Annotated in this window: 111 protein-coding genes (2 of these 111 running past the window's edge); 67 read left to right on the top strand and 44 right to left on the bottom strand. The window is 71.7% G+C overall.

What is annotated here, in order from left to right; genetic code table 11:
* A protein-coding gene (locus ACQPXB_RS28975) for a short-chain dehydrogenase/reductase (RefSeq protein ID WP_432845137.1) crosses the window boundary here: on the top strand, positions 1-61 show its 3' end. Its footprint begins 689 nt before the window's first position; the window shows 61 of its 750 coding nt (coding positions 690-750); its start codon lies off the left edge, out of view; its stop codon occupies positions 59-61.
* 1 nt (position 62) lies between these two features.
* Here ACQPXB_RS28975 and ACQPXB_RS28970 read toward each other — a convergent pair whose 3' ends face one another.
* Positions 63-722 carry a MarR family transcriptional regulator gene (locus ACQPXB_RS28970; protein ID WP_432845136.1) on the bottom strand — a complete coding sequence of 220 codons (660 nt, stop codon included), beginning with the start codon at positions 720-722 and terminating at the stop codon, positions 63-65.
* A gap of 134 nt (positions 723-856) precedes the next feature.
* On the opposite strand from ACQPXB_RS28970, the gene ACQPXB_RS28965 reads away from it, so the two are divergent.
* On the top strand, positions 857-1,672 hold the full coding sequence (locus ACQPXB_RS28965) for a class I SAM-dependent methyltransferase (RefSeq protein WP_432845135.1): 816 nt from the start codon (positions 857-859) through the stop codon (positions 1,670-1,672).
* Between the two features lie 103 nt (positions 1,673-1,775).
* Here the strand turns inward: ACQPXB_RS28965 and ACQPXB_RS28960 are convergent, their stop codons facing one another.
* Together ACQPXB_RS28960 and ACQPXB_RS28955 are read right to left on the bottom strand one after the other, a co-directional pair.
* On the bottom strand, positions 1,776-3,734 hold the full coding sequence (locus tag ACQPXB_RS28960; RefSeq protein ID WP_432845134.1) for a hypothetical protein: 1,959 nt from the start codon (positions 3,732-3,734) through the stop codon (positions 1,776-1,778).
* Positions 3,735-3,817: 83 nt separating this feature from the next.
* Positions 3,818-4,642, bottom strand: coding sequence for an oxidoreductase (locus ACQPXB_RS28955; protein ID WP_386954526.1), 825 nt, complete (start codon positions 4,640-4,642; stop codon positions 3,818-3,820).
* A 69-nt stretch (positions 4,643-4,711) separates the two neighbouring features.
* On the opposite strand from ACQPXB_RS28955, the gene ACQPXB_RS28950 reads away from it, so the two are divergent.
* Positions 4,712-5,251 (top strand): MarR family winged helix-turn-helix transcriptional regulator, encoded by a 540-nt coding sequence (locus tag ACQPXB_RS28950; protein ID WP_366583597.1) that lies wholly within the window; start codon positions 4,712-4,714, stop codon positions 5,249-5,251.
* Between the two features lie 210 nt (positions 5,252-5,461).
* Positions 5,462-5,863 (top strand): MerR family transcriptional regulator, encoded by a 402-nt coding sequence (locus ACQPXB_RS28945; protein ID WP_432845133.1) that lies wholly within the window; start codon positions 5,462-5,464, stop codon positions 5,861-5,863.
* A 52-nt stretch (positions 5,864-5,915) separates the two neighbouring features.
* On the opposite strand, the gene fdhA is transcribed toward ACQPXB_RS28945, so the two are convergent.
* Entirely contained in the window at positions 5,916-7,130 is a 1,215-nt protein-coding gene (fdhA, locus tag ACQPXB_RS28940; RefSeq protein ID WP_432845132.1) for a formaldehyde dehydrogenase, glutathione-independent, read from the bottom strand.
* A gap of 193 nt (positions 7,131-7,323) precedes the next feature.
* Between fdhA and ACQPXB_RS28935 the strand changes: the two genes are divergently transcribed.
* Both ACQPXB_RS28935 and ACQPXB_RS28930 read left to right on the top strand, forming a co-directional pair.
* Positions 7,324-8,322, top strand: coding sequence for an acetamidase/formamidase family protein (locus ACQPXB_RS28935; RefSeq protein WP_432845131.1), 999 nt, complete (start codon positions 7,324-7,326; stop codon positions 8,320-8,322).
* A gap of 11 nt (positions 8,323-8,333) precedes the next feature.
* Positions 8,334-9,095: an SDR family NAD(P)-dependent oxidoreductase gene (locus ACQPXB_RS28930; RefSeq protein WP_366583601.1), complete on the top strand. Its 762-nt coding sequence runs from the start codon at positions 8,334-8,336 to the stop codon at positions 9,093-9,095.
* A 3-nt stretch (positions 9,096-9,098) separates the two neighbouring features.
* Here the strand turns inward: ACQPXB_RS28930 and ACQPXB_RS28925 are convergent, their stop codons facing one another.
* The 4 genes from ACQPXB_RS28925 to ACQPXB_RS28910 all read right to left on the bottom strand — a co-directional run bounded on the left by ACQPXB_RS28925 (position 9,099) and on the right by ACQPXB_RS28910 (position 13,846).
* Entirely contained in the window at positions 9,099-10,022 is a 924-nt protein-coding gene (locus ACQPXB_RS28925; RefSeq protein WP_366583602.1) for an alpha/beta hydrolase, read from the bottom strand.
* A gap of 138 nt (positions 10,023-10,160) precedes the next feature.
* On the bottom strand, positions 10,161-10,436 hold the full coding sequence (locus ACQPXB_RS28920) for a YggT family protein (protein WP_366583603.1): 276 nt from the start codon (positions 10,434-10,436) through the stop codon (positions 10,161-10,163).
* Between the two features lie 99 nt (positions 10,437-10,535).
* A complete protein-coding gene (locus ACQPXB_RS28915) occupies positions 10,536-12,830 on the bottom strand; it encodes a beta-glucosidase (protein ID WP_432845130.1) in 2,295 nt (764 codons plus the stop codon).
* On the bottom strand, positions 12,827-13,846 hold the full coding sequence (locus ACQPXB_RS28910; RefSeq protein WP_366583605.1) for a LacI family DNA-binding transcriptional regulator: 1,020 nt from the start codon (positions 13,844-13,846) through the stop codon (positions 12,827-12,829). The genes ACQPXB_RS28915 and ACQPXB_RS28910 overlap by 4 nt, the downstream gene beginning before the upstream one ends.
* Positions 13,847-13,979: 133 nt before the next feature.
* Here ACQPXB_RS28910 and ACQPXB_RS28905 point away from each other — a divergent pair, with 133 nt between their 5' ends.
* The 4 genes from ACQPXB_RS28905 (at position 13,980) to ACQPXB_RS28890 (ending at position 18,866) form a co-directional block, all read left to right on the top strand.
* Positions 13,980-15,272 carry an extracellular solute-binding protein gene (locus ACQPXB_RS28905; RefSeq protein WP_432845129.1) on the top strand — a complete coding sequence of 431 codons (1,293 nt, stop codon included), beginning with the start codon at positions 13,980-13,982 and terminating at the stop codon, positions 15,270-15,272.
* Entirely contained in the window at positions 15,272-16,237 is a 966-nt protein-coding gene (locus ACQPXB_RS28900; protein ID WP_432845128.1) for a carbohydrate ABC transporter permease, read from the top strand. Before ACQPXB_RS28905 ends, ACQPXB_RS28900 begins: the two co-directional genes overlap by 1 nt.
* A gap of 1 nt (position 16,238) precedes the next feature.
* On the top strand, positions 16,239-17,063 hold the full coding sequence (locus ACQPXB_RS28895) for a carbohydrate ABC transporter permease (protein ID WP_432845127.1): 825 nt from the start codon (positions 16,239-16,241) through the stop codon (positions 17,061-17,063).
* A 69-nt stretch (positions 17,064-17,132) separates the two neighbouring features.
* Positions 17,133-18,866, top strand: a complete 1,734-nt coding sequence (locus ACQPXB_RS28890; RefSeq protein WP_432845126.1) for an IlvD/Edd family dehydratase — start codon at positions 17,133-17,135, stop codon at positions 18,864-18,866.
* A 29-nt stretch (positions 18,867-18,895) separates the two neighbouring features.
* Here ACQPXB_RS28890 and sigJ read toward each other — a convergent pair whose 3' ends face one another.
* The 4 genes from sigJ to ACQPXB_RS28870 form a co-directional block, all read right to left on the bottom strand.
* The gene (gene sigJ, locus ACQPXB_RS28885; protein WP_366583610.1) at positions 18,896-19,786 is read right to left on the bottom strand and encodes an RNA polymerase sigma factor SigJ; all 891 of its coding nucleotides are present in this window, start codon (positions 19,784-19,786) and stop codon (positions 18,896-18,898) included.
* 151 nt (positions 19,787-19,937) lie between these two features.
* Positions 19,938-20,411: a cupin domain-containing protein gene (locus ACQPXB_RS28880; RefSeq protein ID WP_432845125.1), complete on the bottom strand. Its 474-nt coding sequence runs from the start codon at positions 20,409-20,411 to the stop codon at positions 19,938-19,940.
* Complete coding sequence (locus ACQPXB_RS28875) at positions 20,408-21,325, bottom strand: NADP-dependent oxidoreductase (RefSeq protein ID WP_432845124.1); 918 nt, start codon at positions 21,323-21,325, stop codon at positions 20,408-20,410. Before ACQPXB_RS28875 ends, ACQPXB_RS28880 begins: the two co-directional genes overlap by 4 nt.
* A gap of 143 nt (positions 21,326-21,468) precedes the next feature.
* Complete coding sequence (locus ACQPXB_RS28870) at positions 21,469-23,637, bottom strand: ATP-binding protein (RefSeq protein WP_432845123.1); 2,169 nt, start codon at positions 23,635-23,637, stop codon at positions 21,469-21,471.
* A 159-nt stretch (positions 23,638-23,796) separates the two neighbouring features.
* On the opposite strand from ACQPXB_RS28870, the gene ACQPXB_RS28865 reads away from it, so the two are divergent.
* From ACQPXB_RS28865 to crcB (ACQPXB_RS28835), 7 genes are all read left to right on the top strand, one after another.
* On the top strand, positions 23,797-25,137 hold the full coding sequence (locus tag ACQPXB_RS28865) for an alginate lyase family protein (RefSeq protein ID WP_432845122.1): 1,341 nt from the start codon (positions 23,797-23,799) through the stop codon (positions 25,135-25,137).
* Positions 25,138-25,246: 109 nt separating this feature from the next.
* Positions 25,247-26,272: a 4Fe-4S binding protein gene (locus tag ACQPXB_RS28860; protein WP_366583615.1), complete on the top strand. Its 1,026-nt coding sequence runs from the start codon at positions 25,247-25,249 to the stop codon at positions 26,270-26,272.
* 95 nt (positions 26,273-26,367) lie between these two features.
* Positions 26,368-26,649: an isoamylase early set domain-containing protein gene (locus ACQPXB_RS28855; RefSeq protein WP_366583616.1), complete on the top strand. Its 282-nt coding sequence runs from the start codon at positions 26,368-26,370 to the stop codon at positions 26,647-26,649.
* A 60-nt stretch (positions 26,650-26,709) separates the two neighbouring features.
* Positions 26,710-27,348: a TetR/AcrR family transcriptional regulator gene (locus tag ACQPXB_RS28850; RefSeq protein ID WP_366583617.1), complete on the top strand. Its 639-nt coding sequence runs from the start codon at positions 26,710-26,712 to the stop codon at positions 27,346-27,348.
* Positions 27,349-27,362: 14 nt separating this feature from the next.
* The gene (locus tag ACQPXB_RS28845; RefSeq protein ID WP_432845121.1) at positions 27,363-28,034 is read left to right on the top strand and encodes an enoyl-CoA hydratase/isomerase family protein; all 672 of its coding nucleotides are present in this window, start codon (positions 27,363-27,365) and stop codon (positions 28,032-28,034) included.
* 132 nt (positions 28,035-28,166) lie between these two features.
* The gene (gene crcB, locus ACQPXB_RS28840) at positions 28,167-28,628 is read left to right on the top strand and encodes a fluoride efflux transporter CrcB (RefSeq protein WP_366583619.1); all 462 of its coding nucleotides are present in this window, start codon (positions 28,167-28,169) and stop codon (positions 28,626-28,628) included.
* The gene (crcB, locus tag ACQPXB_RS28835) at positions 28,625-28,990 is read left to right on the top strand and encodes a fluoride efflux transporter CrcB (RefSeq protein ID WP_432845120.1); all 366 of its coding nucleotides are present in this window, start codon (positions 28,625-28,627) and stop codon (positions 28,988-28,990) included. The genes crcB (ACQPXB_RS28840) and crcB (ACQPXB_RS28835) overlap by 4 nt, the downstream gene beginning before the upstream one ends.
* Before the next feature lies 1 nt (position 28,991).
* Here crcB (ACQPXB_RS28835) and ACQPXB_RS28830 read toward each other — a convergent pair whose 3' ends face one another.
* The 3 genes from ACQPXB_RS28830 to ACQPXB_RS28820 all read right to left on the bottom strand — a co-directional run bounded on the left by ACQPXB_RS28830 (position 28,992) and on the right by ACQPXB_RS28820 (position 31,954).
* The gene (locus ACQPXB_RS28830) at positions 28,992-29,576 is read right to left on the bottom strand and encodes a class F sortase (RefSeq protein ID WP_432845119.1); all 585 of its coding nucleotides are present in this window, start codon (positions 29,574-29,576) and stop codon (positions 28,992-28,994) included.
* 4 nt (positions 29,577-29,580) lie between these two features.
* Entirely contained in the window at positions 29,581-30,462 is an 882-nt protein-coding gene (locus ACQPXB_RS28825; RefSeq protein WP_432845118.1) for a hypothetical protein, read from the bottom strand.
* A 256-nt stretch (positions 30,463-30,718) separates the two neighbouring features.
* Entirely contained in the window at positions 30,719-31,954 is a 1,236-nt protein-coding gene (locus ACQPXB_RS28820) for an alpha/beta fold hydrolase (RefSeq protein ID WP_432845117.1), read from the bottom strand.
* Positions 31,955-32,278: 324 nt separating this feature from the next.
* On the opposite strand from ACQPXB_RS28820, the gene ACQPXB_RS28815 reads away from it, so the two are divergent.
* Positions 32,279-33,439, top strand: a complete 1,161-nt coding sequence (locus ACQPXB_RS28815; RefSeq protein ID WP_432845116.1) for a macrolide family glycosyltransferase — start codon at positions 32,279-32,281, stop codon at positions 33,437-33,439.
* 16 nt (positions 33,440-33,455) lie between these two features.
* Here ACQPXB_RS28815 and ACQPXB_RS28810 read toward each other — a convergent pair whose 3' ends face one another.
* Entirely contained in the window at positions 33,456-33,758 is a 303-nt protein-coding gene (locus tag ACQPXB_RS28810) for a hypothetical protein (RefSeq protein ID WP_366583625.1), read from the bottom strand.
* Between the two features lie 228 nt (positions 33,759-33,986).
* Between ACQPXB_RS28810 and ACQPXB_RS28805 the strand changes: the two genes are divergently transcribed.
* A complete protein-coding gene (locus ACQPXB_RS28805) occupies positions 33,987-35,819 on the top strand; it encodes a coagulation factor 5/8 type domain-containing protein (protein WP_432845115.1) in 1,833 nt (610 codons plus the stop codon).
* 51 nt (positions 35,820-35,870) lie between these two features.
* Here ACQPXB_RS28805 and ACQPXB_RS28800 read toward each other — a convergent pair whose 3' ends face one another.
* Both ACQPXB_RS28800 and ACQPXB_RS28795 read right to left on the bottom strand, forming a co-directional pair.
* Positions 35,871-36,488, bottom strand: coding sequence for an RraA family protein (locus ACQPXB_RS28800; RefSeq protein WP_432845114.1), 618 nt, complete (start codon positions 36,486-36,488; stop codon positions 35,871-35,873).
* A gap of 101 nt (positions 36,489-36,589) precedes the next feature.
* Positions 36,590-37,243: a GPR1/FUN34/YaaH family transporter gene (locus tag ACQPXB_RS28795; RefSeq protein WP_366583628.1), complete on the bottom strand. Its 654-nt coding sequence runs from the start codon at positions 37,241-37,243 to the stop codon at positions 36,590-36,592.
* Positions 37,244-37,648: 405 nt separating this feature from the next.
* On the opposite strand from ACQPXB_RS28795, the gene ACQPXB_RS28790 reads away from it, so the two are divergent.
* Genes ACQPXB_RS28790 through ACQPXB_RS28780 form a run of 3 tightly spaced genes read left to right on the top strand, consistent with a single transcriptional unit; the run spans position 37,649 to position 40,002 of the window.
* Positions 37,649-38,953, top strand: a complete 1,305-nt coding sequence (locus tag ACQPXB_RS28790; protein ID WP_432845113.1) for a sensor histidine kinase — start codon at positions 37,649-37,651, stop codon at positions 38,951-38,953.
* Positions 38,950-39,573, top strand: a complete 624-nt coding sequence (locus tag ACQPXB_RS28785; RefSeq protein ID WP_366583630.1) for a response regulator transcription factor — start codon at positions 38,950-38,952, stop codon at positions 39,571-39,573. Before ACQPXB_RS28790 ends, ACQPXB_RS28785 begins: the two co-directional genes overlap by 4 nt.
* A 48-nt stretch (positions 39,574-39,621) precedes the next feature.
* Entirely contained in the window at positions 39,622-40,002 is a 381-nt protein-coding gene (locus ACQPXB_RS28780) for a hypothetical protein (RefSeq protein ID WP_432845112.1), read from the top strand.
* A 3-nt stretch (positions 40,003-40,005) separates the two neighbouring features.
* On the opposite strand, the gene ACQPXB_RS28775 is transcribed toward ACQPXB_RS28780, so the two are convergent.
* Entirely contained in the window at positions 40,006-40,887 is an 882-nt protein-coding gene (locus ACQPXB_RS28775; protein ID WP_432845111.1) for a DMT family transporter, read from the bottom strand.
* A gap of 70 nt (positions 40,888-40,957) precedes the next feature.
* On the opposite strand from ACQPXB_RS28775, the gene ACQPXB_RS28770 reads away from it, so the two are divergent.
* The gene (locus ACQPXB_RS28770; protein ID WP_432845110.1) at positions 40,958-41,842 is read left to right on the top strand and encodes a LysR family transcriptional regulator; all 885 of its coding nucleotides are present in this window, start codon (positions 40,958-40,960) and stop codon (positions 41,840-41,842) included.
* Positions 41,843-41,872: 30 nt separating this feature from the next.
* Here ACQPXB_RS28770 and ACQPXB_RS28765 read toward each other — a convergent pair whose 3' ends face one another.
* The 4 genes from ACQPXB_RS28765 to ACQPXB_RS28750 form a co-directional block, all read right to left on the bottom strand.
* Entirely contained in the window at positions 41,873-43,303 is a 1,431-nt protein-coding gene (locus ACQPXB_RS28765) for an alpha/beta fold hydrolase (RefSeq protein WP_432845109.1), read from the bottom strand.
* A gap of 104 nt (positions 43,304-43,407) precedes the next feature.
* Complete coding sequence (locus ACQPXB_RS28760; RefSeq protein ID WP_432845108.1) at positions 43,408-44,664, bottom strand: bifunctional 3,4-dihydroxy-2-butanone-4-phosphate synthase/GTP cyclohydrolase II; 1,257 nt, start codon at positions 44,662-44,664, stop codon at positions 43,408-43,410.
* Between the two features lie 103 nt (positions 44,665-44,767).
* Complete coding sequence (locus tag ACQPXB_RS28755) at positions 44,768-45,673, bottom strand: hydroxymethylglutaryl-CoA lyase (RefSeq protein ID WP_366583636.1); 906 nt, start codon at positions 45,671-45,673, stop codon at positions 44,768-44,770.
* 10 nt (positions 45,674-45,683) lie between these two features.
* Entirely contained in the window at positions 45,684-46,901 is a 1,218-nt protein-coding gene (locus ACQPXB_RS28750; protein ID WP_432845107.1) for a CaiB/BaiF CoA transferase family protein, read from the bottom strand.
* A 161-nt stretch (positions 46,902-47,062) separates the two neighbouring features.
* Here ACQPXB_RS28750 and ACQPXB_RS28745 point away from each other — a divergent pair, with 161 nt between their 5' ends.
* Positions 47,063-47,569, top strand: a complete 507-nt coding sequence (locus ACQPXB_RS28745) for a flavin reductase family protein (RefSeq protein ID WP_432845106.1) — start codon at positions 47,063-47,065, stop codon at positions 47,567-47,569.
* Between the two features lie 3 nt (positions 47,570-47,572).
* Here ACQPXB_RS28745 and ACQPXB_RS28740 read toward each other — a convergent pair whose 3' ends face one another.
* Positions 47,573-48,580 carry an AraC family transcriptional regulator gene (locus tag ACQPXB_RS28740; protein WP_366583639.1) on the bottom strand — a complete coding sequence of 336 codons (1,008 nt, stop codon included), beginning with the start codon at positions 48,578-48,580 and terminating at the stop codon, positions 47,573-47,575.
* 312 nt (positions 48,581-48,892) lie between these two features.
* Here ACQPXB_RS28740 and ACQPXB_RS28735 point away from each other — a divergent pair, with 312 nt between their 5' ends.
* The 3 genes from ACQPXB_RS28735 (at position 48,893) to ACQPXB_RS28725 (ending at position 52,583) form a co-directional block, all read left to right on the top strand.
* A complete protein-coding gene (locus ACQPXB_RS28735) occupies positions 48,893-50,383 on the top strand; it encodes an aldehyde dehydrogenase (protein ID WP_432845105.1) in 1,491 nt (496 codons plus the stop codon).
* Positions 50,384-50,413: 30 nt separating this feature from the next.
* Positions 50,414-51,592, top strand: coding sequence for an LLM class flavin-dependent oxidoreductase (locus ACQPXB_RS28730; protein WP_366583641.1), 1,179 nt, complete (start codon positions 50,414-50,416; stop codon positions 51,590-51,592).
* A 142-nt stretch (positions 51,593-51,734) separates the two neighbouring features.
* On the top strand, positions 51,735-52,583 hold the full coding sequence (locus ACQPXB_RS28725) for a helix-turn-helix domain-containing protein (RefSeq protein ID WP_386954620.1): 849 nt from the start codon (positions 51,735-51,737) through the stop codon (positions 52,581-52,583).
* A gap of 3 nt (positions 52,584-52,586) precedes the next feature.
* On the opposite strand, the gene ACQPXB_RS28720 is transcribed toward ACQPXB_RS28725, so the two are convergent.
* Positions 52,587-54,050, bottom strand: coding sequence for an amidase (locus tag ACQPXB_RS28720; RefSeq protein WP_432845104.1), 1,464 nt, complete (start codon positions 54,048-54,050; stop codon positions 52,587-52,589).
* 215 nt (positions 54,051-54,265) lie between these two features.
* Here ACQPXB_RS28720 and ACQPXB_RS28715 point away from each other — a divergent pair, with 215 nt between their 5' ends.
* From ACQPXB_RS28715 to ACQPXB_RS28705, 3 genes are read left to right on the top strand one after another with little or no spacing between them, the layout of a single operon-like run.
* The gene (locus tag ACQPXB_RS28715) at positions 54,266-54,766 is read left to right on the top strand and encodes a methylated-DNA--[protein]-cysteine S-methyltransferase (protein WP_432845103.1); all 501 of its coding nucleotides are present in this window, start codon (positions 54,266-54,268) and stop codon (positions 54,764-54,766) included.
* The gene (locus tag ACQPXB_RS28710; protein WP_366583688.1) at positions 54,763-55,257 is read left to right on the top strand and encodes an RNA polymerase sigma factor; all 495 of its coding nucleotides are present in this window, start codon (positions 54,763-54,765) and stop codon (positions 55,255-55,257) included. Before ACQPXB_RS28715 ends, ACQPXB_RS28710 begins: the two co-directional genes overlap by 4 nt.
* Entirely contained in the window at positions 55,254-55,853 is a 600-nt protein-coding gene (locus ACQPXB_RS28705) for a methylated-DNA--[protein]-cysteine S-methyltransferase (RefSeq protein WP_366583645.1), read from the top strand. The genes ACQPXB_RS28710 and ACQPXB_RS28705 overlap by 4 nt, the downstream gene beginning before the upstream one ends.
* Positions 55,854-55,863: 10 nt before the next feature.
* Here ACQPXB_RS28705 and ACQPXB_RS28700 read toward each other — a convergent pair whose 3' ends face one another.
* Positions 55,864-56,046 carry a hypothetical protein gene (locus ACQPXB_RS28700; protein WP_432845102.1) on the bottom strand — a complete coding sequence of 61 codons (183 nt, stop codon included), beginning with the start codon at positions 56,044-56,046 and terminating at the stop codon, positions 55,864-55,866.
* Positions 56,047-56,477: 431 nt separating this feature from the next.
* Between ACQPXB_RS28700 and ACQPXB_RS28695 the strand changes: the two genes are divergently transcribed.
* Both ACQPXB_RS28695 and ACQPXB_RS28690 read left to right on the top strand, forming a co-directional pair.
* Positions 56,478-56,846, top strand: coding sequence for a hypothetical protein (locus ACQPXB_RS28695; RefSeq protein ID WP_432845101.1), 369 nt, complete (start codon positions 56,478-56,480; stop codon positions 56,844-56,846).
* A 124-nt stretch (positions 56,847-56,970) separates the two neighbouring features.
* Positions 56,971-57,276, top strand: a complete 306-nt coding sequence (locus ACQPXB_RS28690; protein ID WP_432845100.1) for a hypothetical protein — start codon at positions 56,971-56,973, stop codon at positions 57,274-57,276.
* A gap of 6 nt (positions 57,277-57,282) precedes the next feature.
* On the opposite strand, the gene ACQPXB_RS28685 is transcribed toward ACQPXB_RS28690, so the two are convergent.
* On the bottom strand, positions 57,283-57,675 hold the full coding sequence (locus ACQPXB_RS28685; RefSeq protein ID WP_386954630.1) for a hypothetical protein: 393 nt from the start codon (positions 57,673-57,675) through the stop codon (positions 57,283-57,285).
* Positions 57,676-57,781: 106 nt separating this feature from the next.
* On the opposite strand from ACQPXB_RS28685, the gene ACQPXB_RS28680 reads away from it, so the two are divergent.
* Positions 57,782-58,432, top strand: coding sequence for a response regulator (locus tag ACQPXB_RS28680; protein ID WP_432856825.1), 651 nt, complete (start codon positions 57,782-57,784; stop codon positions 58,430-58,432).
* 231 nt (positions 58,433-58,663) lie between these two features.
* Here the strand turns inward: ACQPXB_RS28680 and ACQPXB_RS28675 are convergent, their stop codons facing one another.
* Positions 58,664-59,509: a hypothetical protein gene (locus ACQPXB_RS28675; RefSeq protein ID WP_432845099.1), complete on the bottom strand. Its 846-nt coding sequence runs from the start codon at positions 59,507-59,509 to the stop codon at positions 58,664-58,666.
* A 137-nt stretch (positions 59,510-59,646) separates the two neighbouring features.
* Here ACQPXB_RS28675 and ACQPXB_RS28670 point away from each other — a divergent pair, with 137 nt between their 5' ends.
* The 5 genes from ACQPXB_RS28670 to ACQPXB_RS28650 all read left to right on the top strand — a co-directional run bounded on the left by ACQPXB_RS28670 (position 59,647) and on the right by ACQPXB_RS28650 (position 64,864).
* Positions 59,647-61,212 carry a GAF domain-containing sensor histidine kinase gene (locus ACQPXB_RS28670; protein ID WP_432845098.1) on the top strand — a complete coding sequence of 522 codons (1,566 nt, stop codon included), beginning with the start codon at positions 59,647-59,649 and terminating at the stop codon, positions 61,210-61,212.
* A gap of 265 nt (positions 61,213-61,477) precedes the next feature.
* Entirely contained in the window at positions 61,478-63,004 is a 1,527-nt protein-coding gene (locus tag ACQPXB_RS28665) for a DUF4389 domain-containing protein (protein ID WP_432845097.1), read from the top strand.
* Positions 63,005-63,030: 26 nt separating this feature from the next.
* On the top strand, positions 63,031-63,600 hold the full coding sequence (locus ACQPXB_RS28660; RefSeq protein WP_366583653.1) for an Rv1733c family protein: 570 nt from the start codon (positions 63,031-63,033) through the stop codon (positions 63,598-63,600).
* A 76-nt stretch (positions 63,601-63,676) separates the two neighbouring features.
* The gene (locus ACQPXB_RS28655) at positions 63,677-63,961 is read left to right on the top strand and encodes a hypothetical protein (RefSeq protein ID WP_366583654.1); all 285 of its coding nucleotides are present in this window, start codon (positions 63,677-63,679) and stop codon (positions 63,959-63,961) included.
* 213 nt (positions 63,962-64,174) lie between these two features.
* A complete protein-coding gene (locus tag ACQPXB_RS28650) occupies positions 64,175-64,864 on the top strand; it encodes a GAF and ANTAR domain-containing protein (protein ID WP_432845096.1) in 690 nt (229 codons plus the stop codon).
* Here the strand turns inward: ACQPXB_RS28650 and ACQPXB_RS28645 are convergent, their stop codons facing one another.
* On the bottom strand, positions 64,865-65,083 hold the full coding sequence (locus ACQPXB_RS28645; RefSeq protein WP_366583656.1) for a hypothetical protein: 219 nt from the start codon (positions 65,081-65,083) through the stop codon (positions 64,865-64,867).
* A 186-nt stretch (positions 65,084-65,269) separates the two neighbouring features.
* Positions 65,270-65,887 carry a TetR/AcrR family transcriptional regulator gene (locus tag ACQPXB_RS28640; protein WP_366583657.1) on the bottom strand — a complete coding sequence of 206 codons (618 nt, stop codon included), beginning with the start codon at positions 65,885-65,887 and terminating at the stop codon, positions 65,270-65,272.
* 92 nt (positions 65,888-65,979) lie between these two features.
* Between ACQPXB_RS28640 and ACQPXB_RS28635 the strand changes: the two genes are divergently transcribed.
* Positions 65,980-66,819 carry an SDR family NAD(P)-dependent oxidoreductase gene (locus ACQPXB_RS28635; protein WP_432845095.1) on the top strand — a complete coding sequence of 280 codons (840 nt, stop codon included), beginning with the start codon at positions 65,980-65,982 and terminating at the stop codon, positions 66,817-66,819.
* Between the two features lie 3 nt (positions 66,820-66,822).
* Here ACQPXB_RS28635 and ACQPXB_RS28630 read toward each other — a convergent pair whose 3' ends face one another.
* Positions 66,823-67,389: a TetR/AcrR family transcriptional regulator gene (locus tag ACQPXB_RS28630; protein WP_432845094.1), complete on the bottom strand. Its 567-nt coding sequence runs from the start codon at positions 67,387-67,389 to the stop codon at positions 66,823-66,825.
* 95 nt (positions 67,390-67,484) lie between these two features.
* Here ACQPXB_RS28630 and ACQPXB_RS28625 point away from each other — a divergent pair, with 95 nt between their 5' ends.
* Entirely contained in the window at positions 67,485-68,438 is a 954-nt protein-coding gene (locus tag ACQPXB_RS28625; RefSeq protein ID WP_432845093.1) for an SDR family NAD(P)-dependent oxidoreductase, read from the top strand.
* Positions 68,439-68,485: 47 nt separating this feature from the next.
* Here the strand turns inward: ACQPXB_RS28625 and ACQPXB_RS28620 are convergent, their stop codons facing one another.
* From ACQPXB_RS28620 to ACQPXB_RS28610, 3 genes are all read right to left on the bottom strand, one after another.
* Positions 68,486-69,322, bottom strand: coding sequence for an alpha/beta fold hydrolase (locus tag ACQPXB_RS28620; RefSeq protein ID WP_366583661.1), 837 nt, complete (start codon positions 69,320-69,322; stop codon positions 68,486-68,488).
* Between the two features lie 152 nt (positions 69,323-69,474).
* Positions 69,475-70,050: a hypothetical protein gene (locus ACQPXB_RS28615; protein ID WP_432845092.1), complete on the bottom strand. Its 576-nt coding sequence runs from the start codon at positions 70,048-70,050 to the stop codon at positions 69,475-69,477.
* A 113-nt stretch (positions 70,051-70,163) separates the two neighbouring features.
* Positions 70,164-71,105 carry a glycoside hydrolase domain-containing protein gene (locus tag ACQPXB_RS28610; protein WP_366583663.1) on the bottom strand — a complete coding sequence of 314 codons (942 nt, stop codon included), beginning with the start codon at positions 71,103-71,105 and terminating at the stop codon, positions 70,164-70,166.
* Between the two features lie 710 nt (positions 71,106-71,815).
* Between ACQPXB_RS28610 and ACQPXB_RS28605 the strand changes: the two genes are divergently transcribed.
* The 3 genes from ACQPXB_RS28605 to ACQPXB_RS28595 are packed head-to-tail and all read left to right on the top strand — an operon-like array spanning position 71,816 to position 73,321.
* Positions 71,816-72,202, top strand: coding sequence for a roadblock/LC7 domain-containing protein (locus tag ACQPXB_RS28605; RefSeq protein ID WP_255638156.1), 387 nt, complete (start codon positions 71,816-71,818; stop codon positions 72,200-72,202).
* Between the two features lie 52 nt (positions 72,203-72,254).
* Positions 72,255-72,626, top strand: a complete 372-nt coding sequence (locus ACQPXB_RS28600) for a hypothetical protein (RefSeq protein ID WP_360598572.1) — start codon at positions 72,255-72,257, stop codon at positions 72,624-72,626.
* A 26-nt stretch (positions 72,627-72,652) separates the two neighbouring features.
* Positions 72,653-73,321 carry a hypothetical protein gene (locus ACQPXB_RS28595; protein ID WP_432845091.1) on the top strand — a complete coding sequence of 223 codons (669 nt, stop codon included), beginning with the start codon at positions 72,653-72,655 and terminating at the stop codon, positions 73,319-73,321.
* 25 nt (positions 73,322-73,346) lie between these two features.
* Here ACQPXB_RS28595 and ACQPXB_RS28590 read toward each other — a convergent pair whose 3' ends face one another.
* Positions 73,347-74,135: a zinc-binding dehydrogenase gene (locus tag ACQPXB_RS28590; protein WP_432845090.1), complete on the bottom strand. Its 789-nt coding sequence runs from the start codon at positions 74,133-74,135 to the stop codon at positions 73,347-73,349.
* 241 nt (positions 74,136-74,376) lie between these two features.
* Between ACQPXB_RS28590 and ACQPXB_RS28585 the strand changes: the two genes are divergently transcribed.
* Entirely contained in the window at positions 74,377-75,156 is a 780-nt protein-coding gene (locus ACQPXB_RS28585; protein WP_432845089.1) for an AraC family transcriptional regulator, read from the top strand.
* Between the two features lie 95 nt (positions 75,157-75,251).
* On the opposite strand, the gene ACQPXB_RS28580 is transcribed toward ACQPXB_RS28585, so the two are convergent.
* Positions 75,252-75,554 (bottom strand): hypothetical protein, encoded by a 303-nt coding sequence (locus ACQPXB_RS28580; protein WP_432845088.1) that lies wholly within the window; start codon positions 75,552-75,554, stop codon positions 75,252-75,254.
* Positions 75,555-75,669: 115 nt separating this feature from the next.
* Between ACQPXB_RS28580 and ACQPXB_RS28575 the strand changes: the two genes are divergently transcribed.
* Positions 75,670-75,945: a hypothetical protein gene (locus ACQPXB_RS28575; RefSeq protein ID WP_432845087.1), complete on the top strand. Its 276-nt coding sequence runs from the start codon at positions 75,670-75,672 to the stop codon at positions 75,943-75,945.
* An 83-nt stretch (positions 75,946-76,028) separates the two neighbouring features.
* On the opposite strand, the gene ACQPXB_RS28570 is transcribed toward ACQPXB_RS28575, so the two are convergent.
* The 3 genes from ACQPXB_RS28570 to ACQPXB_RS28560 form a co-directional block, all read right to left on the bottom strand.
* Complete coding sequence (locus tag ACQPXB_RS28570; RefSeq protein ID WP_432845086.1) at positions 76,029-77,402, bottom strand: amidase; 1,374 nt, start codon at positions 77,400-77,402, stop codon at positions 76,029-76,031.
* 190 nt (positions 77,403-77,592) lie between these two features.
* Entirely contained in the window at positions 77,593-77,928 is a 336-nt protein-coding gene (locus ACQPXB_RS28565) for a muconolactone Delta-isomerase (RefSeq protein WP_366583670.1), read from the bottom strand.
* A gap of 41 nt (positions 77,929-77,969) precedes the next feature.
* A complete protein-coding gene (locus ACQPXB_RS28560) occupies positions 77,970-78,671 on the bottom strand; it encodes an alpha/beta fold hydrolase (protein WP_432845085.1) in 702 nt (233 codons plus the stop codon).
* Positions 78,672-78,773: 102 nt separating this feature from the next.
* Between ACQPXB_RS28560 and ACQPXB_RS28555 the strand changes: the two genes are divergently transcribed.
* From ACQPXB_RS28555 to ACQPXB_RS28505, 11 genes are all read left to right on the top strand, one after another.
* Positions 78,774-79,886 carry a zinc-dependent alcohol dehydrogenase gene (locus tag ACQPXB_RS28555; protein WP_432845083.1) on the top strand — a complete coding sequence of 371 codons (1,113 nt, stop codon included), beginning with the start codon at positions 78,774-78,776 and terminating at the stop codon, positions 79,884-79,886.
* A 52-nt stretch (positions 79,887-79,938) separates the two neighbouring features.
* On the top strand, positions 79,939-81,219 hold the full coding sequence (locus ACQPXB_RS28550) for a Rieske 2Fe-2S domain-containing protein (protein WP_432845082.1): 1,281 nt from the start codon (positions 79,939-79,941) through the stop codon (positions 81,217-81,219).
* Positions 81,220-81,248: 29 nt separating this feature from the next.
* Entirely contained in the window at positions 81,249-81,440 is a 192-nt protein-coding gene (locus ACQPXB_RS28545; RefSeq protein WP_366583674.1) for a hypothetical protein, read from the top strand.
* On the top strand, positions 81,437-82,429 hold the full coding sequence (locus ACQPXB_RS28540) for an ABC transporter substrate-binding protein (RefSeq protein WP_432845081.1): 993 nt from the start codon (positions 81,437-81,439) through the stop codon (positions 82,427-82,429). The genes ACQPXB_RS28545 and ACQPXB_RS28540 overlap by 4 nt, the downstream gene beginning before the upstream one ends.
* Positions 82,430-82,465: 36 nt before the next feature.
* Positions 82,466-83,605 carry a hypothetical protein gene (locus tag ACQPXB_RS28535; RefSeq protein ID WP_432845080.1) on the top strand — a complete coding sequence of 380 codons (1,140 nt, stop codon included), beginning with the start codon at positions 82,466-82,468 and terminating at the stop codon, positions 83,603-83,605.
* Positions 83,602-84,561 carry a PDR/VanB family oxidoreductase gene (locus tag ACQPXB_RS28530; protein ID WP_432845079.1) on the top strand — a complete coding sequence of 320 codons (960 nt, stop codon included), beginning with the start codon at positions 83,602-83,604 and terminating at the stop codon, positions 84,559-84,561. Before ACQPXB_RS28535 ends, ACQPXB_RS28530 begins: the two co-directional genes overlap by 4 nt.
* Positions 84,562-84,656: 95 nt before the next feature.
* Positions 84,657-85,760 carry an extracellular solute-binding protein gene (locus ACQPXB_RS28525; protein ID WP_432845078.1) on the top strand — a complete coding sequence of 368 codons (1,104 nt, stop codon included), beginning with the start codon at positions 84,657-84,659 and terminating at the stop codon, positions 85,758-85,760.
* Positions 85,757-87,508: an ABC transporter permease gene (locus ACQPXB_RS28520; RefSeq protein ID WP_432845077.1), complete on the top strand. Its 1,752-nt coding sequence runs from the start codon at positions 85,757-85,759 to the stop codon at positions 87,506-87,508. Before ACQPXB_RS28525 ends, ACQPXB_RS28520 begins: the two co-directional genes overlap by 4 nt.
* A gap of 24 nt (positions 87,509-87,532) precedes the next feature.
* The gene (locus ACQPXB_RS28515; RefSeq protein WP_432845076.1) at positions 87,533-88,681 is read left to right on the top strand and encodes an ABC transporter ATP-binding protein; all 1,149 of its coding nucleotides are present in this window, start codon (positions 87,533-87,535) and stop codon (positions 88,679-88,681) included.
* Between the two features lie 108 nt (positions 88,682-88,789).
* The gene (locus tag ACQPXB_RS28510) at positions 88,790-89,464 is read left to right on the top strand and encodes a GntR family transcriptional regulator (protein ID WP_366583681.1); all 675 of its coding nucleotides are present in this window, start codon (positions 88,790-88,792) and stop codon (positions 89,462-89,464) included.
* A 124-nt stretch (positions 89,465-89,588) separates the two neighbouring features.
* Positions 89,589-90,239 carry a GntR family transcriptional regulator gene (locus ACQPXB_RS28505; protein ID WP_432845075.1) on the top strand — a complete coding sequence of 217 codons (651 nt, stop codon included), beginning with the start codon at positions 89,589-89,591 and terminating at the stop codon, positions 90,237-90,239.
* Between the two features lie 141 nt (positions 90,240-90,380).
* On the opposite strand, the gene ACQPXB_RS28500 is transcribed toward ACQPXB_RS28505, so the two are convergent.
* The 3 genes from ACQPXB_RS28500 to ACQPXB_RS28490 form a co-directional block, all read right to left on the bottom strand.
* A complete protein-coding gene (locus tag ACQPXB_RS28500; protein ID WP_432845074.1) occupies positions 90,381-91,745 on the bottom strand; it encodes an FAD-dependent oxidoreductase in 1,365 nt (454 codons plus the stop codon).
* A 142-nt stretch (positions 91,746-91,887) separates the two neighbouring features.
* Complete coding sequence (locus ACQPXB_RS28495) at positions 91,888-93,297, bottom strand: FAD-binding oxidoreductase (protein WP_432845073.1); 1,410 nt, start codon at positions 93,295-93,297, stop codon at positions 91,888-91,890.
* A gap of 86 nt (positions 93,298-93,383) precedes the next feature.
* A complete protein-coding gene (locus tag ACQPXB_RS28490) occupies positions 93,384-94,340 on the bottom strand; it encodes a M24 family metallopeptidase (RefSeq protein ID WP_432845071.1) in 957 nt (318 codons plus the stop codon).
* Between the two features lie 218 nt (positions 94,341-94,558).
* Here ACQPXB_RS28490 and ACQPXB_RS28485 point away from each other — a divergent pair, with 218 nt between their 5' ends.
* On the top strand, positions 94,559-95,293 hold the full coding sequence (locus ACQPXB_RS28485) for a hypothetical protein (RefSeq protein ID WP_432845069.1): 735 nt from the start codon (positions 94,559-94,561) through the stop codon (positions 95,291-95,293).
* 6 nt (positions 95,294-95,299) lie between these two features.
* Here ACQPXB_RS28485 and ACQPXB_RS28480 read toward each other — a convergent pair whose 3' ends face one another.
* Complete coding sequence (locus ACQPXB_RS28480) at positions 95,300-96,262, bottom strand: GlxA family transcriptional regulator (RefSeq protein ID WP_366588848.1); 963 nt, start codon at positions 96,260-96,262, stop codon at positions 95,300-95,302.
* Between the two features lie 349 nt (positions 96,263-96,611).
* Here ACQPXB_RS28480 and ACQPXB_RS28475 point away from each other — a divergent pair, with 349 nt between their 5' ends.
* The 3 genes from ACQPXB_RS28475 to ACQPXB_RS28465 all read left to right on the top strand — a co-directional run bounded on the left by ACQPXB_RS28475 (position 96,612) and on the right by ACQPXB_RS28465 (position 100,181).
* Positions 96,612-97,799, top strand: coding sequence for a hypothetical protein (locus ACQPXB_RS28475; protein WP_432845068.1), 1,188 nt, complete (start codon positions 96,612-96,614; stop codon positions 97,797-97,799).
* A 383-nt stretch (positions 97,800-98,182) separates the two neighbouring features.
* Positions 98,183-99,466, top strand: coding sequence for a MurT ligase domain-containing protein (locus ACQPXB_RS28470; RefSeq protein WP_432845067.1), 1,284 nt, complete (start codon positions 98,183-98,185; stop codon positions 99,464-99,466).
* Positions 99,459-100,181, top strand: a complete 723-nt coding sequence (locus tag ACQPXB_RS28465) for a type 1 glutamine amidotransferase (protein ID WP_432845066.1) — start codon at positions 99,459-99,461, stop codon at positions 100,179-100,181. Before ACQPXB_RS28470 ends, ACQPXB_RS28465 begins: the two co-directional genes overlap by 8 nt.
* A 41-nt stretch (positions 100,182-100,222) precedes the next feature.
* On the opposite strand, the gene ACQPXB_RS28460 is transcribed toward ACQPXB_RS28465, so the two are convergent.
* Complete coding sequence (locus tag ACQPXB_RS28460) at positions 100,223-100,615, bottom strand: archease (protein ID WP_432845065.1); 393 nt, start codon at positions 100,613-100,615, stop codon at positions 100,223-100,225.
* A gap of 280 nt (positions 100,616-100,895) precedes the next feature.
* Between ACQPXB_RS28460 and ACQPXB_RS28455 the strand changes: the two genes are divergently transcribed.
* The 7 genes from ACQPXB_RS28455 to ACQPXB_RS28425 all read left to right on the top strand — a co-directional run.
* A complete protein-coding gene (locus ACQPXB_RS28455; protein ID WP_432845064.1) occupies positions 100,896-102,353 on the top strand; it encodes a sugar porter family MFS transporter in 1,458 nt (485 codons plus the stop codon).
* A gap of 2 nt (positions 102,354-102,355) precedes the next feature.
* The gene (otsB, locus tag ACQPXB_RS28450) at positions 102,356-105,673 is read left to right on the top strand and encodes a trehalose-phosphatase (RefSeq protein ID WP_432845063.1); all 3,318 of its coding nucleotides are present in this window, start codon (positions 102,356-102,358) and stop codon (positions 105,671-105,673) included.
* Positions 105,657-106,445, top strand: a complete 789-nt coding sequence (locus ACQPXB_RS28445; protein WP_366588870.1) for an HAD family hydrolase — start codon at positions 105,657-105,659, stop codon at positions 106,443-106,445. Before otsB ends, ACQPXB_RS28445 begins: the two co-directional genes overlap by 17 nt.
* Complete coding sequence (locus ACQPXB_RS28440) at positions 106,442-107,440, top strand: ROK family glucokinase (protein WP_366588873.1); 999 nt, start codon at positions 106,442-106,444, stop codon at positions 107,438-107,440. The genes ACQPXB_RS28445 and ACQPXB_RS28440 overlap by 4 nt, the downstream gene beginning before the upstream one ends.
* A 196-nt stretch (positions 107,441-107,636) precedes the next feature.
* Positions 107,637-108,104, top strand: coding sequence for a hypothetical protein (locus ACQPXB_RS28435; RefSeq protein ID WP_366588876.1), 468 nt, complete (start codon positions 107,637-107,639; stop codon positions 108,102-108,104).
* 397 nt (positions 108,105-108,501) lie between these two features.
* The gene (thpD, locus tag ACQPXB_RS28430; protein ID WP_366588878.1) at positions 108,502-109,404 is read left to right on the top strand and encodes an ectoine hydroxylase; all 903 of its coding nucleotides are present in this window, start codon (positions 108,502-108,504) and stop codon (positions 109,402-109,404) included.
* A gap of 66 nt (positions 109,405-109,470) precedes the next feature.
* On the top strand, positions 109,471-111,066 hold the 5' portion of the coding sequence (locus ACQPXB_RS28425; RefSeq protein ID WP_432845062.1) for a DEAD/DEAH box helicase. It continues 1,428 nt past the right edge of the window; only the first 1,596 of its 3,024 coding nucleotides appear in the window; its start codon is at positions 109,471-109,473; the stop codon falls past the right edge of the window.

Below are 111,066 nucleotides of genomic sequence, written 5' to 3'. Positions count from 1 at the left end.
CGCCGACTACATCAGCGGCACCATCGTCACCATCGACGGCGGGCTGTCCGCCGCGTCCTGACTCACCCGGCGGCGAAGACGTGCCGCCACCGCTCGGCCGAGTCGGCGAGGTCGCGCCCGACGTGGTCGAAGTAGTCGCCCATCGCGGCCAGCCGCGCGGCGGCGGGGGAGCCGGCCAGCAGGCCGGCGCCTTCGCGCGCCGAGGTGGCCCACGCGGTGCAGACGTCGGCTTCGCGCCGGCACGAGCGGTACCACGCGTCGTCGTCGACGCGGTAGTGCTCGCGACTGCCGGGCTCGCTGACTCGGCGGACCAGCTCAAGCTGCTCCAGGTACGCGATCGCCTTCGACACTGACGCGGGGCTCACCCGCACGCGCGCCACGAGGTCCGCCGCGGAGAGGGCGCGCCGGTCGCTGGTCAGCAGCGCGGCGAGCACGCGGGCGGGCATACGGGGGAGTCCTGTGTGGACCATCATCTCCGTGAACCGCTCCTCGAAGCCGGTCGGCGCCGGCGCGCCCGCGGGCACGCGCCGGCCGCGCTCGTGCGTGGCCTCCTGGGCGTGGTCGGCCCGGTAGCCGCGCGGGCCGCCGTTGCGCCGGACCTCCCGGCTCACGGTCGACGTCGGCCGGCCGAGCAGCCGCGCGATCTCGGCGTAGGCGAGCCCGGCGGTCAGCCCCTCGGCGACGGCTCGACGGTCCTCGTGGGTCAGGCGGCTTCCCGGCATGCCCCGAGCGTACGCCGTCATTGCAACGCAGGCCGGTCGTTGCACTCGTGACAGCCATTGCAACACAAGGAAAACCCGAGTTGACGGACCCCGGCGGACAGTCGTAGTTTCCCGATCGGGAAAAGGGGGTCACCATGGACACGACGGCGTTCACCGCGGTGGAGAACAGCCTGTTCCTCACGCTCGACGGCCGCGCGCTCGACGCCCGCACGCCCCGCCCGGTGCTCGGCGACCCGACGGCCTCGGGTGTCGTGGCGGCACTCGGCCACGACCCCGCCGCGGCGCCGTTGGTGAAGAGCCAGGTGTTCGACATCGCCGTGCGCTCGCGGATGCTCGACGACGTGGTGCGCTCCTTCGTCGGCCGGCACCCCGACGCCGTGGTGCTGGAGCTGGGCTGCGGGCTCGACGGCCGGATCGAACGCGTGCAGCCGCCGTCCACAGTGGACTGGTACGACCTCGACCTGCCCGGCGTCGTCTCCGTGCGCGAACGGCTCCTGCCCCGGCCCGCGAACGCCCACTTGGTGGCCGCCGACCTCACCGACCCGGCGTGGCTCGACCGGATCCCGGCCGGCCGGCCCGCCGTCGCGGTCGCCGACGGGCTCGTCGCCTTCCTACCCCAGGACGCGTTCGTCGCCCTGCTCGCCGGGATCGCCGGCCGCTTCCCGACGGGCGAGATCGCGTTCAACAGCTACACGCGCTTCCACGTCTGGGCCATCAAGCACTACCGCGGCACCGGTTCCATCGCGGGCGTCGTGGCCAACCCCGGCTTCGACGACCCGCGCGACCCGCAGCGCTGGGTGCCGAAACTGGAGCTGGCCGGCGAGCAGTTCGCTTCCCGCGCGCCCGAGGTCGCGTTGCAGCCGCTCGCGCTGCGCTGGTTCACCCGCCTGGCGGCCCGCAGCACAGCCTTGTCGCGACGGGGGACGTGCGTGCTGCGCTACCGGTTCTGACTCACGCGTCCGGGGTCGACGTCGCTCTGCCCGATGGTGGTTCGGATCGTGATCATGCTTCTGGCCGGGTGATCTGGGGTCGGCGTCGGGGCGAGGCCCTCGATCAGGCGAGCGTCGGTTCGATCAGGAACGGCCGGTACCCCGCGATCTCGGGCAGGTCGAAGTGCTCGAACGCCTCTCGCCGCAGGTGCCACCGGATGATGCGGCGGGTCGACGCGTGGTGCGGCTGGGAGAAGACGAGCGTGTCGGGGGTTTCCCAGATCGGGGCGGTCGGCGGGATTTCGCCGACCTCGCAGCCCTCGGGGAGCGGGCGTTCGGTGATGGTCCCGGTGGTCAGGTCGAGCACCATCAAAGTGAGCGGGTTGTGCCGGAACGAATACATGCTCGCGCCACCCGGGACGAAGCCGCCGCGCGGGGTGTCCACGGTCCGCCGCCGCTCGCCCGACGCGGTGAACACCGCCAATCCTTGCGCGTCTTCGCGCACGTTGGCGCCGGACAGCGGATCGAGTCGATGCACCGGCGAGGCGAGAGCCACGGGTTCCCGGCCTGGAATCCAGCGAGAGGTGGTGAACGCCGCTTCGCCCGACCTGGTGGAGAAGTAGACAGCGCCGTCGTGGATGCCCAGGACGTGGCGCGTGAGGTTTTCCGACCTCGGCAGGCTCCACGCTTCCTCCGTTGTCACGTCGAAGACGTGCACTTGATCCCACGGTCGCCGGCCGGTGTGCGTCTGCACTCCGGCCAAGTGCCGTCCGTCCGCGCTGCGAACGGGCTGGAAACCCAGGTCCACCGGAAGCCGGCTCCCGGCCCCGGCCCAGGTCATCAGTTGTCCTTGCCCGGCGGAGGCGGCGACGTAGATGCCTGCCGGGGTCTCGAACGCGCGGTAGCGGTAGTCGCTGTCGACCCGGCCCAGGACGACAGGTTCCCCTGCGCGCCACACGACGACCGTGCCATCGGCGGCGAGGAATCCCGCACGCGGCGGAGCACCGGCCACGGTCACCGGTTCCTCCCCGCGAACGCTCCGGCGGGCGACCCGCGGTACCGGCCGGGTCCATAGCGGCGAGCGAGGAAGCGCGGTGACAGTGTCGTTTCCTCGTTGGATCAGGTTGTCTTCGGCCGCGTACTCGAGTAGCGGTTCGATCGTTTCCCCAGGGACAGCCAGCAACGCGGCCAGGTCCTCGATGCGCGCCGGATTCGACCAGGCGGCGATGCCGGTGACATCGGCGGCGAGCCAGATGTACGCGCTGCGCACTGCGTCGGCATCCACCCGGGCCGCCAGTTCACCTGGTAAGTCGAGCGCTTCCGTGGCCCGCCGTGGCGTGCCCGGGGAGAATCGTCCGGCACCGTCGTCCACGATCAGCCCCGCGGCGACCAGCAACGGGATCGCGTCCCGGCGTGTGCGCGGCGGATCGACACCCAGCTGGGCGCACACCCCGGCCGACGGCCGCGGCTCGTCGGGCAGCGGTTCGTCGAGCCAGCCGTCCGGGCGCTGCATGCCGGCGAGGGTGAAGAACCACGACACCTCGATGACGTGGTAACCGAGCACCTGCTGCCACCCCGGGTTCGCCGGGTGAACCGCCGCACGCGTGCGCTTGAGCCACCGCGGTGCCTCCGGCGTGCCCGGCGCCGGCCAGGACTGGATCAGCCAGACGTCTCCTTCTTCGCCGTCGTCCGCGGCCTTGCGGCACACCCGGACGCGAAAGAGTCCCTTCGCACCGAGACTCAGTTCGTCGCCGAAGGTCCCACCCGTCAGCGTTCCCAGGCCCACGACCCCCGAGCGGCTGTGAAACGGCGCCTCGACGATGTCTTCCCAGTCCCCGAGCCGTACGTCGGGTGGCTCGTCGTGCGCTTCCCAGCGAACCGCTTGGTAGGGATCGCCGGCCGTGCCGTGCAGCCATCCGTCGCCCGCCGTCGCGATCGTGCCGGACAACGCGTTGGTCGCGAGCTCGCCGAGCAGCTCGTTGCCCAGCGAGGGCAAACGGTCCTCGCGGTACACGTCACGCACCACAACGGTCCCGTATTCGGGCAGGTACTCGTCGTCCTCACAGAACCCCAGAATCGTCACGCCGGGCACGGTAGCGCCCGGCGCCGACAATTCCGGTGGCGATCGCTTTCACCGGAAGTGCGCGGCTCGGCGGAAGGACCGGCTCACGCGTCCGGGTAGCGCGTGTCCAGTGCGACGGCCTCCCACTCCGCGAGGTCCGCCAGCTGCTTCTCCAGCTTCGCCCGGATCCGCGTGACCGCTTCCGGCCCCAGTGGCAGCCGCAGTGGTGCGTCGGGGGTGTCGACGAGCGTCAGGATGGCCGCGGCGGCGCGGGCCGGGTCGTTGGGCTGGTGCCCGTCCTGCGCGGAGAAGTGCGAGCGCAGGCGGCCGGCGGGGGTGTCGGCGTAGTCGGCGATCGGGTCGGCGAAGGTCATGGAGCGGCCGGCGAACTCGGTGCGGAAGGGGCCCGGCTCGACGATGCTGACGCGGATCCCGAGCGGCCCCACCTCGCCGGCGAGGGCCTCGGACATGCCTTCCAGCGCGAACTTCGACGTCGCGTAGATCGCGTGGCCCGGGTTGCCGACGACGCCGCCCACGGAGGACAGCTGCACGATGTGGCCGCTGCGCCGCGCCCGCAGGTGGGGCAGCACGGCGCGCGTCACGGCGAGCACGCCGAACACGTTGGTCTCCATGACCTTGCGCGTCTGCTCGTCGGTGAGCTCCTCCAGCGCGCCGATGAGGCCGTGGCCCGCGTTGTTCACGAGCACGTCGATCTGCCCGTACTCGGCGAGCGCGGCGTCGACGGCCGAGTGGATCGACGCGGGGTCGGTCACGTCGAGGCGCGCGACGAGCGCCCGGTCGGCGAAGTCCTTCACCGACTCGACGTCGCGCGCGGTGGCCACGACCCGCTCGCCCCGCGCGAGCACCGCCTCGGCGAGCACCCGCCCGAAACCGGCGCTCGTGCCCGTGATGAACCAGACCCGGCTCATGTCCGTCTCCTCGATTCGCGGTATCTTGATACTCAAACCAAACTACCTTGAGGCTCAAGGGAGTGTCCAGTGGACCAGGACTCGGTCGGCGCCGGCCTCGCGGCGTGGCTGCGCGTGATGCCCGCCGGGGTCGACGCGGACGTCGAGGCCGCGCGCCAGCGGATCGGGCGGTTGTCGCGGCAGTTCGAGCAGGTGCTGGGCCGCGCGGCCGCCGCCCACGACCTCACCCCCGGCGACTGGCAGGCCCTCTCGGCATTGCACCGCTCCGGCGAGCCGCCCGTGCTCACGCCCAAGGAGCTCGGTGACCTGCTGGGCGTCACCTCGGGCACCGTCAGTGTCCGGATCGACCGCCTGGCCCGTGCGGGCCTGGTCGAACGCGTCGCGGCCGCCGACGGCCGCAGCCGCCCGATCCGCCTCACCCGCAAGGGCCGCGCCCGCTGGGCCGCCGCCACGAAACAACGCACCGACGACGAACGCGATCTCTTCGCCGGTGCTCTCGAACCCGGCCGCCTGGCCGCCCTCAACACCCTGCTGGCCGACCTGCTGGCGCGCTTCGAGTCGGAGTTCGGCCCGGCGTCCACAGTGGACCGGATCGGCGACGAGGCCTGACCCCCACCGCAGCCGGGCAAGGATGCAGGAAGGGCGGCGCCCGTGGGCTCACCTCCGTGAGCCGGTCGAGCACCGCGGCCGGCGGTCCGGCGCCACCGGCTCGCCGACGAACCGCAAGCACCCCTGAGGTGACAGCCCGGACCGAGATCCCGGGCATGTCCCGGACCTGGAGCTTGACCTGGAGCGCGCTCCAGGTGGGAGTCTGGACGGGTGGATTCCTACTCACCCGCCGAAGTGACCGCCCGGACCGGCTTCAGCATCGACACGCTGCGCTACTACGAACGCATCGGCCTGCTGCGCGACGTCCGCCGCACCGCGGGCGGGCGCCGCCGCTTCACCGAGGACGACCTGCGGTTCCTGCACCTGCTGCGCTGCCTGCGCGACACCGAGATGCCGATCGCGGAGATGCTGCGCTACGTCGAGCTGCTGCGCGAGGGCGACGGCACCCAGGCCGAACGCCTCGCCGTGCTGCAGGAGCACGAGACGCGCGTGGCCGAGCAGATCGACCGGCTGCGCGGGCACCAGGAGCACATCCGGATGAAGATCGCCGTCTACGGCGCCGCTCTCGAAAAGCCCCTGCCGGACCAGGCCGAAGCCCTGGCCAAGGTCTGAGCCGAGCCGGTGGAGCGGCACGGGCGAGAGCGCCACTCCACCGGGACCGTGCTCAGTTGAGCATTCCGTGCGGGTCCAGCACGTACTTGCGCGCCGCGCCCTGGTCGAACTCGTGGTAGCCGCGCGGCGCGTCGCCGAGGCTGATCGGCGTCGCGTTCACGGCCTTCGCGATCTGCACGCGGTCGTGCAGGATCGCCATCATCAGCTGCCGGTGGTACTTCATCACCGGGCACTGGCCTGTGGTGAACGAATGCGACTTCGCCCAGCCCAGCCCGATCCGGATCGACAGCGAGCCCTGGCGAGCCGCCTCGTCGCCGGCCCCGGGATCACCCGTCACGTACAGGCCGGGGATGCCCAGTGCCCCGCCGGCGCGGGTGAGGTCCATCAGGGAGTTGAGCACCTCCGCCGGGTGCTCGGTGGCCGACTCCTTGCCGTGTCCGCGCGCCTCGAACCCGACGGCGTCGACACCGCAGTCGACCTCCGGCTCGCCCAGGATGGCGGCGAGCTGGTCCTTCGGGTCGCCCTTCGACACGTCCACGGTCTCGCAGCCGAAGCTGCGGGCCTGCGCGAGCCGTTCGGCGTTGAGGTCACCCACGACCACCACAGCGGCGCCGAGCAGCTGCGCCGACGCGGCCGCGGCCAGCCCGACCGGACCGGCACCCGCCACGTAGACCGTCGACCCCACGGTGACCCCCGCCGTGACGCAGCCGTGGAAGCCGGTCGGGAAGATGTCCGAGAGCATCGTGAGGTCCAGGATCTTCTCCATCGCCTGGTCGCGGTCCGGGAATTTCAACAGGTTCCAGTCCGCGTAGGGCACCATCACGTACTCCGCCTGACCGCCGACCCAGCCGCCCATGTCGACGTAACCGTAGGCCGAACCCGGCCGGTCCGGGTTCACGTTCAGGCAGATGCCCGTCTTGCCTGCCTTGCAGTTGCGGCAGCGTCCGCACGCGATGTTGAAGGGCACCGAAACCAGGTCGCCCACCTTGATGAACTCCACGTCGCGGCCGGTCTCGATCACCTCTCCGGTGATCTCATGGCCCAGCACCAGCCCCTGCGGTGCAGTCGTGCGGCCGCGGACCATGTGCTGGTCGGAGCCGCAGATGTTGGTCGCGACGTTCTTCAGGATCACACCGTGCTGGGTTTCCCGGCCTACGTTCGCCGGGTTCACCCCCGGCCCGTCCCTGAGCACGAACCCGGGATACTCGATCGTCTCGACCTCGACCTTGCCCGGTCCCACGTAGCTGACTGCCTTGTTGCCCGCCATGATCTTCTGGCCGCCTTCCTCGTTCTCCGGTGAACAGGTTTGGCGCGGCGTTGGGTCTGCCCGTCACGTCAGGCATTCCATGCTAACCCCGTTGCGCACACCGGCGCGCTGACTTGCCCGCGGCCGCGCGGGTGGGCAAGATCGACCGCGGCGGGGGGCCGGTCGTGTGCAGCCTTCGGCATGAGGAGCCAGTGTGGAGATCGTCGAGTTCACCCCCGAGCGCGAGCAGTACGCGTGGACCTTCGGCGGGGTCGCCCCGATCCGGACGGTGAAGCCCGGCACGGTGTTGAAACTCTGGACCGAGGACGCGTTCAGCGGCCGGTTGCAGAGCGCGTCGGACAAGCCGAGTGAGAAGCTCGACATGCGGGAGGTCAACCCGCAGACGGGACCGTTCTTTGTGGACGGCGCGGAACCCGGTGACACACTGGCGCTGCACTTCGTGGACCTGGAACCGGCGCGCGACTGGGCGGCGTCGGCGACCATCCCGTTCTTCGGCGGGCTGACGGCCACCGACCGCACGGCGATGCTGCACGGGCCGCTGCCCGAGCTGACCTGGATCTACCAGCTCGACCGCGAGAAGCAGGTCGTGGTGTTCGAGGCGCTGCGCGGCGACTTCCGCGTGGACCTGCCGTTGGAGCCGATGCTCGGCACGGTGGGTGTCGCGCCCGCCGGGCGGGAGGTCCGCACCTCCTTGGTACCGGACATGTTCGGCGGCAACATGGACACGCCGGAGATGAAGGCGGGTGCCACCTGTTACCTCGGCGTGAACGTGCCGGGTGCGTTGTTCTCGGTCGGCGATGGGCACTACCGCCAGGGCGAGGGCGAGGCCTGCGGCACGGCCGTGGAAGGCGCCATGAACGTGACGCTGATCGTGGAGCTGATCAAGGGCGGCGCGCCGGTGTGGCCGCGCATCGAGCAGGACGAGAACTACGTGGTCGTCGCGTCCTCGCGTCCGCTGGAGGACGCGTGGCGCTCCAGTCAGCACGGCATGATCGGCTGGCTCGGCGAGCTCTACGGGCTCGACCCGCTCGACGCCTACCAGCTGCTCACGCAGATCAGCCAGGCCCCGCTGGCCAATGTCGTCGACGCGAACTACAGCGCCGTCACCAAGATCGCCAAGCGCTTGCTGCCCACGGGCGAGGCCTACGGCGGAATGCACCGGTACCTGCGCGAGCAGGCCGCGAAGCTCTAGGAGGAAAACGCATGGATCTGCGGCTGGCCGGGCGCAAAGCCCTGGTGACCGGCGGTACCAAGGGGATCGGGCGCGCGGTCGTCGCCGCGCTCGCGGGCGAGGGCGCTGCGGTGGCGTTCTGCGCACGCACCGAATCCGAGGTCCGCGCCACGGAGAAGGAGTTTCGCGACGGCGGCGCGACCGTGTCGGGCGAGGCGGTGGACGTCGCCGACGCCGACGCGCTGACCGCGTGGGTCGAGCGCGCCGCGACCGACCTCGGCGGCCTCGACATCGTGGTGGCGAACGTCAGCGCCCTGTCCATCGGCCCGACCGAGGAGAACTGGCGCGCCAGCTTCGAAGTCGACCTCATGCACACCGTGCGCGTCGCGGAGACTGCGCTGCCGCACCTGGAACGCAGCGACGCCGGCTCGATCATCGCGATCTCCAGCGTTTCCGGGCGCGAGATCGACTTCGCCGCCCCCGCCTACGGGACGATGAAGGCCGCGGTCGTGCACTACATCCAGGGCCTGGCGTTCCAGCTGGCCCCGAAGGGCATCCGCGCCAACACCGTGTCGCCCGGCAACACCTACTTCGAGGGCGGCATCTGGCACAGCACCGAAAGCGGCAATCCGGAGCTGTTCAACACCGCGCTCGGCCTCAACCCGATGGGCCGCATGGGCACGCCGGAAGAGATCGCGTACGCGGTGACCATGCTGGCGAGCCCGCAGGCGTCGTTCATCACCGGGACGAACCTGGTCGTCGACGGTGCCCTGTCGCGGGGTGTGCAGCTGTAGTTCTCAGTTACCGTCGGTGCCTCGGGCTCTCGCGCCCGGGGCACCGAGCTGTTCGCGCAGGAAGCCGAGTCCCCGGGTGGTCATGCGTTCGCGGGTACCGAGCCCGTAGACGTGCCCGACGTCCTCGAGCCACGCGAACTCGGCGTCGGCGCCGGCCTGCCAGTAGGTGGCGACGAGGGTTTCGCTCTGGGTGATGGGCACGACGTCGTCGGCGGTGCCGTGCACGACCAGCAGCGGCGCGGCGGACTCGCTCACGTGCGTGAGCGGGCTGGCCGCGGCGGCGAGCGCCGGGTGCTGCGCGGGCGCGCCGCCGAGCAGCCACGCGTGCGGGTCTTCGCCGGTGGCGTGGAACGGTGAGCTCGGCGGGGGCGGCGGCAGCCGCGTGAAGTCCGACGGCGGGCTCCACGCCACGGCCGCCTGCACGCCGGAGTCCGGGCCGAGCACGCCGACGTCGCCTTCCAGCTCGGGCCGGCCGCCGGTCACGGCGAGCATCACCGCGAGGTGCCCGCCCGCGGCGTGGCCCCACGCGGCGAACCGGTCCGGGTCCAGCGCGAGCGTCGCGTGGTGGTGCCGCAGCCAGCGCACCGCGGCCTTCACGTCGTGCAGCTGCGCTGGGTACACCGCTTCGCGGCTGTGTCTGAAGTGGACCAGGCCCACGGCGAACCCGGCCGCGGGCAACCGTTGGGCGAGGTACCGGCCGAGTGGCGCGTGCTTGGGCGAACCCAGGGCGAACGCGCCGCCGTGGACGAACACCACCACCGGCCACCCGGTGGGCGGCGGCGGACCGGCCGGCACGGCCAGGTCGAGCAGCAGCGGCCGGTAGCCGAGCAGGGGAGCGACCACGGCGTCGCGGTAGAGCACCCGGCCGGCGGCGGGCTCGGGGTCCGGCGGGGCGGTCTGCGGGAGAACGGGGAGCACCTGGGTCACCAGCCGACTATCACCCACCCCGGCCTCCGATCGGTAGCCGTACCAGGAAGCGGGACGAGGTGGTGTTTTCCCGGCATCCGGACCGATTTCGCGCACGGGAAAGGTGCTGCCCCTCGCCCGGGCGGCGAGGGGCAGCCGTCACAGGGCGAACGCGATCGACCGCACGATCAGCGCCGCGAAGAACACGACGGTGAACGCGAGGTCGATCGACAGCCCGCCGGCGCGCACGGGCCGCAGCACGCGGCGCACGGGCGCGATCACGGGCTCGGTCACGCGGTGGCTGTAGTAGCGCGCCTTCCCGAGCCACACCGGCCCGGTGGTCGCCAGGCGCGTCCAGTCCAGGATCATGCGCGCGATCAGCGCGAGGATGAACAGGGTCAGCACGTACCCGACCAGCGTTCCGATCAGGCTCATCACACACTCCTCAGGGTGGGTCGTTCACCTGGCTCAACGCCGGGAGCGCCCGCGGAGTGTCCCGTTTGCCGGAGTTCTCAGCGAGTTATCAGCGAATGGTCAGCCCGGGACCACCGTGACCAGCGGCTGGAGCACGCGGTCGAAGCCCACCACGCGCCGCGATCCCGTGACCGGCACCGCCAGAACGGTGTGCGCTACAGCGCTCGACGGGCCCACGTGCAGCTCCACGGCCCCGGTGTCGACGATCCGGTCGCGGGCCCGGCCGGTGTAGGACGTGAGGTCCGCGTGCAGGTCCAGGTGCGCCACGCGGGTCTGCCCGGGCGGGAGCGTCACGCGCGGCGCGGCGATCAGCTGCCGCAGCGGGCGCGCGACCTCGGCGACCGGGTCGTGGAGGTAGACCTGCACGACTTCCGAGATCTCCGTGTCGTGGGGGTTGTGCAGCGTCACGCTCACCCGGCACGAGCCATCCGCCGGCCACACGGTGGCGCCGGTGACCGAGACCCAGGTGGCCGGGTGGTAGGCGAGGCCGTGGCCGAACGGGAACAGGGGCGTGGGGTCGACCGAGCTGACGTCGCTGCGCGCGGCCAGCGCCGCGCCGAGGTAGGTCGACGGCTGGGCCGCCCCGGCGGCCGGGAAGCTCACCGGCAGGCGGCCGGACGGCTCGACCCGGCCGGTGAGCACCCCGGCGAGCGCCGCCGCGCCCTCTTCCCCGGGGTAGAACCCGCACACGACGGCCGCCAGGCGCTCGACCTGGCGCGACAGCTCGTAGGGCCGGCCGGACAGCAGCACCAGCACCACGGGCGTGCCCGTCGCCAGCACCGCTTCGAGCAGCTCCTCCTGCCGGCCGGGCAGCCGCAGGTCGGCGGCGTCGCAGCCTTCGCCGGACGTGCCGCCTCCGAACAGGCCCGCCCGGTCGCCGAGCACGGCGACGCAGACATCCGCCGCCGCGGCCACCTCGACGGCTTCGGCGAGATCGGCGTCCGTGCCGCCGGTGACGCCGCAGCCCGCGGCGAAGGTGACGTCGAACGACTCCCGCAGCGCCTCGGCGACCGTGGGCACGTCGAGCCCGAACGGCACGTCCGGGTGGTGGACACCGACGTGCATCGGGAACGAGTAGCAGCCGAGCATCGCGCCCGGTTCGTCCGCGCGCGGGCCCACGACCGCCAGCCGAACACCGGAACGCAGCGGCAACGCTCCGGTGTTCGACAGCAGCACCACCGACCGCTCGGCGAGCTCCCGGGCGAGCGCCCGCGACCCGGCGTCGTCCAGCTCGGTCCCGGCCGGGTGGGGCGACCAGCCGGGGTCCAGCAGGCCCAGCTCGAACTTCTGCGTCAGCACGCGGTGCAGCGCACGGTCCACCAGGGACTCGTCGACGGTGCCGTCGGCCAGCGCGGCCACGAGCGGCGGGCCGTAACAGTCCACTGTGGGCAGTTCGACGTCGATGCCCGCGGTCAGCGCCTGCCCCGCCGCGTCCGCCGGTCCGGTGGCGACGTGGTGCAGGGCGTGCAGGAACGCCACGGAGAAGTAGTCGGACACCACGGTGCCGGTGAACCCGAAGCGTTCGCGCAGCAGCGTGGTGAACAGTTGCGGGTCGGCCGCGGCCGGCAGCCCGTCGAGGTCGGTGTAGGAGTTCATCACCGATCGCGCCCCGGCGCGCAGCGCGTGCTCGAACGGCGGCAGCAGCACGTCGGCCAGCTCACGCGGCCCGACCGACACCGGCGCGAGGTTGCGCCCGGCCTTGGACGCGGAGTAGCCCGCGAAGTGCTTGAGCGTCGCGACGATCCCGGCCGACTCGAGCCCGGCGACGTAGGCCGCGCCGATCGTGCCCACGAGGTACGGGTCCTCACCGATGGTCTCCTCGACGCGGCCCCAGCGCAGGTCCCGCGCCACGTCCAGCACCGGCGCCAGCCCCTGGTGCACGCCGAGCGCCCGCATGGTCTCCCCGATGCGGAAAGCCATGCGCCCCACCAGATCCGGGTCGAAGCTCGCGCCCCAGCACAGCGGCGCCGGGTACACCGTGGCCTGCCAGGCCGCCAGGCCCGTGAGGCATTCCTCGTGCACCACCGCGGGGATGCCGAAGCGCCCGCGCGTCACGATCTCCTCCTGCGTCCGCGCGAGGCCCCGCGCGCCGATCTCCGGATCGACCGGCCGCGTGCCGAACGCGCGGGTCAGCTGCCCGACCCCGTGCGGCACGAGCGCGTCCCAGTCCGGCGGGTCGTGGGCGAAGTCGTGCTGGTGCGGCGCGACCTCGCCGCCGGAGTCCATGCCGACCCAGATCCCGGACAGCTGCGCCACTTTTTCCCGCGTGGTCATCCGCGCGACGAGGTCGCGCACGCGCTCGGCCACGGGCAGCCGCGGGTCGCGCCAGGGTTCGGGCGCGGTCTCGGTCGTCACGAGCCCGCCCGCGGCGCGGCGCTCGACGAGCGCACCACCAGTTCCGTGTCGAGCACCACGGGCTCACGCTCCTCGGGTTCGCCGTTGATGAGTCCGATGAGGACGGTGATGGCACGGTGGCCCATCTCGCGGATGGGCTGCTGCACCGTGGTCAGCGGGGGAGTGCACAGGGCCGACTCGGGGATGTTGTCGAAGCCGACCACCGACACGTCGTCCGGCACGCGCAGGCCCAGTGCCGAAGCGGCGTCCAGGGTCGCGAGGGCGGAGGTGTCGTTGGCGGCGAACACGGCCGTGGGCCGGTCGGGACGCGTCAGCAGCTCCCGTGCCGACGCGCCCGCCAGCTCGCCGTCGTAGTCACCCGCGACGACCAGGGTTTCGTCCACCTCGACGCCGGCCGCGGCCAGCGCGCGCCGGTAGCCGGTCTCGCGCAGCTGGGCGGATTGCAGGTCCGGCCGGCCCGCGAGCAGCGCGATCCGCCGGTGCCCGAGCGTCAGCAGGTGCTCGGTCGCCAGCTGCGCGCCGCGCAGGTTGTCGGAGACGATCGCCGGCAACGGCGAACGCCCGGTGTGCGGATCCACTGCCACGACGGGAGTCCCGGGCAGGCCTTCGAGCTCGGCCGCGGGCGTGACGAGCACGGCGCCGTCGACGAGCGTGCCGCTCAGGCGCGAGAGGTACCGGCGCTCCCAGCCCTCCGGATCGCCGGTGCGCCCGCCCGCCGAGTACACGACGAGCTCGAACCCGGTGCCGCGGATCGCGTCGGCCGCACCCTTGAGCAGCTCGGTGGAAAACGGCTCGAGATCGGCCACGAGGATGCCGATGACGTTGGTCTTGTGGTTGCGCAGGCTCTGCGCCACGAGGCTCGCCTCGTACCCCAGCTCGTCGATCACGGCGCGGACGCGCGCGAACGTGTCGGCGGCGACGCCGTAGCGCTGGTTGATCACCTTCGAGACCGTCGCGACCGACACTCCGGCACGGGCGGCGACGTCACGGATCGTGACACGGGAACGAGGCTGCACCGGCACAGACTAGCGATGTAAAACGTTATCGACAACGATTGACACGGGAATTTCGGGCGCGCAGACTCTTCGCCATCCCGGGCACCGTCACGCCCCGTCCAACTCGGCCGAAGTCGTCAGGAGTGGATCCGCCATGCGTCCCAGCCGGAGAATTCCCCTCGCCGCGCTCGTCGCGACAGCCGCGCTCGTGCTCTCCGCGTGCGGGGGAGGTGGCGACGAGGGCCCGGCCGCCGCGTCGGGACCGGTCACGCTGACCTGGTGGCACAACGGCACCGCGGAGCCCGTGCGCTCGCTGTGGCAGCAGGTCGCCGACGACTACCACAAGGCGCATCCGGACGTGTCGTTCACGGTGCAGCCGATCCAGAACGAGGAGTTCCCCACCAAGGTGCCGCTGGCGTTGCAGTCGAACACGCCGCCGGACCTCTACCAGCAGTGGGGCGGCGGGGACGAGGCTTCCCAGGTCGAATCGGGCCGCGTGGCGGACCTGACGTCGTCGGTGCAGGGCTGGATCGGGGGACTGGGCTCGATGGCGCAGGGCTGGCAGGTCGGCGGGAAGCAGTACGGCGTGCCGTACGTGCAGCACGTCGTCGGGTTCTGGTACCGCAAGGATCTGTTCGCGCAGGCCGGGATCACGGCGCCGCCGACGACCATGGCGGACTTCAACGCCGCCGTCGGCAAGCTGAAGACCGCGGGTATCGCACCCATCGCGCTCGGCGGCAAGGACCGCTGGCCCGACGCGTTCTACTACGACTACTTCGCCGTGCGCGAGTGCTCGCCGCAGGTGCTCAAGGACGAGATAGCGGCGGTGAAGCTGCAGAACCCGTGCTGGGTCAAGGCCGGCCAGGACCTGCAGGGCTTCCTCGCGACGCAGCCGTTCCAGACCGGCTTCAACGGCACGCCGGCCCAGCAGGGCGCCGGCAGCTCGGCCGGGCTCGTCGCCAACGGCAAGGCCGCGATGGAACTGCAGGGCGACTGGGACCCGAGCACGATGTCCTCGCTCACCGACGACAAGGATCTCGACAGCAAGCTCGGCTGGTTCCCGTTCCCGTCCGTGCCCGGCGCCGCGGGTGACCCCGCCGTGCTGCTCGGCGGCGGCGACGGGTTCTCGTGCACGACGCGCGCGGCGGCCGCGTGCGCCGGGTTCCTGCAGTACCTCACGAGCACACCCGTGCAGCAGAAGATCGCCGAGGCCGGCTCGGGCCTGCCGGTGAACGCGGACGCGGTGGCGTCGTTGAAGAACGAGTCGCTCAAGTCCGTGGCGGAGCAGACGCGCAAGGCCTCGTCCGTGCAGATGTACTTCGACCGCGCGTTCCCGACCGCCGTCGGGCAGGCGCTCAACGACGCCGTCGCGAACCTGTTCGCGGGACAGGGCAACCCGGAAGCGGTGGTGCAGGCCGTGAACCAGGCCGCCACCGGGAACAAGTGATGGCGGCTCCCGCCCCGCCGCGGCCGCTCGCGCGGACCGTCCACAGTGCACGCGAGCGCCCCGCGCGGCGCCGGGGCCGCACCCGGCTGGAGCTGGCGCTGCTGCTCGGCCCGGCGCTGGCGCTGTTCGCCGGGTTCGTGCTCGTGCCGATCGGCATCGCGGTGTACTACAGCCTGTACTCGTGGAACGGGTTCGGCCCGCTCACCGACTTCGTCGGGCTGCAGAACTACGCCGACGCGTTCGGCGGCGCGGTGTTCCGCGGCGCGATCGGGCACAACGTGATCATCGCCGTGCTCTCCATCGTGATCCAGCTGCCGCTGAGCATCGGCCTCGCGCTGCTGCTGGACCGCAAGCTCAAGGGCCGGACGGTGCTGCGGATGGTCGTGTTCGCGCCGTACGTGCTGTCGGAGGCGATCACCGCCGTGATCTGGCTGCTCATGTTGCAGCCGAACGGGTTCGTGGACGAGCTGCTGCGCGGTGCGGGCCTGGGCGGGCTCGTGCACCAGTGGCTCGCGGACCCGGGGATCGTGCTGTACACGCTGTTCGTGGTCATGACGTGGAAGTTCCTCGGCTTCGGCATCATCCTGCTGCTCGCGGGCTTGCAGGGCGTGCCACCGGAGCTGCGGGAAGCGGCCGCGCTGGACGGCGCCACCGCGTGGCAGACCACGCGCCACGTGGTGCTGCCGCTGCTGGGCCCGACGATCCGGATCTGGGTGTTCCTGAGCGTCATCGGTTCGCTGCAGCTGTTCGACCTCGTGTGGATCATGACGCTCGGCGGCCCGGCCAACGCGTCGACCACGATGGCCAGCTACCTCGTGGACCACGGGTTCAAGCGTTACGAGTTCGGCTTCGGCAGCGCCGTCGCGGTGGTGCTGTTCGCGATCTGCTTCGTGTTCGCGCTGGTGTACCAACGGTTCGCGCTGCGCCGCGACACCGCAGGTGCCCTGACCCGGGCGGTGAGCTGACGTGGCGGGCCGGCGCTGGGGCCTGGTCGCGAGCTATGCGGCCGCGGTCGTCGTCGTGGTGGTCACGGTGGTGCCGCTGCTGTTCGTCGCCCTTGGCGGCTTCCGCACCAACGGGCAGCTCAACCGCGACCCGGCGGGCCTGCCGGGGCCGTGGGTGTGGGACAACTACCGCAGTGTGATCACGTCACCGGACTTCTGGCGGTTCCTCGGCAACAGCGCGCTGATCGCGGTGATCGCGACGGTGCTGGCCGTGAGCCTGGGGTCGATGGCGGCGTTCGCGTTGTCCCGCTACGTGTTCAAGGGCCGTGAAGCCGTGTATGCGCTGTTCACGCTCGGGCTGTTGTTCCCGCTGGGCGTCGCGACGCTGCCGCTGTACCTGTGGTTGCGCCAGCTCGGGCTGCTGGAGAACCCGCTGGGCGTCGCGATCCCCGAGGCGGCGTTCTCGCTGCCGGTGACGATCGTGATCCTGCGGCCCTTCATGCACGCCGTGCCCGGGGAGCTCGAGGACGCCGCGGTGCTCGACGGGGCGAGCCGGCTCGGGTTCTTCTGGCGGATCATGCTGCCGCTCTCGGCGCCCGCGCTCACCACGGTGGCGGTGCTCGCGTTCGTCACGAGCTGGAACGCCTACCTGCTGCCGCTGCTGGTGTTCAACGACACCGCGCACTTCACGCTGCCGCTGGGCGTGGCGACGTTCCAGTCGCAGTACTCGCAGGACACGGCGCGGGTGCTGGCGTTCACCGCGCTGTCGATGGTGCCGGCGCTGGGGTTCTTCGTGGCGGCGCAACGGCGGATCGTGGGTGGGCTGACCGGGTCGGTCAAGGGCTGATCACTTGCCCCGTCCGGGTGGTCTGCGGTGGAGTGAGGAGGCACGCACCGTCGGCGACAGGAGGTTCGCGTGGGTGAGCAGGCCGGAGAACGGCGCAGCGCGGCGTGGTTCGGTGCCTCGGGCCGGGCCGGGATGATCCACCGGTCGTGGATGCGGTCGCAGGGCTTCGGCCCGGACGTGTTCGACGGCCGGCCCGTGATCGGGATCGCGACCAGCGCGTCGGAGCTGGCGCCGTGCAACGTGCACCTCACCCGCGTGGCCGAGGCGGTGAAACGCGGGGTGTGGCAGGCCGGCGGGTTCCCGCTGGCGTTCCCGACGATGGCCACCGGCGAGACGCTCATGCGCCCCACCGCCATGCTCTACCGCAACCTGATGGCGATGGAGGTCGAGGAGCTCATCCGCGCCAACCCGCTCGACGGCGTGGTGCTGCTGTCCGGTTGCGACAAGACCACGCCGGCGATGCTGATGGGCGCGGCGAGCGTGGACCTGCCCGCGGTGATGGTGACCGGCGGGCCGATGCTCAACGGCAAGTTCCGCGGTGAGGACGTCGGGTCCGGCACGCACGTGTGGAAGTTCGAGGAGGAGCTCAAGGCCGGGCGCATGAGCCAGGAGGAGTGCTTCTTCGCCGAGGGCTGCATGGCCCGCTCCAACGGCCACTGCATGACCATGGGCACCGCGTCCACGATGGCGTGCCTCGCCGAGGCGCTGGGCATGCAGCTGCCCGGCTCGGCGACGTGGCCGGCCGTCGACGCGCGCCGCTTCGAGACGGCGCAGGAGGCGGGGCAGCGGATCGTGGCGATGGTGGACGAGGGGCTGCGGCCGTCGTCGATCCTGACGCGCGAGGCGTTCGAGAACGCGATCCGGGTGAACGCGGCGATCGGCGGCTCCACCAACGCGATCATCCACCTGCTGGCGCTCGCGGGCCGCGTCGGCGTGCCGCTGGAGATGGCGGACTTCGACGCGCTGGGCCGCGACGTGCCGACGCTGGTGAACCTCATGCCGTCGGGCAAGTTCCTGATGGAGGACTTCTGCTACGCCGGCGGCCTGCCCGTCGTCGTGCGGCGCCTGGCCGAAGCCGGCCTGCTACGCCCCGGCACGGTCACCGTGACCGGGAAGTCCTTGGCGGACAACGTGTCCGGCGCCGAGTGCTGGAACGACGAGGTGATCACCCCGGTGACCGAGCCGTTCCAGCCGACGGGTTCGGGCACGGCCGTGCTGACCGGGAACCTCGCTCCGGACGGTGCGGTGATCAAGCAGTCGGCCGCCTCGCCGGACCTGCTCACGCACACCGGCCCGGCGCTGGTGTTCGACACCGCCGAGGACTACCACCGCGTCGCCGACGACCCGGATCTGGACGTCACCGCCGACACCGTCCTGGTGATCCGCGGCGCCGGCCCGAAGGGCTACCCGGGCATGCCGGAGGTCGCCAACGTGCCGCTGCCGGCGAAGCTGCTCAAGGACGGCGTCACCGACCTCGTGCGCATCTGCGACGGCCGCATGTCCGGCACCGGCTACGGCACGGTCGTGCTGCACGTCAGCCCGGAGTCCGCCGCGGGTGGCCCGCTCGCCCTCGTGCGCACGGGCGACCGGATCACGCTGGACACCCCGGCGCGTTCGCTGACCCTGCACGTGTCCGACGAGGAGCTGGCGGCCCGGCGCGCGCAGTGGTCGGCGCCGGAATCGCCGTACGTCAGCGGGTACACGTGGCTCTACACGCACCACGTGACGCAGGCGCACCAGGGCGCGGACTTCGATTTCCTGCACGGTTCCCGCGGCCCTGGTGTGCCGCGTGATTCGCACTGAGATCCGCTCCCGCGGGTACGACGCCGAGCTCAGACGTGAGAAAGCTTGTCCGGGTTGATCACCCTGCGGTACGCGGTGATCAGGCCGTCGGTGATCTGCACGGTGTCGACGGAGTAGACGCGGCCCTGCCAATGGCACACGAGGGCGAGCTCGCCGCCCACCTCGATGAACCCGATGTGGTCGGGTCGCCACATCCGGCCCACTCGCACCATCACGTCGGCCATGCGCTCCGCACCCCGGATGACCTTGCGGGCCGCCGTGACCTTGCCGCCGCCGTCGGTGATGTAGACGGCGTCCGGGTGCAGGAGCCGGACCAGGCCGGTCAGGTCCCCGGATTCGTAGGCGGCGCGAAAGGTCGCCAGCAGCCGTTCGCGTTCCTCCTTCGGCGCGCCCGGAGCGGACTGCTTCGCCTGGGCCACTCGCCGTCGCGCCCGGGAGGCGAGCTGGCGGGAGCCGGGTACGGAGACGTCGAGCACTTCCGCGATCCGGCCGAACTCGAACCCGAAGACGTCGTGCAGGACAAGGGCGACCCGCTCCGGTGGGCTCAATTCCTCCATGATCAGCAGCATCGCCGTGCTGACGGACTCGTCGACGAGCACCGGCTCCGAGGCGTCCGGCCCGGTCACCAGCGGTTCCGGTAACCATGGCCCGACATAGGATTCCCGGCGCGAGCGCGCGCTCTTGAGGATGTCGTACGACCGTCGCGCGGCCACCGTGACCAGCCAGGCCCGCAGGTCCGCGACCTCGTGCAGATCCGCCCCGGCCGCCCGCAGCCACACGTCCTGGGCCACGTCCTCGGCATCGGCCACACTCCCCAGCAGCCGGTAGGCCACGCCGAACACCGCGGGCCGGTGCGTCTCCCACTCGGCAGCGAGTGTGTCCTGGTGTCCAGACCTTCGGGACGCGTGCCCGTCACCCATGCAGATCGCATCCTCCTCCGTGCGGGTCCAGCGTAGGGCCGCAGAGCGTCGCCGGCATCCGTGCGTGGCGCACGTCCCGCGATCGTGGACGACCCGGCGATGTCCCGCCGCTCCGAGGCCCGCGAACCTCGGGCTGCGCCTGGGAAACTCGTCAGTGCGGGTCGTCGGTCTTCAGCGGGTCTCCGGTGTCGGAGACGGAGACCGTGAGGAGCTTGGCGGGTTGCGTCGCGCTGGTGTTCTCGGCGAGGACGTGGTGGGAGCCGGGCGGCTCGACCCAGCCCTGACCCTGGTGGTAGGTCTGCATGGGCTGGCCTTCGAGCTGACTGCGGATGACGCCCTCGATGACGTAGGCGTAGATGAACGCCGCACCGTGCCGGTGGGGCACGCCCTTCCCGTCGGGCGGGAAGTCGACGACGGCCGAGGTGAACGTCTTGCCCGGCACGTCCGGCAGGGCCTGCTGGAGCAGCGGCGTGAACTTGTCGGTGGGACGCGTCGCCGCGACGGAACCGGCCGTCGGCGCCGTCGACGTGCCGCCGGCGGCGGGCCGGTCCGAGCTGCCGCAGGCGGTGGCCCCGGCCAGCGTGACGACGGCCAGCACAACACCGGCGATCGTGGCGTGTTTCATGATTGCTCCTCGGTGACGCGGATGATCGTTTTGCCGGGCGAACGCTTCGAGCGGAACGCCTCGGGCGCCTCGGCCAGCGGGCGCACTTCGCCGACCGCCACCTCGAGCCGGCCGTCCCGGACCCGCTGAGCGAGGTCGGTGAGCCGTGCTCGGTCGGCCTCGACGATGAAGAACAGGGCCCGGCCGTCCGCGGGCTGGATCTCGGGTGGTGTGGCGATGGAGACGAGCGTGCCGCCGGCGCGCACCACAGCGGTGGAGCGGTGGAGGATCTGCCCGCCGAACACGTCGAACACCACGTCGACCTCGCCCGCGTCCTCCAGCCGGTCGGTCTCGAGGAACGTGTCCACGCCGAAGCCGAGCGCGCGTTCGCGGTCGCGGGCCCGGCCGGTGCCGATGACCCGGGCACCCGCCTCACGGGCCAGCTGAACGGCGAGGGAGCCGACCGCTCCGGCGCACCCGTGGATCAGAATGGTCTGCCCGGCGGCGAGCCGCGCGTGGTCGAACAGGCCCTGCCACGCGGTCAGCCCGGAGATCGGCAACGCGGCGGCCACGGTGTGGTCGAGGTCCGCCGGCAGCGGTGCGACGTTGCGGGCTTCGACTGCGATGTACTCGGCGAGCGCGCCGTCGCGAGTGCCGTCGGCGAATCCGAACACCCGCTGGCCCACGCTCAAACCGGTGGTGCCGTAGCCCAGCTCGGCGACGACACCCGACACGTCGTGCCCCGGCACGCTCGGCGTCCGATCCCGGCCGGCCCGGTCGTGCCACGTGCCCGGCCAATCCAGCTCGCCGGTGGTGAAGCCGGCCGCGTGCACCCGTACGAGAACGTCGTTCTCCGCTGTGCGTGGACGCGGTATGTCCTCAACGGACAGTCCGGCGAGACCGGCGTCCCGTTCGCGGACGGTGATGGCTTGCATGGAGGTCCTCATCTGGTAGCCCGGTTGTCGTCAGGGAGACGAGGCGGACCCGGCGCGTGTGACAGCCCGAGCGGTCCGAGTTGATCACCCGATAGTGGGCACGCGTCCACCCGACACGCGACGCGCACAGCGGACCGGCGTCGTCAGCTCCAGTCGGTTTCGGCTGTCGTGCGGGTGAACCACGCGGCCAGCGCCGAGCGGGGGCGCACGCCCAGTTTGGCGCGGATGCGTTCCAGGTGGGTGGCGACCGTGCGGGGCGCGATGCCGAGGCGGCGCGCGATCTGCTGGTTGGTCAGGCCGTCGGTCACCAGGGCGGCGACGGTGTGCTCCTGCGGGGTCAGCCCGCGGTGGCCCGTGGCGTGGAAGTGCGCGCTCGCGTCGAGGGCGTGGGCGACGGCGGCGGCGAGGGAGACGCGGGCACCCGCGCGGGTGGCCGCCCGGGCCCGGCGCGGGTCCAGGCCGGCGGTGGCGGTGTCCAGGGCGTCGCGGACCCGCCGGCGCCACGCGGGTTCCGCCACGGCGCCCAGGCCCCGGCGGACGGCGTCGGCGCACGCGAAGAGGCTCAAGGCGCGCTCGTGTTCGCCGCGGGCGGTCAGGACGACCGCGACGCCTTCGGTGAAGTAGGGCACTTTGAGGCCGTCTGCGGGGTTCGTGACGAGCAGGGCCTCCACGAACCACGCCTCGGCCGCGGGGTGGTCGCCAGCGGCGAGCGCGACGGCGCCGGCGGTGTGCAGCACGCTCGCGAGGCGGCCGGGTGTCGCGTGGGTGCGGGCGAGGGGCAGGGCTTCGGCCAGCACTTCGCGGGCCTCGTCGAGGTCGCCCGATCCCAGCGCGCCCCACGCGAGGTCGTTGAGCAGCAACGAAATCACGGCCGGATCGGCGAGGCCACGCGCGATCACCAAGGCCTCGTGGCAGCGCGCGGCGGCGTCCGCTCCCGACGCGCGCAGCCCGGCGGCGAGCAGGTCGAGGACCGAGGCGACCCGAGCAGGGCGGTCCAGTGTGGACTCCAGCGCCAATGCCGCTTCGCCGAGGCGCAGCTGCTCGGCGTAGCGGCCGGCGCGGTGCGCGGCCTTGCACAGCGCGGCCAGCAGCGACGCGGTGAGGTCCGGCCGATCGGCGACGTGCGGCAGAGCTTCGCGCAGCAACCGTTCGCTCTCGGCGAGGTTGCGGCCCAGCGCGAGCCACGACCGCGCGAGCCCGCATGCCAACACCGCGAGCCGGGCGTCGCCGCGGCTGGTGAGCCGCCGGATCACCGCGAGCACGGGCTCGGCGCGCGCGACGAGCCGCCGGCAGAGACCGTCGGGCAGGAGGAACGCCGGCAGGTGCGGCTCGACCTGAGCCACGAGGTGGGCCGTCAGCAGTTCGAACGCGGCGTCGGTGCCGCCCTCGGCGTCGAGTGCCTCGCGGCCGAACGCGCGCGCGGCCGCCCACAGCCGCAGCCCGGTCGTGCCGTCGGCGGCGGGTTCGGGCACCAGCAGCGACACCGCGACCAGCCGCTGCAGCACCTCGGGCCCGGCGCCCAGAACCGACGCCAGCTCCGGGTCGAACGGACCGGGCAGCACCGAAAGCCGGTGCCACGCCTCGCGTTCGGCGGGCGAAAGCCGCCGGCGGTCGCTCTCGAGCTCCGCGCGCACCTTGCCGGGGGCCAGGTCGAGGGCGGTCGCCAGCCCTTCGGCTGCCCCGGCCACGCCCAGCAGCCGCACGCGCGGCGCGGCCAGCTCCAGCGCCGCCGGTACCCCTTCGAGCACGCGGCACAGCTCTGTGACGTCGGCCGGCGCAACGGTGAGGAACGGGTCCAGCAGGTGGATCCGCTCCGCGAGCAGCTGGGCCGCGTCGGCGGGGGAGAGGCCGCGCAGCGGCAGCACCTGCTCACCCTCGATCCCGAGCGCGACGCGGCTCGTGGCCACCACCCGCAGGCCCGGGCGCTCCCGCAGCAGCCGCGTGACCAGTGCCGCGCAGGCGTCGAGGGCGTCCTCGCAGCCGTCCAGCACGAGCAGGTTCCCGAGCTCGGCCGGAAGCTCCACAGCGGACGGATCGGCGCGCACCGCGCCCGTCAGCTCCGCCGCGAGCCGCGTCTTGCCGACGCCGGCCGGGCCGGTGATCGTCACGAGCCGGTGGTTCGCGAGCAGCCGCCGCAGCGTCGCCGTCTCAGCGCGCCGTCCGGTGCACCCCGCCCCCGGCCGCCGCGCCCGCACCCGCCGCCGGTACGCGCGCTGGCGGCAAGCGCCGGAGCAGAACCGCGGCCGTCGTCCGCCCTGGCGCCCGGCCGCCGCCGGCAACGGTGCACCGCAGGCGAGGCAGAGCGTCGGCATGGCGGAAGCTTAGATGTAACGCACCCAGTGGCCAATTGATGAGCCTGATGCTGTGGTTTCGTAACGCCAGGCGGTGCTGCCGACTGGGCTCCGCGTGTTCGACTCCCTAAGTTGAATTCACATATCTGCTTGAGATTCACATACTTGAACGGAGTTGCAGTGCTGCCTCCTTCACGGTCCCGTTTCCGGCTGGGCCGGATCTCCCTCGTCTTCGCCACCGTCGCCGGCCTGCTTGCCACCACCGCGGGCGCGGCCGGAGCCGTCCCGGTGCAGCAGTCACCGAAGTCGGTGTGCGACCTGCCGATCGTCTCGCTCGCTTGTCAGCCCGACACCGTCGTGCTCGACGGGGCGCGGCTGACGAAGAACCGCGTCGGGCTGCTGCTCGGCGACAGAACCCTGCGCACGTCGCTGGCCGACCTCCTCAAGCAGGCCGACGCGGCGCTCACCAAGGGCCCGTGGACGGTCGTCGACAAGGAGCGCGTGCCGCCGAGCGGTGACAAGCACGACTACCTGAGCCTCGCGCCCTACTGGTGGCCCAGCCGGCCCGCGACGGCCGACAACCCGCAGGGCTGCCCGTACGTCCAGCGCGACGGCGTGCTCAACCCCGAGACCACCGCCGTCCCGGACAAGGCCGAGCGGCTCACCGCGTTCAGCTCCATCTACCAGCTCTCGCTGGCCTGGTTCTACACGCGCAAGCCCGAGTACGCGCAACGCGCGGCCCTCGACCTGCGCACCTGGTTCCTCGACGCGGCCACGAAGATGAACCCGAACCTCGACTTCGCGCAGGGCATCCCGTGCAAGAACGACGGCCGCGGCATCGGCATCATCGAGTTCGCCTACACCTTCACCCAGGTCCTCGACGCCGCCCGGATCCTCGACGCGGGCGCGCCCGGCTGGTCGAAGACCGACGCCACGGCGATGAAGGGCTGGTCGGCCGACTTCCTGACCTGGCTGCGCACGAGCAAGAACGGCACGGACGAAGCCGCCGAGACCAACAACCACGGCTCGTTCTACGACATGCTGTCCGCCGGCATCGCGCTCTACACCGGCGACAAAGCACTCACCAAGCAGATCGTGACAGGCGCCGAGAAGACCCGCCTCGACCACCAGATCGCGGCCGACGGCAGCCAGTCCGAGGAGTCGACGCGCACGCGCAGCTTCCATTACCACACGTTCAACCTCGTCGCGCTGACCCGCCTCGCGCAGATCGGCCGCCACGTCGGCGTGGACCTGTGGAGCTACCGGACGCCGGAGGGCGGCAGCCTGTTCAAGGCCGTCGACCACCTGCTGCCCGCCGCGACCGGCGGGGCGTCGCAGTGGCCGCTGCCCGACCTGAACTTCCTGCAGTACGCGGCGCTCGACAGCGTCCACGCCGCCGCCGACGCGGGTGACGCCCAGGCGAAGGCCGCGCTCCCGCACATCCCCGCCCCGCCGGGAGGGGACCTCTACCCGGTCCGCCCGGCCGCCGAGCAGCTCGACGACATCTCGGTCACCGGCTGAGCCCGGCGCCGCGGCGGGGGCGCGTCCCCGCCGCGGCAGGCTCGGTCTTGTTATCGGACTCAGCACGCGGGAACGTTGGTTGGAAATTCCTACCGATGGAGGACTCCTCGTGCCCGAGCTGCCGCGCAAACTTGCCGCCCACCCGTCGGTGCGCGCCGTGCTGGAGCGCGGCACCCCGCCGAAGCCGGGGCCGATCGACGCCGCGTGGCTGCGGGAGCTGGCGCTGGCCGCGGGAGCCGACGACGTCGCGGCCGTGTCGCTGGAGCACGCCGACCTGGCGGGGGAGCGGCCCCACGCGCTCGCCGCGCTGCCCGGCACGCGCAGCCTGATCTCCCTGGTCGTGCGAATGAACCGCGACAACGTGCGCACGCCCGCGCGCAGCGTCGCGAACCAGGAGTTCCACCGCAGCGGCGAGATCATCAACGAGGCGGCCCGCACGATCACCCGCGAGCTGCAGGACGCCGGCTACCGCGCGCTCAACCCGTCGGCGACCTTCCCGATGGAGATGGACCGTTTTCCGGGCCGGATCTGGGTGGTGGCGCACAAGACGGTCGCGGTCGCGGCCGGCCTCGGCGTGATGGGCCTGCACCGCAACGTGATCCACCCGAAGTTCGGCAACTTCGTCCTGCTGGCCACACTCCTCGTCGATGCCGACGTGACCGGCTACGGCGAGGCGCTGGACTACAACCCCTGCGTGGAGTGCAAGCTCTGCGTGGCCGCGTGCCCCGTCGGGGCCATCGCCAAGACGGGCGAGTTCGACTGGGCGGCCTGCTCCACGCACAACTACCGCGAGTTCATGGGCGGGTTCACCGACTGGGTGGAGACCGTCGCCGACAGCGCCGACGGCGCGGAGTTCCGCGAGCGCGTCACCGATTCCGAGAACGCGTCGATGTGGCAAAGCCTTTCCTTCAAAGCGAACTACAAGGCGGCCTACTGCATGGCCGTGTGCCCGGCGGGTGAGGACGTGCTCGGGCCGTACCTGGAGGACCGCCGCGAGTTCATGCGCACGGTGCTGCGACCGTTGCAGGACAAGGAAGAAACGATCTACGTGACCCCGGGCTCGGCCGCGAAGTCCCATGTGGAACGCCGGTTCCCGAACAAGACCGTGAAGGTGGTCCCCGGCCGCACGCCGTGAGTTCACCCGGACGGGCAGGCGGTTCTCACGCCTGCGAGCGGGAACGCGTGGAACGCTTTTCGGCGGAACCAGCCGGAAAGTGAAGGGGAGCACTCGTGATCAAGACCAGCCGAGCCGGCCGCGGGGCGAGGAAGGTGACGTTCGTCCTCCCGCTCGACACCCCGCCGGGGCCGGTCAGCGTGGTCGGCGACTTCAACGACTGGCAGCCCGGGCGCCACGAGCTGCGTAAGCGGTCCAACGGCACGCGCTCGGCCGCCGTCGAGGTGCGGCGCGGCGTGAAGCTGCGTTTCCGCTACCTCGCCACGGGCGGGCAGTGGCTCGACGACCCCGACGTGGCGACCCGCGACGGACACGACTGCGTGTTCGTCGCCGAGTAAAGGAACGTGTGCTCCACAACACCGTTGTTGTGGAGCGCGTGTTCCTTTACGCTCGGCTTCGTGCCCAGGCCGCGGATCCACGACCCCGAACGGCTGCTCGACGTCGCCGAGCGCCTCGTGGCCGACCGCGGCCCCGAGGAGGTCACCGCGCGCGGGCTCGCGCTCGCCGCGGGCGTGCCGAACAGCGCGATCTACCACAGCTTCGGCTCGCTGCCCGCGCTCGTCGGGCGCGCCTGGCTGCGGGCCGCGACCCACTTCGTCGACGTACAGGAAGGCCTGGTCGACGCCGCGCTGGCCGAGGCCGGCCCGGTCGCTGCGGTGGTTGCCGCGGCCGACGCGCCTGCCGTCGTGGCGGCGCGGCGCCCGGATGCCGCGCGGCTGATGATCACCGTCTCACCCGACCGCGTGCTGGGCCCGCAGCTGCCCGACGAGATCGCCGAGGCGCTGCACGCGCTGGACAAACGCCTGGTGCGCCTGCTCGTGCGCTTGGCGCGCGAGCTGTGGCAGCGCGGCGACGGCCTGGCCGTCGAGGTGATCACCACGTGTGTCGTCGACCTGCCGAGCGCGATCTACCGCCGTGAGCTGGCCGAAGGCCGCGTCGGTGAGGACAGCCGCCGCCGGCTCGCCGCCGCCGTGCGCGCGGTGCTCGCTCTGCCGCCGCCGAAGCGGCGTTCGTCCCGGACCGCAACCACCGTCTGAAAAGGATTCTCGCGATGCCCGCACTGACCCAGCACGAAGCCGTCTCCGTCCTCGACTTCGGTGCCGACGAGAACCGGTTCTCACCGGCGTGGCTGGAAGAGGTGAACACCCATCTCGACACCGTCACGGCCGGTTCGGCGCCCGCCGCGCTCGTGACCACGGGCAGCGGCAAGCTCTACTCCAACGGCCTCGACCTCGAGTGGCTGACCACCCACGGCGACGAGGCCGGCAAGTACGTCACCGACGTCCACGAGCTGCTCGCCCGTGTGCTCGCGCTGCCGGTGCCGACCGTCGCGGCGGTGAACGGGCACGCGTTCGGGGCCGGCGCGATGCTGGCGATGGCCCACGACTTCCGCGTGATGCGCGCCGACCGCGGGTTCTTCTGCTTCCCCGAGGCCGACATCAACATCCCGTTCACGCCCGGCATGGCCGCCCTGATCCAGGCCAAGCTGACCCCGGCCACGGCGGTCGCGTCGATGACTACCGGGCGCCGCTTCGGCGGCCCGCAGGCCCGGGAGCTGGGCCTGGTCGACGCGACGGCCGACGAGGCCGCGCTGGTCAGCACGGCGACCGAGGTCGTCGCGCCGCTGGCGGGCAAGGACCGCGGCACGCTCGGGGCGATCAAGTCCACGATGTTCGCGACCGCGTTGACGGCCCTGCGCACACCGGCGGATCTGGTCCGGTAAGCTACTCGCGCGGCGGTGGGGCTCGCCGCTCCGGGACTCCCCGAGGTAACCCGGACAACCGCAGCATTCGCTGCCAACAGTCCCTACTCGAACCGAGGGCGCTAGCATGCCCGCGTGGAGTAGGAGACATCTGTGCCCGAATCGTCTTCGCGGCGGATGCCGCTGTGGCGCCGCACGGCCGTGCGGGAGCACGCGCCGGTCCTCGTCGTGATCGCCCTCGGCGGCGGCCTGGGCGCGCTCGCGCGCTACGGCGTCGCTGAGCTGCTCCCCACCGCGCCCGGGCACTTCCCGCTGGCGACGTTCCTGATCAACATCACCGGCTGCTTCCTCATCGGTGTGCTCATGGTCGCGATCACCGAGGCGTGGACCGCGAACCGGCTGGTGCGCCCGTTCCTCGGGATCGGGATCCTGGGCGGCTACACCACGTTCTCGACCTACGTCGTCGAGATCCACGGGCTGCTGCGGCCGGGCACGGTCGGGCTCGCGTTCGGCTACCTCGCGGGCACGCTCGTGGCGGCGCTGCTCGCGGTGGTGGGCGGGATGGCGCTCGCGCGAAGGATGTTCGTCCGTCCGGAAAGGACGGTCGAGTCGTGACGGTGCTGCTCGTGTTCGTCGGTGCGGTGGTCGGGGCGCCGCTGCGGTACCTCACCGATCGCTTCGTGCAGGCGCGCCACCAGAGCGGGTTTCCGTGGGGCACGTTCGCGGTCAACCTGGTGGGGTCCTTGGTGCTGGGCTCGGTGGCCGGTGCCGGGTCGGCGTTGCCCGCCGCCGTGTCGATCCTGGTCGGCACAGGCTTTTGCGGAGCGCTGACCACGTACAGCACATTCGGCTACGAGACCGTACGCCTGCTGGAGCGGCGGGCGTACGGTCTCGCGGTGGCCAACGTGGTGCTGAGCGTGGCCGCGGGGCTGGGCGCGGCGACGCTCGGGTACGCGGTGGTCGGCTCGCTCGTCTGAGCTACGAGGCGAGGTTCGCGTAGACGACGATGTTGTCCTCGTAGCTGTGCTCGGCGTGGTCGAACACGCCACCGCAGGTGATCAGCCGGAGTTCGGGTTTGGTGCTGTTGCCGTAGACGGCGTCCTGGGGGAACTGGTCCTTGGGGACCTGCGTGAGGTGGTCGACAGTGAACTTCAGCTTCTTGCCGTCGCTGCGGTCGATGTCCACCTCGTCGCCCGGGACGAGATCCTTGAGCTTGTAGAAGATGCCCGGCTTCTTGTCGCCGTCCACGTGGCCGAGGACGATGGCCGGGCCGACCTCACCGGGCACGGGGGAGAGGCGGTACCACGCCGCCTGCATCGGAGTTTTCACCGAGGGCACGGAGATCTTGCCTTCGAGGTTGACCGCGACGGAGACCAGGCTGGACTGCGCGCCGATCTTCGGGATGCTGACCGACGTCGGGCGCAGGCCCTTGAACGGTTTCGTGACCGGCACGCTGCTCGGGACCGGTTTGGCCGCGGCGGCCGGCGCGGAACCGCAGCCGGCCAGCACGGCGGTGACGGCCAGTGCGGCGGCCGCCGTCGCGATGAGCTTGGATCGGTTCATCGGCTCAGAACCAGAACCGCGCGGTGCCGCCGAAACCGGTCTCGACGCCACCCTGGGGTGCGTAGCGGACCTGGACCGTCGGGTGGGTGCCAGCGGGACCGGGTGCGGCCTTCGTGATGTCCGAAGTGGACACCGAGGTGGCCGGGCTGCCGGCGGTGCTGCTGGGGGTCTCACCGCTGCTGGGGGTTTCACTGCCGGACGGCGGTTCGCTGGTGTCCGAAGTGGGTGGGGTGACCTGTTCGAAGGTCACGTCGCCGTGGCCCTCCTGCCCGTCGCAGGTCCAGCTGAACGGCGCGGTGGTGGCAGTGTACCCGTCGACCACGCGCACGTCGTAGTTCCAGTAGCGGCCGTCGGCACCGTCCTGGTCCGGGCCGGCGGTCACGGTCAGGCCGACGGTGGCGACGTTCCCGGGCGCGCCGGACGCGCAGGCGATGACCAGCACGCCCTCACCGCCGAGGCCGACGAAGCCGTGGCCGGCGTTGTCGGTGTACGGGTCGGTGGGGGCGCTGCTTTCGGTGGTCTCGTCGGCGTTCCGGCCGTCTTGCCCGTCTTCGGAGTCCTTCGCGTCCTCGGCTGCGCGGGGCTTCGCGGCGGCCGGGGCGCGGTGGCCTTCGGTGGTCTGCACCTCGGGGTCCGCCGGCGCCGGGGTGTCGCCGGTGGTGCTCGGCGGCGTGGCGGACGTCGGGGTGCTCGAGTCGCTCGTCGGGGTCTCGGAGGTGCTGGAGTCCGATGTGGTCGGTGCCGTCGAGTCCGTCGGCTCGGACGTCGCCGAGGTCTCGACCGGCGCGGTGGGGTCGTCCTGCGCGAAGGCGGCCGGCGCGGACGCGAGCGTGAGGGCGGCGCCGGCGAGCACGGCACCTGCGAGACGGCCCAGCGGTTTCTTCACGGCGACTCCCTGCTGCGACTGTGCCCGACGTTGGGCAATGGCGGGATTCTGCCGCAGAAAAGCGACGGAGGGAAATGATTCCCGAGTGGTAAAAACCACGCTCGAATTCTGTAACGTTCCGCGTTTCCGGGCCGATGGAATTGCTCTGGTGTGGCTTCAGAAAACGACCTGATAACGAAACCGGTGGGCGTGATAACGGAATCGATCGTAACACGCCCACCATTCCCGTGGGCTATCCGGCACTTCTTTTCGATCTTCAGGCCCGGCCGCGGACGAGGTCGATGAGCCGGCCGAGCACGTGCTCGCCCGCCGCGCGCAGGCCGTTGTGCTCGTACTCGTTCGTGACCCACGGGCGCATCGTCGGGATCAGCCCGGCGGTCTCTTCTGAGAACCGGCGGTCCACGTACGCGTCCTCGGCGTAGATCGCGGCGGCGCACGGCACTTCGCAGCTTCGCAGGACGTCGGCGTCGTAGAGGCGCGGCCACTCGCGCTCGGCGAGCAGCTCGGCGGCTTCGCGCAACGGGGCGAGGCCGGGCAGGTCGGTGAACACCGACGGGAAGACGTGCTCGCCGGTGAAGAGCGTGACGTCGTCGTCGTACTCGGCCGGGCGGGTGCGCTCGGCCGACCAGCGGGTGGCGTGGCCGTCGGCGTAGCAGGCTTCGTGGATCACCGCGTAGAGCGGGTTGCGCGCCGAGAACGGCAGCGTCGCAGCGACGTCGTGGGCGAAGGCCGGCGAGTCGGGGTCGCGCTCCAGCAGGTAGTGCAGCGTCTCGGCGCCCTCGCTCGCGCCGAGGACGTGGCCGAGCTGGCGGAACAGCCGGGACGTGAGCGGCGTGCCGTCGGGCAGGGTGATCTCCCCGGCGTCGAGGCGCGCGTGCAGCTTGCGGACCCGCTCGCGGTCGCCCGGGTAGCGCCGGTAGTAGCGGCGGTTGCGCTCCAGCAGCGTCGCGTACGTCGCCTGGTACACCTCGTCGGGGTGGCGGCCGACGGGTGGCAGGCCGCCGGTGAAGAACGCCTCCCGCAGGCCTTCCGGCGCTTGCGAGAGGTAGGCGAGCGAGGTGAACCCGCCGAACGACTGGCCCAGCACGCTCCACCGCTGCACGCCCAGCTGCCGCCGGATCAGCTCCGCATCCCGCACGATCGAGTCGGCCCGGAAGTGCGCCAGGTAGCCGGCCTGCTCGGCGGGCGTGCGCCCCGGCAATGTGCCGACGGGAGTCGAGTTGCCGGTGCCCCGCTGGTCCAGCAACAGCACCCGGTAGTCCCGCACCGCCCGCCCCAGCCACCCCGAGGGGCGCCCCGCCGGCCGCGGCGCTTCGTGCCCGGGCCCACCCTGCAGGAACACGAGGAACGGCCGCTCTTCCCCGCCGTCCGGCTCCGCGACCTCCCGCGCGAACACGGTGATCCGTTCGCCCTCGGGTTTGCTGTGATCCAACGGGACGTCGAACTCGTGCTCGGTGAGCACCAGACCGGGAACGCGCACGGAGGTAGGCATGGGGCGATCAAATCACGCCGGCGCCGGCGGGGTGGGGTGGTTTTGCGGCGGGTTCCTGCCGGCCGGCCCGTCGCGCCCCGCCTCGCCGGGCGCGGGTGGTGCGATCGGACCGGTCGCTCGGCCTTGGCGGCACGAACGGTCCGCTCGCGGCTGTGGTCGCACGAACGGTCCGGTCGTGGCGGCGGCGATGCGCGAGCGGTTCGTTCGGCCCACCTGCCGGAAGGGGTGTCGATCCGGGTGCTGCGCGGTGGTCGAACGGACACAGTCCAGCCGAAACGACCGCCGTTACGGTGATCTTCTCCGGTCTGCGAGGGGAAACCACCTGTGGGCAAGCACCTGTTCTTCGTCGCCGCGCCTGCGGCAGGGCATGTCAATCCGGTCTTGCCGCTGGTGGCGGAGCTGGTGGGGCGTGGGCATCGGGTGACGTTCGCGAGTGGGCCGGCGTACGTGGGGGCCATCGAGGGGGCCGGGGCGGAGGCGGTGCGGTTGCCGTGGGCGCTCGATCCGACCGCTTTGTCGCGGGAGGCGTTCAGCACCACGAGCTTCGTGGGCCTGCTGGACGGGTTGCTGGAGGCGGCGGCGCCCGGGATCGACGCTCTCGTGGAGAAAGTCCGGGATGCCGACGTGGTGTGCTTCGACGCGACCGTGGCGCCCGTCGCCGCGGCGGTTTCGCAGCGGCTGGGGGTGCCGGCGGTGGCGCTGGTGGCGAGCATGGCCGTGAACGAGCACCTGCCGCTGGCGGAGCTGCTGCCGCCCGACTTCCGGCCGGACAACGAGGCGCTGGTGCGGTTCGCGACGCGGCTGCACGAGTTCTCGCAGCAGCAGGGCCTGCCCGTGCCGCTGGTGCCGATGGCGGCGCCGCCGGTGCCGTTGACGCTGGTGTTCGTGCCGGCCGCGTTCCAGATCGCGGCGGAGACCTTCGACGAGACCTACCGGTTCGTCGGCCCGACGGTGCGGGCGGGGGAGTGGGCGCCGCCGGGCGGGAAGCCGGTGCTGCTGGTGTCGCTGGGGACGGCGTTCACCGACCGGCCGGACGTGTTCCGCGCGTGCGCCCAGGCGTTCGCGGGCACGGAGTGGCACGTCGTGATGTCGCTCGGCCGCACGGATCCCGCGCTGCTGGGCGAGCTGCCGCCGAACGTCGAGGCGCTGCCGTCGGTGCCGCAGCAGGCGGTGCTGGGCGACGCGACCGCGTTCGTCTCCCACGCCGGCATGAACTCGATCATGGAGGCGCTCTCGCACGCCGTGCCGCTGGTGACGCTGCCCCAAGTGCCCGAACAGGCACTCAACGCCCGCCGCGTCCGCGAACTCGGCCTCGGCGAGGTGCTCGACTCCGAGGCCCTCACCTCGGAGCTCGTGCGCGAGACGGTGCTGCGCGTCGCCGGCGACGCGCGGGTGCACGACCGGCTGGCCTGGCTGGCCAAGGAGATCACCGCCGCCGGCGGCGCGAAAGCGGCGGCCGACGCCGTGCTGGACCTGCTGGGCTGACCATCCACAAGGGACGTTACTGCTTGCCCATCGACCGGCGGATCTCGGCGAGCTTGTCCTTCGCGGCCTTGTCCCGGTCGGCGATCTTCTTGTCGAGCGACTCGATCGTCTCCGGCCCGCCGATTCCCGCGAGCTCCTGAGCCCCCACCGACGTGTTGTAGCGGTTCTCGATGCGGTCGCGGACGAAGTCGAACGACGGCACGCCGCCCTCGCTGTAGTCGGGCTCGGGCAGGTCCGCCGCCGGCGCGCCAGCGCTCGCCGGGGCTTCGACGATCTCGGCGTCCAACGGTTCCTGGTCGCCCGGCTGGTTCGTGGTCATGTGGCACTCCTGTCGTCGCGGTCCCCACCCCCGACCCTAGCCGTCTCCGCAACCTGCCGCCTTTGCCGGTACCGCCACGGTCGCGGCGTTCAGGACTTTCGGCTGTCCCGGTCACCGACAGGCGCCTTGACACCGGTGAGCCCGGCTCGGAAATGTCGGTGCCGCACGGATTCCTCGGCCCGCACACGCCGCCACGTGTCGTGTCGTGTCGAAAGGACGGTCCCCCCGTTGCCAGCACAGTCAGCACAGTCAGCACAGCCGGCACAGCCCGACAACCCCGACCAGACCCTCGCGAGAAGAAGCTTCCTGGCGCTGGGCTCCGGCGCCGCCCTCGCGGCGACGTCCGGGCTCACCCTCGCGAGCCCCGCCGTGGCCGCCCCGGCAAGGAAAACCCCGCAAGCCCCACCGCCGGCCACCCACGCCGCCGGGCAGCCCGACTTCGGCCCCAACGTCCACGTCTTCGACTCGAGCACCCCGAACATCCAGGCCACCCTCGACGCGATCTACGCCCAGCAGCGCGGCAGCCAGTTCGGCGAGGGCCGCTACGCGCTGCTGTTCAAACCCGGCGCCTACTCCGTCGACGTCAAGCTCGGCTACTACACCCAGGTCGCCGGCCTCGGCCTGCAGCCCAGCGGCGCCAGCATCACCGGCTCGCTCGGCGTGGAGGGCGATGCGCACGGCAACGGCACGCTCGTGAACTTCTGGCGCGGCGCCGAGAACCTCAACGCCGTCCCGAAGAGCGGCGTCGACACCTGGGCCGTCTCGCAGGCCACCTACTACCGCCGCATCTACCTGCTCGGCGACCTCAAGCTGTCCGACGGCGGCTACTCCAGCGGCGGGTTCATCGCCGACTGCCAGCTCACCGGCCAGGTCAACTCCGGCACTCAGCAACAGTGGCTCACGCGCAACTCGGTGGTCGGGTCGTGGGTGGGCTCGAACTGGAACTTCGTGTTCGTCGGCTCACCCGGCTCGCCCGCGACCTCGTTCCCCACCCCGCCGTACACCTCCGTCGAGCGCACGCCGGTGATCTGCGAGAAGCCGTTCCTGTACGTGGACGGCGCCGGCGCCTACCAGGTGTTCGTGCCCGCCGTCCGCACGAACGCCGAGGCCACCAGCTGGGAGGCGCGCAAGCCCGAGGGCACCTCGCTGCCCCTCGACGCCTTCCACATCGCCAAGCCCGCGGAGTCCGCCGCCGACCTCAACGCCGCCCTCGCGCAGGGCAAGCACCTGCTGCTCACCCCGGGGATCTACCACGTCGACCAGCCGCTCACGGTCACACGCGCCGACACCGTCGTGCTCGGCCTCGGCTACGCCACCCTGATCCCGGACAACGGCGTCACCGCGCTCGACGTCGCCGACGTGGACGGCGTGCGCGTCGCCGGCCTGCTCGTGGACGCGGGACCGGTCGCGTCCGATCCGCTCATCCGCTTCGGGCCCGACGGGTCACGCCGCGGCCACGCGCGCAACCCGAGCTCGATGCACGACGTGTTCGTGCGCGTCGGAGGTGCCGGCGTGGGCAAGGCCAAGCGGTGCGTGGTCGTCAACAGCGCCGACGTGCTCATCGACAACATGTGGCTGTGGCGGGCCGACCACGGCGCGGGCGTCGGCTGGGACGCCAACACCTCCGACGTCGGCCTGGTCGTGAACGGCTCGGGCGTGATCGCCTACGGGCTGTTCGTCGAGCACCACCAGAAGGCCCAGGTCGAGTGGAACGGTGAGGGCGGCCGCACCTACTTCTTCCAGAACGAGATGCCGTACGACCCGCCGAACCAGGCCGCGTGGATGGACGGGACCCACCGTGGTTTCCCCGCCTACGCGGTGGGCGACCACGTCCGCACGCACGAAGCGTGGGGCCTGGGCAGCTACTGCATCTTCGCCGAGGACCGCACGATCGTGTCCGACCGCGCCATCGCCGCCCCGAAGCGGCCGGGGGTGAAGTTCCACAGCATGATCACGTTCTCGCTCGGCGGCGGTCAGGGCACGATCGCCCACGTCGTCAACGACACGGGCGGCCCGTCGGACGCCGTCACCGGGCTGGCGATGCTGAAGTCCTACCCATAACGAGAAACCCGCGCCGCGACCGTCCACTCACGACGGTCGCGGCGCGGGCCGTCAGCCTGCGAACCCGCGTTCTTCCAGGATGGCGTCGATCCGGATCTGGTGGTCGGCGTCCCATTCGTCGAGCGTCTGCGCCTCTTCCTCGGCCAGGCGCGCCTGCGCGGCCAGGAGGATCCGCTCCGCGTCGGCGGCGGGCGTGACCACGACGCCCTCCTCGTCGGCGGTCACGATGTCACCCGCGTACACGGTGACCCCGCCGCAGCTCACCGGCTCACCCAGCGGCGCGACGGCCGCCTTCCTGCCGGGGATCGGGATCAGGCCGCGGGCGAACACGGGGAACCCGAGCTCGCGCACCTCGGCGAGGTCGCGGATCACGCCGTCGAGCACGAACGCCGCGATCCCGTTGCGCTGGGCCACGGCGCAGACGTTGCCGCCCGCCAGCGCGTAGTCCAGGTCGCCGGACTCCACCACGACGATCGAGCCCGCCGGAGCGCGGTGGATGGCCGCGTGCAGCATCAGGTTGTCGCCCGCCGGGCACTGGACGGTGTAGGCCGGGCCCGCGACGCGCGGCACGGGGCCCCACAGCGGGCGCACGCCGATGTCCATCACCTGGTCGCGGCTCAGCAGGTCGGCGAGGGTCGTGGTCGGGATGTCGCGGAATCCGTCGGGCATGGTCCTCCTGTCACGTCGTCGTGTCCCGTGGACGAGACCGCGATCGTCGCAGGAAAGTGCCCCGGAGTCGCGGACTCCGGGGCACGTGTGACGCAGTTCGCTCAGTGCACGATCGGCGGGCCGAGCGGGAGCGCGGACCCGCCCGTGGCCGTCGAGGCCGAGCTGAAGAACAGGTACACACCGACGGCGGCGAACACCAGCACGACGTACCCGCCGACCTGGAGAATGCCGGCCGAGCCCTGCAGCGTGCCGACCAGCACGAGCACGAGCGCGACCTCGATGAGGAGGAACAGCAGCGTGTAGGCCACCGGCAACCGCAGGGTCGCGAGCGTCAGCATGCCGACGATGACGAGCCAGGAGATGAGGAACAACCCCTGGGTGGCGACGGCTGCTGCCGCGTCGATCCCGAACCAGTTGTGGGTCAGGCCGAGCACGAGCAGCGCGTAGCTCAGCCAGAAGCCGGAGAAGATGGCGAACACACCCGCCACCGCGCTCTGGCCCACAGCGGCGGCCCAGACGGCTGCGATGAGCAGGCCGAGACCGGTCGCGGCGATGATGACGGCGAGTGACGCGCCGACGGCCGTCGCGGGCACGTAGCCGATGAGGACGAGCCCCAGCGCGACGGATCCGACGACGAAACTGGGCAGACCGACCATCATCGGGTCGGCGGCCGGGGGCGCTTCGGGAGCGGCCTCCGCAGTGTGCTGGGCAGGTACTCGGGGGACGCTTTCGGCACTGGTATCGAGGGTGGTCATGAGCGGGCTCCCTGGTCGGGCATCCGGAATGTGCCTGGTCGTGTGCCTGGTCGTCGCGGTGGCACATCGCTCGGTATACGCCTGTCCCCAGCGGGCGGGAGTCTCATTTAGAGACGCCGCCGACCAGGTGGAAACCGGGGCACACCGCCCACATCCGGCCCGTACGCTGCAGTGATCGCCCTCACAGGCCCCGGCGAACCGCACCCCGCGGCGCTTCACGCGGAGCAACGACTGGGCCAAGAAACGGCCTAGCTCCGGCTACGCCGAGTGGATCCGCCGAAATGTCACGCAGGGTGATCGCCGGAGTGCTCCGCCCGGGGAGCCGGTTCCCGCCTCGCCCGATCGGGAGGTCGTAGTCCTGCCGGACAGGTCCGGACCGGGCACCCGGGCCGATACCGTGCTCGCATGTCACCGGAGCGGAGCCCGTCCACGGCCGGGCTGCTCGCCCGGTTCACGATCGCCGGGGTGGTCGTGCTCGCGGCACTGGCCGGCCTCATCGCCTACCTCGCGCGCGAAGCGGGCACGGCGCAGGCCACCCAGTCGGCGGTGCAGACCACGTCCGTCACCGCCCGCGGCGTGGTCGAACCGCGCCTCGACGCGGCCGTGGTGAACCGCGACCCGGCCGCGTTGACCGCGTTCGACGCGGCCATCCGGCGCTACGTGCTGCAGGGTTCGCTGGTGCGCGTGAAGGTCTGGTCCGCCGACGGCACGATCCTCTACTCCGACGCGTCCGCGCTGATCGGCGAGCGCTACCCGCTCAGTGCCGAGGAGGCCGAGGCGCTGCGGGTGCAGGGGAGCGTGTCGGAGGTCAGCGACCTGACGCGGCCGGAGAACCGGCTCGAGACGTCGTTCGGGAAGCTGCTGGAGGTCTACGTCGGGATCCGCGCGGCCGACGGGCGCCCGCTGCTGCTGGAGGCCTACTACCGCTACGACGCCGTGACGCAGGCCGGGCAGGCCGCGTGGGCGCGGTTCGCGCCGCCGTCGCTGGGCGCGCTGGTGGTGCTGGAGGTCGTGCAGGTGCCGTTCGCGTGGTCGCTGGCGCGGCGCGTGCGGCGCTCGCAGCGGGAGCGGGAACGCCTGTTGCAGCACGCCGTGGACGCCTCCGACGCCGAGCGCCGGCGAATCGCCCGCGACCTGCACGACGGGATCGTGCAGGACCTGTCCGGGCTCACGTTCGGCCTCGACGCCGCCAGGCTCGGCGAGCCGGACGAGGCCCGCCGCGCCGAAGTCATCGCCGACGCCGCGGGGAGGCTGCGCACGAGCGTCGGCGCGCTGCGCTCCCTGCTCGTGGACATCTACCCGCCGAACCTCGCGGAGGAGGGTCTCGGGCCGGCGCTGGCCGAGCTGGCCGGCGGCCTGGAGCGCATGGGCGTGGCCGTGGACCTCGACGCGGACGACGCCGACGGCCTGCCCCCGGCCGCGTCGGCGCTGCTGTTCCGCACCGCGCAGGAGGTGCTGCGCAACGTCGTCGCCCACAGCGCGGCCCGGGCGGTGCTGGTGCGCGTGACGCGGGCCGGCTCGGGGGCCATCCTGGTGATCGACGACGACGGCCGCGGCTTCGACGGAGACCGGCTCACCGAGCAGGCGCGCGACGGGCACTTCGGGCTGCGGGCCGTCGGCGACCTGCTGGCCGAGGCCGGTGGCAGGCTGTCGGTGCGCGCCGCGCCCGGCCGGGGCACGCGGGTGGAGGCGGAGGTGCCGTTGTCATGATCCGAGTGCTGATCGCCGACGACCACGCCATCGTGCGGACCGGTCTCACCCAGCTGCTGAGCACCGCCGGCGACCTGCAGCTCGTCGGCGCCGCGGGCGACGGCGAGGAGGCCGTGGCGCTCGCGGCGGAGCTGGGCCCGGACGTGGTGCTGATGGACCTGTCGATGCCCGGCACCGACGGCGTCGCGGCCACCGCGCGGATCGTCGAGGCGAACCCCGACACCCACGTCCTGGTGCTCACGTCGTTCTCCGACCAGGCGCGGATCCTCGACGCGCTGCGCGCCGGGGCCGAGGGTTACCTGCTCAAGCACAGCGAGCCGGAGGTGATCCTCGCGGGCATCCGCGAGATCGTCGCGGGCGGCTCGCCGCTGGACCCGAAGGCGGCGCGCGTGCTGCTGAGCGATCGGCGTGCCGCGCAGCCCGCCGCGAAGCTGACCGACCGCGAGCGCGAGGTGCTGCGCATGGTCGGCGACGGCCTGCCGAACAAGTCCATCGCCCGGCGCCTCGGGATCACCGAACGGACCGTGAAGGCGCACCTGACCAACGTCTACCAGCGGCTCGGCGTCACCGACCGGACGCAGGCGGCGCTGTGGGCGCAGCGGCACGCCGACCGGTACTAGGACCACCGGACAATGGCGCTCCCGCGCGGCGATCGCGAGGATGGACCCGTGACCGATCCCGCCGCCGACCCCCGGCCCGTGGTGTTCGAGACCCGTGCCGGCGCCGGTCCTCGCGCGCCCCGGCGGGGCCGCCAGGTGCTCGGTGCTCTCGCCGGCGCCGTGGTGGCGGCCGGTGCCGCGGCGGGGATCGTGTGGGGTGGCACGGCCGTGTGGTCCCTCGTGGACCCGGGCCGGACGGCCGACGCGCCGGCCCCGTTGTGGATCCCGCCGCCGCCGCTCGTCACGGCGGTGTCGGCCCCGCCGTCGGACGACAACCCGCACACCTCCGGCACCCGGGCTCCCGAACCCGGCGACGACCACGGCGGTGATCGCGGTGGCCGGGGTTCCGACGACAACGGCGGTGGCCGCGGCCGTGGCGGGGGCCGTTGACGCTCACCCGACGGGTTCGCGCACACGCGCCTTGCGCCGCGCGGTGATGAGCACGACCCCGCCCACGGCGACCGCGCCGCCCACCCGCTCGACGGGCGCGGGGACCTCGCCGAGCCAGACGTAGGCCACGGCCAGCGCCACCACGGGCACGAGGTAGAGCGCCGACGTCGCCGCGGTGACCGTGTTGCGCGCGACGCCGTAGCCCCACAACACGAACCCGAGCGCCGAGGGCAGCAACCCCAGGTACAGCACGGACGCGTGCGCCGACGCGGGCGCGGTTTCCAGGCCGTGCCAGGCCGCGGGGGCCAGCGGCAGCGAGAAAACCGTGCCGGTCCACATCGCGTAACACGCGACTTCGAGCCCGGAGTAGTGGCGCAGCAACGGTTTGCTGCAGAAGTGGTACGCGCCCTGCACGAGCGCCGCGGCGAGGACCACCCACGCGGCGGTCGAGTACCGCACGTCCCCGCCGGACAGCGCGATGAGCGCCGAACCGCCGAGCGCGACGGCGCTGCCGAGGAGGCCGCGGGCGCCGAGCCGTTCACCGAGGAACGCCGCGGCGAGCACCGCGCTGAACACCGGCGCCGTGGCCACCAGCAGGCTCGCCGTGCCGGCGGGCACGTGCACCTCGCCCCAGTTGAGCAGCACCTGGTAGGCCGCCATTCCCGTGAGGCCGCACAACGCGATGAGCGGCAGGTCCTTGCGCCGCGGCAGCCGCACGCCCAGGAACGGCGCCGCGACGGCCAGCGCGACCGAGGCCACGGCGAGCCGCGCCAGCGACAGCCCGAGCGGGCCGTAGCCGTCGAGCCCCACACGGATCGCGGGGAAGGCGGAGGCCCACAGGACGACGGTGCCGCCGATGGCCAGAACGGGTTTCGAGGTGCTCACCGGGCCAGTGTGGGCGTTATGATGTGGTAGATCCAGTTAGTCTTTGCTTCGAGATCGGGAAGTTCGGCTTATGTTGGAAGTCCGCCGCCTGAGGCTGCTGCACGAGCTCGCGCACCACGGCACCGTCGCCGCGACGGCCGAGGCGCTCAACCTGACCGGTCCCGCCGTGTCGCAGCAGCTCGCGGCCCTGGAACGCGAGGCGGGCACGCCGTTGCTGGAACGGCGCGGGCGCACGCTCGCGTTCACCGCCGCCGGTGAGCTGCTGGTGTCCCACGCCGACGTGATCCTCAGTGATCTCGCGGCGGCCGAGTCCGCGCTGGCCGCCGTGCGGTCCGACGGCGCGGGCACCGTGCGGGTGGTCGCGTTCCCGTCCGCGGCCAGGACCCTCGTCGCTCCACTGTGGACGAATCTGCCCGGGGTGTCGCTGCGGCTGGTCGAGCAGGAGCCGGAGTCGGCGATCGGCACGCTGCTGCACCAGGAAGCCGACGTCGCCGTGGTGCACAGCTACAGCCTGCTGCCGCGCGAAACCCCGGCCCGGTGCGAAGAACACCACCTCGCCGACGACCCGGTGCTGCTCGCCGTGCCGCCGGCGCTGGCCGAGGCGCGGGCGCTCTCGGACGGCCAGAAGGTGCGCCTGGCGCGGTTCTCGGCGGTGCCGTGGCTGGTGCCGTCGAAGGAGTACTCGTGCCACGAGATGATCCAGCGCGCGTGCGGCGCGGCCGGGTTCGTGCCCGACGTGGTCGCCGAGGCCACCGACTTCGCCGTGCTGACGGCGCTGGTGGCGGCCGGTGCGGGCGTCGCGTTGATCCCGCGCATGGCCTTGCCGGACTCGCACGCGCCGGTGAGCCTGCACCCGCTGGCGAACCCGGTGTCGCGCAAGGTGTACGCGGTCACGCGGCTGGGCACGGGACGGCGGCCGGACGTGGGGGCCGTGCTCACCGGCCTCGGCGCGTGACGGCAGGGGTGCGCAGGGGTCCACAAAGGACTACCCGGAACACGTGCCGTTCGACGTCGCCCCGGTGGTGAAGAACTCGACGCCGTCGGCCGCGCACGGGAGGTGGGCGAACGACGAGTGCACGTCGTCGGTCACGGTCAGGAGCGCGCCACCGACCTTCGCCTGCATCTCGCGGGCCCACGGGAACGGGGTGTTGGTCTCGAACTCGTGCCCGACGAGCTGCAGCGGGCTGGAGCCGCGTACGAGCGCGGTGGGCTGCGGCGCGAACGGCCAGCCGGCGCACCGCGCGTCGCCACCGGGTTCGTAGGCGGCCACCGGGTACCGGGCGGCGAGCTCGAGCCCGTGCGCCCACGCCTGGTCGATGTCGCGGGCGCCGGGGGAGTCGTTGCAGTTCACGGCGGCCAGGACGAACCCGATCTCCCCGTCTCGGTAGCCGACGTCGAACCCGTTGCCGGCCGGTGCGGCCGCGGGCGGTGCCGTGGCCGCCGGCGGCGTTCCGTCGCGGGCGTCGGCGAGTGCTTGCGCGGCTGCGGCCCAGTCGGTGCGGGAGGCGAGCAGTTGCCGGTTGGCCCAGTGGTCGTCGCGGTCGGCCAGGGGCTGGGCCGCGAGCCGGCCCCGCAACGCGAGCAGGGCCTGCGAGACGGCCGCGGCGGTGCCGCCGAACCCGTACGTCGCGTCGCGATCGGCGAGCCAGCGGGTGAAGTCGTCGAAGTGTGCTTCGGCCGCGGCGGCCTGGTCGTCGGACCGCCTGACGGCCTCGCCCGGCGCGAGCACCGAGTCCAGGAGCATCCGGTCGACGTGGCCGCCGAACAGGCTGCGGTAGGCGGTGCCGAGTGCCGTGCCCCACGAGTTACCGAAGTAGCCGATCTTCTCCTCGCCCAGCGCCCGGCGGATCACGTCCATGTCGCGGGCGATGTTGGCCGTGGTCATCGACCGGGCCAGCTCGGGGTCCTTCCCGGCGCAGGTGCGCATCCGGTCCGCGACGGCCTGCGCCTGGTCCTTGAAGCGCTGCTCGGCGGTGTCGGTGGCGGGCGGCCGCGGCACGTTCGCCGGATCCAGTTCGGGGCAGCCGATCTTGTCGCTGTAGTCCGAACCGCGGATGTCGAACCCGATCAGGTCGTGCGTGCGGCCGATCCCGGCCAGCTCGGTCCGCGTGAGCTCGTCCGGGAAGGTCGTGCCCTGCTCGCCGGGTCCGCCCGGGTTGACGAGCACCACGCCTTGCCGGTGTGCCGGATCGGTCGCGCGGACCCGGCTGACGGCGATGGTGAGCTGCCGGCCGCCGGGCCGGCGGTAGTCCAGCGGTACGCGGACCGTCGCGCACTCGCTCGCTTCGCCGTTCGCCCAGCCTTCGGCGATCTTCGCGCATTGCTGCCACTGCAGGCCTTGCGCCGGTGGCGGGGCCACCGCCGTCGTGAACGGCACCGCCAGAACCGCCAGTACCACAGCCGCACCCTTGGCCACGTCGTCCGCCTTTCCGTGGACTGCACCGTCGATCTTCGTCGGGACCGACGGTGCCGGGCGGGTGTGCGCGGATTGTCCGCGGCGCGTACTGGTTCGGTAACGGCTCAGCCGGTGCTCTCGTCGACGTCGAGGGTGTGGCCGAGGCGCTGCTGCTTGGTCCGCAGGTAACGCAGGTTGTGCGCCGTCGCGGCGGCGGGCAGGCCGACGCGGTCGACGATCTCGAGGCCGTAGCCGTCGAGACCGCCGTATTTGGCGGGGTTGTTGGTGATCAGGCGCAGGCGCGTGATGCCGAGGTCGGCGAGGATCTGGGCGCCGACGCCGTAGGAGCGGGAGTCGACGGGCAGGCCCTGGGCGGTGTTGGCGTCGACGGTGTCCAGGCCGGTCTCCTGCAGGGCATAGGCGCGGATCTTGTGCGCCAGCCCGATGCCGCGGCCCTCGTGGCCGCGCAGGTAGACCACGGCGCCCGCGCCCTCGGCGGCGATGGCGCGCAGGGCTTGTTCGAGCTGCGCGCCGCAGTCGCAGCGCAGGGAACCGACGATGTCGCCCGTGAGGCATTCGCTGTGCACGCGCACGAGGGCGCCGCGCGGGCCGCGGCTCGCGGCGGCCACGTCACCGTGGACGAGGGCGAGGTGCTCGGTGCCGTCCGTGGTGGACCGGTAGGCGACGGCCCGGAAGTCACCGAAGACGGTCGGCATGGCGGAGGTGGCGACGTGCTCCACGAACCGTTCCGTGGCCCGCCGGTAGCGCACGAGGTCGGCGATCGCGAGCACGGGCAGGTCGTGCTCGGCCGCGAACCGCGTGAGCCGCTCGCCGCGGCACATCGAGCCGTCCTCGGCGACGATCTCGCCGATCACGCCCACCGGTTCCTGCCCGGCCAGGCGCAGCAGGTCGACGGCGGCCTCGGTGTGCCCGGCGCGCACGAGCACCCCGCCTTCCCTGGCGCGCAACGGGAACACGTGCCCGGGCCGCCGCAGCTCGCCGGCGCGGGTGCCCGGTGCGGCGAGCGCGCGCAACGTCTTGGCCCGGTCCGCCGCCGACACTCCCGTGCCGCTGCCGACGTGGTCGACGGTGACGGTGAACGCGGTGCCGTGGGCGTCGGTGTTGTCCTCGACCATCGGCGGCAGGCGCAGCGCGTCGGCGCGCTCGGCGGTCATCGGCGCGCACACGATGCCGGTGGTGTGGCGCACGACGAACGCGAGCTGCTCCGCGTCGGCGACGGCGGCGGGCAACACCAGATCGCCCTCGTTCTCCCGGTCGGCCGCGTCCGTCACCACGATCATCCGGCCCGCCGCGAGCGCCGCGACCGCGCGCTGCACCGCCAGCGTCGAGGGCAGGCCGGCCGGGGTGGGTGGCTGGGTCATCGTCGGCTCCTGGGAGGTCGGGGTCGCTCCGGCGTGAGGTTACGAGCACCGCGACGGCCGGGATAGCCGTAACCCGCAGCGGAATGGCCGTTGTGCGTATCGGTCAGCCGCGCCCGCGCGGCCGGTTCGGGCCGCCGGCGCGGTAGAGGTTGCTCGGCAGCCCGTGTCCCACGGCGCGTTCCACCACCGCGGCGGCTTCGAGCACCTTGCCGAGGTCGAGTCCGGTGTCCACACCGGACTCTTCGAGCAGGTACACGACCTCCTCGGTGGCGATGTTCCCGCTCGCGCCGGGCGCGAACGGGCAGCCGCCGAGCCCGCCGACCGACGCGTCGATCTTCGTGACCCCGGCCTGCAGTGCGGCGAGCACGCACGCGAGCCCGGAGCCGCGGGTGTTGTGGAAGTGCACGCCGAGCTCGACGTCCGGGCACGCCTCGCGCACCCGGCCCAGTAGCTCGGTGACCCGTCCGGGCACGGTGGTGCCGATGGTGTCGCCGAAGCACAGCTCGTCCGCGCCGAGGTCGACGGCCCGGCGCGCGAGGTCCACGGTGCGGCTCACCGGCGTGCGCCCGTCGAAAGGACAGTCCCACGCCACGGCGAGGATGGCCTCCAGCCGCCCGCCCGCGTCGTGCGCGAGCTTCGCGACCTCCGGCACCGCGGCGACGGCCTCGTCGGTCGTCCGGCGCGCGTTGGCGAGGCTGTGCCCGTCGGACGCGGAGATCACGTACTCGAGGTCGGCCATCCCGGCGGCCACGGCCCGGCGCGCGCCGCCGCGGCCGGCCACCAGCGCGGAGAACGCGAGTTCGGGCCAGCGGCCGAGCTCGGCCGCGAGCTGCTCGGCGTCGGCGAGCGCGGGTACGGCGGCAGGGGAGACGAACGACGTCACCTCGACGCGCCGCACACCTGTGGCGGCCACGGCCTCGAGGATGTCCAGCTTGGCGGCGAGCGGGATCGGCGCTTCGAGCTGAAGGCCGTCGCGCAGCCCGACTTCGCGCAGGTTCACGGGACTCATTGCTTGCCTCTCAGACGATTCCGGCTTCGGTGAGCTCGGCCAGCTCGGCGCCGGTGAGCCCGAGCAGTCCGGTGTAGACCTCCGCGTTGTGCGTGCCCGGGTGCGCGGGACCGGCCCAGCGCACCGCGCCCGGCGTGCCGCTCAGCACCGGCATCACCCCGGGGCCCAGCACTTCCTTGCCGATCGCGTCGTCGAAATGCGGCAGCAGCATGTCGCGCGCCCGGAACTGCGGGTTGGCCACCACGTCGGCGACGGTGGCGACCGGCCCGACGACCACGCCGGAGGCTTCGAGGATCGAAGTGAGCGCGGCGGAATCGTGGCGCGCGGCCCATTCGCCGACGAGCGCGTCGATCTGGTCCTGGTTGCGCCCGCGGGCCACGTGGGTGGCGAACCGCTGGTCGGTCACGAGGTCCTCGCGGCCCATCGCCGTGCACAGCCGCGCGAACACCGTGTCCTGGTTGGCGGCGATGACGATCCAGCGTTCGTCGGCGCAGCGGTAGAGGTTGGACGGCGCGAGCCCGTCGAGGCGGGTGCCCGACGGTTCGCGCACCAGGCCCGTGGCGTCGTAGTCGGGGATCACGGACTCGAGCATCGCCAGGCACGCCTCGGCCAGCGCGACGTCCACGACCTGGCCGCGTCCGCTGGTGCTGCGCGCGTGCAGCGCCGCGAGCACGCCCTGCGCGGCGAACATCCCGCCGAGCGAGTCGCCCAGCGACAGCGCCGCGCGCGGCGGCGGGCCGCCCGGGAACCCGTTGAGGTAGCGCATTCCGCCGACCGCCTCGGCCACCGACGCGTAGCCGGGCCGCTCGGCGTGCGGGCCGGTCTGCCCGTAGCCGGAGACGCGGGCGAGGATCAGGCCGGGGTTGCGCTCGGCGAGCACGTCGAAGCCGAGGCCCCAGCGTTCGAGCGTGCCGGGGCGGAAGCTCTCGACCACGACGTCGGCGGTGTCGGCGAGGCGCAGGAACAGCTCGCGGCCTTGCGGACGGCGCAGGTCGAGCGTGACGCAGCGCTTGTTGCGGGCGTGGACGGTCCAGAAGAAGTGGTGCCCGTCGAGCTCGGCCTGGCCCCACACGCGCAGCGGGTCGGGCCGGTCGGGGGCTTCGAGCTTGATCACGTCCGCGCCGTGGTCGGCGAGCAGCCGGCCGCAGAACGGGCCGGCGATGAGCGTGCCGAGCTCGAGGACGCGGATCCCGGCGAGGGCGCCGGCGGGGAGGTCGGTGGCAGACACGACGCACACCGTAGGAACGCGGGTGAGCGGCGAGATATCCGATCGCGGTGGCGGACTATCCGTCCTGTGCGCCGCCGCGCGAAGCCGGTCCGCGCGCCGCGGCTATTCGCCCGCGGTTGGCGGATGGTGCCGGGCGGGAACTGCTCTTACCGTTGCGGCGCATGGACAACCGGACAAGCACCGAGCCGCCGCAGGTCGAGTCCACGCACATGCGCGAGGTCCTCGGGCACTTCGCCTCCGGCGTCGTGATCGTCACGGCGCCGGCGCCGGGCGGCCCCGCCGGGTTCACCTGCCAGTCGTTCAGCTCGCTCTCCCTCGACCCGCCGCTGGTGTCGTTCGCGCCCGCCCGCTCGTCCACGAGCTGGCCGAAGATCCGGGCCGCCGGGCGCTTCTGCGTCAACGTCCTCGCCGAGGACCACGCCGAGCTGAGCACCGCCTTCGCCCGCTCGGGCACCGACAAGTACGCGGGCGTCGCCTGGCGCCCGGCCCCGTCCGGCGCGCCGATCCTCGACGGGGTGGCCGCGTGGATCGACTGCACGCTGGAACACGAGTACGCGGGCGGGGACCACACGATCGTCGCCGCCCGCGTGCAAGCGCTGGGTGCGGATCCTTCGCGGGCGCCGCTGCTGTTCCACCGCGGCGCGTACGGGATCAGCGTGCGGGACTGAGGCTCACGCCGAGACCGCCCGCAGCGTTTCGCGCGGCAGCTCACCGAAGCGTTCCCGGTACTGCTGCGCGAAGCGGCTCTGGTGGAAGAAACCCCAGCGCAGCGCGATGTCCGTGACGCGCGTGAGGGCCGGGTCGCTGCGCAGCAGCTCGGCCCGCACGTGGTCGAGCCGGATGCGGCGCAGGTGGTTCATCGGCGACTCGCCCAGCACCTGCTGGAACGTGGCGTGCAGCGTGCGCACGCTCATGCAGCCGACCTTCGCCAGCTCCTGCGGGGTGAGCGGCTCGTCGGCGTGGGCCTCCATGTACTCGATCACCGGGCCGAGCCGGCTCTGGCGCACGGGATCGTCGGGCGCGGCGAGGTCGTCGGCGAACTGGTGGCGCCCGGCGTGCAGCAGCTGCGTCATCACGAACGCTTCGAGCTGCTCCCGCGCGATCGGCATGTCGGCGAGGCCGCCGGGGCGGTCGAGCTCGCGGGCGAGGAACTCCACCGACGAGAGCAGGGTGCTGCCCGCGGGCGTGGTGAAGTCGATGCCGAAGTCGAAGTCGAGCACCTCGTCGACGGGGCGGTTGAGGTGCTCGCCGAGGTGGGCCTCCAGCGTCCGGCGGCCGATCTTGAGGATGAGCTGCGCCGCGTCCGGCGACCAGCGCACGGTGTTGACCTGGTCGGGCAGCAGCACGACGCCGCTGGTGCGCGCCCGCGTGGTGGCGCGGCGCCCGTCGGTGCGGTCGGCGTCCGTGCGGCCGGCGATGGTGAGGTTGACGTGGTAGCAGTCCTCGGTCGGCGGCATCACGAGCTTCGCGCACGACTGGTAGCTGAGGTAGCCGACGGTGAACATGCGGTCGGCGGTCGAGTTCAGCGTCATGTCGAGCTCGTTGCCGGGCACGGTCAGGTCGTGGTCCAGGTAGATCCTGGTGACCGCGTCGCGGGCCTCCTCGAGCGAGCGGGTGCCGAGCACCCGGTAGCGCGACAGCGGCGCCTCGGCCGGGACGGCCTCAGGACGGGCAGCCATCCGACACCTCCTTGTGTCGTCTCTGCTCAGTGTCGGTTCTTCTCCGGCGGCCCGAACGGCGAGGCCGGTGCTCCGGGCCAGCTCGACACTAGGTGGTCGCCGCGGCCCCCTACTAGCCCGAAAGCGCGTGGCGCTATCCGCTGAGTGCAGCACTGCCCGGCCGGGTGTGCTTCTCGTCTCGCCGGGTGGGACGGGCACCTTCGCGCTGAGCGGATCCGCGGCTGCCGTCCGGGGATATCGGCGGGCCGCCGCCGATCCCTAGCGTTTCCCGGCATCCCCAGGCGCCAGCCCCCTGCAACGAAGGAGAGGTCGATGACGACCACCTCAGCGCCATCGCTGGAGGAACTCAAGCTCTTCATCCACGGCAAGTCCGTCGACGCCCGCTCGGGCCGGACCTTCGAGTCGCAGGACCCCTACGCCGGCCGGCCGTGGGCCCGGCTCGCGGACGGCGGCCCCGAGGACGTCGACGAGGCCGTCGCGTCGGCCCGGGCGGCGTTCGAAGGCGAGTGGGGCGCGATGACCGGCTTCCAGCGCGCCGCGATCATCCGCCGCTGCGGCGACGCGATCGCCGCCAACGCCGAGCGTCTCGCCCGGCTGGAGGTCAACGACTCGGGCAAGCTGCTGCGCGAGATGCTCGGCCAGCTCAACAGCCTGCCGCAGTGGTACTACTACTTCTCCGGCCTGGCCGACAAGATCGAGGGCCGCACGGTCCCGCCGGTGAACCCGAACTACTTCGGCTACACCCGGCGCGAACCGGTCGGTGTCGTCGGCGCCATCACGCCGTGGAACTCGCCGCTGCTGCTGCTCACGTTCAAGCTCGCCCCCGCGCTCGCGGCGGGCTGCACGATGGTGGTCAAGCCGTCGGAGCACGCGCCGGCCTCGACCGTCGCATTCGCCGAGGTGCTGCACGAGGCCGGGCTGCCCGCGGGCGTGCTCAACGTGGTCACCGGCTGGGACCGCGCCACCGGTGAGGCCCTTGCCAAGCACCCGGGCATCGACAAGGTCGCGTTCACGGGCTCGTCGGCGACCGGTGCCAAGGTCGCGCAGGCCGCCGTCGCGAACTTCAACCGAGTGACGCTGGAGCTCGGCGGGAAGTCGCCGCAGGTCGTGTTCCCCGACGCCGACCTCGACGCGGCCGCCAACGGCCTGGTCGCGGGCGTGTTCGCGGCCACCGGGCAGACCTGCATGGCCGGCTCGCGCCTGATCGTGCACGCCGACGTCCACGACGCGCTGGTCGAGAAGGTCGTCGCGCGGGCCAACGCCATCAAGCTCGGCGACCCGACCGACGCTGCCACCGAGATGGGCCCGGTCGCCAACCGGCCGCAGTACGAGAAGGTGCTCGGCTACCTGCAGGGCGCGGCGGCCGAGGGCGCCACGTTCGCCTGCGGCGGTGAGCCCGACGCCGCTCGCGGCGGCCTGTTCGTGAAGCCGACCGTCGTCACGGGCGTGACGCCGGAGAACACCATCGTCCGCGAGGAGGTGTTCGGCCCGGTGCTGGCCGTCTACCCCTTCCACGACGAGGACGAGGCGCTCAAGCTCGCCAACGACACCCCCTACGGCCTGGCCGGTGCGGTCTGGACGAAGGACGTGCACCGCGCCCACCGCGTCGCCGCGAAGCTGCGCGCCGGCACCGTGTGGATCAACGCCTACCGCGTGATCGCCCCGAACATGCCCTTCGGCGGCTTCGGCGCCAGCGGCATCGGCCGGGAGAACGGCGTCGACGCGATCAACGAGTACACGGAGAACAAGTCCGTGTTCGTCGAGCTCACCGGCGGCACCCGCGACCCGTTCCAGCTCGGCTGAGCCACCCCCATTCCGCGAAGGAGACCCCCCATGACGATGACCGCCAACGAACGGCTCGGCCTCGCCCCGACGGACCCGCGCCCGGCCGACGAGACCCGGCCGCTGGTGGACCGGGCCGAGACGAACCCGCTGTTCGGCGACCAGAAGATGAAGCTGGGCCTGTTCGGCACCAACTGCTCTTACGGGCTGATCATGAGCCACGCCCCGAGCACCTACAAGATCACCTGGGAGCACACGCGCGAGATCGCCCAGCGCGCCGACGGTCTCGGCTTCGACGTGCTGGTGCCCGTCGCGCGCTGGAAGGGCTTCGGCGGCTCGACGAACTTCAACGGCAACTGCTTCGAGACCTACGCCTGGGCCGCCGGCCTGGCCGAGGCGACGGAGCGGATCGCCATCGCGTCGACCTCGCACCTGCCGACCGTGCACCCGATCGTCGCGGCGAAGGCCGCCACCACGATCGACCACATCTCGGGCGGGCGGTTCGCGCTCAACCTGGTGATGGGCTGGGTGCCGCCGGAGATGGAGATGTTCGGCGGCGAGCAGCGCCAGCACGACGAGCGCTACGCGTTCGGCCAGGAGTGGATCGACTACGCCGTCCGGCTGTGGACGGAGCCCGGCTCGTTCGACGTCGCCTCGAAGTACTTCCAGGGCAACGACGTCGAGGCCTACCCGAAGCCGCACCAGGCCCCGCGCCCGGCTCTGCTCAACGCGGGCAACTCGCCCGCGGGCATCGAGTTCTCCGCGCGCAACGTCGACATCAACTTCGCCTCGCTCGACACGCTGGAGAACATCAAGGCCTACACCGCGAAGGTCAAGGCCAAGGCCCGCGACGACTACCAGCGCGACATCAAGGTGATGACCTACGGGCTCGTCGTCTGCCGCGACACCGAGGAGGAGGCCAAGCGGGCCTTCCAGCAGGTCGTCGACGAGGGCGACTGGGGTGCCGCGGGCAACGTCATCAAGATCGCCGGGTCGGGCGCGAGCCAGTCGTTCGACCACGCGGTGAAGGAGATGCAGGAGCGCTTCATCGCCGGCTGGGGCGGCTACCCGATCGTGGGAACCCCGGAGCAGGTCACCGAGGAGCTCGGCGCACTCAACGAGGCCGGGATGGAAGGCATGATCTTCGGCCTCATCGACTACAACGAGGAGCTGAAGTACTTCGGCGACAACGTGATGCCGCTGCTGAAGCAGGCCGGCCTGCGTCACTGAAGTCCGGGGTCGCAGGGCGGGTGTCCTGCGGCCGGACGTGCGGCTCCGGGCGGGTGGCGGACCCGTCCGGAGCCGAACGCCTTCCTGTGCTTGCGAAAAGCGGCGGTAGGATCACCGGCCGCGATTTGCGAGGATGGGTGGTGTGAACAGCCCGGACGAGCTGGCGTCGACGCTGCGGGGCTGGCGGGAACGGCTGGTACCCGGCCGGGCCGGCCTGCCGGTGCACGGGCCGAGACGGGCGCGCGGGCTGCGGCGCGAGGAGCTGGCCGTGCTGGCCGGGCTCTCGGTCGACCACGTCGTTCGCCTGGAACAGGGCCGCGCGCCGGCTCCCGGGGTGCAGGTGTGCGTCGCGCTCGCGCGGGCGTTGCACCTGTCCGACGCCGAGCAGGAACGGCTGTTCCGGCTCGCCGGCCACGAGCTGGGCGGCGGCCGCGTGGGACGGCTGGTCCCCGAAAGCACGCGGCGGCTGCTGGAACGCCTCGACGACCACCCGATCGCCGTGCACGACGCGATGTGGACGCTCATCGCGTGGAACCGGCCCTGGGTCGCGCTGCTGGGCGAGCCCGCCGCGCGCGACGACGAGCGCAACGCCGTGTGGCGCCACTTCACCGGCTGTCCCACGCGCACGGTGCTGACCGCGGCCGAACGCGAGGACTACGAGACCGCGCTGGTCGCCGACCTGCGCCTGGCGCAGTCGCGCTACCCGCGTGACCCCGACCTGTCGGCCCTGGTCGGCCGGGTCGGCTCCGCGAGCGAGGGGTTCCGCACCCGGTGGGACGCCCCGGGCGTCGACGGCCTCGCCCGCCAGCCGACGTGCCTGACCGTGGTCCACCCCGACGTCGGGCGCCTCGACCTCGACCGCGACGTGCTCGCCAGCCGCCACGGTGACCTGCGCATCGTCGTCTGCACGGCGCGTCCCGGCACGGAGTCCGCCGCACGGCTGGCGTTGCTCGGCGCGCTCGAGTTCGAGTCGATGGCCCCGCCGGGTTAGCGGCTACCCGCGTTCGAGGTCCGGTGCGGTGAACCCGCCCATCTCGCGCTCCAGCAGCTCGGCCAGGCGCAGGGGCGTGCGGTCCTCGAACATCGGCCCCACGAGCTGGACCCCGACCGGCAGGCCCGCGTCGTCGAGGCCGGTGGGGACGACCGTGGCCGGCAGGCCCGGCAGGGTGGCGAGGCCGGCCCACACCAGCTGGTCGCCGTAGGGGTGCTCGGCGCCGTCGACGAGGACGTGCCGCAGCTGCTGGTGCGGTGAGTGGTCGTGGGGGAACGCGGGGGTCGGCGAGACGGGGCAGAGCACCACGTCGTACTCGGCGAAGACCGCGCGCCAGGCGTGCCGCTGCCGTTCGCGGGCCAGGTCGGCCGCGAACCAGTCGCGGTAGCTCAGCCGGGTGCCGCGCACGCGGGCGGCGTGGAGGCTGTCGTCGTCCGGCGCGAGGTCCGCCAGCAGCCGGCCGAACCGCTCGTAGACCTCGGCGGGGAAGTTCGTGCCGAAGGTGGCGAACAGCAGCCGCAGGTACAGCCGCGCCGACTCGGTCAGGTCGGGCAGCAGCGCGCTGCCGTGGTCGACGCGGGCGCCGGCCGCCGTGAGCGTGGCGGCCACGCGGGCGAGGCCGGCACGCACGCTCGCCGACGTCGGCATGTCCGGGTGGTCTTCGAGCACGAGCACGCGGAACTCCGCCAGGCGCTCGTGGCGGGCCGGCGGCAGGCGCAGCTCGTAGGCGACCCCGAGCGTGAGCGGATCCGGCTCGGCGAGCAGGTCGAGCAGCACGCCCAGGTCGGCCGCGCTGCGCGCCATCGGGCCGATCACCGCCAGGTCCACCTCGGTCGGCAGCGCGGGGGCCGGCGGCGGTGTGTGACCCCGCGACGGCAGCAGCCGGTACGACGGTTTGTGCGCGTAGACCCCGCAGAAGTGCGCGGGCGTGCGCAGCGAGCCGCCGATGTCCGAACCCATCGACAGCGCGCCGAACCCCGCGGCCAGCGCGGCCGCCGAGCCGCCGGACGAACCACCGGGGGTGCGGGCGAGGTCGAACGGGTTGGCGGTGGTGCCGTAGATGTCGTTGTAGGTCTGCAGATCGCCGAGGGCGAGCGGCACGTTGGTCTTGCCCAGCAGCACCGCGCCGGCCGCCTTGAGCCGGGCGACGGGCAGCGCGTCCTGCGTCGGGACGAAGCCCGCGAACGGCGGGAGACCCCACGTGGTCGGCAGCCCGGCCGCGTTGAACGACTCCTTGACCGTGATCGGCACGCCGAGCAGCGGACCGTCCTCACCGCGGGCGCGCGCCGCGTCGGCCGCGCGGGCGGCGTCGAGTGCGCGGCCGAAATCGGGCACGCAGATCGCGTTGACGGCTCCGTCGTACTTCCCGATGCGCTCGATCGCGGACTCGGCCAGCTCGACGGCCGTCACCTCGCCGGCCCGCAGAGCCGCGGCGAGCTGCCCGGCCGACAGCAGGTTCGGGTCCATGCGTTCCTCCCACGACAGCGTTCCACGGCTTACGACGGCGTACCGACGGCTTGCGACGGCGTACCGACGGCGACGTTAGCGGCTCGTCCGGCCGGTCGTCCCGGACTTCGCCGGACTATCGTGGCGCGGCGGGGAAACCGCTCGCCTCGCGGATCTCACGTTTCGGCGCGCCCGCGCGTCTACCCGGGGAGAGGCGAGAAGAAGGGAACGGGGACATGAGCGTTCGGCACACGGTCACGGCGTCGCCGGTCGGCGACCTCACGCTGGTCGCGGACGGCACGGCGCTCGTCGGGCTCTACTTCGAGGGCCACAAGCGCGAACCGCGGCTGGCGAGCCTGGGGCCGCGCTCGGACGAGGGCTTCGGCGAGGCGATCCGGCAGCTGGGGGAGTACTTCGCGGGCGAACGCCGGGAGTTCGACCTCGAGCTGGCGCCACGCGGGTCCGGCTTCGAGCGCAAGGTGTGGGACTTGCTCACGAAGATCCCGTACGGCGAGAAGCGCACGTACGGCGAGCTCGCCGCCGAGCTGGGCGACCCCGGCGCCGCGCAGGCGGTCGGCAACGCGAACGGCTGGAACCCGATCAGCATCGTCGTGCCGTGCCACCGCGTGGTCGGCGCGAGCGGCGGCCTGACGGGGTACGCGGGTGGCGTGGACCGCAAGCGGTTCCTGCTGAGCCTGGAGGAGCCGCCCGCCGAAGACGACGGCAGGCTGTTCTGAGCGCGCGCCCGTTCGACGAGGTCGTCACCGCCCACGGGCCCATGGTGCTGCGGGTCTGCCGGGCGGTGGTGGGCCCGCACGACGCCGAAGACGCGTGGTCCGAGACGTTCCTGGCCGCGCTCAAGGCCTATCCCGAACTGCCGGGCGACGCGAACGTGGCGGCGTGGCTGGTCACCATCGCGCATCGCAAGGCCGTGGACATCACCCGCGCCCGCGCGCGGCACGCCGTGCCCGTGGAGCGGACCCCCGACGAGCCGAGCCGCACCGGCCGGCCGGAGGACTGGGACGGTGATCTGTGGGACGCGCTGGCCGCGTTGCCGGACAAGCAGCGGGCGGCCGTTGCCTACCACTACCTCGGCGGGTTCCCGTACGAGGACGTCGCCGCCATCACGGGCGGCACCGCGGCCGCCGCCCGCCGCGCGGCCGCCGACGGGGTGAAGGCCCTGCGCGCGGCGTCGCGCCGAGGCGAACTGGAAGGAGCAGCGCCATGACCACCGATCTGTTCGCCGCGCTGCCGGCAGACGACGAAGCCGCGCAGGACCGCCTGCGCGCCCGGCTGCTCGCCGCTGCCGAACGCGACGGTCTGCTCGACGTCGCGTACCGCACGGTCGACTCGCCGGTCGGCCCGCTGCTGCTGGCCGCGACCGGTGCCGGGCTCGTGCGGGTCGCGTTCTCCGTGGAGGACCACGGTTCCGTGCTCGCCGAGCTGGCCGCGGCGATCAGCCCGCGGGTGCTCGCCGCGCCGGCCCGTCTGGACACAGTGTCGCGTGAGCTCGACGAGTACTTCACCGGACGGCGCGAGACGTTCGACGTCGCCGTGGATCTGCGGCTGGCCAAGGGTTTCCGCCGCGAGGTGCTGCAGCGGCTCGGCGAGATCCCGTACGGCAGCACGCGAAGCTACGCCGAAGTCGCGGCCGCGGCCGGCAGTCCCAAGGCGGTGCGCGCCGTCGGGACGGCATGCGCGCGCAATCCGGTGCCGCTCGTCGTGCCGTGCCACCGGGTGGTGCGTTCCGACGGCAGTTCCGGGCGGTACCGCGGTGGCGAGGAAGCAAAACTCGCGTTGCTGGCCCTGGAAACGGCTTCCTGACACGGATTCGTCAGTGGTGGTCCTCGTCGAGGCCGTCGGCGGCGTCGAGGCCGAGGATCGCGAGCAGCAGCGCGCAGTCGTCGACGTCCTCGGCCGCCGAGGCGACCAGGCGGACCACGTGGCGGCGCTGGTCGTCGGGGAGCTCGTGGGCGCTGTGCAGGTCGGCGACGGACAGCACCGTCGTGCGCTTCACGGCTGCCCGCCCGGGATGACGGCGCCGGCGCCTCGGGCACAGGAGTATGGCGCACAGAGGTATGGAGCACAGGGGCGTGGGGCAGGGGCGCGTGACAACAGAGGCGCGTGGGCAGAGGCGGTCATCGGGCCCTCCGTTCTTTCGGCCGCGCGGGCCGCCGCCGGGGGCCGGGGCGGGGACCCTTCAGCATATCCCGTTCCGGGCTTGCCCGGTGGGGTGACGGGCAGCGGGAAAACGCTTCCTCGGGGGGCTCCGAAGCGGTTCCGGTCCACTGTGGATCTTCGATTCGGACACGGACTGTGCTCGGCCGCTTGCCGGAACCACCCGGGTGGCCGAACGACCACCGGCCTGCACGCGCCTACTCTGTGAGCTTCTTGCCCAGGACCCCGGCGACCGGCGATGGCTTGCACGCGGGAGCGGGGTGACCGGCGGTGTTGGGGGACGACAGTCCGCGCGATCCGTCCATCGAGGGCGGCGATGTGAAGACCGGGAACACTTTTCACGACTGGCCGCTGCGCCACGGCGGCGGGTATCCACCGGGCTGGCAAGTGCGGTATCGGTGCCGGGTGCGCCGTGCCGCAAGGGATTCCGCGGAACCTTCGTGGCAGGAGAAGACGGGCACGATCGTCGGCCGCGGCCTGCGCGACGAGCACACCAGCACCACCTGGGTCCCGGTGCGGCCGCGCGGAACCGCCGCCGACACCCCGGTCAGCCTGGTGCGGGCCACGGACATCCTCGACGCCCGTCCGCCTTCCGGGGGCGCGAACCTGGCCGGCGAAACGCCTTGGCCACCCTGGTGATCTACTGAGGACGGTGCGACTGTTCGGGTGAAAAACCCGGAAACCGCACATCATGGGGTAGATTCGCCGACGAGGCCCCGGACCCGCCTTCGCAGGCCGGGGGGCCAGTGAAGGGTGGAGGCGGATGACCAACGGAATCGAGACGGAAACCGGGCCGTTCGCGGTGGGGCGCAAGTTCGCCTACCTGGCGCGGGAAGACGACGGGGTGACGGTGCGGACCGGGGTGGTCGCGGGCGAATGCGTCGACACGGCGGCGGTTTCGCACGTGCCGATCGTGGACGCCGAAACCGCGGATCCGGGGTCCAGCAAGCTGGTTCCGGTCACGGACGTCACCGACGCGGCGCCGGGTCGCAACAGCCATTCGGCAGGGAACCGGCCGCGTTCGTTGCCGTGGCGGGTTTTTCACGTCGGGCGCCATCGGCGCGCCTGAGCGGGTTCAGCGTGCGGCGCCGGACCGGATGACGGTCGCCGGGCCGGGCGGGGAAGAGTCCACGGAGTCGTCGGGGGTTTCGTGGGCGACTCCCGCCCGGTCGAGGACGGTGGCCACACCGGGGTTTCCGGCGCGCACGCGGAACCGGTCGCCGGCGAGCGCGGCCGCGGACTCCGGGCTGAGTGCGGTGCACGCCGTCAGGTCGACCATCACGGCGGCGGCTCGCAGCGTCACGGCTTCGGCGAGGTGCGCGGCGAGCACCGCGTCTCCCGCGGGGCCGAGCGCACCGGAGACCTCGACGGTCACGAGCCCGGCGCTCACGAGCGTGCGCACCCGCGAAACCCCGGGCAGCGCAAGGACTTGCGGTACATCGACCTTCGGCTGGTTCTCCACGGACATCCCGCGCCCCTCTTCGGAAACCCGCGGTGGCCGGGGGCTGGGGTCCACGTGTCCGGCCAGTCTAGCCGGCCGGGCGGCGTAACCTCGGTCCGTGGCCGGAGCGCGGATGATCACCGTCTTCCTCGTCGACGACCACGAGCTGGTGCGCCGCGGCGTGGCCGAGCTCGTGGGGGACGAGGACGACCTCACGGTGGCGGGTCAGGCCGCCTCCGTCGCCGAGGCGCTGGCCCGGATCCCCGCCGTGCGCCCGGATGTCGCGGTGCTCGACGTCCGGCTCCCCGACGGCGACGGCGTCCGGCTGTGCCGAGACCTGCGCGATTCGCTGCCCGGCCTGCGCTGCCTGATGCTCACGTCCTTCACCGACGAGCGCTCGATGGTCGACGCCGTCCTGGCCGGCGCCGACGGCTACGTCATCAAGGACATCAAGGGACTTCAGCTCGTCGACGCGATCCGGCGCGTCGCGGCCGGCCACAGCCTGCTCGACGAGCGCGCGGTCGCGGCCCTGATGGCGAAACTGCGCGAAAGCACCCGCGGCCCCGGTCCGCTCGCCGCGCTGACCGACCAGGAACGCGTGCTCCTGGACCTCATCGGCGAAGGGCTGACCAACCGGCAGATCGCCGAACGGATGTTCCTGGCGGAGAAAACGGTGAAGAACTACGTTTCCCGCCTGCTCGCCAAACTCGGCGTGGAACGTCGCACCCAGGCGGCTGTTCTCGTCACCGCGCTCCACGACGAGGAACGCCGCGCCGGCGGTTGATCGCGGCCGGGGAGAACGAGCGTTCTCCATCGGCTGACGCGATGACACCGGAGGTGGCTTGGCGTGTCAGCGAAAATCGGGGCCGCGGTCCGTCCGCGCTGAATCGCACCGCCACGCACGCGGTCACCCGGTTGGGTTAAAAGTGTTGTGCAGCCGGGCAGGTACGGCCGACGTTCAGAGAACGAGCGTTCTCCTTGTGGTGACGGCACGTTCGGCGCTCGACCGGGGTGATCACGGCCAGCCGCGGGAGAACGGCCGTTCGTCGCTCGCGACGACGGCGTCGAGGTCGGTGTGGGGCCGCAACGGGACGGGCGCGCCGTGGCCGAGGCGCAGCAGGGCCTGGGGCCACATACCGCCGCCGAGCAGGCGGCGCAGGTCGCGGCGGCGGGCCGGCGTGAGGGTGTCGGACCAGTGCGCGGCCGACAACCCGGTCGCGGCCGCCGTGAGCAGGACGCGTTGCACCGCCTGGCCGGCCTGCAGCTGGGCGAGCGGGGTGTCGTGCAGCGAGCCGACGGCGACCAGCAACCGTCCGGGTGCCGCCGCGAAGTCGGTTCCGTCTGTGCCATCGGTGCTGTCGGGAAACATGATTTCGCACAGCCGCGGCAGTTGCGCGTCGCCGATCGTGGCGAGCCAGGCGCGTTCGAGCTCGGCCGCCTTGCGGAGCTCGCGCTGCACCACCGGCGGCACCAGGGCCGCGCTGAAGGGGCTGCAGTTGCCGCGCCGCAACCGGATCGCCTTGACGAGGCTGCGGTCGACCGGCGTCACCGGCTCGAGCCCGCGCGGGCGCACGACGGCGAGGAGGTCGGGCCGCGTGGCGGCGGGCAGCAGGCGCACGTCGGGGTGACAGCCCTGGGCCTTCACCGCGAGCCGGAGGTTCATCAGGGCCGCGCCGCAGTCGAGCAGCTGCCCGCGGCGGCCGCCCGCGGCCGGGCCCGCGTAGAGCTCGATGGACGCCGGTGTGCACAGGAACCGCCACGGGCGCGTGTCGTGCAGGGGCGGCGGGGTCGTCGCGGCGAGCAGTACGGACCGGACCTGGCGCGCGCTCAGCCGCCCGACGGGTATGACTCCGGCCTTCATGGTCACCTCCGCACCCCGGTCCCCCACGCTGCCTCCGCGCGCCGGGCCGGGCCTAGTGCCGAACGTCCCGCGTGCCGGGTCCAAGGTCGCCGTTCACGGGTGACCCCGGGCCCGATCCGCTGTGCCACAGTGACGGGATGCCGGACGTCGACCGGGTTCCCGCGACCGCTCCGGCCGGGGAACGCGACCGGCTGGACGCGCTGCTCGCGGCCGTCGTCGGCCTGTCCTCCGGACTGGAGCTGGACGGCACGCTGCGCCGGATCGTCGCCACCGCCGCGGATCTCGTCGACGCCCGTTACGGCGCGCTCGCGGTGCTCGACGCCGACGGCGCCACCACCGGCTTCGTCGTCACCGAGTTCGACCACCTCGACCGCGCGCGGACTCCGCCGACCGGCCGCAGATCCCTTCGCGTGGCCCTGCGAGCGCGCGGCGCGCTGCTGGGGCGCCTTTACCTCACCGGAAAACGCAGCGGCACCGGGTTCACCGACGACGACGAGCAGGCCCTCGCCGCACTCGCCGCCGCGGCGGGTATCGCCGTGGACAACGCGCTCCTCTATGAGCAAGCCCGCAGCCGTCAGCGTTGGCTCGAAGCCACCGGCGAAATCTCCGCCGCCCTCCTCGGCGGCACCGAGATCAGCGAGGTCCTGCGCCTGATCGCGAGCCGCACCGCCGGTCTCACCGGTTCCGTCGACGCGCTGATCGCAGTGCCCGCGAGCGAGGACGCGCTCGTCGTCACCGTCTGCGCGGGCCCGGACTCGGACGTCCTCACCGGCCGCCGGATCCCCGTCGCCGGGTCGACGTCCGGGGCGGTGCTGCGCGACCACGTGCCGCGCAGCGTGTCCGGGCTCGCCGTGGACCTCGCCGACGGCCCGCGCGTCGACCTCGGTCCCGCGCTCGTGGTGCTGCTGCGCTCGGGTGAGTCGATCGCCGGTGTCCTGCTCGCCGTGCGCGCTCCCGGCGCGGCCCGGTTCGACGAGCAGGAGCTGCAGATCGTGTCCGCGTTCGCCGACCAGGCCGCGCTCGCGCTGCGCGACGCCGGGAACCAGGCCGCCCGCCGCGAGCTCGACGTGGTGGTCGACCGCGACCGGATCGCGCGCGACCTCCACGACCACGTGGTGCAGCGGCTGTTCGCGGTCGGGCTCCAGATGCGGGACACGGCGCGCCGCGCGGGAACGCCGGCCGTCGCGACGCGGCTGGGGCGGCACATCGACCAGCTGCAGGAGGTCATCGAGGAGATCCGCAGCGCGATCTTCGAGCTGCACGCGGCCCCGGGACGCCGCGGCGGCCTGCGCGCGAGCCTCCAGCACGCCGTCACCGAAGCGACGGGCGGCTCGGCGATCCGGACCACCGTGCGGCTGTCCGGTCCGCTCGACCGGGTGCCGCCGATCCTCGCCGAACACGCCGAAGCCGTGGTTCGCGAAGCCGTGAGCAACGTGCTGCGCCACGCCCGCGCCGGCGAACTGGCTCTCACGGTGACGCTCGGCGAGCACCTCGTGATCGAGGTCTCCGACACCGGAGTGGGTCTTCCGGCAGGGATGGCGCGCTCCTCGAGGCTGCACAACGGCTTGCGCAACCTCGAGGAGCGCGCGACCGACTCCGGTGGCACGTTTGTCGTGGAGAGCCCGCCCTCGGGCGGCACCCGTCTCGTGTGGACGGTCCCGGTGAGCCCGGCTCGCGCGGAGGTCTCCGGAGGGTCACGGTGAACCGGCCGCGGGCCGCGGCCCTGGTGGGTGCGGTCACGGCGTGCAACACTCGAACCCTGTCCTTCCCTTCGGGCGCTGCCCGGCGCCGGCTTCGGACCTCGGTGCGGTGGGACTCCACCACCGAGCGCCCGGGAAGTTCCCCACGGGTCGCGCCCGCGGTGCGATACCCGCCCGCCTCCGGCGGTTTTCGCGAACAGGTGTCCACTTCGGACCGAAGCGGACACCCGCGGCCTCGCCGGTGGCCGAGGTGAAGGAGGTGCGAGACGTGAACACCGACTACCCGGTCCACGTCGAGGCGCGGCTGGACGAACCGTTGTCCCGCTGGCTCTGGCTCGTGAAGTGGCTGCTGGCGCTCCCGCACTACCTCGTCCTGACGGTCTTGTGGATCGCCTACCCGTTCGTGGGCATCGCGGCGTTCTTCGCGATCCTCGTGACCGGCCGCTACCCGCGTTCGCTGTTCGAGTTCACCGTGGGCGTGCTGCGGTGGAGCTTCCGCGTGCAGTACTACGCCTACGCCGCGCTCGGCACCGACCGGTACCCGCCGTTCACGTTCGGCGACGTGCCCGAGTACCCGGCGCGGCTGCGGGTCGAGTACCCGCAACGGCTCTCGCGCGGTCTCGTGCTCGTGAAGTGGTGGCTGCTGGCGCTGCCGCAGCTCATCATCGTGGGACTGTTCGTCGGCGGCGGCACGTGGCTGTTCACGCGGTCGGGCCGCTACGACTTCACCTGGGCGGCGGGCGGTCTCGTCGGCATCCTGGTGCTGATCGCGGCGGTCATCCTGCTGTTCACCGGAAAGTACCCGCGCCCGCTGTACGACTTCATCGTCGGCCTCGACCGCTGGGTGCTGCGGGTGGCCGCGTACGTGTCGCTGCTGACCGACCGGTACCCGCCGTTCCGGCTCGACCTGGGCGGCAGCGAACCAGGCGGGCCGGCGCCTTCGCCGGAACCGCTGACCCAGCCGCCGCCCGGTTCCGCGACCGAGCCGGGGACCGAGGCCGGTGCGGCACCGTTCGCCCCGCCACCGGCACCACCGGCGAGCGGTCCCGGGCCGGCGGCCACGGGCTGGACGGGCGGCCGGATCGCCGCCGCGATCTGCGGCGCCGTGCTCGTGCTGTTCTCCACCGGCCTCCTTTCCAGCGGCAGCGCGCTGATGTGGGCCGACCGCAACCAGCGGGACGCCGACGGCTACTTCTCCGGCTCGGCCCCGTTCAACGCTTCGGGGTACGCGCTCGCGAGCAACCCCGTGCAGCTGCACGGCCTGGGCACCGGTGGCCCGGACCTCGCCGCGATCGTCGGCGACACCCGGATCCGCGCCACCGCGGTCGACACCACCCAGGGCGTCTTCATCGGCATCGCGCCGGCCGCGAGCGCGGCGCGGTACCTCGCCGGCGTCGAGCACACGACGGTGACCGACTTCGGCGACCGCGGCTCGGTCGGCGTCGACACCCCGGGCGGCGCGGCCACGATCCCGCCCGAGCAGGCGGGAATCTGGGCCGGCCAGGCCTCAGGGCCCGGCACGCAGTCCGTGGCGTGGCCCGTGCGCGACGGGGACTGGACCGTCGTGGTGATGAACTCCGACGGGTCCCGCGGCGTCGCCGTCGACGCGGAGGCCGGTGCGACCGTGCCGGCGATCGGTTGGCTGTCGGTGCTGCTGGTCGTGGTCGGTGTGGTGTTCCTGGCCGGGGGAGTGGCGTGCATCTGGCTCGCGGCCCGCGGCGCTTCGGCGCACCGGGCGCGCACGCCCGTACCGGTGAGCGGAGGGGGTCCCGACGACGGGAGGCGAGCACCGTGACCGGTTCGGCCGACTGGTGCAGGCGGATGTGGCACGCCCTGGTCCCGCGCGGCGGCGTGGTGGTCCGGTCGTCCGACCGGTTCCAGGCGGTGGTGCTGGCCGTCTTCGTGGTGCTCGCGTTGCTGGCGGTGCCGTTCGCCGGCGTCGTCGGGTCGGAAACCGCCGCGCAGCGCGGAAACCAGGCCACCGAGGAAGCGGCGAGCCGCCACCGCGTCGACGCGACGCTGCTCGTCGACGGGCCGCCGCAGCAGGCCGTCGGCCCCGACGGCGTGCCGGGTGGGCCGCAGCCGCGCGACGCCCGGTGGCGGTTGCCGGACGGGGGTTTCCGCGTCGCACAGGTCGACGCGGACCCGTTGACCAAGGCCGGCGACACGGTCGTGGTGTGGCTCGACCGGGCCGGCGACCCGGTGCCGCCGCCCCTCGACCCGCGCACGGCCTCGGTCGAGGGCGCGATGACGGGGTTCGGGACGTGGGCTGGGTTCTGCGCGCTGCTGAGCCTGCTCTACGGCGCGCTCGCCCTCGGGCTCGACCGCATGCGGATCCGGCGCTGGCAGCACGAGTGGACGGTGGAGCTGGACCGCAAGACGAGGTCCTGACCGGCCGGAGCCGGGGCAGGACAGGAAAAACGACTGGAGAAACGACCGGAGAAAGGCGGGATGACGGATGCTCACCATGACCCGATCGGCGATCGCGGCGATCGACCGGATCACCGAGGCCCACCACGTCGGACGGCGCGGCGGCTGCCGCCTCGTCCTCGACGGGCCGCCCCGGGCGGGAGCGGCGGTCGAGGTGGAGGTGGCGACCTGCCCTGGATTGGGCGACGACGTCGTCGCGATCGACGACACGCAGCTGTTCCTCTCTCGCGAGGCCAGGGTGGGACTCGCGGAGAAGGTCCTCGACGCGCGCGAGGACCTGGAGGGCCACTACACGTTCCTGATCGCCAACGCCCGCGGGTGACACCGGCGGGACCGGATGGGGGATCGGCACATCGGCCGCCCGGCTGAACCTTTCTGCGGCCGAAGTAACGGACAGGCGGGGAACGTCGACGCGCGGGGGCCGGAGTTGGACGTGGCGTGGGAAGGAGGACCAGTATGAACACCACGGGCGAAAACGGGGAGGGTTGCTGTGGTGGGCGATCGAGAGCTACTGATCATCCGGGCGTGTGTGTCGATGGCCGACACATTGGTCGACGATTACGACGTCGCAGACTTGCTGCACGTCTTGGCGCAGCGCTGTGTTGAGCTGTTCGAAGTGGGGGCCGCAGGGCTGACGCTCGCCGACGAGCGGGGGAGCCTCCGCGCGCTGGCGTCCTCGGAACAGGATGGGCTGCGGGAGCTGGTCAAGCTCGGCGTCGACGAGGGACCGGGCGTGGAATGCTTCCGATCCGGCACGGCAGTGCACGCGGCGTCGATCGGTGCGTACACGCAGCGGTGGCCGCGGTTCGCCGCGGCGGCGCAGCGGGCGGGGTTCGCCTCGGTGCACGCGCTGCCGCTGCGGCTGCGCGGGCTGACGATCGGCGCGCTGAACCTGTTCGGCCGCGCGAGCGTGCCGCCCGAGGACCTCGAGCTGGCGCAGGGCCTCGCGGACACCGCCACGATCGGAATCCTGCAGGAACGCGCCATCCGCCGCGGCGAGGTGCGGTCGGACCAGCTGCAGTCGGCGCTGACGAGCCGGGTGGTCATCGAACAGGCGAAGGGGGTGTTGTCGGTCAGCGGGCACCTGTCGATGGCGGACGCGTTCGCGGTGCTGCGCCGGTATTCGCGCAGCCACAACGCGCGGCTCGGCGAAGTCGCCCGCTCGCTGGCCGAACGCGAACTCGACCCGGCCGTGGTGCTGACACGGGCGTACGGCAAGAACTGATCACGGGTTTCCCAGCTCCGGGGAAGCGCTCTCTCCGGCGGGTCGCGGCAGCCCGGACCCGACTGTCCCTTGTGGACTCTCCGGGCTCCGCACCCGGACCCGGTCGATCATCCTTTGTGCCTCGGCTTCGGTGAACCGGCCCTGGCGCACGTAGCCGACGATGGCGGCCACGGTGCTCAGGTGCGGTTCGGCGATGCCCGTCAAGTCCACGGAATCCACGGCGGCCCCTCACTCCGCTGGCTCACCGCCGGGGGCCGGGGCGGCACTTCGCACCCTACGCGCTCTCTGCGCCGTTGTGCGGGGCGCGGACACACCTTCCGTGGCAACGATTTCAGCGGTCTCCGCCCGCGGCACGGCGGCGCTGTCAGGAAAAATCCGCGCCGACGTGGGCGGAACCGGTACGGGTCAAGCGTTGCCGGCGGGGGCGACGGCGGCCATCGCCCGGTCGAGGCACGCGGCGAACGTCTCGATCGCGCCTCCGGCGAGCCACGCGTGCTGCGCGGCGAGCAGGCACGAGAACGCGGCGCCGGCGACGGCGGGCAGCGCCGGGTCGGCCGGGTCGCACCGCGTGCCGCGGGTTTCGGCGCGCTCGCGCAGCACGGTCTCGGCCGCGGCCGCCATGCGGTGCAGCTTCTCGAGGTAGCTCGCGAGTAGCGCGGGTGTCGCGAAGACGATGCGCTGCATGGGTTCGGCGACCTCGTGCTTGCCGGGCGCGTCGACGTAGGGCACCAGCAAGTCGAACACCCGGCGCAGCGAGGTCCACGCCGGTTCGTCGAGCGGGCGCTCGCGCAGCCGTTCGACCATCGTCTCGGCCAGCACCTCGAACTTGCCGACGATCAGGTCTTCCTTGGTGGGGAAGTAGCGGAACAGGCTGCGCCGTGACAGCCCCGCGGCCTCGGCGACGTCGTCCATCGTCGTGCGCTCGTAGCCGTGCTCGACGAACAACCGCTGCGCGGCCTCGGTGATGTCCTGCTGCACGGCCCGGCGGGTCCGTTCGCGCAGGCCGGGGCGGTGGTCGGTCACCGGCCCACCCTAGCAGCGCCGGGCGGAGTTGGCACTGAGTGCCAAGAGTGGCGTACAGTGCCGATCAAGCAAGCTCGAGAGCGAGGAGCGTCATGTCCGAACCGAAGACGATCGTGATCACCGGTGCCAGCGACGGCATCGGTGCGGCCGCGGCCCGCCGCCTCCACGCCGAGGGCCACCGGGTCGTGGTCGCCGGGCGCTCGCCCGCCAAGACCGAGGCTGTTGCGAAGGAGCTCGGGGTCGAGCACCACGTCGCCGACTTCGCGCGCTTCGCCGAGGTGCGCGACCTGGCCGCCGCGCTCGACGCGGCCCACCCGCGCATCGACGTCCTCGTGAACAACGCCGGCGGCATCTTCGGCGACCGCGCCAAGACCGAGGACGGCTTCGAGAAGACCCTGCAGGTCAACCACCTGTCGCCGTTCCTGCTCACGACGCTGCTGATGGACAAGCTGCTGGCGTCGCGCGCCTCGGTGATCCAGACGTCGAGCTCGGGCGCCCGGCTGTTCGGCGACCTGCGGCTCGACGACCTCGACCACGACGCCGCGTTCACCCCGCACAAGGCCTACGGCACCGCGAAGCTGGAGAACATCCTGTTCACCCGCGAGCTCCACACCCGGTTCCACGCGCGGGGCCTGTCCGCGGCCGCGTTCCACCCCGGCGCCGTCGCCACGGCCTTCGCGACCGAGAGCTCCAGTTTCTTCCGGCTGGTCTACAACAACCCGCTCGGCCGGATGGCCATGGTCAGCCCGGAGAAGGGCGCGCGCCAGCTGGTCTGGCTGGCGACCAGCGAGCCCGGTGCCGAATGGGAGTCCGGCGCGTACTACGAGCGTGGCAAAGTCGCGCGGCGCGTGAACCCGCAGGCCACTGACGACGACCTCGCCCGCCGGCTGTGGGACCGCTCGGCCGAGCTGGTCGGGGTGAAGACGGTCTGAGGCTCAATGGGGCCGGAGCCCGGCCACGACCAGGTCCAGCAGCCGTGACGCCAGCTCGCGCTGGTCCTCGTGGCCCGCGATGAGGGTGACGCCGCCGATCGCCATCATCACGTCGTCGGCCGGGACGTCGGCGCGCAGCGTCCCGGCTTCGGCCGCGGCGGCCAGCATGCGGCCGATCGCCGCGCGCAGCAGGTCGCGGCTGTGCGTGCGCAGGCCTTCGCGTGCGGCCAGGATGCCGGGCAGGGCTTCGGCCATCCCGTTCTTGGTGAGCGTGTAGTCCACGAACCGCTCCGCCCACGCGCGCAGGGCGGCGTCGGCCGGCAGCTCGGTGAGCAGGTCCGCGGCGGATCCGGCCAGGCGTTCGGTCTCGCTGCGATAGGTCGCCTCCACCAGGTCTTCCCGGGCCGGGAACCGCCGGTACAGCGTGGCGATGCCGACGCCGGCTTCCTTCGCGATGGCCTTGAGCGAGGTGTCCGCCCCCTGGCGGGAGAACGCGCGCGCCGCGGCCTCGAGGATGCGGTCCTGGTTCTCCTGCGCGTCGGCCCGCAGCGACCGTCCGGTGTTCGTCACGCCACTCCTCTTTGCTAAGTGGACCCGCATCCGCTTATAGTCGTAAGTGGAACCGGCTCCACATACGAGACTAGCGGAGCAGAGAGGACAGCACCATGACCCAGCGAGTGACCACGCCCTTCGGCGCGACGTCCACGGCGGCCGAGGTGGTCGCCGGGGTCGACCTGAGCGGCCGGCGCGCCGTGGTGACGGGGGCGGCGTCGGGGATCGGCGAGGAGACGGCCCGCGCGCTCGCGTCGGCCGGGGCGGAGGTGACGCTGGCCGTGCGCGATCCGGCGGCGGGGGCGCGGGTGGCGCGGGAGATCGCGGCGAGCACGGGCAACTCCGCCGTGCTCGTGGCCACGCTCGACCTGGCCGACCCGGCCTCGGTCGGCGCGTTCGTGGCGGCCTGGTCAGGGCCGCTGCACATCCTGGTGGCCAACGCCGGCGTGATGGCGACGCCCGAGCGGCGGACGGCGCAGGGCTGGGAGCTGCAGTTCGCCACCAACCACCTCGGTCACTTCCACCTGGCGACCGGCCTGCACGGCGCGCTCGCCGCGGCGGGAGACGCCCGCGTGGTCGTGGTCAGCTCGGTGGGACACGTCAACGGCGAGGTGCTCTTCGACGACGTCTCCTTCACCCGCACGCCGTACGACCCGTGGGCGGCCTACAGCCAGTCGAAGACGGCCAACATCCTCTTCGCCGTCGAGGCGGCCCGGTTGTGGGCCGCCGACGGGATCACGGTGAACGCGCTCAACCCGGGCCGCATCTGGTCCACGAACCTCGGCCGGCACAGGGAGAACCCGCCGTCGGCCTTCGACCCCTCCGGCGCGACCGGCGTTTCGGTGAAGGACATCCCGCAGGGCGCCGCGACTTCGGTGCTGCTCGCCGCGTCGCCGCTCGTGGCGGGCGTGAGCGGGAAGTACTTCGAAGACTGCCAGGAGGCCGAACCGTTCACCGAGGGTGTGCGACGCGGCGTCGCGGGCTTCGCGCTCGACCCGGCGAAGGCGCGGCGGCTGTGGGCGCTTTCGGAGGAACTGCTCGCCGAGGCGGGGCATCCGGTCGTGTGACCGGCACGCCGGTGTGGTGCCGGAACGCACCACACCGGCGCGGGCCGTCACTCGCGCAGGAAGGTGAGCAGCTCGGCGTTGAAGGTGGCGGCGTGGGTGACGTTGAGGCCGTGCGGGGCGTCCTCGACGAGCACGAGCCGGCTGCCGGGGATGGCGTCGGCGGTCCGCTTCCCGCTGAACTCGAAGGGCACGATCGCGTCCGAGTCGCCGTGGATGACCAGCGTCGGGATGGTGAAGGCCTTCAGGTCGTCGCGGAAGTCGGTCTTGGTGAACGCGGTGGTGCAGTCCAGCGTGCCCTTCGGGGAGGCGAACGCGGCGATCACCGTGTTGTAGGCGTGCACCGACGGGCTGACCAGGTCGGTGCGGCCCTTGACGGAGAAGAAGTTCGTGACGAACCCTTCGACGAACGCGGGGCGGTCGGCGCGGATCCCGTCGTGGAAGCCCGTGAGCGCGGCTTCGTCGAGACCGCCTTCGGGGTTGCCGTCCTCCTTGTACAGGTACGGCGGCACGGCCGCGGCGAACACGGCCTTGGCGACCCGGCTGGTGCCGTAGCGGCCGACGTAGCGCGCGACCTCGCCGCCGCCCATCGAGAAGCCGACGAGCGTGACGCCGGTGAGGTCGAGGGCCGCGAGGAGCTTGTCGAGGTCGTCGGCGAAGGTGTCGTAGTCGTAGCCGTCCCACGGCTGCGACGACTGCCCGAACCCGCGGCGGTCGTAGGTGATCACGCGGTAGCCGTCTTCGACGAGCGCCGGAACCTGGCCCTCCCACGACCGGCTCGACAGGGGCCAGCCGTGGATCAGCACGACCGGGCGGCCCGCGCCGTGGTCTTCGTAGTAGAGCTCGATCGGCGCGCCGTTTTCTTCCCCGACTGTCACCTTGGGCATGAGCTGTCCTCTCGTGCGCGAAACGGAGTGGGTGCGGAGCCTCGGGTCGTGGCGTCGTTGCCGGCACCGGTGCTGCCGAGGTGAACGCTAGTCGGGTGCGGTGGTGTGGCGGCAGTACCGCGACCGGTGAACTTCCCGGTCGTACCCGACACCTAGGTCGTTGCCGCGGTGCTCGGGGTACTCGGCGCGCTCGGGGCGCTCGGGGCGCTCGGGGCGCCCGGGGTGCTCGAGGTGCTCGATGTGCCGCCGCACACGGAGAGGGCGGCGCCGACCGACGTGGCGACCTGCGTCGCGGCGGTGCGCAGCGCGGTGACGTCGAGCGGCTGGGTCGTCAGCACGTCCTGCAGTTGCTGGACCGCGCTGCCGGCGGCGTCGAGGTCGGACCGCGCTTCCGGCCCGACGACGGCCCGGGCGGCGTCGAGGGACGACCGCAGGTCACGCGCCGCGGTGGCCACCTCGTCGCGGCTGGCCTGGCCGGTGACGAGCGAGGCCGTCTTGGTCGCGAGGTTCTGGGCCGCCGTGGCGACGGCGGCGCACTCGACGCGCGAGTCACCCGAGGTCGGCGCGGGAGAGGCCGGTGCGGACACCGCGCTGGACGGCGCCGGCGTCGGTCCGCTTTGGCCGCCCGAGCACGCGGCGGTGACCGCGAGCGCGCCGAGCAGCGCCGCGGCGGCCGCGACGGCCCGCCGCGCCGTGGGACGGCGTCCGGCGCCGGTTTCCTCGGCCACGTCCGCCTCCTCGTGTGCGCGCCGACGGTGGTCTGCTCGCCATCGTCGCGACCCGGGCGACTTGCCCGCCTCGCCCGGTCCGGGTGAGGCGGTGCCCGCCGGCGGCCGGGAGGTCAGCGGAAGGACAGCGACGCGATCCGCTCGGGGTGGCCGGGGGAGTACGAGTAGATGATCGACCCCTGCGTCGCGCCCGCGACCACGCGGATCTTCCACGGGCGGAGGCGGTCCACCCGGAAATCCTCCTCGTAGCTCCACTTGTAGTCGAAGTTGGTCCCGGTGGGAAGGGACTCCCCGGCCTGCCAGATCCCGTGCACGACGAGGAAGTCGATCGGGCAGTTGACGCGGAGCTGGGTGGCCCCGGTGGGGATGTCGAAGGAGAGGCTGCGGTTGTCTCCGGACGCCAGCTGCATGTTCCACTCCTCGTCGTTCTGGACACCGGGCGCGCCCGGCCGGGTGGGGGTGAACGGGATCGGGTGCCGGATCAGGACCCGGTCGGTCTGGATGCCGCCGACCTGCGGCTGGACGTTGTTGTCCTGCCAGCCGTGCACGAAGTCGCGGACCTCGGACTGGCGGCCGCACTGGACGAAGTAGTCGACGTGGCCGACCGCGGCGTCCATGGCGTCGGCGAACCCGTATGCGCCGGTGCGGCCGCGGCCGAGGATGCTGACCGCGCCGTCGAGGTAGCCGCGCCACAGGGCGGGGGTGATGGTCGGGAACCCGGCTGAGGTGAACCACCGGTCCGCGCAGAAGAACACGACGCCGGGGAATCCGAGGAGGTTCGCCCCGGCGAGAGCGCGCCTGCCGTATTCCTGCCCCTGTGCGAACCCGCCCATCGGATCGTTCTTGCCCACCTCGAAGTACAGGGCGATCCCGAGCCCGGCCGCGCGGTGGTCGTTGTACTCGGTGGTGTTCGTGTGCTTGGTGCTCAGCAGGTTCGGCGCGTCGATGTACCGGATCACCCCGGTCGGATGCTCGCCGTCCGGCCCGACCGGTGTGGCCAGGATTTCGGCGGCGGACAATTTCTTGCTGCTGTAGTCGATCCACCAGGTGGCCATGACACCGTCCCCTCGAGTGGCTCCGGCCGGCTCCCATAATGCAGGCATTGTCCGGTTTTGGTAAGGCTTTCTGTTGCGGCCATTCGGGCTAATCCGGGCCCTCCTGGTCCGGCACTGTCCACATCGGAGTGCCGCGCACCACACTCGAACCGCGAAGATGAATAGGCCGAATTGCGGTATTAGTGGCGGCCGAATGGGTGCATTCGGCGAGTGAAGTGGTGTGTTTCACAGTTGTACCAGTCCTGCGTTATCGGCCGACCGGAGCAGGCGCGACCAGGTGAGTGGACGGTAAATCCAGCGCCGGCGGCCGCGATTCCCCGGTCGCGTCGTAGCAGTTCGCGCGGGTGATCGAAGACGGCAAACGCCCCCGGCCGTGATGCGGTGATCTTTTGACGTCGACCAGACCATTTCCTCGGTTCTGGTGCGCGGTGACGGGATGTGGTTGGGCTGATCGTGTGGCGCCGCAAGTGATCTTGTGTCGCTGGTTGGCCGAGAGTGGTGGTTTGGGTAGTGTCTGCGCTCGCAAGAGTGACCCCGATGGGCGATGATCGAGTCGGCCGGCCGGGTTTCGCACCACGAATTGACTCGGAGTCATTGCTGGAACGTGATCATCGGACTGATTCCGAATGTGCTGTGCGCGGATCTTGCCCACCCGGTCACCGGGGTACACCGGGTCTTCGGAATTCCATCCGATCCGTTCGTCCTTTTCGATGCAGGAAGAAAGAATAGTGGATTTCGACGCGCTGGCCGCCGAGCTGAGAAAACTCCGGGAAAACGTCGCCGGCGTCACCGACACGGTGCTCGCGGCGGTCGACGGGATACCGATCATGGCCGACGCGGCCGACCACCTGGATCCCGCCAAGCTGTCCGCGCTGGCGGCCGCCGACCTCGGGATCGCGCGCCAGGCGTCGGAGGTGTGCGGGCAAGGCACGTTGAAGCAGACCGTGGTTTTCAGCAGTGACGGCTACATGGCCGTCTACGCGATCGGCCGCGTGGCGGTGCTGGTCGTCATGGGGGACAAGGGACTCAATGTCGGCCGCCTGCTGTTCGAGTCCCGCCCCGTGATCGAGCGGCTCGGCGCGATCCTGGCCGCCTAGCCGAATCCGGCACCCCGTCCACCACCAGTTCACAGGAGGAGTTCGAGTGATGATGAACATCGACACCGCGTTGAAGGAAGCCATGTCGATCGCCGGCGCCATCGGCGTCGCGCTGGTCGACTACGACAGCGGGATGTCGCTCGGCACGAGCGGCGGCGGCGACTGGCTGGACCTCGAGGTCGCCGCGGCCGGCAACACCGAGGTGGTGCGGTCCAAGCTGCGGGTGATGGCGTCGCTCGCGCTCAACGACAGCATCGAGGACATCCTGATCACGCTGCACCGCCAGTACCACCTGATCCGCCTGCTGAACTCGGTCGGTTCCCGGAACTCGCTGTTCCTCTACCTGGTGCTGGACCGCGAACGCGCGAACCTGGCGCTGGCGCGGCACTACCTCAAGCGCATCGAAACGGACCTGCAGGTGTAGCCGGGACCCCACACGAGGAGGCGGTGATGACCGGAGGCGGGTCCAGCGTCGCTCTCACCATCGGCTCGGCGTTCATGACCGACCTCGGGTCCCCGTTCCCGGCGAAGATGAACCTCGCGGGTGACGAGCTGGAGTTCACGTTCGTGCTGTCGGGCCACCCGCCCGGCGACGTCTCGGAGTGGGTGCGTCTGCGGTCCGGTGTCGGACTGGCCGGCCGGGTGCCCCGCTTCAGCACCGACGCGGGCGGGCGCCGGCTCCGCGTCGAGCTCACCGGGACCGCGATCGGCGCCCTGATCGTGCCGTTGGCGGATCTGGCGCCGGCCGGGGTCGACTCCTTGCACCCCGGCCCGTGGCAGAACCGGATGACCACCACGGTGCAGCTCGCCGTGGACGAGATCGCGCGGATGCTGTCGAGGTGCCGGCACCGGGCCGGGGGCGCCGAGCCGCTGATCGACCTGGAACTGTCCTACGAGCCGGACCGGGAGTACCGCACCCGCGTCGCGGAGGTCCACGAGCGGGTGCGCGCCTTCGTGTCCCCGGTCCGGCCCGTGCTGGAACTGCGCTGGCGCGCGGTGACCCCGGCGCAGCGCAAGGCCCTGCTCGACGAGCTGCCCGACATCGCCCCGGCCCGCAGGTGGTTCCGCCGCAGCCGCACCACGACGATCATGGGACTCGACGTGGAGTTTCCGTCCTGAGTGGACGGTCCCCGGCGGTGCGCGGTCAGGGCAGCACGACGAGTTTCCCGGTGGCACGGTCGTTTTCCCGGTGGCGGTGGGTCTCGGCGATGTCCGCGAGGCCGAAGACCCGGTCGACGTTGGGCCGGTACCCGCCGGCTTCGACCTCGCGGACGACCCGCTGCAATGCGGCCGTGCTGCCCTGGACGGTGTCGCTGTGGAACGGCGTGAGCTTCGTCCCGGACGGGATCATAGCGATCGGTTCGAGGTCGGGGATCACCCACCCGCTCAGCGAACCCGCCACGCACACCGTCCCGCCGCGCCGGACCAGGCCCAGCGAGTCGACCACCGTGCTCGCCCCGACGAGGTCCAGCACGTGGTCGGGTCCGCCGGGCCAGAGCGCGTGGACGCTCGCGGCGAGCGAGCCGCCGGGGTCGAGGAGCACGTGGTCGACACCGGCGGCGCGCAGGGCGTCGGCCTTGGCCGGCTGCCGGGTCGTCGCCGCGATCTCGACCCCGTGGGCGGCCGCGATCGACGCGGCGGCCGGCCCCACCGACGACGTCCCGCGGCGGATGAGCAGCCGCCCGTGCGTGGCCGCCAGGGTGTCCAGCGCGCCCTGGGCGGTCAGGTAGGTCTCCGGCAGGGGGGCCAGGACTTCCGACGGCAAGGTCGTCGTAATCGGCATCAGCAGCGGGTTCGGCACCAGGGCGTACTCCGCGTAGCCGCCGTCGAACTCCCGCCCCAGTTCACCCATCACGGCCGCGACGGTGGTGCCCTCCGGCAGCAGAGGATCGGTGGAGGCGGCGACGGTTCCCACGCACTCGATGCCCAGCACCCGCGGGAACCTCACGTCGGGGAATGCCCCTGGCGCGTCCTCAGTTCCGACCGGTTCAGGCCCGCGCCGCGCACCCGCACCAGGCTCCAGCCCTCCCGCACGGCCGGCACCGGCACCTCACTGACCTTCCAGCACCTCCGGCCCGCCCGCTCGGACGCACACCGCCGCTCGCATCGTCGTCGTCATGCCGTGCACTCTCACCCGGCTGCAGCGTGTCCGGCCACCGGTAAAATGCCAACCCATGCCCGACGGCCGCCAACCTGCCCACTCGCACGTCTGGCCGTCCGGCGGCGCGCACCGGTGGCCGTCGGGCGGAACCAGCGCCGTGTCGTCCCACTCACGCGGCCACCTGGTCTACGCGGCCCGCGGCGTCCTGTCCGTCCACACCGGACAGGGCACCTCCATCGTCCCGGCCAACCGCGTCGCCTGGACCCCCGCCGGCGCCGGCCACCAGCACCGCGCCCACGGCGACACGGACATGCGGATCGTCTTCCTGCCCCCGTCGCTGGCCCGGCTCGTGCCGGGCCACCCCGCCGTGTTCACCGCGTCCGACCTCGCCCGCAGCGTGCTGCTGACCCTCACCGGCCCCCGCAACTACGACCCCGCGGCGCGCCCCCTCGCGCCCGCCGCGCGCGCCCGCCTCCGCCGCGTCCTCGTCGACGAGCTCCACGCGGCCCCCGAACAGCCCCTGCACCTGCCGGACCCCTACGACGACCGCCTGCGCGCCGTCGCCCGTGTGCTCTCCGAAAACCCCGCGGACAACACCCCTCTCGCCGACCTGGGACGGACGACCGGCGCCAGCGCCCGCACCCTCAGCCGCCTGCTCCACCACGAACTCGGCATGACCTTCCACGAGTGGCGCACCCAGCTGCGCATCCACCACGCCCTCGTCCTCTTGTCCGAGGGCCACGACACCACCCACGTCGCGCACGCCTGCGGCTGGGCCAACCCGAGCCACTTCATCGCCGCGTTCGGCAACCTCGTGGGCACGACACCGGGGCGGTACCGGGCTGGTCAGTAAAGCTGCGCCTTCGGTCGGGGTTGAGTGGGTGTGCTCGCGATTTCCTGCGGATTCGGCCATGAGGTCAAAGATCGTTTTACGTTGCTCGATACGCTTCACCGATGACGGTCAAGCGACGCGGGCTTCTGGACCAGCAGCAGGCCCTCGGCCGGCACCGGCGGCAACTCGGCCGGGTTCATGTCACCATCGACGACCTTGAAGCTCTCCGAGAGCTTCTCCGCGAGGGTCTCGCCGACGGGGCGACTCGCACCGAGTTCGAATTCGACGGCGGCTCGTTCGAGGAGCCGTCGGACCTTCCGAAGCTGTCTGATGCAGAGCTTCGTCGCATCGTCGTGAAGTCGGGAAAGGTCGAGGTGATCCTCGCCAGTACCCAGGCGGTCGCGATCGGCGAACGGCATGTGAGCGAAGCCGTTTACACGCGGTGGGCACGGGCACGGCAGACGAAGGACCGACCTGGCCCCCCGACCGTCCGCCCGCTACCGGGCGGCGGCATGGCCTTATCTTTTCGCGGCGGTGCTGGCTGTGATCACGCCCTTGAGAATTGTTCCCGATATGGGTGCCGCCGGCTGGTTTCTGGGCGGCGGGTTGACGTTCCTGGCCGTTGTGTCGGGCACGTGGTCGCTCCAGCGGCTCCCCAAGTCTTATGCCGCGGTGCACGCAGTGAGCAACGACGACTACCGAAAACACCGCACCGAGGCAAGCCACGCCTGGCGCTCGGCGATGATCGGTTTGACCGGCGTCTTCGTCACGCTGGTCATCGGGGTTCTGACTTTCGTCCTGAAGAAGTAGATCGCGGTCGACGAGCCGTGCGAGGTGGCCGGGGGTGTTGCCCGGCCCGTCGACCGCGTAGTGCGGCCAGGGCAGGGCGCGGACTACCGGGAGACGCTGCCCACCAGGTCCGGGCGGCCCAGTCCCTCGTCGGCGATCCAGTTCGCCACCTCGAACAGCTCCGCGTCGCGGTTGGTGCGGCCCAGGATCTGCAGGCCGAGGGGCAAACCGTCGTCCGCCAGGACCGGGAGGGTCAAGGCGGGGCAGCCGAGCAGGGACGCCGTCACGTTCATGGCGACGTTGCCGGTCGAGTCGAGGCCCGTCGGGGCGGCGCCGCAGGCGGCGAGGGTGATCGTGGCGTCGAAGTGGGCCGCGGTGGTCTCGTAGGTGGCGCGGGCGGCGGCGCGCTGGGCGAGGAGCTCGCGGTATTCCTGCTGGGTCATCGCTTCGGCGATCTTCAGGCGTTCACGCGCGTCGAGGCTGAGCTTGGTGGCGTCCAGGTCGGCGTAGGTGTTGAGCGGCCAGCGGCCCTCCCAGGCGACGATGGCCTGCGTGAGCCGCAGTGCGTCGGCGACGGCGGTTTCGGCCGTTTCGATCCGCTCGTCCTGCGTGCGGTCCAGGACCTCGATGCCGTGCTCCTGCAGGCGTTGCCTCGCCGCGGCGAACGCCTGGCGCGCGCCTTCGGTGGTCGCGCTCCAGCCGCCGGTTTCGAGGACGGCAAGCTTCATCGGCTTGGTACGCCGGGTGAAGTCCACGTCGCCGGCGAGGCCGCCGTAGCCGGGGTCGCCGCCGGCGCGGTCGGCGATGGCGCGCAGGACCGCCCAGGTGTCGGCGAGCGTCGCGCCGATCGAGCCCTGGCAGCTCTGGCTGAAGTGGTCGTGCGAACCACTCCGGTTGACAGCGCCGACGCTCGGCTTGAAACCCACCGCGCCGCAGAAGCTCGACGGGCGCAGGATCGAGCCGAGCAGCTGCGTGCCCAGGCCCACCGGGACCATGCCGGCCCCGACGGCCGCCGCCGTGCCGCTGGACGAGCCGCCCGGCGTGCGGCTCGGGTCGTGCGGGTTCGTGGTCTCGTGCCACGGGTGCTTCGAGGCCAGCTCGGTCGTGGTGGTCTTGCCCACGATGACCGCGCCCGCCTCGCGCAACGCGTGCACGCTCGCCGAGTCGCGGTTGCCTTCGGTGCCTTCCCACAGCGGCGAGCCCTGGCCGGTCGGCATGTCGGCGGTCTCGATGATGTCCTTGATCGCCACGGGCATGCCGTCGATCGGCGACAGCGGTTGCCCGGCGGCCCACCGCCGCGCCGACTCGTCCGCCGCCTGCCGCGCCCCTTCGCGGTTGAGGACGACGAACGCGGCCACCGTGGGGTCGAGCTCGTCGATGCGGGTCAGCGTTTCTTCGAGGTAGGCACGGGGACTGAGCCGCCCGGATCGCAAGTCTTCGCTGTGCGAAACGTAGCCCCGCAGGCGATTTCCGGTCACGCGGTCACCCCCGGGATCTCGACGTTTTCCCCGCACCGGCGCCACATCGGATTCGAAAGCATGCCCCCATCCTGCGTCACGGAACGAGAAGACGCTACGGCCGCGGCGGATCCGCCGAAGTGATGTTCGCGCCGCCCGGCGGATGGGCACGATGCGCTCGCGGCCGTTCGGCACCATCCGCCGGCGGTGGTCACGCCCGGGTTGCACCGTTCGTCCCGGCCGCCGCGGCGGCGAGGTTCACGACCTCGGGCAGCAGCTCCTGCGGATGGGTTGCGAGGGCTTCGACTTCGACGTCGAGGTAGGGGAACAGCGGCAGCGAGGTGAGGATCTCGTGCAGGTGCGTGGCGTCCCGGGCCTCGTACAGGGCGAGCGTGCCGCGTTTGCCGGGCAGCCGCCAGAGTTTCGTCAGGACGCCCTCGGCGCGCAGCCGCATCGCGAGGGCGCGCTCCTGTGCTCGCAGCTCACCGATGTGGTCCGCGGTCAGGTGCGGGGGGAAACTGGTGGTCGATCGGACCAGGAACTCCATGGAGGCTCTCTCTGTTCGGAGTGGACTCGGCGTGAGCCGGTTCAGACGGTGACGCGCTGCAAGGCGCCGGCGAGCTCGGCCGGAGCCGTGACCATGGCCTCGTGCCCGGTGCGCAGCTCCTGGACGTCGTCCCCGCGCTCGGCGGCTCGCTTGGCGTAGGGCGCGAACACGGCCATCCAGTCGGTGCAGTCAAGGTAGGTCGCCGGCAGGTCACGCGGCAGCGCGGCGCTCACGGGGTCCAGGTAGGTCTTCCAGGGATGGGGTGACAGCCGCGGGGTCAGCCAGTCCAGATCGTCCTGTTCGGTCACTCCGAGGACTTCCAGCGAGCGCGGCGGGATCAGCCACCCGAAACCGGGTCCGGCCACGGATTCCCGGTAGTGCCCGGCCACGTGGTCGGGCAGCAGGTCGATCGCGCGCTCGCCGGCGTCGGCCACGAACGCGTCCAGGTACACCGCATGCCCGATCCGGGCGCGGCTCCTCGCCGCCACCTCGGTGACGACCTGCCCGGCGTAGCTGTGTCCCACCAGGACCACGTCCGTCAGGTCCCACGCCTCAAGCAGGGCGAGTACGTCCTCGGTGTGCGTTTCGAGCGCCACGTCCGGGGAGATCAGGTGGCGCCGGTCGCTGATCCCCGTCAGCGTCGGCGCGAAGACCCGGTGCCCGAGCCGCTGGAGTTCGGCTGTCACCCGCTGCCAGCACCAGCCGCCGTGCCAGGCCCCGTGAACCAGTACGTAGGTGCTCATCCCGCCCCTTCGTTATGCGAACTACATCCTCACGCAGATTGCGCGACAGGATTGTTAACAATAAAGTACAACCAGATCAGCGACGAGGGAAGGACACCTTCAGTGCCGAACGAGCGTCTGGCCCGGGCCGCGGTCACGACCGGCCGCCGGACCGTCGAGTTCCGCGAGCTCCCCGTCCCGGACCTGACCGGCGGCGACGGCCTGCTCGCCGTCGAGGCGGTGGGGATCTGCGGTTCCGACGTGGTTTCCTTCGACCGGGCCGACGAGCCCGCCCGGGTCATGGGCCACGAGACCGTGGGGGTCATCGCGGACGCGACGGCGTCCGCGGTCGCGAGGTGGGGTGCGGCGCCGGGGGACCGCGTGCTGCTGGAGGAGTACCTCCCTTGTGGACACTGCCGCTTCTGCCGGTCGTCGGAGTTCCGGTGGTGCCTCGAATCCGACCCGTCGGCGCGCCCCGACGCGCTGCGGTACGGCACCACCGCGCTCACCGTGGCACCGGGACTGTGGGGCGGGTTCAGCGAACTGCAGTACCTGCACCCGCGCACGGTGCTGCACCACGTGCCGGACTCGCTGCCGTCCGACATCGCGACCCTCGCGCTGCCGGTGGCCAACGGGTACGAGTGGGCCTACCGCAACGGCGGCGCCGGCCCCGGCTCCGCGGTCGTCGTGATCGGACCGGGACAGCAGGGCCTCGGGTGCGTCCTGGCTTCGCGGATCGCCGGCGCGTCGGTGATCGTCGCGGTCGGTCTCGAACGCGACGGCGTGCGGCTCGCCGCGGCCCGGTCCCTGGGCGCCACCCACACGTTCACCAGCGGCCCCGACCTGGTGGAGCGGATCCGGGAAGCCACCGGCGGCGAGGGCGTGGACCTGGTCGTCAACACCGCGTCCGGTACGGCCGCGGTGTTCAACGACGCGATCGCGGTGCTGCGCAAGTCGGGCCGGCTGGTGCTGCCCGTGCGCGAGCGCAAGCCGCAGGACGGGATCGATCTCGGGGCCCTGTCCCGGAAGTGCCTCACCGTGGTCGGCATGCGCGGGCACAGTTTCGACGCGGTGGAGTCGGCCATCGGGATCCTGCAGGACAACCTCGACCTCGTCCGTCCACTCGCGACGATGACGGTGCCGTACGACCGGGTGGCCGACGCCATCCTCTCCACCGGTGGCGACGGGCCCGTCGCCGACGTCATCCACGCGACCGTCACCGTCGCGCAGCCGTGACACCCCGCGCTGCCGTGCACACCGCAGCCTGACAGTTCCCCTCGGAGGCAAGATGCGCATCACACGAGAACAGAACGAACGGCTCACCCGGGTCGAGGGCGAGGCCCCCATGGGACAGGTCTTCCGCCGGTACTGGATCCCGGCCGTCCTGTCGGAGGAGGTCCCCGAGCCCGACAGCCCGCCCGTGCGGGTGCGGTTGCTCGGTGAGGACCTGGTGGCGTTCCGGGACTCCAACGGCGAGGTCGGCCTGCTCGACGCCTACTGCTCGCACCGGCGGGCGCCGTTGTTCTTCGGCCGCAACGAGGAATGCGGTCTGCGCTGCGTGTACCACGGCTGGAAGTTCGACGTGAACGGCAACTGCCTCGACACGCCCTCGGAGGAACCCGGTGCACGGCTGCGGTTCCGCGCCGGGATCAAGGCCTACCCGGTGTACGAGGCCGGCGGGATCGTCTGGACCTACATGGGGCCGGTCGACACGATGCCCGAACCTCCCGACTACGAATGGCTGCGCGCGCCCGAGACCCACCGCGGCGTCTCGAAGACCAACGAGCCGTGCAACTACCTGCAGGCGATCGAGGGCGGGATCGACACCGCCCACTCGTCGTTCGCACACAACAACGACCTGTCCAACACCAAGTCGTTGCGGGCGCTGGACCGGCACCCGAAGCTGGAGGTACAGCTGCAGCCGCACGGGTTCACCTACGCTAGCCTGCGCCGCGTCGGCGGCGGGCGCCGCTACCTGCGCGTGTACCAGTTCGCCATGCCGTTCATGCAGATCCGCAGTGTGCTGCTGAGCTGGCACGGCCAGGGCGAGGACGCCGAGTACCCCGCGCTGCGCGGCCACATCTGGGTGCCGATCGACGACCACAACACCGCCATCTACAACTTCGTCTACTCCGCCCGGCCCGAGCAGCCGATGCCGCAGGGGTGGTTCGCCGAGCACGAGGACGAGATGGGCCGCGGCCCGCAGGACTTCAAACCCGGGACGTACTGGCTGGTCCGGGAACCGGAGAACGACTTCATGATCGACCGCGAGGTGCAGCGCACGCGGACGTTCACCGGCATCGAGGGCGTCAACACCCAGGACTTCGCGATCCAGACCGGCATGGGCCGGATCGTGGACCGCAGCAAGGAAGCGCTCGGCAGCACCGACCTGGCGATCTCCACCGCCCGCAAGCTCCTGCTCGAAGCGACCGACCGCGCCGAGCGCGGGGAGCCGATGGTCGGGGCCTCTCCCGAAGACCACCGCGACACCCGCGCCGCCGACCTGCTCGTGGCCGAGGACGACGCCTGGCGCGAGGCGGCCAAGGACCTGCAGTCCGCCTGGTACTGAGCCCCACGCCGAACCGACGAAAGCGACCCATGACCTACAAGATCGTGACCATCCGCGCCACCGGCCTCACGCCCGAGGCCGTGTCCGAAGAGCTCGAACGCGAGCTCAACACCGCCGTCGCCGAGGGGTGGACCTTCGACCGGATCCAGCCGATCATCTACAACTCCTCGACCACGGGCTACCTGCTGCTCATCCTGAATCGCGCGGGGGAGAGCGCATGACGCGCCGGCTCACCGTCGCCCTCACCGACAGCACGTTCACCCGCCCGCTGCTCGACGGGCGCGCCCGGATCGCCGGCGTCGACCCGACGATGCTGGCCTACCACCCGTCGGAGCTGTTCTGGCGGCAGCTGCACTTCGCCGAGTTCGACGTCTTCGAGGCGTCGCTGTCGACCTGCTTCCGCCTGGCCTCGCTGGACGACCGGCGGTTCGTGGCCCTGCCCGTGTTCACCACCCGCACGCTGTGCCACCTCGGTATCGTCGTCGGCGAGCGCTCCGGCATCGAGAGCCCCGCGGACCTGCGCGGGCGGAAGATCGGCGTGCCGGAGTACCAGCAGACCTCCGCGGTGTGGAGCCGCGGCGTGCTGCAGCACGACTTCGGCGTCGATCCCGCCGACGTCCACTGGGTCATGGAACGCGGTGCCGCCCACAGCCACGGCGCGGCGACGGACTTCCGGCCGCCCGAGGGTGTGCGCGTCGACGTGATGTCGCCGGAGGAGAACATCGGCACCCTGCTCGCCGAGGACTACCTCGCCGGATCCCTGCTGTACCTGTCGGAGAAGAACCTCGTCGACCGCTCGCCCGAACGCAGCGAAGCCGACCTGAGGGTGCGCCGGCTGTTCGACCCCGAGACCGAACGGGCCCGCTACCTCGCCGGCGGCACCGGTCTGCACGCCACGCACTGCGTCGCCGTGCGGCGGGAGCTCGCCGAGGAGCTGCCGTGGCTGGTGCTGAACCTGTACTCGGCCTTCACCGAGGCCAAGGCCGCCGTGCTGGCCGAGGCCGCGAAGAGCTTCGAACCGTGGCGGCTGCTGGATCCCGCGACCGCGGACGCCACCCGCCGCCTCGCCGCGACCGACCCCGTGCCGTACGGAATGGCGGCCAACCGCACGATGCTCGACCGGCTCGGCCAGTACGTGGCCGAGCAGGGCATCGCCGTGCGCAAGGTGTCGCTCGACGAAGTCTTCGCCCCGCAGACCCTGGACCTCTAGGCCACCGAGCCCCGACATCCCCCGAAGGAGAAACGCATGGCTGAGATCGTCGCGGCGGCGGCCGCGGTCCACGCGCCGCAGCTGCTGAGCCGGCCCCAGCACGAGGAGCTCGACAAGCTCGACAAGAGCACGGACGCACTGGTGGCGTTCGGCGCGGCCATCGAGGAAGCCGCGCCCGACGCGGTGCTCGTCATCGGCCTCGACCACCTCGAGACCTTCTGGCTGGAGGCGGTGCCGACGTTCACGATGGTGGTCTCGCAGGAGTGCGAGGCGCACTACATGGAACAGCAGATGCACAAGAAGGTGCACACCGAGGTCGCCGTCGACCTGCTGAAGAAGGTGATCGCCGACGGCTTCGACGTCACCTACTCCCAGGAAGCCGTGCTGGGACACGCGTTCCTCACGCCGTTCAAGTACATCCTCGGCAAGACCGACGCCCCGGTGGTGCCGCTGCTGGTGAACACCTACCTGCCGCCGATCCCGAGCCCGCGCCGCTGCTACGAGCTGGGCCGGGCCATCGGCCGCGCGCTGGAGACCCGCGACGAGCGCATCGCGATCATCGCGAGCGGCGGCATGTCCCACTTCCCGGGCACCTCCCGGTACATGGCGCCGAACTACGAGTTCGACCGCTGGGTCGTCCAGGAGACCGCCGCCGGCCGGTACCAGGACCTGCTCGACCTCACCCCCGTCAACCTCGACGAGGTCGGCGAGAGCGAGCTTCTGACCTGGTTCGTGCTGCTCGGCATCATCGGCGAGCTGCCCGGGCACCTGCTTTCGTACCAGGAGCTGGCCCACCACGGCCAGGGCGTCGTGCAGTTCCTGCCCCAGGCCGCCGACGGCACCGTGCACGAGGCGAGCCGCGAGGTGTCGGTGCCGAAGTACGGCGGGTACGAGTTCACCAGCGAGGACTTCGTCTACTACAAGTTCCCCGAGCCGGAGTCGTTGCCGCTCAACCGGTTCCTCCACCGCCTGATCGTGGAGGAGCAGCTGCGCGACGACTACGCGCGCGACGCCGACGCGGTGATCGCCGCCAGTGGCCTCGACCCCCGCTTCCAGGACGCGTTGCGCCGCCCGGGCTTCGACGCGCTCGTCGAAGCCGGGGCGCACCCGCTGCTGGCCCTGTCGTCGCGCCAGGTCGTGCGGCTGGCCGCCGACCGCATGGGGACGGCTTCGTGACCGCGCCGGAGGGAACGATCGAGGTCGAGGTCAGCGGCCGACGGATCGTCGGCAGCGGTGTCCTCGAGGTCGAGCTGCGCCCGGTCGACGGCAGCCCGTGGCCCGGCCACGGGCCGGGCGCGCACGTCGACGTGCACCTGCCCAACGGCCTGATCCGGCAGTACTCGCTGCTTTCGGCGTCCGAAGAGGACGGAACCGCGAAGATCGCGGTGCTCAAGACCGCCGACTCCCGGGGCGGTTCGCGGTTCGTGCACGAGCGGCTGCGGCCCGGGCACCGGATCCTCGTGAGCGAGCCGAAGAACACGTTCGAGCTGGTGGAGGACGACGAGCACGCGGTGCTGATCGCCGGGGGCATCGGCGTGACCCCGCTGCTGGCGATGGCGCGCCGGCTCGCCGCGCGCAACGCCGGCTTCGAGTTCCACTACCGCGTGCGCGCGCCCGACCGGGCGGTCTACACCGCCGAACTCGAATCCCTCGTCCCGCCCGGTGCCCTGCACGTCGGAGCGGACTCCGACGGGAGCGCGTTCGCCCCGGAGGAGGTGCTGCGCGCGGCCGGTCCACAGTCGACGGTCTACGTGTGCGGGCCTGAGGCGTTCATGGACTTCGTGCGCAAGGGCGCCCTCGCCGCGGGGATCGGGGCCGGGGCGTTCCGGGTCGAGCACTTCAAGCACGAGGCCGACACCGAAGGACGTCCGTTCGTGCTGACCGCGGCCCGCAGCAAGGTGACCGTGGAGGTCGGCGCGACCGAGACCCCGGCCCAGGTCCTCGACCGGGCGGGCGTGTTCGTCCCGACGGCGTGCGAGCAGGGCGTGTGCGGAACCTGCGTGGTGGGGGTGCTTTCGGGGACGCCGGACCACCGCGACGTGGTGCTGACTCCGGGGGAGAAGGCGTCCGGCTCGGTCATCTCGTTGTGCTGCAGCAGGGCGGCCACTTCGGAGCTCGTCGTCGACCTCTGATTGTCCGACAATATTGCTAGTCATATTGTTCGACATCACGTAGTCTCTGTACGCGGGTGCGCGGAGCGCAGCCGTCACCGGAATGAGGAGCAACGATGCTCGAGAAGCCGCGGCAGCGCCTTGCCTGCCTGCTCGCTGTGGCCTGCCTGGGCGGCCTGACGGCGGCGTGCGGATTTCCCCCTGTGAACACCGAGGCGGTCGCGGTCTACGCGAAATTCGCCGCCCTGAAGGGGAAATCGCGCCACGACCAGCTCGTCGACGCAGCCAAGGCCGAGGGCCAGCTGGTCATCTACGTCACCAACACCGCGATCGAGAAGAAGATCGTCCCCGCTTTCGAGAAGGAATACGGGATCGACGTCGCGGTCTACCGCGCGACGACCGAACAGGTCCGCGGGCGCGTCCTGCAGGAAGCCGGCGCGCACCGGGTCCTGAACGACGTGGTCGAGACCAAGGACTCCGAGATGGCGATCCTCGGCGGGCAGGGCCTGATCGCCCCGTACCAGAGCGACATCACGTCGACGATCCCGGCCGAGGCGAAGACCGACGACATGGTCGGGGCCTACTACATCGCCACCCTGCCGATCCACAACGTGCGGCTGGTCCAGCCCGGCGGGCTCCCGCACGATCTCGCGGGTTACGCCGATCCGAAGTGGCAGGGCAAGGTCGCGGTCAACCAGGGCGACTTCAACTGGTACGAGGACGTGTACAACTACTACACGAAGCAGAAAGGCATGTCCGACAACGACTTCGCCGCCATGATGAAGGGCGTCGCGAAGAACTTCCGGGTCGTCGACGGCCACGTCTCCAACACCACGCTGCTGCAGGCGGGCGACTTCCCGGTCTTCCTGTCGGACTTCCTCCAGTACGTGCCCAGCCGCGCGAAGGACCTCTCGTTCTCCCCGCCCATGGACCCCGTGACGCTGCAGATCCTGGGGGCCGACCCGATGAAGGGCGCGGCCCACCCGGCGGCCGCGCTGCTGTTCTGCGACTTCTACCTCACCGAGGCGCAGAAGTACCTGCACGACGCCGGCTACATCCCCACCAACCCCGCGGCGATCCCGGGCTACCGGCCGCGCCTGCCGGAAGGAACCGATTTCGTGTACGACGACTGGCGGACCCTGGCCTCCGACCGGGGCAACGCGTGGCAAGAGGCGTGGAGCAACCTGCTCAAGGGCAAGGATCCGGTGCTTCCGCGATGACCCAGACCCTTCTCGACCGGCCGCCGGCCGGTCCCGGCCCCGGGCCGGGCCCCGGGGTACTGCGCCGGGTCCTCGCGCGCGTCCAGGCCAAGCACGTGGTCGTGGCGGTGGTCGTGCTGCTGCTCGGCTACCTCGTCCTGGTGCCGCTGGGTTTCCTGCTCTGGCGGACCTTCGTCGCCGACGACGGCTCGGCCGGCCTCGGGGGCTTCGCCCGGGCGTTCCCGAACGACTCCGACACCTGGGCGATGATCGGGAACACGCTGGCGTTCGCCTTCGGCTCGATGGTCGTGTCGATGGTGATCGGCGGCGGGTTCGCCTACCTGGCCGAGCGCACCGACGTCCCGTTCCGGCGGCTGCTGAGCCTCTCGGCCCTGATCCCGCTGATCATCCCGGCGATCCTGTACGCGCCGGCGTGGATCTTCCTGGGCAGCTCGAACATCGGTCTGCTCAACAACGTCACCGGGTTCCTGTTCGGCATCCGGCCGTTCGACGTCTACTCGGTGTGGGGCATGATCTGGGTGCAGAGCCTGCACTCCGCGCCGATCGTCTTCCTGTTGCTGTCGGCGGCTTTCCGCGCCGCGGACCCGTCGATGGAGGAGGCGGCCCGGGTCGCCGGGCTCGGCCGGTGGCGGGTGCTGACCCGGATCACCCTGCCGATGGTCAAGCCCGCGCTGGCGGGCGCCGCGCTCATCGTCTTCGTGCAGTCGCTGGAAGTCTTCGAGATCCCCACGTTCCTCGGGCTCTCGGGCGGGCACTACGTGCTCACCAGCAAGCTCTACTACCTGTACCAGGAATACCCCACCGACTACCAGGCGATCGGGGCGATCGGGATCGGCCTGCTGGTGATCGCGTGCGTCGGCGTCTGGCTGGCGGGGCGCGCGGGCGGGTCGCTGCGCGAGTCCGGGATGATCAGCGGCAAGGCGTTCCGGCCGCGGCGCGAGAAACTCGGCCGGGGGAGGTGGGTCGCGGCACTGCTGGTGCTGGGTTACTTCGTCCTCGCCGTGGTGCTGCCGCTGCTGATCCTGCTCTACTCGTCGCTGCTGAAGAACTACGAGCAACCCAGTCTCCAGGCCCTGGGCGACCTGAACCTGGACAACTACCGCACGCTGTTCGGCGACAGCGGGATCATCCACTCGTTCGAGCACACCGTGATCGTCGCCGTGTGCGCGGCCACCGCGGCGATGGTCCTGTCCGCGGTCGCGTCCTGGGTCGTGGTCCGCACGAGGTCGTCGGGCCGGCGGCTGCTCGACGCACTGGCGTTCTCGCCGCTGGTGATCCCCGGTCTCGTGTTCGGCGTCGCGCTGGCGGTGGTGTACCTCCGCACGTCGCTGCCGATCTACGGGACGCTGGTCATCCTCTTCATCGCTTACACGACCCGGTTCATCCCCTACGGCATGCGGTACGCGGGCGCCGCGCTTTCGACGGTGTCGGCCGAGCTCGAGGAGTCGGCCCACGTCTCCGGGGCCCGCTGGTTCGAGACGATGCGGCGCGTCCTGCTCCCGCTGGCCGCGCCGGGCCTGATCGGCGGATGGGTCTACCTCCTCATCGTCAGCTTCCGGGAGCTGCAGAGCAGCATCCTGCTCTACACCCCGGGCAAGGAAGTCCTCTCCGTGACGATCTTCCAGGAGTACCAGGACGGCAACACCACCCTGGTGTCGGCGATCGGCGTGGTCCTCGTCGTCGTGCTGACGGTCCTGGTCGTCATCTCGCAGCTCATCGCGTCGCGCCGTGGCGTGCGCAACCAGTAGCCCGAACCCAAGGCGGTCGAACCGATGCTCAAGATCAACGACGTGGTGAAGAAGTACGACCCCGCCTCATCCGCCCGGTTGCGGCGGCGAGGGGTCGATGCCGGCAAGCACCGTCCCGCGCTGGGCGGGGTGAGCCTGCGCGTGGAGGAGGGGCAGTTCCACACGCTGCTGGGGCCGTCGGGGTGTGGCAAGACCACGCTGCTGCGGTCGGTCGCGGGGCTCGAGCACCCGGACTCGGGCGAGATCGAGCTGGGCGGCGACACGCTCTTCTCCGCCGAGCGGTCCGTGGACCTCTCGCCGGACCGGCGCCGGCTCGGCATGGTGTTCCAGTCCTACGCGATCTGGCCGCACATGTCCGTGCGCCAGAACGTCGCGTTCCCGATGCGGGTGGGCCGGGCCAAGCGGCCCAAGGCCGAGGTCGACAAGCTGGTGGTGGCGGCACTGGAGTCGGTCGGGCTGAGCGAGGCCATCGACCGGTCGGCCACGAAGCTCTCCGGCGGCCAGCAGCAGCGGCTCGCGTTCGCCCGCGCCATGGTCGGCCGGCCGTGCCTGCTGCTGCTCGACGAGCCCCTGTCCAACCTCGACGCGCAGCTTCGCGCGTCGATGCGCCTGGAACTGAAGCGGCTGCAGAGCGAACTGGGGCTGACCACCCTCTACGTCACCCACGACCAGGCCGAGGCGCTGGCGATCTCCGACGTGATCACCATCATGAGCGGCGGGCGCATCATGCAGCAGGGCACCCCGCGCGAGATCTACGACCACCCGCAGAACCTGTTCGTGGCCCGGTTCATCGGGTCGCCGAACCTGCTCCCGGCGAAGATCGACGACGGCTCGGGCCGCCGGACGGTGCTCACGGACGTCGGCCAGCTCGTGCTCGACGAAGCGGTGCCGGCCGGGCTCACCGACGTCGTCCTGGTGCTACGCCCGGAAGACCTCGAACCGCGGCGTCGCGCCGACGGCGCCCCCGGGTCGGCGGGGGCGAACGAACTGTCCGGCACCGTGGTCGCCCAGTCGTTCGAGGGCGAGTGCATCCGGCACATCGTGGCGGTCGGCGACGAGCGCATCGAGTGCCGGTCGGCCCGGCACTCGGACGTGCGTCCCGGCGACGAGGTGTCGGTCCCGGTGCCCGGGCGGGCTTTGTCGGTGGTCGACGCGCAGGACGAACCGCACTGAGCGGCCGGTGAAACACCCGATCGTCCACTCAGATTGCCAACGATCCTGTTAGGGTAAAATGGCAACGATCCGGCTGGACGGCCGGCCTTGAAAGGAGGGCGGCCGCCTGTGGAAAACCGAGAAACGCTCGTCGACCGGTTGCGGACCGCCATCGTCCACGGCGAGCTCTTTCCCGGCCAGCGGCTCGTCGAGGTCGATCTCGCGGCCACGTTCGGATCGTCGCGCGGGAGCGTGCGCGAGGCCCTGGTGATGCTGGAGAACGAGGGCCTCGTGATCCGCGAGCGCAACCGCGGCGCGTCGGTGCGGCCGATCTCGCTGCGCGAGGCGATCGAGATCACCGAGGTGCGCGCCGTGGTCGAGGGGCTGTGCGCGCGCAAGGCCGCGTCGGTGATCGGTGCGGAAGACCGGCGCCGCCTCCAGAAGCTCGCCAAGGCGATGCGCGCGGCGGTGAAGGCCGGTGACATCGCCGCCTACAACGACATCAGCCAGGAATCGCACCACGTGATCCGCGAGCTGGGTGACCAGCGGACGGCGACCGAGGTGCTGGAACGGCTGCGCTACCCCAGCGTGCGGTACCAGTTCCAGGTGTCGTTGCTGCCGGGGCGGATCGAGGAAGGGCTCGCCGAGCACGTCAGCGTCATCGAGGCGGTCGCCTCGGGGGACGGGGACCGGGCCGAGGCCGCGATGCGGGCTCACCTCTCGAGCCTGGTCGGGTCCTTGCAGAAGCTCAGCGAGCTGGGCGGCCTGCCCCGGACCACGCTCGGTCGCACGCCGGCTTCGTGACGCGGGCGGCCGGGCCGCGTGGAATTCCGTTTCGACGAGGTGATCGGCTTGGGTGAACACGGCAGCGGTGCGGCTGCGCGGATCCGGGAACTGCCGAGACCTGCCCGCGAGCCGGTGATGTCGCGTGCGGGCTGAGACGGCGGACCCCGCGACCGCGTCGGCCCCCGCGGTCAGCGACGCCATCCGCGACGCGATCCTGCGGGGCGAGTTCGTGCCGAACCAGCGGCTGGTCGAAAGCGACCTGGCCGACCAGTTCGGCGCGAGCCGCAGCGCGGTCCGGCTTGCGCTGCTGGAACTGATGAACGAAGGGCTGATCGAGCGCGTCCGCAACCGGGGCGCGCGCGTCCGCGCGGTGTCGCTGGACGAGGCCGTCGAGATCTGCGACGTGCGCCTGATGCTCGAACCGTTGTGCGCCTCGCTCGCCGCGACGCGGGCCGACGCTGACGAGCGAGGTGCCCTGCAGGCGCTGGCCGACGCCATGAGCGACGCCGTCGACGACGCGGATCTGGCCCGGCAGTCCGAGCTCAACCACCAGCTGCACACCCTCGTGCGCCGGCTCAGCGCCCACCACACGGCGACGCGCATCCTGGAACGCCTGCGCGCGCAGTCCGTGCTGCACCGGTTCCGCCTCACCACCCGGACGGGACGGGCTCGTGAATCCCTTGCCGAGCACCTCGCCATCATCTCCGCGATCTGCGACGGCGACCCGGACCGGGCCGCCGACGCGACGCGCCGCCACCTGCGCGCTGTTCTCTCGGCGCTGCAACAGACCTGACCTGGACGAAGCGGGACGGGTCAGCGCGGATCCTTGCCCCGCAACCGGTGTGTCGCCGGGACCCACCGGATCAGCGAGCGGGGGATCACGGCGCCGGGAATCGCGCCGGCGGGCGGGGTTGGCGGGTTCCGCCCGGCCGCGTCAGCTGCGCGTGGCGGCCAGCACTTCGTTGAACGCCTCGGTCGACGACGGGTGCGTGTAGATCCCGTCGCGCAGATCCGTGGCGGTGACGCCGTGCCGCATGGCCAGGGTGACCAGGTTGATCAGCTCTTGGGCGTCGACGCTCAGCAGAGCGGCGCCGAGGATCCGGTCGGTCTTCGCGTCGATGACGAATTTCATCAGGCCCCGGGTCTCGCCGAGGATCTTCGCTTTCGGCATCGCGACGATGTCGGCGACCGCTTTTTCCGCCACCTTCACCGCGTACCCCTGCTCGCGCGCGTCCTGTTCGGTGAGTCCCACCCGGGCCAAGGGGGGCGTCAGGAAGAGCGCGTAGGGGATGTGGGCGCGGTCGGCGGTGGATCGGGTGCCGGGGCCGGTGAGCTGGTCGGCGACGATGCGGCTGTCGTCGAGGGAGACGTAGGTGAACTGCGGCCCGCCCTTGACGTCGCCGACCGCGAAGATGTGGGGCTGGCCGGTGCGCAGCCGATCGTCCACTTCGACCGCGCCGCCGGCCGTGGTCGCCACGCCCGCGAGGTCCAGGCGGAGGCCTTCGGTGGCGGGCTTGCGGCCGGCCGCGACCAGCACCGCGTCGACGACGATCGTGCCGTCGTCGCCGCCCTGGCGGTAGTCGAGACGGGCGCCTTCGGCCGTCTCCGACAGCCGGGTGACCTCGGCGCCGAGGACGAACCGGACCCCGGTGTCGGCCAGCACCTGTTCCGCGGCCGCGGCGACATCGTCGTCCTCCCGGCCCAGGATGCGCGGCGCGCGGTCGAGCACCGTCACCTCGCTGCCGAACTGCGCGAACATCGACGCGAACTCGATGCCCACGTGCCCACCGCCGAGCACGGCCAGCCGGCGCGGGAGGTTGTCCCGCCCGATGAGGTCGGTGCTCGTGTGGACGCGGGTGCTGCCGGCGAGCCCGGGGATCGCGGGCAGGACGGGCTCGGCCCCGGTGTTGATGATGATGGTGTCGCCGGTCACGGTCAGGCGGTCGTCACCGGCGCTGACCTCCACCGTTTTGGGGTCGACGAACGCGGCCTGTCCGGTGAGGACGGTGACGGACTCGATCGAGTCGAGCGTGGAGAAGTTGATGCCGCGCAGCCTCGTCGTCAGGTTCCGCGTCTTGCCGACCGCTTCGCCGTGCCCGGTACCGGTTTCCGCGTGGTGGATCAGCGATTTGGTGGGCACGCACCCGACGTTGGGGCAGGTACCGCCGTACATCTGCGCCGACCGCTCGATCACGGCGACGCGGCGGCCGCGCCGCCCCATCGCGGCGGCCAGTGTCTTGCCCCCTCTGCCGAATCCGATCACGACGAGATCGAAGTGCGTGGAGTCCACAGTGGACATAGTGCTCCTCCTGGCTGCGCTGCGCGCCGGGTCCCGGTCCGGGGGCGCGCTCAAATGTACGTACATTTGAATATAGGACGACATCCGCGCAGTGGGGCCGAGTGTGTCGGGCGCGACAGGCCCGGGCGAAGTGACCGTCACCTCAAAGGGCACGGGGACTTTCGGCCGATCGGCTGTTCAGCCGGTCCGGCACCACGTTGTGGTTGATCCGGAACATGTTGGCCGGGTCGTATTTCGACTTCGCGGCCGCGAGGCGTCGGTAGCGTTCCGGTCCGTAGATCACGGCGGCGTCGGGCGCTTCCTCGGGGGCGAGGTTGTTGACCAGCCGCCGGTCGCTTTGCCAAGGGGCCATGCCGTCGAGCAGGGCGGCGACTGACTCCTTGAGCTGCTTTTCCTGCGACAGCGGACCGACCTCGACGCCCAGCAGGCTGTAGGGCAGGCCCCTGGTCGCCACGGCGTTGGCCACGGCCGGCTCGCGGTCCCACGCCCCGCCCAGGGCGCGCAGTTCGGCGATCCACATGGTGGTGCCGGACTCCGGGCCGACGAGCTCGATCAGCTTTTCCTGTGCCTCCTCGGGGAACTCGCGCAGCATGATGCCCCGCTCGTAGTAGGGCAACGGTTCGGTCGGCTCGTTGTGGATCGACGCGACCTCGCTGTAGGGCATGTCCCGCACGGTGTCGAGGATCGCCGGAGCCACTGTCCGCAGTGGAGCCACCAGGCGCTCGCCGTCCTCGGCCGTGCCGGTGTAGGCGAACCGCAAGGACACCGTGAACGCGCCGCGCAGCGGTTCGGGCAGCTCGGGCAGCGGTGGCAGGCGCAGCACGGCGAAGGACGAGATCATCGTCTCCGGGGTGCCCGGATGCCAGGCGGTCCACGCGCGCAGCACGTCGGCCATCCGCTCACCGGGGAAATAGAGGCCGCCACCGTAGAGGCGGGGCACCGGGAACAAGGCGAACTCCAGCGCGGTCACCACGGCGAAGTTGCCCTTTCCGCCGCGCAGCGCCCAGAACAGCTCGGGTTCGGACTCGGCGTCGACGTGGCGCAGTTCGCCGTCCGCGGTCACCACCTCGAGCGAGAGCACGTGGTCGGCGGCGTAGCCGTGCGAGCGGCCGAGGGTCGGGCTGAGGCCGCCGCCCAGGGTGTAACCGGAGACTCCCACCGTGGGGTTGGACCCGTTGAGCGGGGCCAACCCGGCCTTCGCCGCCTCCGCGACGACCTCGGCCCACAACGCCCCGGCACCGACCCGGGCCTTGTGGCCGGCAGTGTCGATCACCACCTCGTTCATCAGATGCGTCGAGATGACAACAGCACCGGATGCCGTGCCGACCATCTGGTGGCCGGTGGTCTTCACCAGAACCGGCCGATGCCGGTCCGCCGCGAACGCGACCGCGGCCTGGACATCGGCCGCGTTCTGCGCCACCACGATCACCGCGGGCACCAGTTCGTGGTTCAGGTTGAAAACGGCGCGTTCATCGTCGTATCCCACGTCACCCGGCAGCAGAACCGAACCCGCCACCACGGCCGCCAGGGCCGCGACATCCTCCGGCAGCACCGGCGGCAAAGAAGAATCGTCGAAAAGTCATGGTGTTTCTCCAGGGGGAACGGTGAAGTGCGGAAAGCGGCCGGTGCTGTCGCCGCTCAGGAAAGGTCCTGGGCGACACCGTGGTCAGCCCAATACCGAACGTGCGGCAGGTCGTCGTCGAGCCAGTAGGCGGTGTCCTCGGTCACCACGAGAACCTCGCCCCACTTGGCGCCGACCTCGCCGCGGCCGATGTGCGGCTCGAACGCCCACAACCCCGGCTCGCACGGCCGGTCGGACTTCGGCTTCCAGAAGGGCGCGGAGCGAACGTCCAGGCGCAGGGCCGATCCGACGATGTCGCCGGCCAGGTAGCCGACGGTCTGCGGGCTGAACCCCTTCACGTTGAACGTCGGCAGCCGCAGGCCGGGCACCCGGCCGACGCGATGCGCGATCGCGGAACCGGGGTACATCGAGTGGATGTTCACATAACCGTGATCTCGGGTGTACTCGTCCACCGCTTTGTCGATCCTGGCCTGGGTGTCGCCTTTGCGTACCAGCTCCAGAATCATCGGGCGAAAGGCGGCGAGCGCCATTCGGGTTTCGTGGAATTCCTCCGTCGGCTCGCCGAGCGTGCAGGAGTGCCCGATGTCGGCCGCGCCACCCCGATGGATGGGGCCGACATCGAGGATGACCGCGTCGCCGTGGGCCAGCCGGCGACCGCTCGGCCGGTAGGTTCCACTGCCCCGGGCCGTCTTGGACTCGAGGAGGTCCCGGGCCCGGCGCGGAAGAGGCGGAAAGTCCCTGAATCGGGTACGTTCGCCGAACCACACGAAGCCGTAGTGGAAGAAGTGGGAAACGCCACGCGCGCGCAGCCAGCGCTCGAGCTTTCCGGCCGCCTGCTGCTCGGTGATCCCTTCGTGCAATTCGGCTTCGATCGCGACAACCGCGTCGAAGGCGAGACGTTGCGCCGCCTTGAACGATACGAGTTCTTCGTCGGTGAACAGTTCGCGGGTCAAGTGCGGTGCCTCCGGTGGTGGCGTCGAGTTGATCAGCTCCAGCGTCTGCGTGCCCCGCACGGCACTGAAGAGCGGAAGCCGACGAAAATCCCCCAGATCCGGACGGAATCGGACCATCTCGCCGGTCCGGCTCAGTCGGGTCCGAATGTGTGGGACGCCGGTCACTCACCGCCTGGCCGGGTCTTCGCCGAGCACGAAAAGTGGAAGCAGAAACCCCCGTCTCACTGGAGCCCCTCGTGTGCGCAAGCGGCGACGCAGCAAGTGGATCGACCTCGGCGATGGCCGGCTACGCCTGGGTCTGCGAAACGAACGGCGTGCTGACCCGCGCCGAGCGGTCCACCGTCCGCGCCGGCATGCGGAAATTCGTCCTGGAGACGATCGGCGGTTTCCTCACGTGGCCGATGAACCGGCCACGTTCGGCGGAACCGCTCGTTCCGGAGTTTCCCGACACCGAAGTCGCGAGCACCGCCGTGGAGACGGCCAAGAAGCAAGGCACCACGCTTCTCTTCCACGGCTACCGGACCTGGCTGCTCGGAACCGCGCTGGCCCAGGCGGACCAGACTGAGGTCGACGCGGAACTTCTCTTCGTGACGGCACTGCTGCACGACTCGGGAATGCTCGTCAGCGTGCCGGGGGAGGATTTCACCCGGCGGTCGGCGGACACCGTCCTCGAGGTTTTCGAGCGCGCCGGCGCGCCGCGCCGCCGAGCCCTCGAAGCCGCCGATGCCGTGGTCGCGCACGCGACACCCGGTCTCGACCGGTCCACGGACCCGATCGGCTACTACGTCCAAGGCGGTGCCATGGCCGATCTCGCCGGCATCCGCAGGTGGCACCTGCCGCCCGGGGCCATCGGTCAGGCCTACGCCCTGTACCCGTCCCACGACATCCACCGCACTCTTTCGGCGCTGGCTCGCCGGAACGCCGAAGAACTGCCCGACGGCCGGATGGCGCTGCTCGTTCCGAAACCGCTGGGCAAGGCCCTCCGTCTGGTCCTGAATTTCGCGGCCGGATGACGGGCTCTACGACCTGCCCGTGCTCTTGAAGCGGTCGCGGTACTGACTCGGCGAGAGCCCCAACCGGGCCACAAAGGTGCGGCGCATCGTCTCCGGGCTGCCGAACCCCGCACCCGCCGCCGCCTCTTCGACGTTGTGTCCTGAATCCAGCAGCGACTTCGCGTGATCGAGCCTGACCTTCTCGACGTACCTCGCCGGCGTCATGGCGAACTCCGCCTGGAAGAGCCGGATGAGGTGCCGGGTGCTCACCCCGACCCGGTCGGCGAGCCGGCCGGCGCTGTGATCCAGACCGGGATCCGCGGAGATGAGATCGACGACGTCTCGCAGCGTCGGCGTCCGGGCGGGCTTGATCTCCAGCGGGGCGGAGAACTGCGACTGGCCGCCGGGACGTTGCATGAACACGACGAGGTTCCGGGCCACGGCTCGCGCGAGGTCGGGACCGTTGTCGGCCTCGACCAGGGCCAGGGCGAGGTCGATCCCGGCGGACACCCCCGCCGACGTGAACACCCCCCGGTCCTCGACGAAGAGCGCGTCCGGGTGCACGTCGACGTCGGGGAACGCCCGGGCGAAAAGCCGCGCGTGGCGCCAGTGGGTGGTTGCCCGGCGCCCGGACAACGCGCCGGCGGTGGCCAGGGCGAAGGAACCCGTGCAAATGGAGACGAGCCGGCGGGTCCGCTCGCGGAGCACCCGGATGGCGGCCACGAGCTCGGGATCGATGGGGGCGCCGACGAGGACGTCGCCACCGCAGACCACGACGGTGTCCGCGCGCGTCACGCTGTCGGCGGGACCGTCGACGGGCATGGTCGACCCGGTCGAGGTGGCCACGGCTTCGCCCGAAGGTGACACATAGGACAGTGAGTAGTCCGCCCCGAAGAGGTTCGCTTCGGCGAAGACCTCGGCCGGCCCGGCCACGTCCAGGCTTTTCACCCCGTCGAAGACGACGAACACCACGTTCCTCGAGCTGGGCACGGTCCTGACCTCTCAATCGTCGAACCCGGCGCGCGGTTGCCGAAGCGCCGGGTTGCCCGAAGCGTGGCATCCAGGGCTCCCGGTGCCGAACCGATGTCCGGATCTGTGGGAACCCGGTCGGTTTTCGCTCTGCAGCCCGGTTCGCCACTCCCGGCAGACTGGCGGAGCCCGCCGGGAAGCCGTGGTGGGACAACGGTTCCTGCTCGGTCGCGAAGGACGGACACCGGAATCACGCGGATACGAGGTTTCGTCCCCGGCTTCGGGCCGGACGGACCAACGGGGTGGAGCGAACCGGGTCGGTGAGGAAAGCGGTGGCACGTTTCTCGGCCGGTCGCCGATCACCGGCGTCATGACCACCCAGCTCCCCGCGCCCACGGCCGGACGCGCGCTGGGCCGTTGGCTCGCGGGCGGTGCGCTCGTGGCCGTGACGGCCGGTCTCGCCTACCTGCTCTCGGCGGTCGGCGGCTCGCTGCCGCACCTGCTTCCCGGCTACGACGGGTGGCAGGAGCGGGCGTACTCCCGGCTTCCTTCATTCCTGCGCTGGTGCCTCGGCGACACGACCGAGGCGCAGTCGTTCAAAACCGATCTCGGTGGGCTCGGCCTGCTCGCCGGCGGCTGGCTCGCCCACGTCGCCGCGACGCGCCGGCGCCGCTGGGCCGGGTTCCCGATCGCCGCCCGCACCGGGGTGTGGCCGTGGCTCACCGGCTCGGCACTGCTCGGGCTGCTGCTGTCGAACCTCGCGTGGGGCTGGACGATCCCCGCCACGGGCGCGTGGCAGCCGACGTTCGTCGCGTTCGTGTCCATCCCGCCCTCGGTCGTGCTGCTCTACGGGCCGGGCTGGCGGGTGGCCCTCACCGGCGCCGTCCTGGGCGCCGCGCTGACGACGCCGATCGCGATCGGGCTCGTCCAGTTCGTGTGCTACCCCCTGGGGCTGCCCACCTCGATCGGCACGGCCGGCAGCATGTGGCTCAGTGCGCTGCTCGCGTTTCCCCTGTGCCGGAACCTGCCGTGGTTCCCCCACCGGCCGGCACCGGCACCCGGCCCGGTCGATCCGCCCCGCCAAGGACCGGCGTGGGTCCTCCGCCGCGTCCTGGCCGACTTCACCGAAGCCCCGTTCCACGGCAACGAAATCAGCTCGGCCGGCCTGCTCGCCGGCACGCTGCTCACCTACCTGCTCAACCCGCTGACTCCGGTCCACGGCACCGCGCTGCTCCCGGCGCTGCTCACCACGCAGGTCCTGACCTCCACGCTCGCCGTCCTGCTCTACCACCGCCAGTGGGCCCGCCACGGCTGGTACCCGACTTTCGTCCCCCTGGTGTCCGTCGCACCCGCCGTCGTCCTGACGTACGGCCCGACCGCCCCGTCCATCGCTGCCGGCGCCATCCTGGGCGCGATCCTCGCCCCACCCCTCGCGGCGTACACCTCCCGCCGGCTCCCCGCCACGATCCACCCGTTCGTCGGCAACGTCGTCTCCATGACGGTGTGCACGGGGGTGGTGGTTCCTGCTCTCGGGTTGGTTCCGGGGTTCGTCCACTGAGGGCAGTGCGGCCCGGAGCCGGCGAAGCTGGGTCGTGACTCCTGCACCTGCGGTCGCTACGAGCGATCGAGCAGGGGGCCATCGTCCTTTCACCGGCAGCCGATCGCTTCCAGCCCCGGTTTGAAAATGCCGCCTCGCCAGTGATTCACCGCGTGAAGGACGATCGCGGGTTGGCACACGGCGGCAAGTCCGCGGCCATTACGGACAAACAGGGCAACTAGGACAGCGCCCGCCGTCCGTTCTCGAACGCGCACCGATGCGTCCCGACGTACGCTGGTGGGTCAACCGAACACGCCGCCCGGTTCGCATCGGACGTGCCGTCGTCTCAGCGCCCGGCCAAGGCGGACGAGGGGGACGGCGACCAAGCGCGAAGGAGGCCGTGCGTGAGCCCCGAATCATCGTGTGCCGTCGGTGCGCCGGCCGTCGTGCCGGGCGTGCCGCGGCGGCTGCCGGTGCGGACGTGGCTGGCGGTGGCGGCCGGGCGGCTCGGTGCGGCGATGTCGCGGGGCATGGGCCTCGGCAGCGGCGGCGTCATCGGCGGGCGGATCGCACTCGCGCTGGATCCTCGCGTGCTGAGCCGGATCGGCGGCGGTCGGACGGTGGTGCTGGTGACCGGCACCAACGGCAAGACCACCACCGCGCTCATGCTCAGCCGGATCCTGGGGACGCTGGGCGAGGTCGCCACGAACAGCGACGGCGCGAACATGACCGACGGGGTGGTCGCCGCCCTGGTGGGCAAGCATCGGGCCGCCCTGGCGGTTCTCGAGGTCGACGAGACGTACGTGCCCGCCGTTGCCGCGCAGGTGCGCCCGGCGTGCCTCGTGCTGCTCAACCTCAGCCGGGACCAGCTGGACCGGGTCGGCGAGGTCCGGACGACCGAACGGGCGTTGCGGGCGATCGCCGCGGCGCTGCCGGACACGACCGTGGTCGCCAACTGCGACGATCCGCTGGTCACCTCGGCCGCGCTGGGCTCCGCGCACCCCGTGTGGGTCGGCGCGGGAGGGCGATGGCACGCCGACGCCGTGGCCTGCGCCCGCTGCGGCCGAGCCGTGGTGCGGCAAACCACCGGCTGGCACTGTGCGTGTGGTCTTGCCCGGCCGGATCCGTTGTGGACACTGACCGGTGATGCGGTGGAAACCGCGGCGGGCTCGAAGATCGAGCTCGGCCTCCGCCTGCCGGGCCGGGCCAACGCCGCCAACGCCGCGATCGCGGTCGCCACCGCCGCGCGGCTCGGTGTCTCGCCGGAGGTGGCCGTCGCGCAGTTGCGCCCGATCGCCGACGTCGCCGGCCGCTACCGCCAGGCCTGGGTGTCCGGGCGCAGTGTGCGGGTCATGCTGGCGAAGAACCCGGCGTGCTGGGAGGAAACGTTGCCGCTGCTCGACTCCCGGTCGCCGGTCGTGATCGCGGTGAACAGCGGTGAGGCCGACGGGCGGGACATGTCGTGGCTGTGGGACGTGCGGTTCGAGCAGCTGCGCGGACGCCAGGTCGTGGCCTCCGGCGACCGGGCGACCGATCTGGCCGTCCGCCTCACCTACGCCGAGGTGCGGCACACGCTCTGTCCCAGTCCGTTCGCCGCGGTCGCCTCACTGCCGGCGCCCGGCCCGGTCGAGCTCGTCGCGAACTACACGGCTTTCCGTGATCTCCGGCGGCAGCTCGGCGATGGCTGAGTCGGCCGTCCGGATCGGGGTGCTGCTGCCCGACATCCTCGGCACCTACAGCGACGGCGGCAACGCCCAGGTGCTGCGGCGGCGATTGCAGTGGCGGGGCATCGCCGCGAGCGTGACGGAGACCCGCCACGGCGAGGCGGTGCCGTGTTCGCTCGACCTGTACCTGCTGGGCGGCGGCGAAGACGACGCCCAAGCTCTCGCGGCGGCGGACCTGCACGGGCACCCCGGACTGCAGCGAGCGGTCACGCGTGGTGCCGTGGTGTTCGGCGTCTGCGCCGGGCTTCAGGTCCTCGGCATGACCTTCACGACGCCCGACACCGTCTCCCACCGCGGGCTGGGCCTGCTCGACGTGGTGTCGGCTCCGGGACGGCGGCGTGCGGTGGGGGAAATCGTCGTCGACGTCCAACCCGAGCTGACGGCACAACCCCTCACCGGCTTCGAGAACCACCTGGGCCGCACGCTCGTCGGCCCCGGCAGCTGGCCGCTCGGCTCGGTCCGCGCCGGCGTCGGCAACGGGGACGGCACCGAGGGCGCGGGCACCGGCCGGGTACTGGCGACCTACCTCCACGGCCCGGTGCTGGCGCGCAACCCGGCGCTGGCCGACCGGCTCCTGGAATGGGTGCTCGGCACCCCGCCGGCCCCGCTGGCTCTGCCGGAGGTCGACGCCTTACGGGACGAACGGTTGCGCGCAGCCACGCGCGGCCCGCACTGGTGATTTTCCAGGCCCGGCGCGGAGCCGCCTGACCTCGCGGCGGCTCACACGTCGATCCGGGCCGCGCACCGCCAGCCGCGTTCGGTGCGCTCGCAGCGGACCTCCCGCCGGGACACGGCCTTCGGAATCGCCCCGGTCGGGATGACGGAGCCGAGGTCGGTCATCTGGCAGCGCAGCCGCACCGTCGAGCCGTCCACGACGATCCCCTCGGCGGTGACCGGGATCAGGCACCGAGTCCGCATCATGAGGATGACCTTGTCGAGCAACGCGACCAGCACCGAACCGTCGGTCGCGCCGCAGACCTCGAACGACCAGGCCGTGGACCCGCGGTGCAGCCGGGTCCGGGCGAAACTCTCCACCAGGGCCCGGACGGCTTCCGCCAGACACGCTTCCCGCGTCGGTCCCCACGCTTCGATGCGCAGGTCAGCGGCGTGCACGACGCGCCGCGTACCGCGAGCGTCCTGCTTCGGCAATGGTTTCCGCTCGAACCTCCCCACCAGTGCAGCATCCGGGGCAGAGCCCGGGTCCGGCCTCACCCGGACCAGGCGAACCGAGCGAGCCTCGGCCGTCGGCTCCGGCACGACCGGCCGCCGGGTGCAAATTACGCGGGCGACGGCCCTCTTGACGGAATGTGAACCAGGACACACTCTGGAGAGAGGCGTGAGGGAGCCGTCGAGCGCAGCCTGCCTCGGAGACCCTCGCGCGGGGGAGGTCCACATGGGGACCACACCGGAGGAACCGCCACCGTCGAGCGAACCCCCTTGGCAGCTGGGCAATCCTGCGCATCGGGTCAGCTATCCCACCCCGAGTACCGGGCGCACCGTGCTCGTCGCCGCGACGGCGGCGCTCGGCGGTTTCCTCTTCGGCTACGACACCGCGGTGATCAACGGCGCGGTCAAGGCGGTCGGGGAAACCTTCAACGCGTCGCCCTTCGTCCTCGGGTTCGCGGTCGCCGCGGCGCTGATCGGCTGCGCGATCGGCGCCTGGTTCGCGGGCGCGATCGCGGACCGCTACGGCCGGATCCGCGTCATGTGGCTCGCGGCGATCGCGTTCGCGATCAGCGCGGTGGGCAGCGGCTTCTCGTTCTCGATCTGGGAACTCGCGTTCTGGCGGCTGGTCGGAGGTCTCGGCGTCGGTGCCGCATCGGTGATCGCTCCCGCCTACATCGCGGAGATCTCGCCGGCGCACCTGCGCGGCAGGCTGGGCTCGCTGCAGCAGCTGGCCATCGTGTCCGGCATCTTCGTGGCGTTGCTCGTGGACTACGCACTGGTCGCCGGATCGGGCGGCGCGTCGGATCCGCTGTGGTTCGGCCTCGCGACGTGGCGGTGGATGTTCCTGTCGCTGCTGATTCCCGCCCTCGCCTACGGCCTGCTGGCCTTGACGATCCCGGAGTCACCGCGGCACCTGGTCCAGAAGGAGCAGCTGGCCAAAGCGGCCGAGGTGCTGCGGCGGTTCGTCGGCGGAGACGTCGACGCGCGGATCACGGAGATCATCCGGACGGTCAGGGGAAAGACCGAACGCACCGGCTTCGTGACCGTCCGTGGCCCGAGGCTGGGGTTGCTGCCGATCGTCTGGATCGGCATCGGGCTGTCGATTTTCCAGCAGTTCACCGGCATCAACGTGATCTTCTACTACTCCTCGGTGCTGTGGCAGGCGGTGGGGTTCAGCGAGCAGAACGCGCTGGCGATCACCGTGATCACGTCGGTGACCAACATCCTCACCACGGTCATCGCCATCGCGCTGGTCGACCGCATCGGCCGCAAGCCGCTGCTGGTCATCGGCTCGATCGGCCAGTTCGTCTGTCTCGGCGTCCTCGCCCTGCTCTTCGGCACCGCGCCGGTCGTGAACGGCACGCCGGACCTGGGTTCGGCCGGGCCGATCGCGCTCATCGCCGCCAACGTCTACGTCGTGTTCTTCGGCGCGACGTGGGGCCCCGTGGTGTGGGTCCTGCTCGGTGAGATGTTCAGCAACAAGATCCGCGCGATGGCCCTGTCCGTCGCCGCGGCGGCGCAGTGGCTGGCCAACTTCGCCATCTCCACGACCTTCCCGGCATTGTCGGACGTCGGGCTCGGACTTGCTTACGGCGTCTACACCTTCTTCGCCTTCCTGTCGATCTTCTTCGTGTTCAAGTTCGTCAAGGAGACGAAGGGGCGTGAGCTGGAGGAGATGGCCTGACCATGACCGAGCCGACGTCGAAAGTCCGGGAACTTCCCCACGCGCTGCGTGACGGTGATCGGTTCGCCGAGCGGCTGGCCGGCCGGCGCCCCGCGGTGTTCCTCGACTACGACGGTGTGCTGGCCCCGATCGTGGACCACCCCGAGGACGCCCTGATCTCCGAGCGCATGCGGGAAACGGTGCGCGCGCTGGCGATGCGCTGCCCGGTTTGCGTGGTCAGCGGGCGTGACCGGCTCGACGTGCAGCGGTTGATGGGAATCGATGACCTCGTGGTCGCCGGCAGCCACGGCTTCGACATCTGGAGCCCGGCCGCCGGCGAGATCCACCACGACGCCGCGAGCGGGTTCGAGGACGTCATCGGCGAGGTCACCGATCGCCTGCGCACCGAAACCGGCTCGATCCCGGGCGTGGTGATCGAACCGAAGAAGGCCTCGGTCGCGGTGCACTACCGGCTCGTCGACCCGGACGGGCGGCAGCGGATCACCACCGTGGTCGAGACACTCCTCGCCGAGCATCCGGATCGGCTGAAGATGACGCCGGGCAAGATGGTCTACGAGCTTCAGCCCAAGATCGACTGGCACAAGGGCAAAGCCGTCCTCCACCTGCTCCGCGCCCTGCACCTGGACTCGCCGGACGTGGTCCCGATCTACCTCGGCGACGACATCACCGACGAGGACGCCTTCCGGGCACTGGCCGATCGCGGCGGCGTCGGCATCTTCGTCGGACGGGCCGCCGACCCCGAGGTGGCCGATCGCGGCACGTCGGCCGACTTCGCGCTCTCCTCCCCGGAAGAGGTGGCGCAGCTGCTGTCCACTCTGGCCGTCGGCGAGGGCGAACCCCGAGACGAGCGGAAATCCGACTGCGTGGTCGTCTACGACCACTTCGATCCCGGCACCGAAGGGCTGCGGGAGTCGCTGACGTCCACGGGCAACGGGTACTTCTGCACCCGCGGCGCGGCCGAGTGGGAGGACGCGGACAAGATCCACTATCCGGGCACCTACGCCCACGGTGGTTTCAACCGCGAAACCACCATCCTCGGGGGCCGGCCGGTGCAGAACGAGGACCTGGTCAACCTGCCGAACTGGCTGGTGCTCAAGCTGCGCATCGAGGGCGAGGAGGCGATCCGGCTCGGCAACGTCGACCTGATCTCCTACGAGCACTCCTACGACATCCGGCTCGCGATGGTGCAACGGGTCCTGCGCTTCCGCGACCGCGCCGGCCGGGAGACGACGTTGCGCAGCCGCAGGTTCGTGAGCATGGCCCACAGCCACCAGGCCGGTATCGAGTGGACGCTGACGCCCGAGAACTGGTCGGGTCGCGTCGAGGTGATCTCCGGGCTCGACGGCCGGGTGACCAACCAGCAGGTCGCCCGCTACCGCGAGCTCGAGGGACGGCACCTCGACCCGGTGTCTCCGCGTACTTTCGGTCCGGAGACCATCGCGCTGAAGGTGCAGACCCGGCAGTCGGACATCTACGTCACCGAGGCCGCGCGCACCCGCGTCTTCCTCGACGACGAGCAGCTTCCGGTGGAGCGAGCCCTGGATCAGATGGACGACTACATCCAGCAGGTCATCACCTTCGATGTGGCGCGGGGCCGGCCGGTCCGGGTCGAGAAGATGGTGTCGCTGTTCACCTCGCACGACAACGCGATCACCGAGACGCTGGCGGCCGCGGGCCGGGGCGTCCTGCGCTACCCGGACTTCGCCGAGGCACTCGTGGAACACGCGTCGGCGTGGCGGGAGCTGTGGGCGGTGTCCGATCTCGAGCTCCCGCGGGAACCCCGGGTCGAGCTGCTGCTGCGGTTCCACGTGGCGCACGTGCTGCAGGTCTGCTCCCGGCACACCGCACGGCACGACGCGGGTGTCCCGGCCCGGGGGCTCAACGGCGAGGCCTACCGCGGGCACGTGTTCTGGGACGAGCTCTTCATCTACCCGTTCCTCAACTTCCGGCTGCCCACCATCACGCGCAGCTTGCTCCTCTACCGCTATCGCCGGCTCGCCGAAGCGCGTGCCGCCGCGCGGGAAGCGGGTTTCCGCGGCGCGATGTTCCCGTGGCAGAGCGGAAGTGACGGCACCGAAGAGACCCAGGTCGTCCACCTCAACCCGCTCTCCGGTTCGTGGGACCCCGACCTCAGCCACAACCAGCGGCACGTCAACGCGGCCATCTTCTACAACGTCTGGCAGTACTACCAGGCCACCGACGACCGGGAGTTCCTGCGCGACTACGGCGCCGAGCTGATGCTCGAGATCGCGCGGTTCTGGGCCTCGATCGCGCGGTACAACCCGGAACGCGACCGCTACGAGATCCACGGCGTGATGGGACCCGACGAGTTCCACGAGCGCCATCCCGGCAGCGAAGAAGGCGGTTTGCGCAACAACGCGTACACCAACGTGATGGTGGCCTGGATCTCCGGCACCGCTCCGCGGGTGCTGAGGTTGTTGCCGGCCAGCCGCCGCGCCGCGCTGAGCGCCCGCCTCGGCCTGACCGATGACGAGCTGCGCACGTGGGACGAGATGAGCCGCAAGATGTACGTGCCGTTCCACCCGGACGGCGTCATCAGCCAGTTCGAGGGCTACCAGGACCTCGACGAGCTCGACTGGGAGCACTACCGGGCCGAGCACGCGAACATCCAGCGGCTGGACCGGATCCTCAAGGCCGAGGGCGAAGATCCCGACCGGTTCAAACTGGCCAAGCAGGCCGACGCGGTCATGTTGTTCTTCCTGTTCTCCGGCGAGGAATTGCGCACGCTCTTCCACCGGCTCGGCTACCAGCACGATGCGGAGCTGGCCCGGCGCACGATCGACTACTACGACCGGCGCACCTCCCACGGTTCGACGCTGAGTCTCGTCACCCACGCCGGCGTGCTCGCCGCACTGGACCCGAAGAGTTCCTGGGATCGGTTCATCGTGGCGCTGGAGAGCGACATCGGTGACGTCCAAGGAGGAACGACGAAGGAAGGCATCCACATGGGTGTCATGTCCGGGACCTTGGACCTGCTGCAGCGCTACTACGTCGGCAGCGCCGTGCGGGACGGCGTCCTGTTCTTCGCGCCGACCCAGCTCAACCGGCTCGACGGCCTGGTTTTCCCGATGCAGTACCGCGGCGTACCGCTGCGGGTGTCGATCACGGGCGACGAGCTGACCGTCTTCGCGCTCCCGCAGGGTTTCCGCGGGCCGGTCTTCGTCGGCGTCGGGGACGAGGTCCACGAGCTCGGGGCGGGGGACAGCCGGGTCTTCACCGTGTCCGCCGAGCCCGCGCCGGCGGCGGTGGCGAGCCATGCCGGCCACGCGGAAGGGAGCCACCATGGCGAAAGGCTTTGAGGGCGCGATCTTCGACGTCGACGGCGTGCTCGTCGACTCCCCGCACGAGCGGGCATGGAAGGACTCGCTGCGTGAGCTGATGGAGACCGAGTGGGCCGACATCCGCGACCGGACCACGTGGTCGGACGACCGCTTCACTCCGCAGGTCTACCAGCAGGTGATGTCCGGCAAACCGCGGGCCGCCGGAGCGCTGGCCGCTCTGGAGTACTTCGAGGTGCCCGACGCGAAGGCGCGCGTCGAGCTCTACGGTGCGCACAAACAGGAAATGGTCATCAAGCTCATCGAGGCCGGCGAGTTCGAGGCCTATCCCGACGCGCTGCGCTTCGTCCTCGCGGTGAAGGCCGCGGGCATCCCGACCGCGGCCGCGTCGTCGTCGAAGAACGCCGGGCTTTTCCTCCGGCAGATCCGCCTCGACACCTTCGCCGCGCAGAACGGCCTTTCCGCCGGCTTCGTGACGCCCGGACTGAGCCTGCTCGACTCGTTCGACGCGGACATCTCGGGCCGCGACTTCGCCCACGGCAAGCCGCATCCGGAGATCTTCCTGACCGGCGCGGCCGAGCTCGGCGTCGCCCCCGAAGACTGCTTCGTCGTCGAGGACGCGGCCAGTGGCATCGAGGCCGCGAAGGCCGGCCGGATGGCGGCGCTGGGCATCGCCAGGGCCGACGACGAGGCGCTGCTCGCGGCCGCGCGGGCCGACCTCGTGGTGACCTCCCTCGACGAGATCGACGTCGCGGCGCTCGGCCGCCACGTCCTGACCGGGCGGGCGCCATGAGCAGCCCGGCGGCGGAGGCGGTTCCCCGGCCCCTGCACGAGGCCGCCGAGGGGACCCTCGCCATCGGCGTCGACATCGGGGGCACCAAGATCGCCGCGGGGGTGGTCGACGAGAGCGGGCACATCGTCGCGCGCACCCGGCGTCCGACGCCCGCCGACGACCCGTCGAAGACCCAGGATTCCATCGCCGACGCCGTTCGCGAGCTGACCAGCGAGTACACCGTGGTCGGGGTCGGTCTCGGCGCGGCGGGGTTCGTCGACGAGAAGCGGTCGACCGTGATGTTCGCGCCGAACCTCGCCTGGCGGGACGAGCATTTGCGGGAGTCGCTGGAGGACCGGCTCGGCGTGCCGGTGATCGTGGAGAACGACGCGAACGCCGCCGCGTGGGCCGAGGCCCGGTTCGGCGCCGCCCGCGGCGAGAGCCACGTCGTCATCCTGACCATCGGGACCGGGATCGGCGGTGGGGTCGTCCTCGACGGGAAGCTCTACCGGGGCCGCTTCGGGCTGGCCGCCGAGATCGGGCACTTCACCATCGTCCCCGACGGACGGCGCTGCGGATGCGGCCTGCACGGCTGCTGGGAGCAGTACGGCAGCGGGCGTGCGCTGGTGCTCGAGGCGCAGGAGCAGGCGACGGTCGCGCCCTCGATGGCCCAGGAGCTGCTGCGGCTCGCCGGCGGACGTCCGGCGGGCATCACCGGCCACCTCGTCACCGAGGCTGCGCAGTCGGGCGACGTGACCGCCCTGAACTGCTTCGACGAGCTGGGCAAGTGGCTCGGGCGCGGGATGGCCGCGCTGGCCGCGATCCTCGACCCGGGCATGTTCGTCATCGCCGGCGGCGTGTGCGAGGCCGGGGAGATTCTGCGCGCGCCGACGGAGGCCGTCTTCCGCAAGAACCTCACCGGCCGCGGACACCGACCCGCCGCGAAGGTACGGATCGCCGAGCTGGGCAACGAGGCCGGCCTCGTGGGCGCCGCGGACCTGTCCCATGTGCGGTGAGCCAGGCGGGTTCCAGGCGCCGGCCGGGATTCTCGACCGGGGAGTCCTTTGTGGACATCTTGGCCCGGATTGCGCGTGGGTTCCACGTCGGCTCTACCGCGACCGCTGCGGCCCTTCGCCCGTAGACCGCGGTAGGTGCGGCGACCTATCATGAGATTGCACAGTGTGTCAAGGGCTGACCGGGTGGGTGGTCGTCATGCGTAGTTACCTCGTGGTCGCGAACCAGACCCTGCTGGGTCCGGAGCTGCAGAAAGAGCTCCACAAGAGGATCGAGGCGGGGCCGAGCTCCTTCTACGTGCTCGTCCCGAACACCGCCGCCGCGCAGTACCACACGGTGCCCGCCGCCGGTGGCTTGATGCCGATGCCCAGCGTCGTGCTGGACTTCGGCCGGCCCGCCTCCGACGAGGAGGCGACCACGCAGGCCCGGCAACGGCTGGACCAAGTGCTCGCCGACCTCGCCGCCCGGAAGGTCCAGGCGGACGGCGGCCTCGGGAGCGCCCAGCCGCTCGAAGCCATCGAGAAGGTGCTCGCGGGCCGCGAGTTCGACGAGATCATCGTGGCCACGCTGCCCCGGCGCGCCTCGCGCTGGCTCCGGGCCGACCTGCCACACCAGGCCGAGCGCCGGTTCGGCCTGCCGGTCACCACGATCACCACAAAACGCTGATCAGGCAACGCGCGAGAAATCACCTTTCTGTCTGATCGGGTGCCGAGCCGGAAACTTTTCACGACGAACTTTTCACCGCGCCGGCCCGGCAGCCGAAATCGATCCGTGGCCCTGTTCGGCGCCACCACTGCCGACCGGGAAGACTCCGCGGCCGGGATCGCGAGCTGGGCCGGGTTCCCGGGTTACGCAAGCATGCGAGGGGTGCCGGCGAAGGAATTGTCGATCAGTTCGACGGTCCGGCGGCGTCTTTTTCACGACGGCGTGCCGCGCCAAGGCGGGTGAACACGCGCGATACCCCGCCGTCCGGCAATCGAACCGGGCGGGCGCAGTTCCTGCCGATCTCCGGAATTTTCCCGTTAATGTGGATTCCGTTCGGGTTCGGAAGGAGCTGGGACGGATGACGGGCACCAAGACCGAAGACAGATATCCGACGCGGATCGGCGGCGAGCCGGCGTTGCTGCGCCGGGAGGTGCCCGTGGTGTGGCCGGGCCGGCTGCGCGAGCCGTTCACCCCGGCCGAGCTGGCCGCGCACGCCGAACGGGGGTATTCGATCGTCCCGTCGTCGGTCACGGACGAGGAACTGGACGTGCTGCGCGCGGAGCTGGACCGGCTGTGCGCCGACGAGACGCTGGCAGCGGACGAACGCGTGGTGCGGGAGAAGGCTTCCGGCGCGGTGCGGTCGATCTTCGAGGTCCACCGCATCAGCCGGCTCATCGCACGGTTGGTGCGCGATCCCCGGGTGCTGGACCGGGCCCGGCAACTGCTCGGCTCGGAGGTGTACGTGCACCAGAGCCGGATCAACTGCATGCCCGGCTTCCGCGGCAAGGGTTTCTACTGGCACTCCGACTTCGAGACCTGGCACGCCGAAGACGGCATGCCCGTTCCCCGCGCGGTCAGCATGTCACTGGCACTGACGGACAACTACCCCTTCAACGGCGGCCTGATGGTGATGCCCGGTTCCCACCGGGAGTTCGCGCAGTGCGCCGGCGCCACGCCGGGGGACCACTACCGCGATTCCCTCAAGGAACAGCAGGTCGGTGTGCCCGACGAGGCCACGATCACGCGCCTGGCGGCGGCCCACGGGATCGACCAGTTCACCGGTCCTGCCGGCCACGCGCTGTGGTTCGACGCCAACCTGATGCACGGATCCGCCGACAACATCACCCCCTACCCGCGGGCCAACGTTTTCGTGGTCTTCAACAGCGTGGAGAACACCTTGCGGGAACCGTATGCCGCGGCCGCGCCGCGTCCCCCGTTCGTCGCCGCCCGCGACTTCACGCCCCTCGCGCCCACGCACTAGCCGCAACCTGGCCCTGCCGTGCGACGATCTGCGGGGAACGCAGATCGGACGAAGGAGCCACAGACCTTGCCCTTGGTGCACGCTCTGTGGTCTCCGGGCCGGGGTCTGCTGCTCTGGGCGGAGCACGACCGAGGCCCGGCCGGCACGTCGAGCCGTTCGGCGCGGATCGCGCTTCCGCATCCGTTCGCCGTCTCCAGCACGAAGCTGACCGCTCTGCATCCCGGAAAGCCCACGTCGGTGACGTTGCTGCTGCCGTCGCGGGCGAACCGGCCGCTCGCCTCCTCCGAGGCGGCGGCGGGTGGCAAGCGGCGTGGGCCGGCACCGTCGCTGCGGCCGTGGTCGGTGCCGGCGTTGATCGTGGACGCGACCGAACTGGACGACCTCGACGATTCGGCTTCGTACGGCTCTTCGGTCACCTACTTGCGGGCGGTGGCCCGCCTGGCCGCGGATCTGGTGCGGCGCGGGCGGGTTCTGCCGACGCTGGTCCGCCAGGGCGATGTGGCCGAGGCGCGGTGGCGCCCGGTGCTCCAGGGCGTGGATTTCGTCGCGTTCGACGCGCTGGTCGCGGCCATGCCACCGGTCGGGCGGGCCGAGCAGATCGCGCCGCTCACCGGGGCCTCGCCTCGCGCACTCGTCACCGATGCCCTCCACACCCTGGTCGACGCGGCGGTCCGCGACCGGCTGGCGCGGGCGGATCCGCCCGTCGACCTGCGCGCGGGCCGCGGCCTGGCCGGGGTGTGGCTGTCCGCTTTGCAGGGCGGCGCCGCCCGCGTCGAGCTGCCGCTGGGTGAGCTCGGTGTCCTGGCCGACGCGGTCGCGAAGTGGGACGAGGTCGCCGATACCGACGTCGTCGACGGCCGGGCGTGTTTCCGGCTGGCCGAAGTCGGCACCCTGCGTCCGCAGGACGCGGACGATCCCGACGACCAGACCGGCGACGGCACCAAGTGGCAGCTGCAGTTCCTCCTGCGGGCGACGGCCGATCCGAGCTTGCTGCTGCCGGCGGAGCAGATCTGGTCGGGCCGGGCGATCGGGCTGGTCCGGGATCCCGAGGGGCTGCTGGTCGCCGAACTGGGCCGGGCCGCGCTGGTGGAACCGATGCTGGCGCCGGCCCTGCGCCGGGACCGGCCGGCCGAGTACGACCTGACCTTCGAGGAAGCCGAACTGTTCCTCACCTCGGGTGCGACCCGGCTGGTCGAGGCCGGGTTCGAAGTGCAGCTTCCGGCCACCTGGGACGGCCGGCGCCGGCTCGCGCTGCGGCTGTCCGTCCGCAGCGCTCCCTCGGAACAGGTCGTCGCCCGCAGCCGGGTGGGCCGCGACGAGCTGGCCGGGTTCCGCTGGTCGATCGCGGTGGGCGACGACGAAATCGGCGAAGAGGAGCTGGCCCGGCTCGTCGCGGCGAAGACCTCGCTGGTGCGGCTGCGGGGCAGGTGGATCAGCGTCGACGCCGACCGGCTGCGCGCCGGTCTCGAGTACCTGCGCCGCGACCCGCACCGGCAGATCCGGGGCATCACCGCCGCCGAGCTGCTGGAGCTCGTCCACCTCGGGCAGGAGACGCCGCTGCCGGTCACCGACGTCAGCGCCGACGGCTGGGTCGGGGACGTCCTGGCCGGACGGGTCCACCGGACACTCCAGCCGGTCGAGCTGCCGCCGTCGTTCCGCGCC

This window comes from Amycolatopsis sp. CA-161197, from assembly GCF_050942255.1.
Taxonomy (GTDB): Bacteria; Actinomycetota; Actinomycetes; order Mycobacteriales; family Pseudonocardiaceae; genus Amycolatopsis.
The sequence above is the reverse complement of the archived record's forward strand: the minus strand, read 5'-3'. Positions and strand labels throughout refer to the sequence as shown.

Bases quoted from the DNA above. Each gene is read 5' to 3' on its own strand.
- ACQPXB_RS28845 (WP_432845121.1), top strand. From the start codon at position 27,363: ATGCCCGCACTGACCCAGCACGAAGCCGTCTCCGTCCTCGACTTCGGT.
- ACQPXB_RS28545 (WP_366583674.1), top strand. From the start codon at position 81,249: ATGACCTACAAGATCGTGACCATCCGCGCCACCGGCCTCACGCCCGAG.
- fdhA (WP_432845132.1), bottom strand. From the start codon at position 7,130: ATGGCGGGCAACAAGGCAGTCAGCTACGTGGGACCGGGCAAGGTCGAG.
- ACQPXB_RS28465 (WP_432845066.1), top strand. From the start codon at position 99,459: ATGGCTGAGTCGGCCGTCCGGATCGGGGTGCTGCTGCCCGACATCCTC.
- ACQPXB_RS28435 (WP_366588876.1), top strand. From the start codon at position 107,637: ATGCGTAGTTACCTCGTGGTCGCGAACCAGACCCTGCTGGGTCCGGAG.
- ACQPXB_RS28585 (WP_432845089.1), top strand. From the start codon at position 74,377: ATGCCCGACGGCCGCCAACCTGCCCACTCGCACGTCTGGCCGTCCGGC.
- ACQPXB_RS28525 (WP_432845078.1), top strand. From the start codon at position 84,657: ATGCTCGAGAAGCCGCGGCAGCGCCTTGCCTGCCTGCTCGCTGTGGCC.
- ACQPXB_RS28715 (WP_432845103.1), top strand. From the start codon at position 54,266: ATGAGCGTTCGGCACACGGTCACGGCGTCGCCGGTCGGCGACCTCACG.
- ACQPXB_RS28475 (WP_432845068.1), top strand. From the start codon at position 96,612: ATGACCACCCAGCTCCCCGCGCCCACGGCCGGACGCGCGCTGGGCCGT.
- ACQPXB_RS28800 (WP_432845114.1), bottom strand. From the start codon at position 36,488: ATGCCCGACGGATTCCGCGACATCCCGACCACGACCCTCGCCGACCTG.
- ACQPXB_RS28790 (WP_432845113.1), top strand. From the start codon at position 37,649: ATGTCACCGGAGCGGAGCCCGTCCACGGCCGGGCTGCTCGCCCGGTTC.
- ACQPXB_RS28920 (WP_366583603.1), bottom strand. From the start codon at position 10,436: ATGAGCCTGATCGGAACGCTGGTCGGGTACGTGCTGACCCTGTTCATC.
- ACQPXB_RS28540 (WP_432845081.1), top strand. From the start codon at position 81,437: ATGACGCGCCGGCTCACCGTCGCCCTCACCGACAGCACGTTCACCCGC.
- ACQPXB_RS28625 (WP_432845093.1), top strand. From the start codon at position 67,485: ATGACCCAGCGAGTGACCACGCCCTTCGGCGCGACGTCCACGGCGGCC.
- thpD (WP_366588878.1), top strand. From the start codon at position 108,502: ATGACGGGCACCAAGACCGAAGACAGATATCCGACGCGGATCGGCGGC.
- ACQPXB_RS28755 (WP_366583636.1), bottom strand. From the start codon at position 45,673: ATGAGTCCCGTGAACCTGCGCGAAGTCGGGCTGCGCGACGGCCTTCAG.
- ACQPXB_RS28605 (WP_255638156.1), top strand. From the start codon at position 71,816: ATGCAGGAAGAAAGAATAGTGGATTTCGACGCGCTGGCCGCCGAGCTG.
- ACQPXB_RS28965 (WP_432845135.1), top strand. From the start codon at position 857: ATGGACACGACGGCGTTCACCGCGGTGGAGAACAGCCTGTTCCTCACG.
- ACQPXB_RS28830 (WP_432845119.1), bottom strand. From the start codon at position 29,576: ATGAACCGATCCAAGCTCATCGCGACGGCGGCCGCCGCACTGGCCGTC.
- ACQPXB_RS28655 (WP_366583654.1), top strand. From the start codon at position 63,677: ATGACCCGATCGGCGATCGCGGCGATCGACCGGATCACCGAGGCCCAC.
- ACQPXB_RS28690 (WP_432845100.1), top strand. From the start codon at position 56,971: ATGACCAACGGAATCGAGACGGAAACCGGGCCGTTCGCGGTGGGGCGC.
- ACQPXB_RS28680 (WP_432856825.1), top strand. From the start codon at position 57,782: ATGATCACCGTCTTCCTCGTCGACGACCACGAGCTGGTGCGCCGCGGC.
- ACQPXB_RS28900 (WP_432845128.1), top strand. From the start codon at position 15,272: ATGGCGGCTCCCGCCCCGCCGCGGCCGCTCGCGCGGACCGTCCACAGT.
- otsB (WP_432845063.1), top strand. From the start codon at position 102,356: ATGACCGAGCCGACGTCGAAAGTCCGGGAACTTCCCCACGCGCTGCGT.
- ACQPXB_RS28740 (WP_366583639.1), bottom strand. From the start codon at position 48,580: ATGGCTGCCCGTCCTGAGGCCGTCCCGGCCGAGGCGCCGCTGTCGCGC.
- ACQPXB_RS28560 (WP_432845085.1), bottom strand. From the start codon at position 78,671: ATGAGCACCTACGTACTGGTTCACGGGGCCTGGCACGGCGGCTGGTGC.
- ACQPXB_RS28730 (WP_366583641.1), top strand. From the start codon at position 50,414: ATGACGATGACCGCCAACGAACGGCTCGGCCTCGCCCCGACGGACCCG.
- ACQPXB_RS28500 (WP_432845074.1), bottom strand. From the start codon at position 91,745: ATGTCCACTGTGGACTCCACGCACTTCGATCTCGTCGTGATCGGATTC.
- ACQPXB_RS28820 (WP_432845117.1), bottom strand. From the start codon at position 31,954: ATGCCTACCTCCGTGCGCGTTCCCGGTCTGGTGCTCACCGAGCACGAG.
- ACQPXB_RS28520 (WP_432845077.1), top strand. From the start codon at position 85,757: ATGACCCAGACCCTTCTCGACCGGCCGCCGGCCGGTCCCGGCCCCGGG.
- ACQPXB_RS28970 (WP_432845136.1), bottom strand. From the start codon at position 722: ATGCCGGGAAGCCGCCTGACCCACGAGGACCGTCGAGCCGTCGCCGAG.
- ACQPXB_RS28670 (WP_432845098.1), top strand. From the start codon at position 59,647: ATGCCGGACGTCGACCGGGTTCCCGCGACCGCTCCGGCCGGGGAACGC.
- ACQPXB_RS28745 (WP_432845106.1), top strand. From the start codon at position 47,063: ATGGACAACCGGACAAGCACCGAGCCGCCGCAGGTCGAGTCCACGCAC.
- ACQPXB_RS28760 (WP_432845108.1), bottom strand. From the start codon at position 44,664: ATGACCCAGCCACCCACCCCGGCCGGCCTGCCCTCGACGCTGGCGGTG.
- ACQPXB_RS28535 (WP_432845080.1), top strand. From the start codon at position 82,466: ATGGCTGAGATCGTCGCGGCGGCGGCCGCGGTCCACGCGCCGCAGCTG.
- ACQPXB_RS28770 (WP_432845110.1), top strand. From the start codon at position 40,958: ATGTTGGAAGTCCGCCGCCTGAGGCTGCTGCACGAGCTCGCGCACCAC.
- ACQPXB_RS28455 (WP_432845064.1), top strand. From the start codon at position 100,896: ATGGGGACCACACCGGAGGAACCGCCACCGTCGAGCGAACCCCCTTGG.
- ACQPXB_RS28580 (WP_432845088.1), bottom strand. From the start codon at position 75,554: ATGCCGTTCGCCGATCGCGACCGCCTGGGTACTGGCGAGGATCACCTC.
- ACQPXB_RS28440 (WP_366588873.1), top strand. From the start codon at position 106,442: ATGAGCAGCCCGGCGGCGGAGGCGGTTCCCCGGCCCCTGCACGAGGCC.
- ACQPXB_RS28515 (WP_432845076.1), top strand. From the start codon at position 87,533: ATGCTCAAGATCAACGACGTGGTGAAGAAGTACGACCCCGCCTCATCC.
- ACQPXB_RS28880 (WP_432845125.1), bottom strand. From the start codon at position 20,411: ATGAAACACGCCACGATCGCCGGTGTTGTGCTGGCCGTCGTCACGCTG.
- ACQPXB_RS28685 (WP_386954630.1), bottom strand. From the start codon at position 57,675: ATGTCCGTGGAGAACCAGCCGAAGGTCGATGTACCGCAAGTCCTTGCG.
- ACQPXB_RS28485 (WP_432845069.1), top strand. From the start codon at position 94,559: ATGGCCGGCTACGCCTGGGTCTGCGAAACGAACGGCGTGCTGACCCGC.
- ACQPXB_RS28795 (WP_366583628.1), bottom strand. From the start codon at position 37,243: ATGACCACCCTCGATACCAGTGCCGAAAGCGTCCCCCGAGTACCTGCC.
- ACQPXB_RS28635 (WP_432845095.1), top strand. From the start codon at position 65,980: ATGTCCGAACCGAAGACGATCGTGATCACCGGTGCCAGCGACGGCATC.
- ACQPXB_RS28870 (WP_432845123.1), bottom strand. From the start codon at position 23,637: ATGCCGACGCTCTGCCTCGCCTGCGGTGCACCGTTGCCGGCGGCGGCC.
- ACQPXB_RS28785 (WP_366583630.1), top strand. From the start codon at position 38,950: ATGATCCGAGTGCTGATCGCCGACGACCACGCCATCGTGCGGACCGGT.
- ACQPXB_RS28810 (WP_366583625.1), bottom strand. From the start codon at position 33,758: ATGACCACGAACCAGCCGGGCGACCAGGAACCGTTGGACGCCGAGATC.
- ACQPXB_RS28905 (WP_432845129.1), top strand. From the start codon at position 13,980: ATGCGTCCCAGCCGGAGAATTCCCCTCGCCGCGCTCGTCGCGACAGCC.
- ACQPXB_RS28675 (WP_432845099.1), bottom strand. From the start codon at position 59,509: ATGAAGGCCGGAGTCATACCCGTCGGGCGGCTGAGCGCGCGCCAGGTC.
- ACQPXB_RS28550 (WP_432845082.1), top strand. From the start codon at position 79,939: ATGCGCATCACACGAGAACAGAACGAACGGCTCACCCGGGTCGAGGGC.
- ACQPXB_RS28720 (WP_432845104.1), bottom strand. From the start codon at position 54,050: ATGGACCCGAACCTGCTGTCGGCCGGGCAGCTCGCCGCGGCTCTGCGG.
- sigJ (WP_366583610.1), bottom strand. From the start codon at position 19,786: ATGGGTGACGGGCACGCGTCCCGAAGGTCTGGACACCAGGACACACTC.
- ACQPXB_RS28595 (WP_432845091.1), top strand. From the start codon at position 72,653: ATGACCGGAGGCGGGTCCAGCGTCGCTCTCACCATCGGCTCGGCGTTC.
- ACQPXB_RS28955 (WP_386954526.1), bottom strand. From the start codon at position 4,642: ATGAGCCGGGTCTGGTTCATCACGGGCACGAGCGCCGGTTTCGGGCGG.
- ACQPXB_RS28565 (WP_366583670.1), bottom strand. From the start codon at position 77,928: ATGGAGTTCCTGGTCCGATCGACCACCAGTTTCCCCCCGCACCTGACC.
- ACQPXB_RS28445 (WP_366588870.1), top strand. From the start codon at position 105,657: ATGGCGAAAGGCTTTGAGGGCGCGATCTTCGACGTCGACGGCGTGCTC.
- ACQPXB_RS28875 (WP_432845124.1), bottom strand. From the start codon at position 21,325: ATGCAAGCCATCACCGTCCGCGAACGGGACGCCGGTCTCGCCGGACTG.
- ACQPXB_RS28650 (WP_432845096.1), top strand. From the start codon at position 64,175: ATGGCCGACACATTGGTCGACGATTACGACGTCGCAGACTTGCTGCAC.
- ACQPXB_RS28660 (WP_366583653.1), top strand. From the start codon at position 63,031: ATGTGGCACGCCCTGGTCCCGCGCGGCGGCGTGGTGGTCCGGTCGTCC.
- ACQPXB_RS28620 (WP_366583661.1), bottom strand. From the start codon at position 69,322: ATGCCCAAGGTGACAGTCGGGGAAGAAAACGGCGCGCCGATCGAGCTC.
- ACQPXB_RS28600 (WP_360598572.1), top strand. From the start codon at position 72,255: ATGAACATCGACACCGCGTTGAAGGAAGCCATGTCGATCGCCGGCGCC.
- ACQPXB_RS28705 (WP_366583645.1), top strand. From the start codon at position 55,254: ATGACCACCGATCTGTTCGCCGCGCTGCCGGCAGACGACGAAGCCGCG.
- ACQPXB_RS28610 (WP_366583663.1), bottom strand. From the start codon at position 71,105: ATGGCCACCTGGTGGATCGACTACAGCAGCAAGAAATTGTCCGCCGCC.
- ACQPXB_RS28735 (WP_432845105.1), top strand. From the start codon at position 48,893: ATGACGACCACCTCAGCGCCATCGCTGGAGGAACTCAAGCTCTTCATC.
- ACQPXB_RS28930 (WP_366583601.1), top strand. From the start codon at position 8,334: ATGGATCTGCGGCTGGCCGGGCGCAAAGCCCTGGTGACCGGCGGTACC.